Below are 108797 nucleotides of genomic sequence, written 5' to 3' on the forward strand. Positions count from 1 at the left end.
CGACCACGCCCTGCGCGATCTCGATCTTGGTCACGCCCTCGATCTGGCCCCACATCGACCCCGAGGCATCAAGCACGAGGATCGAATTGGCATAGTCCTGCCCGGACGCGGCAAAGGGCAGCGCGGTCAGCGCCGCCGCATAAATCAGGCGAGCCTGCATGGTGAAATCTCCCGGTCGGTTCACGTGCGGGCACAGTGGCGCAGCGCCGCCTGTCCGGGCAAGGACGGAATTCCTGACCGTCCTTTTGGCATCGCGCAAGTGTTCCTGTTGCGTTCTTCTTTTCCGATTGGCGCCGCGAGTCATTTCAACTATGTCTTAACCACTGCCGAGACCGGGGAACGAGCGATGCCAGAACTCAAGCATATCGAGGTGCGCGGCGCGCGCGAGCACAACCTCAAGAATATCGACGTGGATATTCCGCGGGATGAGCTTGTGGTGATCACCGGGCTTTCGGGCTCGGGCAAGTCCAGCCTTGCCTTCGACACGATCTATGCCGAGGGGCAGCGCCGCTATGTCGAGTCGCTGTCGGCCTATGCGCGGCAGTTCCTGGACATGATGGAAAAGCCCGATGTGGATCACATCAGCGGCCTGTCGCCGGCGATTTCCATCGAGCAGAAGACGACCTCGAAGAACCCGCGGTCTACCGTCGGCACGGTGACCGAGATCTACGACTACATGCGGCTGTTGTTCGCCCGGGTCGGCACGCCCTATTCGCCCGCCACCGGCCTGCCCATCGAGGCGCAGCAGGTGCAGGACATGGTCGACCGGGTCATGGGCATGGAAGAGGGCACCCGCGGCTATCTTCTGGCGCCGATCGTCCGCGACCGGAAGGGCGAATACCGCAAGGAATTCATAGAGCTGCGCAAGCAGGGCTTTCAGCGGGTGAAGGTGGACGGCAGCTTCTACGAGCTGGACGAGCCGCCGGCGCTGGACAAGAAGTTCCGCCATGACATCGACGTGGTGGTCGACCGGATCGTGGTGCGCGAGGGGATGGAGACCCGGCTGGCGGACAGCTTCCGCACGGCGCTGGACCTTGCCAATGGCATTGCCATCCTCGAAACGGCGCCAAAGGAGGGTGAGCCCGAGCGCATCACCTTCTCCGAGAACTTTGCCTGTCCGGTCAGCGGTTTCACCATCCCCGAGATCGAGCCGCGGCTGTTTTCCTTCAACGCGCCCTTCGGTGCCTGCCCCGAGTGCGACGGTCTGGGGGTAGAGCTGTTCTTCGACGAACGGCTGGTGGTGCCGGACCAGACGCTGAAGATCAAGGACGGCGCGCTGGCGCCCTGGCGCAAGGGCAAGTCGCCGTATTTCCTGCAGACCATCGACGCCATCGCGAAACACTACGATTTCGACAAGAACGCGCGGTGGAAGGATCTTCCGGCGCATGTGCAGCAGGTGTTTCTGTACGGCTCGGGCGAAGAGGAGATTGCCTTCCGCTACGACGAGGGCGGGCGCATCTACAATGTCACCCGCGTCTTCGAGGGCGTCATTCCGAACATGGAGCGGCGCTATCGCGAGACGGATTCGTCCTGGATTCGCGAGGAATTCGAGCGGTATCAGAACAATCGTCCCTGCGGCGCCTGCGGTGGCTATCGCCTGCGGGAAGAGGCCCTGGCGGTGCGGATCGGGTCGCGGGATGACTTGAAGCACGTTGGGCAAGTCGTTGAAATGTCGATCAAGCAGGCCTTCGACTGGTGCCAGACGGTGCCCGCCAACCTGACCAACCAGAAGAACGAGATCGCCCGCGCCATTCTCAAGGAAATCCGCGAGCGGCTGGGGTTCCTGAACAACGTGGGGCTGGAGTATCTGACGCTGTCGCGCAATGCGGGCACGCTGTCGGGGGGCGAGAGCCAGCGCATCCGGCTGGCCAGCCAGATCGGGTCCGGCCTGACCGGGGTGCTGTATGTGCTGGACGAGCCCTCTATCGGGCTGCACCAGCGCGACAATACGCGGCTTCTGGATACGCTGAAAAACCTGCGCGATCAGGGCAATACGGTGATCGTGGTCGAACATGACGAGGAAGCGATCCGCGAGGCGGATTACGTCTTCGATATCGGGCCGGGTGCCGGGGTGCATGGCGGGCAGGTGGTGGCCCATGGCACGCCCGAGACGATCACCAACGACCCGGCCAGCCTGACCGGGCAGTATCTGGCGGGCACGCGCGAGATCGCGGTGCCGACGGAACGGCGCAAGGGCAACAAGAAGAAATTGAAGGTCGTGAAGGCCACCGGCAACAACCTCAAGGAGGTCACGGCAGAGTTCCCGCTGGGCAAGTTCGTCTGCGTGACCGGGGTGTCCGGTGGCGGCAAGTCGACTCTGACCATCGAAACGCTGTTCAAGACCGCCTCGATGGCGCTGAACGGTGCCCGCCAGACGCCCGCACCCTGCGAGACCATCAAGGGGCTGGAGCATCTGGACAAGGTCATCGACATCGATCAGCGCCCCATCGGGCGGACTCCGCGTTCGAATCCAGCGACTTACACCGGGGCCTTCACGCCGATCCGCGACTGGTTCGCCGGTCTGCCAGAGGCCAAGGCGCGCGGCTACAAGCCCGGTCGCTTCTCGTTCAACGTCAAGGGCGGGCGCTGCGAGGCCTGTCAGGGCGACGGCGTGATCAAGATCGAGATGCACTTCCTGCCCGACGTCTACGTCACCTGCGAGACCTGCAAGGGCGCGCGCTACAATCGCGAGACCTTGGAAATTCGCTTCAAGGGCAAGAGTATAGCCGACGTTCTTGATATGACGGTGGAGGATGCGCAAGAGTTCTTCAAGGCGGTGCCCTCGATCCGCGACAAGATGGATGCGCTGATGCGCGTGGGGCTTGGCTATATCAAGGTCGGGCAGCAGGCGACGACGCTGTCGGGTGGCGAAGCGCAGCGGGTGAAGCTGTCGAAGGAACTGGCGAAGCGATCCACCGGCCGGACCCTTTACATCCTCGACGAGCCGACCACCGGGCTGCACTTCGAAGACGTGCGCAAGCTGTTGGAAGTGCTGCATGAACTGGTGGAGCAGGGCAATTCCGTCGTGGTGATCGAGCACAACCTCGACGTCATCAAGACCGCCGACTGGCTGATCGACATCGGCCCCGAAGGCGGCGACGGCGGCGGAGAGATCGTGGCGACCGGCACACCGGAACAGGTGGCCGAGGTCGAGCGCAGCCACACGGGCCGCTACCTGAAACCGTTGCTGGAAGCCCGGAAGAAGGTCGCGGCAGAGTAAGCCGCGCTCTTTTCGGTGCGGCTGTTGCGGCAGACATGAAAAGGGACCCCGATAGGGGTCCCTTCGTCGTTCGCGGGCTAGAAGAGGCGCGGATCAGAGCACCGCGCGCGCGATCCGGATCAGTTGCAGCATCTCGTACTCGCTGTCGCTGAGGCGCAGGATCTGCCCGTTCACCACGCTGTAGTTCTGCCCATCGGCCAGTTGCGGCAGGCGATACAGGCTCATCAGCTCGCGTTGCGTCAGGGCGGCGGTCGGCGCGACGCGCAACCCGTCGTCCAGCCGCGCGACCTCGGCCAGCTCGTTCAGCAGCAAGAGCGCGGTGTAATCGTCCCGATCAAGCAGGATCGGCAGACCGTCGATCAGCGCGTAGCGCTGCCCCTCGGGCGCGGGCGCAAGCCCGTAGAGATCGGCAATCTCGTCCGAGCGCAACAGAAGCCCGTCGAACCCGGGGATATCGTAGGCATCCAGAAGCGACCTGCGGCGCTCGATCCAGATCTCGTCGTAGCGGTCCGCGTCGTAGCCCAGCCATTCCTCAGAGGTCACGCCCTTGCGCGCGAGACCGGGCGGAACGCAGGGCGGATCCTTCTTGGCCAGACCCGGCGGGCAGTTGGCATAGCCGATCAGCTCGTCGTCGGGCACATCCGCCACCACAAGCTGCGGCGTGGCGAGGGCAAGCGCCGCCAGGCCGAGGATGCGGACCATGTCGCGGCCTTCGGGGGCGGAGGTGCCGACCAGGCGCCTGACCTGCTCCTGCCGTTCGGGCTCGCTCCATTTGGGACCGGCCTTGGCTTTGGCCTTGCCCTGCCCGTTGCCGTTCTCGGTCGCGGCGGGTTTGCCGGGTTTGTCCGGCTTGCCGCCAGCCGCCTGGGGATTGCCGTTTCCGCCAGGCTTGGGCTTCTTGTTTCCGCCGGCATGCTCGGGCTTGCCCTTGGCCTTCTCGGGCTTTCCGCTCCCCTTGACCAAGGGCTTATGGCCGTTTCCCTTCTCGTTCTTCGCGAGCCAGACGGGGTCACTCGCCACGGCGGTGTCGCCCGCATGGGGCTGGAAGAGCGGATTTGCGGACAGGGCAGAGGTCGTCAGCGCAAATGCCACGACGCTTCCCAGAATGATCTTTTCCATGAGCGATGCCTTTCCTTCGGGGGGCAACGCAGGTCGCAAAGTTTGCGTTCCCCCGAAGGGGGCCGAATAGAGAAAAATTGTCCTGCAGCGCGCGGTCCGGCTGCCGGGCGTTATCTATTCTTGCAGGTGTTGATCCCCAGCAGCCGGTAGGGCGGACAAGTGCCCATGGCTGCGGTGGCCAACATCAGCAGGCCCACGATCAGGGCCAGCCATTTCAGTCCGCCCGCGAGCGTGAAGAAGAGGATCATGGCCACGACACCGATCACGGCGCGGATAATGCGGTCTGTCTGGCCCATGTTCTTTGCAAACATCGTAAGATCTCCTGGGTTGGGTACCTCCACGCAGCCTAAACGAATTTTATAATCTGAATATGATGTGAATCAAATCCGCAGGATCGGGGCAGGCGGCGGCGCCCTGCGGTCAGCCGCGATGCGCCTCCGGCCCGGCCTCGATATGGGAGGACGCCAGACCCTCGACCGGATCGGGCTGCGGCATCACCGTTGTATCGTCGACGTCGAAATCCTCTTCGGCCTCGGCGCCGCCAAGAAAATGGCCGACATTGTGCAGGGGCGCGATCTCGTCGCAGAAGATCTTAATGACGATCAGGATCGGCACCGCGACGATCATGCCGATGATCGACCAGATATAGGCAAAGAAGGCCACCACAAGGAAGAGGATCGGCGCATTCAGCCGCATCTGGCGCGACACCAGCGAGGGTGTGATCAGCTGGCCTTCAAGGCCGGTGGCCGCAGCGTAAGAGGCCCCCGCGCCGACGAGAACCCAGAAGGACTCTCCCTGAGAGAAGGCCAGCAGCACGGCGATGCAGGTGCCGACAAGCCCGCCGACATAGGGCACGAAGTTCAGGGCGAAGGCCATGACGCCGATGACCATGTATTGCTCGATCCCCCAGAGGTACATCAGGGTGCCGACACTCAGGCCCAGCCCGGCGTTGATCACCGTGATGGCGCCCAGATACTGGCCCAGCCGCAGTTCGATGGTTTCCACCACCTCCAGCGCGCGGGACTTGTCCTCGACCCGGTCGAGCGACTCGATCATGCGGCGCAGGAAGAAGTCGCCGGAGGCGAGCAGGAAATACAGGAAGATGATCGCGAACAGCACCTGGCTGAGCACCATGGGAGCAAGGAAGAGGATCTGCTTGGAGGCAGAGCCTTCCTCGACGACCTCGACCTTCATCTTGCCGTCGCCGTCCTCGTCGGTATCGATCATCGCGTTCATGGCGTCGGCGGCCTCGGCCACGGCGCGGATCGGGCTGTCGGACAGGCTGCCGATCTCGCGCTGGACGTCGCGCACCAGCCAGGGCAGGCGGCGCAGAAGATCGCTGACCGGCTCGGCAAAATAGATCAGCGCGCCGACCACCAGAAGCAGGATCAGCAGCGTGAACCCCAGGGCGACCAGACCGTTCGGCAGCCCGCGCTGCGACAGCCAGCGGCGCGGGCGGCTGAGCACGAAATAGGCGAGGATCGCCGAGGTCACCGGGATCAGGAAACTGGCGCCGCTGGACAGGCCCTGCACGAAGAGAATGAGAAAGATCCCGACCAGCGGGATCGCGATGGTCTTTGGTGTGTGTGTGGCTGACATCAGCTCCCCCGAGGTTGCCAGCCAACGCGCCGGCACCGCAGGGGGTTCCCGGCGCCGGTCAGCCCCGGTTCAGTTTCTCGAAACGCGGCAGCATGGCCGAGAAATCGCGGCCTGCGCCGCCCTCGTCCTCGACGAAGCTGCGATACAGATCCGTTGCGGCGCGGCCCATCGGGGTCTGCGCATGGGCGGCCTCTGCCGCCTGCTGGGACAGCCGCAGGTCCTTCAGCATCAGCTCGGCGGCGAAACCGGGCTTGTAGCCGTTGTCGGCGGGGCTTTGCGGGCCGACTCCCGGCGCCGGGCAATAGGCGTTCATCGACCAGGAATAGCCCGACGAGGTGGAAACCACATCGAACATGGCCTCGCGGCTGAGGCCCAGCTTGTCGGCCAGCGCGAAGGCCTCGCAGGTGGCGATCATGGTGACCCCGAGGATCATGTTGTTGCAGATCTTGGCAGCCTGACCGTTGCCCGAGGCGCCGCAGTGAACGGCCTTCTGGCCCATGATCTCGAACAGCGGCCGGGCGGTCTCGAAGGCCGTTTCGTCGCCGCCCACCATGAAGGTCAGCTTCCCGTTGGTCGCGCCGACGGTGCCGCCGGACACCGGCGCGTCGAGGGTTCCGAGGCCCGCGGCCCCGGCCAGTTCCGCCACCGCCCGGGCCGAGGCCACGTCGACGGTGGAACAGTCGAGCAGCACCGCGCCCCTGGTCATATGCGGCACGATCCCGGCGACGACGTCGCGCAGGATCTCGCCGTTGGGGAGCATGGTGATCACCACCTCGGCGCCCGCCACGGCGTCCTCGGCGGTCTGGGCCTTGGCGACGCCCTCCGCCGTGGTGCCCGCGACGTCAAAGCCGGTGACAGCGTGCCCCGCCTTGGCGAGGTTGGCGGCCATGGGCGCGCCCATGTTGCCCAGTCCGATAAAGGCGATCTGCATGGTCTAGTCCTCCTCAAGGGTCAGCGTGTCGGGGCCAAGCGGGGCCAGCAGCGCCTCGACGGCCCCGGCGGGGACGGAATCGGCTCCGTGACGCCAGCGCGGGCTGCGGTCCTTGTCGATGATGGCGGCGCGGATGCCTTCCAGGAAGTCCCCCTGTTCCATGATGCGGTGGCTGACCCGGTATTCCAGCTCCAGCGCGTCGCGGATCGTGGCATCGGGGCCAAGACGGTCCAGCATCCGCAGGGTCGTGGCCATGGACAGGGGCGCGTTGCGCCCCATGGCCTTGAGCGCCTGCTGCGCGAGCGGCGTGCCGGAGGCCTGCAAGCGGTCGAGGATGGCGGGCAGGTCGGTGCCCGCGAAATCCGCGTCGATCTCGGGCTGCGCCGCGGCAAGCGGGCTGTCGGGCGGCGTATCGCTCTGGGCGGCGATGGCGTCGGGATCGCCCGAGCGGACCAGCCTGGCCTTCAGGTCGGGCCAGCGCGCCTCGGGCACGAAGCTGTCGGCAAACCCCGCATGGATCGCATCGCCGGGCCCCATGCGGGCGGCGGTCAGGCCAAGATAGGCGCCAAGGCGACCCGGTGCCCGGGCAAGGCGATAGGTGCCGCCCACGTCCGGAACGAAACCGATGCCGCATTCCGGCATGGAGACCTGGCTGCTTTCGCCGGTGATCCGGTGCGAGACATGGCCGCCGAGGCCCACGCCGCCGCCCATGGTGAAACCCTGCAGGAAAGCCACGATCGGCTTGGGATACGCGGCCAGCTTGGCGTTCAGGCGATATTCGTCGCGCCAGAAGCGGCGCGCGTAGCCGTAGTCGCCCGCCGTGCCGGTGCGATACATCTCGGCGATATCGCCGCCCGCGCAGAAGGCCTTGTCGCCCTCGGCGTCGAGCAGGACCAGGGCGACGCTGTCATCGTTGCGCCAGCGGTCCAGCGCCTCTTCGATGGCGGTGCACATGGCGTAGGTCAGGGCATTGAGAGCCTTCGGGCGGGTCAGCGTGATGCGGCCGGCGCGGCCTTCGGTGCGGATCTGGATATCGGACAAGGGTGCGTCTTTCGGGGGCAAAAGTTTTCGAAAACTTTTGCAAATTCCTTCGAAGGAATTTGCGTCAGCGCGAGAGGAGATGGCGTGCCACGATCAGGCGCATGATCTCGTTGGTGCCTTCGAGGATCTGGTGCACGCGCAGGTCGCGGACGGTCTTTTCCACGCCGTAGTCGGCAAGGTAGCCGTAGCCGCCGTGCAGTTGCAGGCACATGTCCGCCACGCGCGAACCGGTTTCCGTCACCAGTTTCTTGGCCATGGCGCAGAAGGCCGTGGCGTCCGGCGCCCCGGTGTCGAGTTTCCAGGCGGCCTGCCGCAGGAAGATGCGGGCGGCCTGAAGGTCTGTCTCCATATCCGCAAGCCGGAATTGCAGCGCCTGGAAGCGGTCGATGCTCTGGCCGAAGGCCTGCCGTTCGCCCATGTACTGCAGGGTCTGCGTCAGGGCCTGTTGCGCGGCACCCAGCGAGCAGGCGGCGATGTTCAGGCGACCGCCGTCCAGCCCGGCCATGGCGTATTTGAAGCCGTCGCCCTCGGTTCCGACGAGGTTGCCGTGCGGCACCGGGCAGGCGTCGAACTGCACCTGCCGGGTGGGCTGGGATTTCCAGCCCATCTTGTCCTCGAGCCCGCCGAAGGACAGGCCGTCGCTGCCCGCCTCGACATAGACCGTCGAGATCCCCTTCGGGCCATCCACGCCGGTGCGCACCATGGTCACGTAGCCGTCAGAGTAGCCGCCGCCCGAGATGAAGGCCTTGGTGCCGGTCAGGCGGTAGCCCTCGTTGGTTTTCTCGGCGCGGGTCTTCAGCGCGGCGGCGTCCGAGCCGGAGCCGGGTTCGGTCAGACAGTAGCTGAGCACGGTGGTCATGGCCACGGCGCCGGGCAGGACGCGGCCTTTCAGGTCTTCGCTGCCATAGGCGTCGATCATGCGCGCGCACATGTTGTGGATCGACAGAAAGGCCGCGACAGAGGGGCAGGCCATGGAGAGCGCCTCGAAGACCAGCGTCGCGTCGAGGCGCGTCAGACCGGCACCGCCTGCCTCTTCGCTGACATAGAGCCCGCCGAAGCCAAGCGCGCCGAGCTGCGGCCAGAGGTCCTTGGGGATCGTGCCCTCGGCCTCCCACTGGCGGGCGTTGGGGGCGATGGCCTCTTGTCCGAAGCCATGCGCCATGTCGAAGATCGCCGTCTGCTCCTCGCTCAGCGCAAAATCCATCGCGGCCTCCCTCCCGGTGTGAAATGAACGCTTGTTCAGATTGTGGCCGAGAGGGGGGCGCGATGCAAGCCTGTCGCCGGGCGGTCCGGTCTTGCGCCTGTGTCAGGCGTTTCGGGCGCGGGTCGCGGCTACTGCCCGCGCCAGATCCAGCCGCCGCCGAAGATGCGCGTGCCCTCGGGGTCGTAGAAGACGCAGGCCTGTCCGGGGCTGATGCCTTCCTCGGGCGTCAGAAGCTCGACCTCTGCCGTGGTCTCCGACAGCGGGCGGATCACCGCCTCGCGCGGGGGGCGGGTCGAGCGGACCTTGACCGACAGGTGCCATTCCGCGCGGCTGGTGAAGGGCGCGTCGCCCAGCCAGTTGATCTCGCGCACCGGGACGGTGCGGGTGGCAAGCATCTCCTTGGGGCCCACGACCACGCGTTTGCTGTCGACGTCGAGGCGGACCACGTAGAGCGGTTCCGACAGCCCGCCGATGCCCAGCCCGCGGCGCTGGCCGATGGTGTAGTGGATGACACCCCGGTGCTTGCCCAGAACGCGACCGTCGGCGTGGACGATCTCGCCCGGCTCGGCGGCCCCGGGGCGCAGTTTCTCGATCACGCTGGCATAATTGCCGTCGGGCACGAAGCAGATGTCCTGCGAATCCGGCTTGTCGGCCACGGCGAGCCCGTATTTCGCGGCCAGCTCGCGCGTCGCGTCCTTCGAGGGCAGGTGGCCCAGCGGGAAGCGCAGGAAGGACAGCTGCTCGGGCGTGGTCGAGAACAGGAAGTAGCTCTGGTCGCGGTTGGCGTCGGCGGCGGAATGCAGTTCCGGGCCGTTTTCCCCGGCCAGGCGCTGGATGTAGTGGCCCGTGGCCATGCAGTCGGCTTCCAGGTCCTTCGCGGTTTCCAGCAGGTCCTTGAATTTCACCCGCTCGTTGCAGCGGATGCAGGGCACCGGGGTGGCGCCGCCAAGGTAGCTTTCGGCGAATTCCTCGATCACCGCGTCGCGGAAGATGTTCTCGTAGTCCAGCACGTAATGCGGAAAGCCCATTTCCTCGGCCACGCGGCGCGCGTCGTGGATGTCGATGCCCGCGCAGCAGGCGCCCTTCTTGGCCAGCGCGGCGCCGTGGTCGTACAGCTGAAGCGTCACGCCGACCACGTCGTAGCCTTCCTCTTTCAGCATCGCGGCCACGACCGAACTGTCGACGCCGCCGGACATGGCGACGACGACGCGGGTTTCGGATGGCGGTTTCGGCAGGCCCAGCGAGTTCAGCGGGCGCGTATCAAGGGGCATGGGACATATCCTGAAGGTTCCGCGCGAATATAGGAAAATCCGACACACTCTCAAGGGGCGGTTTTAGCCGTCGTTAAATCCCGCCGGGCTTTATGGGCCGTGTTCACGGTTCGGAGAGCTGCCCATGTACCTCAAGAAAGTGGACGGTCCGCGGGCCGTCAAGCTGCCGGATGGCTCGGTCATGACGCGGGCCGATCTGCCATCTTCGGAAACCCGGCGCTGGGTGGCCTCGCGCAAGGCGGCGGTGGTGAGGGCGGTCCGATACGGACTGCTGTCGCCGGACCAGGCCCGCGACCGCTACAGCCTGTCGGAAGAAGAGCTGCTGGAATGGGTGCGCGCCGCCACAGAGCATGGCGAAGATGCGCTGAAGATCACGCGGGTTCAGAAATATCGGCAACCTTGAGTGGAAATCGAAACTGGTCAGGGTATGGTAACAGGGCGTTAACCTTTTTGGCTCAGGTTTTCCGCAGGCACAGACATCACCCGGAGACGGCCCATGCGGATACTGCTGGTAGAAGACGACCCGACGACGGCGAAAAGCATCGAATTGATGCTGAGTCACGCGAATCTGAATGTCTATTCCACCGACATGGGGGAGGAGGGCATCGACCTCGCCAAGCTGTATGACTACGATCTGATCCTGCTGGATCTCGGCCTGCCCGACATGAACGGGCATGAGGTTCTGCGCCAACTCAGGGTTGCGCGGATCGATACGCCGATCCTGATCCTGACCGGCGACGACGACACGCAATCGAAGATCAAGGGCTTCGGTTTCGGCGCCGACGACTACCTGACCAAGCCGTTTCACCGGGATGAGCTTGTGGCCCGCATCCACGCCATCATCCGCCGGTCCAAGGGCCACTCGCAGTCGATCATCCGGACCGGGAAGGTCTCGGTCAATCTGGACGCGAAGACGGTCGAGGTGCAGGGAAAGTCGGTGCATCTGACCGGCAAGGAATACCAGATGCTGGAGCTTCTGAGCCTGCGCAAGGGCACGACGCTGACCAAAGAGATGTTCCTCAAGCATATGTATTGAATGATAAGTTGTTGAAATTATGGAATCTATTCTCCGCGTTTCAAAACCGTTTCAGGGTTCACGTTTCGTATTCGTTCTGTCCGTCCGCGCCTGCTGGGCCTCTGTCGCTCGGATCCTTTGAACGGCAGCGCCCGCATAAAGGCGGATCATCGCAGCATCAGCGTGACCGGTGATTGCCTGAATGTGGTCGCGGGTCATGCCAGGTATTGCCGCAATCTCGGAGGCCGCCGCATAGCGCAGAGCGTGGATGTCGTAGGCCTCGGCGCCGATTGTCTTGCGCACCGCCATCACATCCTTGTGGGCGAGTTGGTAGCTGATCTTCGTGCCGTCAGGATGGCAGATGATGAACAGGCCGAGACGTTTCTGAGAGGCCAGAACAGCTCGCAAGCGATCCGTCAGGGGGATGTAGAGTTCCGCCTTGGTTTTTCCTTGGGTGATGTTGAAGCCATCCCCATCCAGATCGGACCAGCGTAGCGATAGCACGTCGTTGATGCGCTGGCCGGTGCCAAGAAGCATTTCAAAGATGAGCAGCGTTCGGCCATCGGCCTCTGCTCGGAAGGCGTCGATAAAATCTGATGGCCATGGCTTTCGCTTCCTTCCCACCGCCTTCAACCGTTCGACGCCGTGTGCAGGGTTCCTGTCTATCCAGCCAATCTGAATGGCGTGGTTCAGCAGAGCGACAAGTGTGTCGATTTTCCGGTTTGCGTCGGTCGGCTTGTCCGCCAAGGCGTCGCGCATCTCGTAGACGTGCACGGTCCTAAGCTTGGCCGGGTCGATGTGGCCTGCGGTCTCGCGAAGATAGATGAGGTTTCGCTCATGTCCGCGTCGGGTGTTGTGAGCATAGCCTGCCCATTTCGGAGAGCGCATGAATATCTCAATGAGCTTTCCGATGGTCTGCCTGGGCGTGACCGCGCGGCCCCGCATCAGGCGCGCGTAGTCAGCAGCAAACTCGGCGGTGCCCGGCTCGGTGTGAATGCGCTGGCAGACGCCATTTCGGATGAAATACAGATAGCCCTTCTTGCCTCGGGCGTAGACGTATGCGGGCAGGGTGCGTTTCACTTCCGGCTCCAGTTTACGAGGTCGGCTTCACCGCTGAGGTGCTCGCCCGCTCCCGGGACGATCCTGTAGACACGCGACTGATGCTCGATTGTGATCGTCACGCCCATGTCCTGGCTGACCTGAGCCGCCTCTGTGAGCCATTTCGGTGGTTTCGCCGCGCTGAAAGGCTGGGGCATCACGTCTTCCTCCGGTGCTTCTGTTCGGTGTGACGTCGGCGTGCTGACGCGATCCACTGCCATAGGCTTGTTGACGCGGCTGAAATCGATAGTCCGACTAGCAGGCCGACATCTGCGTCTATTCCTGCGTGATGGAACACTGCTGCTGTTCCGATGATTGCAGTCGGCCACGCGACAATCGCTATCAGGAACGGCACATTCCGACGCAGATCCTCGATCATGATCTTGAGCATGTCAGGGCCTCCCCTTGCTGGCGGCGCGGTCGAGGCGTTCGATCTCGGCGGCGATCAGGGCACCGGCGCGCACAAGGTCACTGCGGCGGTCTTTCAGTTTCCACCAGTCGGCCGCCCACTCTTCCGGCCAGGTCGGCGGCGGGGTGACAAGGATCTCGCGCAGGCCGTCGCTTTGTGCTGCGGCCCATGCGTAGCATCCGGCGGCCTTCGCCAGCTCGCCGCCTGTGTGCTCGTCGTCATGCTCGGGCGTCCATCCTTCCGCTTCGATCTGCCGCTTGCGCTCACCTGCGATGTCGCTGATGCCGCCGCCGCGCAGCGCCGCGTTCTCGGCTTCCAGCATCTGGACGCGAGCGCCCATTTCGGCGTGCTGAGCTAGCAGTATGTTAAGGTCCGCGAACAGTTTCGATGTCATCACGTTCATCGGTGCTTGGTTTCGTGCCTCGTCCAGTTTGGCCCGGAGCGCATCACGCTCGGCGGCAAGGGCGAGCATTGCGTCAGCGGTCTTTGCATAAAGCCAATATGCGTCTTGCCACCCGGTCGGCATTGTCTGCGCTTCGCGTGACGCCAGAGCACTGATCTCCTTCGACAGTTTGACCACGGCGTCGGTGCTGGTGTCGCTGGTCATGCTGTTCTCTTCCGATCTTGGCGCCGCTCGCGGATGGCGTGCTCTATCTCGGCGATTGCGAGTAGGGCGGGCTTCAGCTCGTCCGGAGCGCTGTCGTAGGGGATGTTCCACCGGCCTGCGAGGCGCGGGAGGACGCTGCGCGGTACGGCTTTCCAGTTTCCGGGGTCGGTATTCGTTTTGTCGCCGTCCAGGCACTTCAGGACGCAACCGTCAGGCACTGGTCCGTTCTTCTTTTCCCAGAGCCAGCGGTGCTTGTGCACGGGTCTGGTGGACGCGCCGGTCCACGGGTTTGGTTCGTCCACGATCAGGATGACGTAGCCCTCCTTGCTGTCGATGCGCTCGTGCCCGGGGCCGCGGTAGGTGTGAGGCTTCGCCCCGGCCTTGAACTGCGTCCGCCTGGAGTTGGGATGCGACGGCATGGGTTTGCCCTTGTTGTGAGGTTCTTGCCCGCTCCGGAACTGCCCGCTGCGCCCGGTCATCCAGCCCTTGCGCTTGCACAGGCTGTTGAAGTTCGTCAGCGACACGTCCGGACGGTCCCACACGGCTTGGAACTCTTCGTGTGCCTCACGGCGCGGGCGTCGGTGATTGTCGTGGATCCAGAAGAGCTCCGCATCGCTGTAGTGAATCGCGGACCCCTTCATTGGTCCGACTTTCCGATCTGCGGGAGCATCTGCAGGACGCCCGGACCATGTTCAGCGTAGAGCTTGGCGGCCTTCAGCTGTAGGTCGTAGGTGTGCACGATTTCGTCGGAGACACTGACGATCGCCTCGGCGCGCTTCACCTCGCGCTCGATGCCATCGGCGTCCAGGTCTTCCTGGCCCAGCCGCTCGAGCTGAGAGAAGAGGTGGTCGGTCAGGTCGCTGATCCGGTTCTTCGTCATGATCGTCTCCATCTTGTGCCCCTGCCCACCGTGAACGACGCCCGAAGTTTCGGCGGGCAGGGGATGCGGGCCACCACGGCCCGGCATGGGGTCAGGTTTCAGTCTCGAAAGGTGGGTTCAGGCCATCCCAAGCGCGGCTTTGTACATTTCCATCACCGCCTCCTCTTCGGCGATGTCGTCGGCGTCGCGCTTGCGCAGGGCGATCAGCTTGCGCATGATTTTGGTGTCGTAGCCGCGGCTCTTGGCCTCCGCCATGACCTCCTTGATCTGTTCGGCGATCTCCTTCTTCTCCTCTTCGAGGCGCTCGACCCGTTCGATGAACTGCGTCAGCTCGCCGGCGGCGATGCCGTAGGCCCGGTCCGAAACGGCCCTGTCTTCGTCGGTCTGTTTCGTCGGAGGCGCCTTCCTGATGTTTCGCGCGGCTGCGGCGAACTGGCCTTCGGTCATGGGGTCTGTGGTTGTCCCGTCCGCGGCGATGATAGAGAGGGTGGCTTGCTGGCTCATGGATACATCTCCTGCGGTGGGCTGGTGTCCTGCTGGTGCTGCGGCTCGGCGTGCCACGGCCACGGCTGGCGCCGGGCCCGGGCGCGCTGTTCCAGCGTCTTTGCCTGGCCCCAGGTGCCGCACCATGACCACCTTGTGGTCCGCGTGGCGCCTTCGCCCGACAGGTGGAGGTATTCGCCTGTCAGGGGGTTGCGCAGGCGGATCAGGTCGCCGCGGGCAATCTGGGGCTTCTCGGTGATGAAGGCGACCATGGCGCTACCTGTCGAAGAAGCCGGGGCCCCGGCTTTGTGCGTCGGTCGGTCGGGCGATGTGCACGACCTCGAGGACGGCGAAATCGGCGCCGTTCTTGCCCGCCAGATGCTCGGCGGCCTCGATGGCAGAGGCCTTCGTCACGTAGGCGCGCTTCGGGTTGCTCTTGCCGTGGCGCGCAGCCTCGGCATGGGCGACCATCCAGAACACGGACAGCGTCATGGCTGCGTCCTTTCACGGGGCGAGGCGATGCGCCCGCGCCATGCGTCGTATTCGGTGCGGAGCGCCTGCCAGCGCGCGGCAGCATCGCCGTCGCGGTCGAGTTCGGCGCGGCTGCATACGCCACATTCCCGGCGCACGAATTCCGCCGCTGCGGTGGCGGTTACGGCGCCGGGGATCTGCAAGCGGGATGCGGCAAAAATCCGGAACGGATCCTGTCCGCAGAGGATGCCCGCCTGTTGCGCGGGCGGAAGGTTATCCAGCACCCGGCTCATGCGGCCTCTCCTTCGATCAGGACGCGCAGGTCGCGGGCGCTGTCCCGTTCGTCCGCGTCGGTGCTGTTGTTCTCGATCACCCGGCATGCGGCGGCGACGGTTGCGTCGTCATGAGACGTCACGTCCGTCACCGCCGCGCGGGCGTGCCACAGAGCGCTGTCATCAGTTCCGTGAGTGGGGCTGGCTTTGCGCGTCATGTGGCAATCCAGAGCGTGAGGGCGGAAAGGGCTAGCACGGCCCCGGTGAAAGCGGCGATCTGGCGTCCCTCGACGTCCCCGTTGCGGACTGCCGCGCGCCACGCATGGGCGCAGCCTGCCGTGAGGAAGCAGAGCAGCAGGCCGGAAACCTGCATGAGGATCACGGCGGGCGTCATGGGCGGACGCTCCAGAGCGCGGCGGTGAGGGCGACCAGCAATCCGACGATGGCCGTGCCGAGGATCGCATCGCTGGCCGTGAGGTCCGGTCCCAGCGCGGCAATCCGCAGGGCAAGGAAAGCCGCGGCCAGCAGCGCGCCGGCGGCGATCACGCGCATGAGGATGAATATCGCCCACATCACGCAGCGCCCGGCGATGCGGTGGTTTCGTGCTGTGCCACCAGCGCCAGCAGCAGGGGCGTGTCTCCGGTGGTCTGGGCCCCGGCGCTGGCGACAGCGGCCTGTGCGACCATCTCGCCCAGCATCGGATCGACGGCACGCAGTTCGCGCGTGGCCCGGACGATCAGCGCGGCCAGTGCCTCGGTCGGCGTGACGTCGCAAACCTCGGTCAGCGCCGCCATGGCGCTTTGCGTCAGGCGGCAGGCCACGGTGTCCCGGAAGTGGGTTTCGGTGATGGTCGGATCACAGGCAGCCGCGAACAGCCCCAGAGCGGCAGGGTCAAAGGCGGTCATGCCGCGCCACCCTGCGGGGAGCGGAGGCTGTCGATATAGGCGCGGATCCTCCGCTGGCGCCGGATGAACGCCTCGTCGTCATTGACGGCGGGGCGCACGCTGGAGCCGGGCAGTTGGCTGGGCATCTGTGCCAGGCGGCATTCCCGATCGGGGTCGATGCGGGCGGAAGTGCCGTCAGAAAGCAGCTGTTCTGCTTTGAGGGTGCGCCAGCCGTCCCAGACGACGGCGGGCAAGGCGCGACCATCAGTCGGGACGATAACGGCGGAGAGGGCGTAGGGGGAAAACTTCATTCTTGTCTCCAGCAGTAACCCAGAATGGGATTGATGCCGGAAAACATAGATCGACGTTTTGTCGATAGTCAAGAGAATGAATCGAAGAAACTTCGATTGCGTAGAGGGTATTGAGCCTAGATGATTTCGTTAAAAGCTGCCCGAAGGATGATTCTGTCATGCAATACGATGTTGAGGAGCGAATACTCTTCGCATTCGCTGCCGTGTTCGCGGTGTCCGTGGATAACGCCTATTCTTGGCGCTTGGTGAGGTTCTGCATGAGGGTGTCGGCCAGCTTGGCCGGGATCTCGGTCAGGCGACCCCGGTAAAGGAAATCCATGCTGACACCCCACCTTTCCGCTATCCGATAAGCCATGTCGGCCTTCAGGGGTTTCTGACCTTTTTCAATCCGTCCGTAGCTCGTTGGGTCGATGCCTACGCTGGTTGCGAACTGGGCGCGGGTCATCTCGTTGTATTCGCGCAGGGCCTCCAGGCGTTCGCCTACAGCTTCGGGATGGAACGGGCTGTGGTTATCCATAGGTCTCACTTCTGCCAGTTGGTCGTATGGAGTGCCTATTCATCGACAAAACGTCTATCGACGTTTCATCATGCGTTGACAGATCGAAGAAACGTCGATTAGACATGCTGTCTATGAGCAGCATCGAGACGATCCGCGAACTCCTCGCACTTTGGCCTAGTCGCCGCGACATCGTCGCGGAGCTTGCGATGGTGCACCCGGGGCTCAACGTCACGCTCCATCGCGTCAACAAATGGGCGGAAACTGGGTCTATTCCGGCCAAGTATCACCTCGCTTTGATTACGAGCGCCAAGAGGCGTTCACTACCGGTCACTGCGGAACTTCTCGTAAGGCTACATGCTCCTGCAGAAGGCAGCGGGGGCCTTGTGCAGTTCCAAGCGGGGGACGCCGCATGATGCTGCCCTCCTACCTGCATTCCTCGCTGCTCCCACTGGTCCTGCTCTTCGCTGGCTTGACGATTGCAGGCTTCCGGTCGGTGCGCCGCGCCGCGGCTCGCCGTCGCGCCAGCACGGCCCGTTTTCATGCCGTTCTCGATGAAATCGAAGACCAAATGCGCGCCCAGGCAACTTTGACGGTCGAGCGCGGAAAGCGCTTCAATGCAGCGACCCCGCAGCTGGGTGAGACCGAAGCGGATAGGTCCAGGCTGCTGGTGAGGGTGCGGTGACATGACGAAACTCCATCGTGATCTGCCCTCACATCCTCGCACGGGCCGCCCGGAAACATCTTGGACGGAAAGCGTCGATGGGCCGCCGAAATCCGAAACATCCTGCGCGCCGGTCAACCGGGTGAGCCTTCAGGAGGTCTCTCGCGAACGCTTTGCCGACCTGTTGCGCGTGGCCTTCCCTGCGCGGTCGGATGCGGCCACGGCCCGGGCGGCGGCGGCTTTCCTGGATGTCTCGGACCGGGCGGTGCTGAACTGGCTGCGCGGCGAGACCTCGGCACCCTTCGACGCGGTCTTCGCGATCGGCTGCCGGGTCGGGGTGTTCCAGCTGATGGAGGTCATGACCCGCGGCGAGTCCCGCGGGTCGGTGCTGGGTCGGATCCTATCGGGGGCGCGTCGTGTCTTTGCAAGGTGAAGTCTGGGCCCTGATGATGTCGGACGTCTCATCGGCTTCGGTCGACATGCTGGTGTCGAAGGCGGGCCTGTGGGTGCGCAACACTCTGATCCACGGCCTGGCGCCGTTCTTCCTGTTCCACGTTGCCTTTCACTATCCATGGTCTCGGCCATACCTCTGGATCGGTCTGGCGCTCTACATCGCGTTGCAGGTGGTGCAGCTGTGGTCGCCGGGGCCGTTCGGGTGGATCCTGATGGACTCGATCTTCGACCTCGTGCTGGCGGGCGTCTCCGTCGCCTTCGCCTGGACGCTGGCCATGCGGGGGGAGCCAAGATGAGCGCCGCACGCAGTTGGACCCTTTGCCGCTGGAGCGCCTGCATGGGCGCGCCGGCGGCCACGTTCGCCACGCCTGTGGCGAAACCTGAGCCGGGTGCACCCGGCCAACTGGATCGCGCGGTCGCCAAGGGTGGGGGCCTTTCCTCCTCCTCCCGGCTCGCCGCCCTGGCGTCTCGCGCGGTCCTCTTTCCGTTGTGGTGGCGGTCATGAGCGGCGCGGCGCAGAAGATCGTGCCGACGCTGTCGGCCACCGTGCCTTTCGGCCACCTCGAGCTGCTGCTGCGCGTCGTCGACGGCGCCGCGACCTGGGCGCTTTATGACCCCCTGCCGCCGGAAGAGCGCGCCAGCCAGAGGCCGCTGGTTTGCGGCTTTCTTGGCACGTCGGACGCGCTGGTGGGGCCGCAGCCGGGTCTTCACCTGACACCGGACAACCTGCGCGAGGCGGCCCTGCACCTCGAAGAGTTCATCGGCATGGCGGAGGGCGCATGAGTGATCTCAACCCCCGCGCCGCCTTGGTGGCCTCGGCCACCGCAGTCGCCTTGCATCGGGGCGGCCTGTCTCTGTGCGGTTCGCAGATCGCTGCCCTTGCCGCCGCGCTGGAACACCTTCCGCGTCTATCCGTCGGGGACCGGTTGGCGGTGCTGATGGGGCCGGTGGGGGACGTGATCAGCGCCCGGCTGGACGCCGACGAATTTGCCTTCGACCGCGCGCGCGATGCGTTGCAGCGGGCGATGTGCACCTACTGGACAGAAAGGATGGTAGCTTGAACACCATGCGACCGACCCTTGTGGCCTGCGAGGCTGGCGGGTTGCCGGAGTATCCGATCAGCGCCTGTGAGCGCCTCGACAGCCACTTCTTCCTGCAATGGAACATCAAAAGGCATGACCGGAGTATGTTCCGGCGGCTGTCTTACCGCGATCCCGAAGTCGGCTTCTTTGGCCTGCAGTTGATCTACAAGTCTCATGGCGAGACGCCCCTCGGTACCTTGCCGCAGGATGACGAAGAGCTCGCCTTCCTGCTTGGGCTTTCACTGGAGAAGTGGATCGGACTGCGCGAACGGCGGTTCAACCCGCTGTACAACTGGCACCCGGTTCAGTGCGACAACGGGCTCGTGCGGCTTGCCAATCCGGTGGTGACCGAGGTCATGCAGCTGGCCCTCGATGGGCACAAGGAGCTGAAGGCCAGCAATGAGGACAAGGCCATATGGCAGAGGCAGAAGCGTCTAAAAGAGACCCTGAAGGCCTGCGGGTGCAGCGAAGATCTGCTGACAGATGATGTCGCCGTGGCCTGGGTCGACGAGTGGCTCATGCAGAACCATCCCGGCCAGCGGCGGATGCCGCAGTTTCAGGCCTCGATCGGGCGTGCCCTCAAGGCGGCGGTTGAAAATGGCGTTCTGGGTCACCGTGCGCGGGGCCACTGAAATCACACGATAAATCGGCGCGTTTGAAGATGGAACAGTATCGGAACAGTTCCGCACAGAAGTGGAACAGTTCCAGACAGAAGAGAAGAAACGAAATGATATTGATATGAAATCGCGCCGCCCAACACATCAGCGGATCGCCTGTGGATAAGTCGCAAGGCATGGAAGAGGGGAAGGCCATGACAGCAGGGGTGGAGACAAAGAGGGGCCGGGTGCGCAGGCTGGTGCTGGAGCCGCTGGCGGAGCTGGGCTGGATCAGGCCGAAAGGCATGAAGGCGGGCGCCCACGCGGAAGAGCTGGTGCGCCTGAGCGACGACCTGACCTACATGTCCGACCTCTCGCTCGGCGCACTCTGCGACATGCTGCGATCCAAGGCGCAGGGCAAGGCGCGGAACGAATGGCCCAGGCGTGGCACGATCCTGCATCTGGCCGAAGTCGTGCAGCCGCGCCCGGTTGAAGAGATGCCGAACCTCGTCAGCTGGTTCCGGTCCGTCGAGGGTCCGCGCGCGGACCGTGAGGGCGTGTTGGTGCGCGAGTTCCTCTTCTTCGAGAAGTTCAAGCGCCCGCCTCTGAACGATGGTGACCGGCGCCTGATCCGGGACCGGACGCGGGACGACGAGCACTTGCGCCTTTTGGTGGCGGAAGGCCGGGTGCCGGATGAGCAGGACGCGGCCAAGCTGCGCTGGCTGGACAACGCCGAGCGGCGGGTGAGGGCAATCATGGAACAAGACGAGGGGCGTGCGGCATGATGCAGGCATACCGGATGGACTATGCCGAGATACTGCAGAGCGGCCCGACGATCGGTCGCCGCTGCGGGCAGCCTCTGTCGGCGGACGGCAGGGAGATGGTCAGTGTTCGCATCCTGCTGGATTGGGCCTTCGGAACCGAAAAAGCGCAGCTGGATCGAGATGAGATCGGCGCGTCTTCAGGGGGCCAGGGCGGCGGCAGAGGGGCAGAGGCGGCAATTGCGGAGCAGTTGGCTCTTGGCAAGCGCTATGGTGAAGGGGTTCGGGTCGATCGGTCCTTCGGCTCGACTGGTCCGCATCACGATGCCGAGCAGGTGGCGACCGTCCTGCGCAATGCCGTGCCATGGCGGTTGGCCGTGCAGGTTGCCGAGCTGGCACGGGCCGGGCGCACGCCGCAGTGGGATCTTGGGCCGCAACGGTTCGTGCCTCGCAACTGGGGGCGTACCAACAGGTTCGGTCGTCTCGGGAAATCTGAGGCGTTGGATATCATTGAGTATCGTTCGGCTCGGCGTGGTCGCGTTCGCCGCGAGGTGCGGTGGACCCCAGTTTGTATCGTTCCCTCAGCTAGAGAGGTTGGCGCAGCACGTCGCGCCTGGCTGGACTGGTGGGGCGCGCTGCTGGCTGTGCAGGCCGGGCTTCGGGGGGTCGATCTGGACCTGTTTGGCGTAACCGATGCCATGCCGCCGCTGGAGCCGTGGAAGAAAGGGCTTGACTGAACCGTAGTTGTATTGACATTTGGTCCCCGAACCGAATTGCGCCCGGAGCAGAGATGCCCCGGGCGCTTTGCGTTTGGAGGCTCCCTCATGTCAATGATCCTGACCGCAGCGCTGGCGCAGCGTTCCCTGCGGTTGAACCCCTGATGGGGCGGCTCAAGGCGATGCCCGGGCGGCTGGCAGTGCCTGCACCGAGGATCGGTGCCGCGGCAGGTGATGTTCGGGCGCAGGATCGTGAGCGCGACCGGGTAAAGCCGTGGCGTTCTTGGTATCGCAGCAAGCGCTGGTATGCGCTGCGTTCTATGGTGCTGAAGAGGGCAGGATATGTCTGCGAGCAGACCGGCGTGCCGTTGATCGGCAAGGCGGGAGCGCCCGACAGCCCGGTGATCGACCATGTGCTCGAGCACAAAGGCAACCCGGTGCTGTTCTGGGATGAGGGCAACCTGCAGGCGGTTAGCAAGCGCTGGCACGACAGTGAAAAGCAGAGAAACGAGCGCCGGCGGCACTGACCGCCCCCCCCCCCCCCTGTCGGCGCTACGGGTGGGGGTGGGTCGAAAGTCGCCAGGCGAAATTTCAGGGAACCAGCGCCCCCCACACTCGGAGATTTTTTTCCCATGAGCGATGAAAATTCGCCGGGCTTGGAAGAGCGCGACCTCTTCGGCAATCCGATCCTGCCGCTGCGGGATCGGCGGGGCCGTCCATCCTTTGCAAAAACCCCTGAAAATCAGGACTTTGTGGCGGTTCGGGCGGCGGCGAACTGGTCGCACAAGGCCATCGCAGAGGCCATCGGATGCGATGAGAAGACGCTTCGGAAACATTTTTCCCGTGAGCTCCACGGCGGCGCGCTGATCCTCGAGGGGCTGTGTCTCGACGTCCTGATGCGCAAGGTGCGCGAGGGCCACACGCCGAGCATCCGGGCGCTACAGGATCGGTTGGATCGGACTGCGCCGCCGGCACCTCAGACGCCTAAGGGCGACGAGGCCAACGAGGGCACGCCCCGTGGCAAAAAGGAACAGCGCCTCGCCGATGCCGCGAAACCGGCGGCGGGTTACGGTGAGCTTTACGACCGGATCCGCGGCAAGGGTCGAGCGCAATGAGCGATCTTTCTTGGGCAGCCTGCCCGGACTGGTGGGAAAAGCTCCAGCGCGGGGCGACGCCGATTCCGCCGCTCGAGCTTGACCCGGATCTTTCCGAGGTCGCGGTTGAGCTCTTCGACAAGCTGGTGGTGCCCGACATCGAGGGCCAGCCCACCATGGGCGAGGTGGCAGAGGACTGGGCCCGCGACATCGTCCGCGCGGCCTTTGGATCGATCGGCAGCGACGGGGCCCGGCGCGTGGGCGAGATCTTCTGCCTGGTCCCAAAGAAAAACACCAAGACCACGCTGGCGGCCTGCATCGGGCTCATCGCGCTGCAGATGAACACCACGCCCAACATCAAGGGTGTGGTGGTGGGGCCCACGCAGTCGGTGGCCGATACTTGCTTTGGCCAGATGTCGGGGATGATCGACGCCGACGAATGGCTCCGGAAGCGCTTTAAGGTGAACGAGCACAAGAAGGAAATCACCGACATCTTCCCGGATCCCGAGACCGGGCGACCGCTCAACGCCAAGTGCAAGGTGACCAGCTTTGACCCGGCGGTGACCACCGGCGGGATCCCGGCCTTCGCGATCCTCGACGAGCTGCACGTCATGGCCGAGCGCCACTTCGCCACGCGGGTGATCGGCCAGATCAGGGGCGGGATGATCACCAACCCGAGAAGCCTGCTGGTGATCATCACCACGCAATCCGAGATCCCGCCGCAGGGTGTGTTCAAGACCGAGCTGGAGTATGCCCGCCGGGTGCGCGACGGCGAGGTCACCGAGAACGTGCGGATGCTGCCAATCCTCTACGAATTCCCGGAGGCGCTGCAGGCGGACAAGGAACAGCCCTGGCGGTCGCCGAAGCTCTGGCCGGCGGTGCTGCCAAACCTCGGCGCCTCGATCACTATCGAGCGCTTGGTGGGGGAGTTCGGCAACGCGCTCGAGCGCGGCGAGGATGAGTTCGCGCGGTGGGCATCGCAGCACCTCAACATCCAGATTGGACTTGGCCACCACAAGGGCGGCTGGATCGGGGCCAGCCACTGGGTCGACGCCACGGACGTAACGCTCGATCTCGACGAGCTGCTCGAGCGGGCCGAGGTCTGTACGGTAGGAATCGACGGCGGCGGGATGGATGACCTGCTTGGCCTCGCGATCCTCGGGCGCGACCGGGACACCAAGCGCTGGCTGCTCTGGTGCTCGGCCTGGGTTCACGAGGTGGCGCTGGAGCGGCGCAAGAAGATCGCCGAGAAGCTGCGCGACCTTGCCGCCGAGGATGCGCTTACCATCTGCAGCGAGCCGACGCAGGATCTCGACGAGCTGATCACGCTGGTGGCGCGGGTGCACGAGGCCGGGCTGCTGCCCGAGCGCGGCGGCGTCGGGCTCGACCCCGAAGGTGTGGCGGCCATCGTCGATGGGCTCGAGCTGGCGGGGATCCCGTCCGAGACGATGGCGAGCGTGACCCAGGGCTACAAGCTCAACGGCGCGATCAAGGGCACCGAGCGCAAGCTCTTCGACCGATCGCTGGTGCATTGCGGCCAGCCGCTAATGGCCTGGTGCGTCGGCAACGCAAAGACAGAACCGAGGGGAAACGCGGTGATCGTGACGAAAGCGGTATCGGGGGCGGGCAAGATCGACCCGCTCATGGCAAGCTTCAACGCCATCTACCTGATGAGCCTCAATCCCGCGCGACCCAAGCGCAAGCGGCTGGACGGCATGCTCGCCAGCCCCGTGGGGGTGTGGTGATGCTAGGCCGGGTGATCCGTGGTGCCTGGCGCGGGGTGCGGCAGGAACTGTCGGCAGGGTCAAGCGGTTGGGAGGTGGTTTCAGGCTCGGACCCCTGGAGCGGATCAGGTCGGATGAGCAAGGCCGGGGCCATGGTCTCGGCCACCTCGGCGCTGTCGATCTCAGCGGCCTGGGCGTGTGTAAAGGGCAACTCCGAGCTGATCGGCGCGCTGCCGGTGGCGATCTACGAGCGTCAGGACAACGGCTCGCGCAAGAAGATCGAGCCGGACGTGTCCGAGGTGCTGACCGCCAACCCGAACCGGGTGCAGACCGCGCTCGAGTTCTGGGAAACGGCGGCGGCGCACCTGCTGCTGCAGGGCAATGCCTATGCCGAGAAGCTTATGATCGGGCAGCGGATCGTCGGGTTGCGGCCGCTATTGTCAGTGACTCCGAAGCGCCGCAGCGACGGGCTCTTCGATTACCAGTTCTACGAGGACGGCCAGCGATACATTCTGCCGCCCGAGAAGGTGCTGCACATCCGCGGTTTCGGCGGCGGTGACGGCCTCGGGATGAGCGCCATAAACTTCGGGCGCCAAAGCCTCGGCTCGGCCATCGCCGCCGACGAGGTCGCCGCCAAGGTCTTTGCCAACGGCATGACCGCCGGGGGCTTTCTTGAGTCCGACCAGGAACTGACGCCCGAGCAGCGGGCGCAGCTGCAAAGCTACCTCGAGGGGTTCTCGGGCAGCTCCAAGGCGGGCAAGACCCTGATCCTCGAGGCGGGGTTGAAGTTCAACGGTGCCACCATGAACCCTGAGGACGCGCAGCTGCTGGAAACCCGGCGCTTCGCGGTCGAGGACGTCTGCCGCTGGTTCGGCACCCCGCCGGTGGTGATCGGCCACGCGGGGCAGGGCCAGACCATGTGGGGCACCGGCGTCGAGGCGATCATGCTGGCGTGGCTGCGCATGGGCATCAACCCACTGCTGCGCCGGATCGAGGCGCGGATCGGCAAGGAGATCATCCCGGCCAACCGCCGGGGCAAGTGGTTCGCGGAATGGAACCGCGAGGCAATGCTGCAGATGGACAGCAACGCCAAGGGCAACTTCCTGTCGCGGATGGTCGCGGCCGGGATCATGTCGAGCGACGAGGGCCGCGACAAGCTGAACCTGCAGCGTCGGGGCGGGGCCGCCGACGAGCTGCGTGCGCAGGTCGCGACGGCGCCGCTCGATCTTTTGGGAAAGGACAAGGCATGACCATTCGGAATCTGCCGAAGGCGCTGGCCAGCACCCGGCCCGGCGTGCAAAGCGACATCTCGCCCCGGGCGCTCGACCGCTGGGCGCCGGACCTGCGGGCATCGGTGGAAGAGGACGCGGCCATGATCTCGGTGCTCGATCCGATCGGCGCCGACATGTGGGGCGACGGGGTGACCGCGCGGCGGGTCGCCGGCGCGCTGCGCTCGATCGGGGACCGCGAGGTGGTGGTGAACATCAACTCGCCCGGCGGCGACTTCTTCGAGGGTCTGGCGATCTACAACCTGCTGCGCGAGCACAGGCAGAAGATCACCGTGAACGTGCTCGGGATCGCGGCCAGCGCCGCGTCGGTCATCGCCATGGCCGGCGACGAAGTGCGCATCGCACGTGCAGGCTTCCTGATGATCCACAACACCTGGATCATGGCCGCCGGTGATCGCCACTCCATGCGCGAGGTGGCCGATTGGCTCGAGCCGTTCGACGGCACCTCGACCGAGATCTACGCAGCGCGCTCGGGCCTCGATGCGGCGACGGTGGCGGGAATGCTTGACCGCGAGACATGGATCGGCGGCGCCGCGGCCATCGAGCAGGGCTTTGCCGACGATTACCTGCCGTCCGACCTGGTCGACACCGGGGCGGGTGATGCAGCCCGGGCGTCGCTGCGGGCCGAGCGCAAGTTCGACCTGATGGCCCGCCGCGCGGGCCTGACCAATTCCGCCTCGCGCAGCATCCTGCGCGAGCTGAAATCCGGCATGCCTGGCGCTGCCGATGACGTGCGGCCCGGTGCCGCCGATGTCCTGCAGGAGCTCGCCGGGCTGCTGCAAACCGCAAAATCCATCTGAGGATACCTTACATGACCAAGATGATCGCATCGGCAGCTTCGCTGGCCGCAATGATGGCGCACGCGCCCACCGCCGTGATCGGCACCCCGCGCATGGATGCGGCGGGCAACGTCGAGAAGCTGCTCGGTGAGGTGAAATCCGAGCTCGAGCGCGTGGGCTCAGATGTGCGCCAGACCGCCGAGGAAGCGCTCAAGCAGGCCAATCGGGTCGGCGATCTCAATGCCGAGACCAAGGCGGCCGCCGACAAGGCGCTTGCCGAGTACAACGGCTTGTCGGGCGCGCTCTCGAAGCTCGAGGGCAAGCTCGAGGCGCTCGAGACGCGCAGCCTCGACATCGAGCAGACCGTGGCGCAGGGTGACCGGGCGCGCGGCGCGCCCGAGATGAGCGTGGGCCGCGAGATCGCCGAAAGCGATGAGCTCAAGGCGTGGGTGAAGGGCGGGCTGTCCGGCAACCTGATCCTGAAACCCAGCGCGGCGATCACCTCGGCCACCGGCTCGGCGGGTGGGCTGATCTGGCCGACCGAAGACCGCACGCCCACCAACATGCCGCGCCAGCGCCTGCCGATCCGGGCGTTGCTGTTCCAGGCGACGACTGACAGCGACGTGGTGAAATTTGCCCGCCAAACCCTGCGCACCAACGCTGCCGCGCCGGTGGCGGAAGGGGCGGCGGCGCCGGAATCCTCCTACGGCTGGACGCAGGCCGAGACCAACGTGCGCAAGATTGCGCATGTGACGCACATCTCGGACGAGGCGCTGGAGGATGCGGGCCAGCTGCAGGCGGCCATCGACGGTGAGATGCGCTATGGCCTCGACCTCGAGGAGGAAAACCAAATCCTCTCGGGCGACGGCACCGGGCAGAACTTGTCGGGCCTCATCACCGAGGCCACGGCTTTTGCGGCGGCGGCGGGCCTGCCCAACGCCACGCGGATCGACCGTCTGCGCCTTGGCCTGCTGCAGCTTGCGCTGGCCAACTACGCCGCCACCGGGATCACGCTCAACCCGATCGACTGGGCGGCCATCGAGCTGCTGAAGGACACGCAGGGCCGCTACGTGTTCGGCGATCCGAACACGCTCAAGACTCCCATGCTCTGGGGCGCGGATGTGGTGCCGACCTTGTCGCATTCGGCGGGGGAATGGATGGCCGGCAACTTCAGCATGGCGGCGACGCTCTATGACCGGAAGGCCACCGAGGTGCTGATCTCGAGCGAACATGGCGACAACTTCGTGGAGGGCATGAAGACCATGAAGGCGTCCAAGCGACTCGCTATGGCCACCAAGCGCCCCGCGGCACTGGTGACCGGCGACTTCATCTTCGTCTGATCCGAACGGGGCGGGCGCGCGAAGCCGCCCGCCCGATGATCCATCCTCATGAAGGGCACTCCCATGTTGCTGAGACTCAAGCGAACCCAGACCACCGCCATCGGACGGCTACAGGCGGCGACGCCCTATGCCTTCGACATGAAGGACAGCCGCCATGCTGCCGTGGCCAACGCGCTGCTAAAGCGCGGCATGGCCGAGAAGCTCACGAAGGCCGATCTAGACGTGGCAGGGGCAGACCCGGCGGCTCTGCAGCGGGCCATGCAGGCCGCCACCAGCGACGGGCGCGGTATCGCGCCTGCGCTGGCCGAGCGCGCGGCGATCCTGGAACAGGAAGTTGCGGAGCGCCTCGCGCGGAATGATGCTGCCAAGGCCAAGGCGCCCGCTGCCGGAAAGGCGGACAAGGCGTGAGCCAGCTTGGCCTCGAGGAGCTCAAGCGGTTCTGCCAAGCGGTCGGCTTCGAGGACGACGACGCACTGCTGGAAGACCTGCAGGGCGCCGCCGAGGACTATGTGCGGGCGCATACGCGTCGCGACCTAGATGCCGAGCTGCCCGGCGCGTGGCCTGCCGATTGCATCCTCGCGGTCAAGCTTCTGGTGGCGACTTGGTACGACGACCGCTCGGCGGCGATGCCCGGCGCGGTGCGGGATCTGCTCTCCCGTCACCGGGATCTTAACTGATGGCGGGGCCCCATGCAGGTGAGCTGAAATGGCTCGTGCAGTTCCGCCGCGCGGTGACGGGGGATGACGGTATCTCGGAGGTTCATACCTGGGAGGATCTCGGGCAGCCGCAACGTGCCCGCAAACTCGACGCGAGCGACAGTGAACGCTGGCAGGCCTCCGAGGTGGGATCCTCCATCACCACGCGCTTCGTGCTGCGTCGCTCGGGCCTGTCGGAAATTGTCGCCCCGAAGGACCGGCTGATCTGCGAGGGCGTGCTGCACGAGATCACCGGCAAGCGCGAGCTGGCCGGCAATCGCCGCTGGCTCGAGATCTCCACTGTTGCAAGGACGGATCGGACATGAGCGTGACCATGAAACTCGAAGGCTTCGCCGAGCTGGAAAAGGAGCTCGAGAAGATCAGCAATTCCGCAGGCAAGGGCGCGCTGCGCCGCGGGGCGCGCAAGGCGGCGCAGCCCATGGCTGATGACATGGCCTCCCGGGCGTCGCGTGACCAGGGCGACCTGGCGGACAGCTTCGCGGTGTCGACGCAGCTTTCGCCGCGCCAGCGCCGAGCGCATCGCAAGACCACCCAGGACGACAAGGCCTCCGTCGAGCTATTCATTGGGGCCGGTCCGCTGCCACAGGCGCACCTCGAAGAGTTCGGCTCGATCCACAACGCGCCGCACCCCATGGTGCGCCCGGCATGGGATGGCGGGCGCGAGGCCCTGCTGAACCGGCTCAAGGCAGAGCTTTGGGCTGAGATCCAGAAAACGGTCCGCCGCGCAGAGGCCCGTGCTGCCAAGCGCGCGAGGGGCTGACATGGAAGAAGAGCTTCGCGCACTCCTGCGCACGGATCCTGGCATCGTCGCTCTTGCCCCTGGCGGGGTGCATTGGGGCGCGCGACCGCAGGGCGGGGCACTGCCGGTGCTTGTGCTGCATCTCATCGACGCCTCGGAGGGCGCGACACTCCAAGGCGGTGACGGGCTCGAGACCGGGCGCGTCCAGGTCGATGCCTGGGCCGGTGATCTCGGGGCCGCGATCCGGCTGCGCCGGGCGGTGCATCGACTGCTGCACGGACACCGTGGGGGCGGGTTCGACAGCATCTTCGAAGACGGCCGACGCGTCGATCGCGCGGGTGGCACCAACGACGCGGACCGGCCTTGGCGGGCCTCCGCAGACTTTTTCACCAACTGGAGTTCAGAGACATGACGAGAAGCAAGGCCAAGACCGGCTACAAGTCGAAATTCGGTATCGGGACAGAGACCGAGGGTGAATACCTTGACACTGCTGAGGTAGTGCGGATCAAGCCGGTGGGCTTCTCGCGCGACGAAGAAGAGGTGACACACCTGCAAAGCCCAGACGGCTACAAGGAGTTCATCGCCGCGATGAAGGAAGCGACGCCGGTTGAGATCGAGTTCAACTGGACGCCCTCGGCCACCGACCCGATGATCGCTGCATTCGAGGCCGATACCGGCAACTACCAGATCACCGCGCCGAACGGCGTTCGCATGCAGTTCACGGGCTTCTTCACTGCCTATGAGCCGGGCGAGCTTACCAACGGTGCCATGCGCGGCACCGCGACGCTGCGTCCCTCGGGCAAGCCTGTACTGCTGCCGGCGGTGTCGGCGTGAGCGGGCGATTCAAGGGCGAGATCTCGGCGAGTGCTGATGGTATCTCCTACAAGCTGCGTATGGACATGAACGCCTTCGCGGCCTTCGAGGATGACACCGGCCTTTCGGCGCTTGACTGGGCCGAGACCGCAGAGGCTGGAAAGGCCAAGATTGGCGACATGATCACCATGGTGCATTGCACCCTCTATCGTCACCACGAAGAGGCTGGCCGCCGCATCGCCGGGGACATCCTGTCGGAAGAGCCGGGCGTGCTGGCGCGGCTTTTCCAAGCAAGCTCTCCAGATTCTTCGGCAGGCATTGTGGGAACACCGCCGGGAAAGTGACGCGCCGCGATCCCCTTATGGTGGGCGATCTGCTGCAGGCTTACGTGGCGGCGGGGCTTGATCCTTCGGGATTCTGGGAACTGTCGCTGCGTGCCTACGCACGGCACATGCAGGGCGCGCGGGACCGCCTTCAGGCCGAGCAGCAGGGCCGGGCGTGGGCGGCCTGGCATGCGGCGGCACTGCTGCGCCAGGACAAGCTCATGGGTTTTGCGGAGTTCATGGACGGGCGCGATACCGGCCCACAATCGCCTGAGGATCTGCAGGCAGCCTTTAACATGATGGCCACAGCTTGGGGCGCCGAGCCCTACTCGGGAGGGTAGCTCTCGCATAGGACGATTTGCGCATCAATGCGATCCTGCATGGCCTTCATCAAGGCCATTCTGGCAGCAATCAGGCTTTCACGCTGCTCTGCCAGTGCGCTTGGGACTGTCTCATACTCGGCAGCGTAAAGGGCTTCGTGATCCAAGCCAAAGCTGCCTGCACGCATGACCTGAGAGAGCTCGCGCAAGCACCCATCGCGGGTGCTGTAGTCGACCCCCAAGTCGAAGGCGGCGGCCGGGGTCGCGGCAAGAATGATCAACAGTGCGGTGCGCATGCAGCGTCCTTTCAATTGCAGTCTGCAGAGATGCTAGCTCTGCCTTCAATTCCGAGCAAGGAAACCAATTAGATGGCGCAATCGGTGATTGGGGCGCTGCGGGTCAATCTCGGCCTCGACAGTGCGAATTTCATGGGCGGGGCAAAGCGCGTCTCGCCCGCGATCAAGGCCATGCGGACGCAGTTCCTCGCGGTGTCGGCGGCGGCTTCTGCCTTCGGCGCGGCCCTGTCGGCGGCGGCGCTCAAGGGAGCGTCCGAAATCGATCGCACCGCCAAGGCCGCGCGGCGACTCGATGCTTCCATCGGCGCCTTCCGGGCGTTGGAGACGGCGGCAGGCGAGGCGGGCGTGCCGGTAACCGCCGTGGCCAACGACATCCAGTCCATGAACCGCGAGATTGCCAACATCGGCACCAGCGGCAACGGCGCCCGGGCGCTCGAGCGGCTTGGCCTCACTGCGGGGGAGCTAGCCGGGATCGACGCCGACGAGAAGGTGGCGCGGATTGCCGATCGGGTGGCGGCGCTTGGCCTGTCGGCGGGCGAGGCAACGGCGGTGCTGCGCGATCTCGGCGTGCGCAACCGCGAGATGGCGCTGCTGATGATCGGTGGCGGTGACGCGATCCGCCGGGCGCGGGCGGACGTTGAGGACTACGGCCTCGCGCTGAGCGCCGTCGAGGCGGGTAGCATCGAGCAGGCCAACGACCAGATCGGGCGGCTTGGCTATATAAGCCAGTACGCGGGCCAGCAGCTTGCCCTGGCGCTGGTGCCGGCCATGGGGCGGCTTGCCGAAGCGATGACCGACAGTCTGCGCGAGGGTGGACTGTTGCGTGGTGTCCTCGATGCGATCGCCGACAACGTGGTGCGGCTGTCGACCTACGTGGCTACGGCTGCCGCTGCCTTCGGGGTGCGCTATGTGGGCGCGCTGGTGGCGGCGCGGCTGGCGACGGCGACTCTGTCGGGTACGCTTCTCGTGCTGCGCGGGGCCCTGATCCGAACCGGGATCGGGGCGTTGGTCGTTGGGGCGGGCGAGCTTGTCTACCAGTTCTTGCGACTGGTGACGGCAGCGGGTGGCTTCGGCGAGGCCATGTCGCTGATGCGCGACGTGGCGGTCGAGGTTTGGGAGCGCATCAAGCTCGGGGGTGAGTGGCTCACCACCGCGCTGAAGATCGTGTTCAATGACATCCGCTATGACTGGGCGGTGATGGTCGGTAACATGGCAACCGACTGGGGACGGCTCCTGGACGGGATCGCCAACACGAAGATCGGCGAGTTCATGGGCTTCGAGGGCGGTAACGCCGAGGCGGCGATGGCGTCTCTCGGGAAGACGATGAGTGGACTCAACGATGCCTACGGCAACCTGATCGAGGGGCAGCGGGCTCTTTCCTCCGGCATGCGCGCCCCGCTCGATAGTCTCCAGGCGATGCGGCAGGCGGTCATCGGCGCCACCGAGGATGCGGACAGTGCTGCTGCGGCCGCCGCCCGTCTTGATGAGGCGTTGGCGGGGGCCGAGGGTGGTGGCAAGTCCGGCGGCGGCGGGGCAGCGTCGGGCGCGGAGAAGCTCAAGGACAAGCTGTCAGAGGTTGAGCAGAAAGCCAGATCCGCGTCCGAAACCTTGCGCCAGAGCTTCACCGGCACCTTCAAGGAGGTGCTGTCTGGCGCCAAGACGTTCGGCGAGGGTGTGATGACTATTCTTCAAATGATCACCGACATGATGCTCGATCAGGTCGGAAACCTACTGTTTTCCGGAGTGTCGGACTGGCTTGGCAATGCGATGATCACGCCATTCGCCAGCGCAGGCAACTTGCCCGGATTTGCGAATGGGACTGACAGCGCGCCTGGTGGACTTGCATGGGTCGGTGAACGGGGACGCGAGCTGGTCAATCTGCCGTCCGGCTCTCAGGTGATCCCGCATCACAAGATCAGACAGTCGGCTGGGCCTCGCTCCGGCGCCATGTCTGTCGATCCGGTCATCAACATGCCTATCAACATCGAAACGCTCCCCGGCGAAACCGCCGAGGTCACCCGGACGCCCGAGGGCGGCATGAACATCCGCATGGTCCGCGAGTTCATGCGGAACGAACTCGCCAGCGGCAGCATGGACAGCGCAATGCGTCAACGCTGGGGCGGTCGCCCTCGAACGAAAGGATCCTGATATGCCAGCATGGCCCGTCGGCCTGCCGTTCTTCCAGTCCTCACGCGGCGCGCGCCGCGATGTGGAGCCGGACGTCATCCGCACGCAGATGAGCAAGGGTCCCGCCAAGGTGCGGCGGCGTTCGTCCTCGGCGCCGATGCCGCGCCAGGGACGGTTGTCGCAGATCACCTTGGCACAGCTCGATGCCTTCGAGACCTTCTTCCGTGAGGAGCTGGGGGAGGGCGTCATGTCCTTCACGGCCACGGATCCGCTCGACGGGCTTGAGCGCACGTTCCGGTTCGTCGGGGGCTATTCGGTGGAGCCGCGTGGTGTCCGCCGTGAGGTCACTGCCACCTTGGAGATCCTGCCATGACCCATGAGATCAGCACGCGGCTGCGCACGGCGATCTACGCGCAGGAGAGCCCCGAGGTCCTGACCACGGTCCTGCGGCTGACCCATCCCGCCTGGGAGGCGCCTGTCTGCCTCGTCAGCAACGGCGAGCCGCTGGTTCACGGCGGAGAGACCTATCACCCGTTCCCCTTCACCCTGACGCTGCCAGAGAGCGAGGAAGGTGTTCTGCCGGTCCTCAAATGGGAGGCGCAGAACGTGACCCGCGAGCTGATCCCGCAGCTGCGCAGCGTCACGGGCGAGATCTACGCGCGGGTGGCTTGGGTGCTGGCCTCGACCCCGGACGTGATCGAGCGCGGCCCGTTCGAGGTTCAGATCTACGGCGTCGAGTACAACGCGCTGACCATCAGCGGAACCATGACCCTTGAGCCTGTGCTTGAGGAACAGTTCGGCTGGCTCACCATGACGCCGGGCAACACCCCGGCGCTGTTCTGAGGGGATCAGCGCTCCCTTCCGGCTGCTTCAGATCAGATCGTCAATCGCGACCCCGAGCGCCTCGGCGATGCGCTTGAGGGTGTCGACCGAGCCCTGCTTACGACCGGTTTCAAGCTCGGCGACCGTGACGCGGTTGACCCCGGCGCGCTCGGCGAGGGCGCCTTGCGTCAGGCCGCGCAGATCGCGGTACACCCGCACCGGGCTTTCGCCGTCGAGAATGCGCTCGACATGGGCGGCGGGGATGCTTTCGCCGCCTTCCGCCTTGGCGCGGTCATAGGCTTCGATGTCTTCGAGATCCTCGCGGGCGGCCAGGAGAGCCTCGTATTCCTCGCGGGGGATGGTGATCATATCGTTCATGATTGCCTCCGTCAGTCGTAGGTGCCGCCACGCGGCCCGATTTTGAGAACGTCCAGAACCTCGCCCTGATCGTCCATGATCACGCGCCAGTCGCCGACGCGAAGCCGGATGCCTTCCCGGCCTTTCAGCGATTTGACGTTGTTCGCCTGAGCCGCCGGATCATCCGCGTATTGCTGCACCTTGGCCATGATCCGCTTCGATTCCGGGCGCGGCATCTTGCGGAGAACCTTCAGGGCGGCGGGCTTGTACGTGATGGTCTTCATAGTTGTAGCTTTAAGCTACATGGCGGCGGCGGGCAAGTAAAAAGTAGCGTTAAGCTACAAATGCAAGGAAAGCCCACATGTGGACCGACGACTGGATCGGCCTGCCTTACGCGGAGCGGGGGCGGGGGCCGGAGGCATTCGACTGCCTCGGGCTCTGGCTGGCACTGCAGCGCGCCCGCTTCGGGCGCGAGATCCCGGACCCGGCCTGCGACATGGTCGGGGCGGTGCGCCTCGGGGTGGTGGATCGCTACCGCACCGACTTCATCTCGGTAGAGCGCGCCCAGGAGGGCGATGCCCTGCTGTTCACGATGCAGGGGCGCCCGCTGCACCTAGGCTATGCCCTGAGCGATCAGGACATGCTGCACACGCTGGACGACCAGGAACACTGTAGCCGCATCGAGCGGTGGCGCGGCCCCTCTTGGGGTGGCCGCTTGGAAGGGATTTACCGAATTGCTGGATGATCAGACCATGATCGAGGTGGCGGGCAACCGTCACCCGCTGCGCCGCGACCCGTTCTCGGTCTATGTGCCTGCCGGAACCACCGTGGCCGAGGCCGTGGGGCGGATGGATCTGGACATGCGCCGCTATGGCCCGCCGGTGGTGCGCCTGATCCGTGGCGTGAACGTGTCGATTGTCCCGCTCGACATGTGGGCCAGGACCCGCCCGACCATCGGCACGCGCGTTGAAGCCTTCTGGCCGCCGCAGGAGGGCGGGGCGCTGATCGGGATGATTGCCTCGGCGGCGCTGCCGTCTGCTGCGACCTGGGCGGCGGGGGCCTTGGGCTCGGCTGGCATTATCGGGGCCGCCGGAACTCTCTCATACGCCCTCACGGTGGCCGCTATCACCGTGGTCGGCTCCTTGGTCATCAACAGCCTGATCCCGCCGGCACAGCAGGGCGGAACGCGCGACCCGGAGAACTACGCGATCACCGGCACCGGCAACGCGATCAACAGGCGTGGGGTCTATCCCTATGTGCTTGGTCGTCACCTCATGTTTCCGCCGATGACCGCCACCGGGTTCTCGGAGACGGTGGGCCGGGACATCTATTACCGCGGGCGCATGACCTTTGGCTGGGGGCCGGTCGCGCTGGAGGATCTGCGCATCGGCTCGACGCCGATCTGGGAATACGACGGCCTGGAGCTGGAGTTCCTGAATGTCGACGAGGCGCGGACGCTCGCGAACATGCCGCAGCTCGCGGACCTGGTGAAGCCGCGCACCGAAGAGGAGCATGCGCCCCGGAAACTGCTGTCCGGAGTCGGTGACCTCTATGAGTTCCAGCCCGCGCAGGCGGCACGGTCGGCGGTGATCGCGGTCGAGCCGACCGCGCTGCGGCACGGCACGGTCTATTCGTTTGTGGTCGAGGTGGCCGAGGCGGGTGTGCCCGGATGGACCACGGTCGCGACCTATACCGACATCACCACAGGCCAGGAGTTCCAGGCGGGCGGCTTTTCCGATGGTGTCGCGCGCCGCTGGCGCGTTCGGATCACCAACAAGCGGCGGCTCTATGAGGAGACCAGCACCCTGCCGTTCATGCGCCCCGAAGCCGAGGGCATGACGGTCACCCGGGCCTCGGCGACCTATCAGGTTCCGGCTGCCGGGTGGCGGCAGGGTAGTGAGGTCATGCGCCTCTATTCCGATGACGTCGCAGAGGATGCCTATAGCGATGTCCCGCAGGAAAATGACCCGGTCATCAAGTACACCCGCCAGGAGACAGTTTCGGCGGCGGTTGATCTGACGTTTCCGCAGGGTCTCTACAACAGCACGTTCGACGGTGATCTCAGCAGCCACCGGGCGCGGTTTCGTTTCGAGTACCAGCGCACGGAAGGCGGCCTCAACGAGGCGGACTGGGTGGACCTCGGCGAAACCGAATGGTCGGGCAAATATGTCAGCCTGTATCGGGTGACCCGCGAGATCGCGTTCCCGGCGCCGGACGAATACGCCATCCGGATCACCCGCACCAATGGCATCGATCAGGATGTGGGTGACGTCAACAGCGCCACGCTCACCGCGATCCGGTCCATTCGCGACGGCGCGCTGCCGAGTCACGCGGGCATTGCCGAGGTGGCGTTCCGCATCCGGGCCAACGAGCAGCTCAACGGGCGCATCGACAGCCTCAACGCCATCGTGCAGCAGCTGGCGCCGGAGCTGGACAGCAACCTGCAGTGGACTGAGCCGCGCCCGGTGCGGCATCCGGCATGGCTCTACGCGCAGGCGCTGCGGGGTCCGCACCTGCGCCGCCCGGTCACCGATGACCGGATCGATCTCGCAGCGCTGCATGCCTGGGCCACGGAAGAACCGCATTGGACCTGCGATTACGTGGTGGATACGGCCACGCAGCTTGCGGACGTTCTCGACATCATCTGCGCCGCGGGGCGCGGGCGGCGCACGCTGGCCGATCTGCGCTACAGCGTCGTGCGGGACGGGGCGGCGGGGCCGGTGCGCCAGGTGTTCACGCCACGCAACAGCTGGGATTACCGCTCCAAGCTGACCTTCCCGCGCGAGATCCACGGCTTCCGCTGCATGGTCCGCTCCGAACGCCTGGACTGGCAGGAGGATGAGGTGCTGGTGCTGAAGGACGGCTACACGCGCCAGACCGCCACCGAGCTGGAGACGCTGCAGCTGCCCGGCACGGTGGTGACCGCCGAGGATGAAGACGAGGGCAACACCTATCGCCTTGGCCGCTATCACCTCGCCACCGCGCTGCACCGCCCGGAGACCCACTCCTTCAAGGCTGACTGGGAAAGCATCCACATCCAGCAGGGCGACCAGATCAGGCTGGTGCATGACGTGCCGCTGATCGGCGTGGGCGAGGCGCGGGTCAAGGCGCTGACCGTCGAGAATGATCTCATCACCAGCATCACGCTGGACGACGTGTTCGACGTCGATCAGGCCAGCTTCCGCATGGTGGTGCGCAATGTCAGCGCGGGCATCCATGCATTCGCCGCAACCTCGCCGGTGGACCCGCAGGCCCGGGTCTGGACGCCGACCGTCGGCGTGATCGCGGGTGACGTCGCGGTGGGTGATCTGGTTGCCATCGAGGAGACCGAGCAGCGCAGCGCCGACATGCTGGTGATGGCGGTGCGCCCGGATCAGGACGAGACGGCGCTGATTGAGGTGGTGGACGCGGCGCCCCATGTGCTGGACGCGGCCTCTGTAATCCCGCCCTATGATCCGGTCATCACCAACCCGCGTCCCCCAGCCTCGGACCTGCCGCCCGCGCCGGTGATCACGGCGGCCCGCTCGTCGCAGCTGACCCAGATCGTCCTGCCGGATCTGTCGGTGCGTCCGCGCATTGCCGTGCAGCTCGCGCCCATTGCGTCCCGCGCGGACCTCGACGGGGTCACCGTGCAGCTGCGCTGGCGTGAGGCTGGCGAGGATGAGACGCCCTGGACCTACGGCGAGTCCGTTCCGGCGGGTGAGTATAGCCTGCTGACCGGCGCGCTGGAGGAGGGTGTGAGCTATCTGGTCGAGGCGCGGACCGTTGGTCGGGCCGGGAAAACGCGCGGCTGGTTTGCCGCCCCCGTGCAGGTCACGGCGACGACAGCCGCCCCGGCTCCGCCGCCGATTGTTGCCGCCGCCGTGCCGGCCAGCATCCCGGACGCCAATGGCAGCGCCCGTCGCCCGGCTATCCGCTTGTCCTGGGTGGCGCCGGCCAACCGCACACTCCGCGCGACGTGGCGGCTGCGGGTGGCCGGGGCGAGCGAGATCGGACAGCGCGGCCTCTTCGCGGAAGCGTCCGAGGGGGAGGTGCTGATTTCGGACGGCATCCTCCCGAATACGGCGTATCAGATCCAGGCGAGCTTCGTCTCTGGCGCCGCTGACCTGCGGAGCTGGACCGGCTGGATGGACGTCGCAACGCCCAACATCCGTCTCACGGTCGATGATCTCGACGAGGATGCTCTCCTCGGCGGCTTCGGGCAGCCGGGCATCCCGACGAACCTCGTGCTGTCGACGCGACTGCGGGAGGACGGTGCCGCGGTCGTCAACGCCACGTGGGATGCGGCTGATCCGGCAACGGGGTACGAGATCGAAGTCGCCGAAGACGGGGGCGGCTATGTGGGCACCTCATCGACCACGAACGCCTATGCCCTGACGGTGCTGCCCGGGACCAGTCTGCAGATCCGCGTGAGGGCCGTGAACGGCCCCCGGCGTTCTGACTGGGTTGGCCCTGAGGCAATCACCGCTGCCGTCGACACAATCCCGCCCGCGGCTCCAAGTGGGCTCACCGCTGCGGCAGGGTTCGGCACGGTCTGGTTGAGCTGGAACGCCAACAGCGAGCCGGACATGGCCTTCTACGAGATCGTGGAAAAGGCCAACGCGAACGCGCCGGCGCCGAACACGACCTCGCCGATCCTGACCAGCACGGCGGCCACCTTCGCGCGCACGGGCCTCAATGACGACGTGACCAAGTATTACTGGGTCCGCGCCGTGGACACGAGCGGCAACCGCTCTTCTTGGTCCAGCATGGCCTCGGCCACCACACCGGCGCCGGCCGGCGTCAGTACGGAAGATCTGCAGGGCCTTATCGACGAGACCAGTTTCGCGGCGGGCCTTGAGGGCGTTCGCGTGGTTTCCGGGTCGACCCTCCCTACCACACGCAGCACCTCCGCGATTGTCTTCGGCGGCGATCTCTACCGCTGGAGCGGCACAGCCTACGTCAAGTCTGTGGAAGCTGTCGACATCTCCGGGCAGGTGACCGGCGCGCAGATTGCCGACCAGGCGCTCGACACGGCCAAGTTTGCCAACTCGATCAAGCCCATCGAGGTTCTTGGGGCGCTCCCCGGAACCCCGCATGTCAAAGGTCGTCAGGTTTTCCTCACGACCAACAACAAGCTTTATCGGAACACGGGGTCTGGTTGGATCGCTTCTGTCGCCTCGGGCGACATTACGGGCAAACTCACCAACGCACAGATCGAAGCGCTGGAGGCTGCCAAACTTACCGGGCAGATCACCGGAACGCAGATCACGGACGGCGCTGTCACCACGCCCAAACTCGAAGCAGGGGCAGTGATCACCGAGAAACTGGCCACCCGGGCCATCACCGCGTCGAAAATGGTTATCGGAGACTTCACCAATCTGGTGGCAGACCCCTACTTCGCGGACCCGGAATCTTGGGTTCTTCCGGAGGGGGCTTCGATTAATGTGTCCACCAACCCTCTCTGGAATGCTTCACGTCATCTACGCCTGGAGGGGGCTGCCAACGCGCAAGTACGAGCAACTGGACCTTCTTTTGAGGTCACTCCGGGACAAGAGCTTTTCATGTCTGTGCAGGGATTCCTTAGCCCTGCGGTGGGCAGCTGCAACATGCACCTGCAGGTTTCTGCCAATGAGGATTTTTCGTCGGCCCAATACCTTAACACAGGGGACATCAGCACAGCTGGTATCTCGACGTCTTCGGGAATTGTGACGGTTCCCGAGGGGATGAGGTTTGCGCGCGTTCGTCTTGAAAAGAGAGGGAACGGGGCGACAGTGTGTCTCCTTGGCGCTCCCATCGTCCGGGTTGCCGCTAGCGGCGAGTTGATCGTCAATGGCGCCGTCATCGCCCGGCACATCAAGACAGGCGAGGTGAAGACGGACCACCTTGACGCCAACTCGGTTGTCGCGGGGAAAATCGGCGCAGGCGCGGTCCGCACCGGCGAACTCGCTGCTGGGGCCGTCACCACTTCGAAAATGGCCATTGGGGACTTCACCAACCTCAATACAGACCGGGATTTCTCAGACCCTACTCTGTGGTCTTTCGGTGGGACCGACAGCTCCATCTCTTTTTCGGGTGCAGCGCCTGAGGTTTGGGGTTCCAAGAGGGCCATGCGCCTGCAGGGGAACGGTCAGAATTTCGCTTGGGGCGCAGGGGCAGTCTTTGAGATTAGCCTGGAAGGGGAGGAAGTGTTCCTCCAAGCCCGGGGCAAGAATGAAACGGGCGTCGGACGGGCAGTTCTCCACATCGAGGTGTCCAATTCGCCTACGTTTGCCACGGGGAACATAAGCGCGTGGGGTTCGCCCTCCTCAGTGGCTTTTGAGGCGAATTCGGTCCAGACTCAAGCTGCTGTTTACTCCCTACCTCCCGGATACGCCTATGCGCGCTTCCGCTATTACATCACAGGTGGGGCGACTGACGTCAGGATCGGCGGCGTCGTAGTCCGCCGCCGCAACAAGGGCGAGTTGATCGTCGAAGGAACGATCGTTTCTAACCATGTGAAAAGCGACGCCATCGAGACACGCCACATCGCTTCGGATGCCGTGATCGCCCGTCATATCTTGGCGGGCGAGGTCAAGACTGACCACCTTGATGCTAACTCTGTTACCTCGGCCAAGATCGAATCTGGCGCTGTGAAGACCGATCAGTTGGACGCTGGGGCTGTCACCGCTTCTAAGATGCTCATCGGCGACGTCACCAACTTGGTTACGGACCCCTACTTCTCGGACTTGGACTACTGGACGTTCCCCAGCGGGTATCTGGTCGAAGACTCCATAAGCACGACTTGGAACACGCCGCGCATCCTTCGCTTGACGGGGGACGCCAACCAGTACCTCACCGCTTTCGGGCCTTCTTTCGAAGTCACTCCGGGACAAGAGCTGTTCATGTCCGTGCAGGGCTTCCTCAGCCCTGCCGTGGGCAGCTGCAACATGCACCTGCAGGTATCTGAGAACCCGAATTTCTCCCCTGCTCAGTATTTGAACCCCGGTGAGATCACTTCGGGCAGCATCACAACCTCGTCGGGCATCGTCACTGTTCCTGCGGGCATGCGTTACGCCCGTGTCCGCTTGGAAAAGCGAAACAATGGCGCAACGGTCTGTCGTCTCGGGGCGCCTATCGTCCGCATCGCCGCAAGCGGTGAGCTGATCGTCAACGGCGCCATTCAGGCGAACCACGTTTCGACCAACGAGATCATCACGAACGAAGCCAACATCCGTGATGCGATCATCACTGATGCAAAGATCGCCAACCTTTCGGCGGCGAAAATTGACACGGGCATCATGAACGCGCGCCACGTCGAGGTCACAGAGACCCTGAAGCTCGACGCCACGACGGCGGGTTTCTCCGTGGGCAAGACCTCGGCGGGCGACCTTACGACCCCGGGCATCTATCTGGGCCGTGCGGCCTCGGGCGGCGCGGACGCGTTTGGCCTGCTGGCGGGTGGGGTCAATGCGGCGGGGATGCCCGAGTACCTGGAGGTTTCCAAGTCTCGCGGCACCCGGTTGGTCAACGCGAAGTACTATCGCGACCTCTCGGTGCGCGGCGCCACGGCCACGGTTACCAACTCGCAAACGATCACCCTGAACCCGGCCTGTCAGTACGTCGAGGTCACAATGATCTCGGGCGGCAACGGCGGTGATGGCGGCCGGAGTGGCAACTACGGACCGTCCCTGGGCGGGCGCGGCGGCGAGACCTCCGTCAGGGTTTTCAGCGGATCCACGGCAACCGCGGACATTCGCAACGCGCCCCGCCCGGCGGTGCAGTCGGGCGTTGCCCGTAGCCACTTCAACGGCGGCGACGGCTTCAGCAGTGCCTTGGGCACCGGCGGCGCAGGTGGTGAAGGGTACATGAACCAAAGCTTCCAGCCGGTGAACAACCCTGGCGCAAATGCCACTGGCTACGGAGCGGGTGGTGGCGGTGGATCCTCTTGCCCCGCCAAGGATGCCGGCGCCGGAGGCAACGCGGCAGAGGTGACGACCGAGATCATCGATGTGTCCTCGGTGGCCAACGCCAAGCTGCAGATCAACATCGGCGCCGCCGGCGCCAAGGGTCTGGGGGAATCTGGACGTGGTGCCGACGGCGGCAACGGTTCTCCGGGGTGGTGCCGGATCACGCAGTACCTGGGCACGCCGGTGCGCGCCGACGTGGTGCCCATGTCTCCGACCGCTTTCGGCACGGTCTCCAACAAGGGGCCGTTTCCCGACCTCGGCGGCGGGATGTGGGTGATCACCCACACGAGCGACGTGACGCTCGGCACCATCAAGGTCAACGACACCGGCAACAATCCGGTCTGCAACAGCGGCGGATCGTTCACGTTCCTTAGCTCCCGGACGCCGACTGTTGTCTCCAACCCACACGCTGCCCGGACCCTTAACTACCAGTTCTTCAAGATGGGTGATTGACCATGAAGCTCTACTATGACCCGGCTGACGGCCGGGCGCTCTTTACCCTGGCCGTTCCCGACGACCAGGCGCCTCCGGGCGTCTGGATCGAGATCGACGACACCCTGCATCCTCTGGACGTCTCGGCGCACTGTGTGGTCGAGGGCATGCTGGTCCCGGTCGAGAACGTCGTGGCGGCCCGCCTCGATGCCGTGACTGCCATCAATGAGGCCGTAGGTGCGAAACGCCAGAACTTCATCACCGAGATCCCCGGCCAGCAGATGATCTACCAGGCGAAGGAAGCCGAGGCCCGGGCCTATGTGGCGCTCGACCCTGAGCCGGCCAGTCTTGAGGGTTTCCCGCTGATCGGTGCCGAGATCGGGATCACCGCGCCCACTGCCTGGGAGCTGGCGCAGGTCTGGCTCAACATGGGCGACATGTGGCGCGCCACCGCGGCCACGCTGGAGAGCATCCGCCTGACCGCCATAGGGGCGGTCGGGAATGCGGGCAGCACGGCTGAGATCGATCTGGCGGTGGCCACGTGCTTCAGCGCTCTAGAGGCGGCTTGATGGTGCGGGCGCTCATGCTGGAAATGCAGAACCTCGGACCATCGGAGGCCGAAGCGGCTGATCAGGAGAAATCATGAAAGTGACCGACACCCTTTTACAGCACGGCAGGGCGCTTGAGTGGCTCACGAGTACCGTGCTTTTGGCGTTCGCGGTGATCCTCGCGTTCCCCGGCGACACTCTCGCCGCCAGTCCTAGCTTTGTCGCCTTCCTCTGGGCGGGCGCAGATGAGGCGTCTGTCGTGCTGCTGCTGACCTTCATCGGAGCCATGCGATATGCGGGCCTTTGGATCAATGGCAACTGGCGGCGCTCACCCATGCTGCGCGTCGTCGGGGCCTGTTGCGGGGCGGGAATCTTCCTCGGCCTGACCGTGCTGTTCGCGCTGCCCTACATACGAGGGGTGCAGGACGGCTTGAGCACTGGCGTGGGGGTCTATCTCGTGCTGGCAATTGCCGACATGGCAGCAGCATACAGATCGGGAGCGGACATTGGAAACTATCCCACTGGTCACTGATTTGCTGAACCGTCTCAACACTGAAGCATGGGCGGGCATCGCCGCCGTGATCGGTGTCGTCGCCTCTGCCATCTTCGCGCGACGTGGGGCGAAAAAGACCCCGATCGAGGTTGGGTCTGTCCCGCCCGAGGTCGCGCGCACCGAGTACGTCCTCCGCGAGGTGCGCAGCATTTACCGTCGACTCGACGTGCTCGATGATCGGGTACAGGAAATCGACCGCCGCACCGAGGCCATCAAGAGCGACACGCGCGTCCTGATCGACCGGCGCTCCTAACCCTTCCGAAACACCACCCACCACGCCCCGCCCGCGGGGCCTTTACGCATGGGAGAACGTCATGCCAATCAACCCCGCTGTCCGCTACCTGCAGCTCGGCCTGAAATCGCTCGGCTACGACCCGGGGCCTGCCGATGGCTGGTATGGCAGCCGGACCGACGCAGCCGCCACGGCCCTCTACAGTGCCGGGCCGACCCGGAGCAGCGAATGGGCGCTGAAAATGCTGCGCACGGGCCTGATCGGGCTGGGCTACCTCACCGCCACGCCCGAGGGCGGCTATGACGCACCGGCCCGGACAGCCCTCGGACAGGTGGCAGACCATGACGGCGCACCGGCGGCGAGCTGGGCGCGGTCGGGCGAGATCCTGTCGCCGGGCAAGCCCGCGCTGGCGGTGCCGCATTCCAATGTCCTGCGCCAGGGCTCGGCTTGCACCGCCATCGACACCCTGATGATGCACTGCGGTGCTCTGCCGGGCGACTGGCACCTGGGCAAGAGCAATGACGAGATCGTCGCCGCGATCCACCGGATGCACACCCTGCCGGTGACGCGGGGCGGGCGAGGGTGGTCGGACACCGGCTACCACGAGATCATCTGCCCGGACGGCGAGCGCCGCGCGGCCCGGCCGCTCGGCCGCTACGGCGCGGGGGCCATCGGCTACAACAGCGGCGTCAAGCACATCCTCATGATCGAGCGCCGGACCATCGACCGGACCTATCAGCCCGAGGATCTGTACTACCCCGAGCAGCTGGCCTCGATGCGCGAGGCCGTGGCCGAGTTCGGGGACCGGACGCAGTTCAAGAGGCTGCTGGGCCACCGTGAGGTCGCCGCCAAGCTCTGTCCCGGCTTCGACGTGATCGACCGCGACTGGACCGATCGGGCTGTCGCCTGATCGCTACCCCCGGCGCGCCTTGGTGCGCCCATACTCCGCGGCTTCGTGCCGCTCTTCCCTGAAAGGAAATCACTATGACTGGGCAAATCGCTCTCCTTCTCCGCGTCTTCCTTCTGCTGCCGGCAGCGGGCCTCGCCGCGACGCTTCCGTTTGTCGAGTTCGACAAAGCCGCCGGGCTGCTGACCGTTGATGTCAATGCGGCATCCACCGCCGTCGCTGTGCTGATCTGGGCTGGCGTTTCGGGCGGCACCTTCGCTTGGTCCCGTTGGGCAAAGGCGCTTGGCGGGAAGACGTGAGGGGCGTGCTCGACCGGATCGCTGTCCGGTACTACCGTGAGGCTATGGCTCGCGTTGGTGTGGCTGTCCCGGCGTGATCCGATCCCCGCCCGCCAGGGCGGGAATATTGCTAGCTTTTTCGCCGGTCGACGCGCCGGGCGGGAAGCGGAAGTTCGCTGCAACGCAGCCCGAAGCATCGACCAAACCGAAAGCGGACTTTTGCGGCTGAAAATGCCGACTATCCTAGGATTGCAGGCAAAGCATCGATGTGATTTCTTTAGTCTGGGCGCTTTCAAAAACAGCATCTATTTCTCGGAGTCACCCATGGAAACCGTCGATCCCAGGATTATCGAAATCGCCCTATCCAGAGTAGGGGGAACAGACTTCGAGAACTTCTCGCAAGGCTTCTTTGCCGCAACTTTGGGGGCCGACTATGTGCCGATGGGAGGTTTTCATGACGGTGGCGCTGATGGCGCTTTAGATGACCGTGTGTATGAAGCCGCTGGGACCCAGAAATTTATGCAAGCATCCATCACAGGTGAGCCGAAGACAAAAATCCGGCAAACTGTCAGACGGCTCCGGGAGTTTGGACGCAATCCGCGTAGCCTGATGTACGCTACCAGCCGAAAACTGACCTTGATCGATCAGCTGCAGGAAGAACTGAGCGACGAGCTAGACTGCAGGATCGTCATTCGCGACGCGCACTATTTCCAGCATCAGATCAATGCCACGCCTGGTGCATTACAGTCATACAAGGCGTATGTCGCAGGTTCAGCTTCCTTTCTGGGCGGGATAGGCACCGCGGATACTTTACAGCCATCTCAAGGCTTACCAGCAAAAACACTTTGTGTGTTTCTCGGCCAGGAAGTGGATCGTCGTCGTGGCAAAAGTGATCTCCTTGAGGCAGTTTCAGATAGCCTCATTTTGTGGTCCCTCGAAGGAACTGATCCATCCAAAGACAAGTACCTAACCATCAAGGAAATCGAAGCAAAAGTTATTGATGCACTTCCAACAGCAAAAACCTTCATAAAGGGAGTGCTGCAACATCGGCTGGATAAGTTGGTGTCGAAAGATGGCGGTGGCCGAAAAGTCAACTTCCACAGGAAGAACAGGGGCTACTGCCTACCGTACGAGACGCGCAAAAAAATCATCGAAGAGAACGTGGATGATGAAGCACTGAAGCTCGAGGTGAGTGAGGTCTTTCGTAACCGGGCGTCGACGGATATATCGACCGCGAACGATAATTCTACCTTGATCGAATTGGCGGTCGAAACTTGCCATGACGTAATCCACCGCTCCTTCCATGCTCAAGGCCTTGAAATGGCGATGTTCTTAGAGAGCGAAGACGGCAGCGATAGCAATCTCCCGTCCATTCATGACACATTGGACCAAGCCATCTCCGACCGAGGGATGTCGGGAGTTGACGCGGGATTGTTAGCGCAGTTGTGTTTGTCGATCTTGCGGGGAACGTACTACAATAGCTCAAAGGTCGAGCGCCGATACCTTAGGAAACTATCACGAACATATGTACTGCTATTCATGCTCAAGAATGAGCCGCGAGTGGTCGAGTATTTCCGAAGCATGAGCGCCAACTTCAACTTGTATGTTGGGGCCGATCTAGTGGTTAGGTCTCTTTCTGAGCACATGTTGCCGAAGGAAGATCAGATGACCAAGAATGCGTTGCAGCTGCTTAAAGCGGCAGGATCAAAACTTATCTTGACCGACAAGACTTTGGACGAAGTCTGGCATCACTTTCGAACCACCCACCTTGAGTTTATGAACAACTATCAAGATGTCCAAAACTATATGACTTTTGAGTTGGCAAGGCAGATTGATCGCATTCTGATCCGCGCCTTTTTCTATGCTAAATTTGAAAGGTCAGCCTTGAAGAAAGGTCCGCTCACCTGGGGCAACTACCTGGGCCAATTCATCTCTGTGACCGACATTGCAAAAGAAGCAGGAAGAGATGAGTTGCGCGAGTACCTTGTGAGCGAATTCGGGTTCAAGTTTGAGACCGAAGACCAAATGCTCGAAGGGATAGTTGATGAGGATCTCGTCACGTTAACGCAAAGGATTATGAAAAGCCGTAACAAAGTTAGTCGAGAAAATTCCAGTGAAGAAATTCTCTGCCGAAACGCGGCATTGACCATTCTTCGGGTCTATCAATCCAGAAAGTCACAGGGTGAACGAAGTGGTGGAAACCCGTATGGGTTCAAAACCTGGTGGCTTACTCAGCAAACGCGAGTTCAAGGAGCCACCGGTCAACTAGTCGCAAAGAACGGAACGAGGTACATGATGCGTCCAGAATTCGTTCTTCACTTTCTTGCAAGTGTACCCTCCGCAAAGGCGGTGCAAGATAGTTTTGAGAGCATTTTCCCGACAATCCTCGGTGTAAAGCTTGGTAACCGCATGGATGAAACCGCGTTCAAGAAAATTATCTCGAAGGCACGGGAAGTGCATGATAACATTGATGAATCGCGCGCAAAAGTTCTTCTAGCGAAAGCATCCTCACAGCTACAGTCGGACTTCATCAAGAGATATGAAGACTCATCATTCTTCCAGAAGGTTTGATATGATTGGGGCGTAGAAGGCTGCGTGGATAAGCTAGTACGCCGTCTGCTTTCACGGATGCGAATGCAGCAGTCAATGAATGTGGTCAACAGCGACTTTGGGCCGCTTGTTACGTGCCCGGCGGTCGGGACGGTGAAGGGCCATGGACGACGCAGGCAATACGTCCTAGCGTCAACTCGCTGGTCCATGTTGGTGGATTATCCGGTCTTGTTCCTCGATTGGGCGATCATGCTTTTACCCGTACTGATTCTGGCCCGTCACTCGTGACGCGTTGGTGCAACGGGACCATCAGCATCCACCGTAATTCTTATTGCCGCTGGCGGTGATTGTGTATGTACCGCCTCGCGGTCCGACATAGCATCGCGAGCTACTAGATGGGCGCGGGGCGCGGTACGATGAAGCACGCGTTGCGGTCGCTATCGCCCTCTGCTTCAACGCGAGTCTGTTGATTTGGACGCCCCATTCGCACGCCAGGCCATCACCATCGCGGTCCAGTCCAGCGGGGTCTCTAGTCGGACCTCCATTGGATAAGAAGTAGGCCTGCGCAGCAGCAGCGGAACTGAAATCGCTACAATCACGGTCCGACGACGGTTGTGCCGTCGCTTCTCTCGCATACAGGCTCTTACCGTATGCTGAACTTGTCCTTCGGCCAAGATAGTCGGTTCCGCTGACGGTCTGACCCCTGGTGCCCAACTCAGCCTCGATCAACGCTAACTCTCGCGGATCGGATACCGTGTAGTGCTTCGACCACAAGAGAGAGCTACTCATGGACTTGAAGCTGGTCGAAGTGACGGTCGGGGCGCATCCTACGACTACACCTAAAAGGACCAGAGCAAAGTAGCTGCGCATATTGAACCTCTCCAAAAAAAGATACCTGAATCGATATTCCCCAAGTGGACTACCGCTTGATGGCAAACGTCAGCTGACTCTGGGCGGCGATCAAGAGCTTTTTTCCGTGTATCGTGCTGGCGGTCGCGTAAGCGCACGGAGTTTGGCGGAACGGGTCTTTACTTGCTCCTTCGCTACTGGTGCAAGTTCACTTTTGAATGACCTTAATCTCATGCTGCATCGCAGAATCTCTAGCCTGGATGAAAGTCTGCTCTGGGCCGGGACCGGTCATCCGCCGCGCCTGGCGTGAAGGTCCGCAATGGGCCGTCTCTGCCGGGCAGCCCCACCCGCCAGGGTGTCCAGCACGCTGCACCGCCGTAAGTCGGCTTCGAGCCCAAAGTGCAACTGTTCTGCAGCGCAGCCAATGTCATCTAAGGCGATTGTCCTGCAAAATCACTGAATCAAAGATTGCGAACACTTGCTGGATTAAAGGGGTTCCTATCAACTCTTCACGGCTCTTTGCCGATCCGACAAGTTCACTTGAAGCGATGGGCCGGTCGTTCGCATCAATCACTGAAACACCGGGAACACCTTCGGATTCGAAGTGGACCAGCGAGATCGCGCACCGATCACTCTTGCTAGTTCCCTCTCCCCAGGCTCCGAACACCAGATCGAAATTGGCTGGATGATCTTCAATGGACTGACCAACGGTCCATTGAACGAAGTAACTCGCCAGAGTTCCTCCGCCTTCTTCATGAACATATCCCCAAACAGTACGAGTTTGATTGCCGCAACAATCGCAGAAGCCTCTGCTTTCTTCTGTTGGTTCAACTTCATACATCGCGTCAGCCATAATTGTGTCCGCAAAGGTTCAGCAGAAAGCAGACATTGCGTCCAGAATTATTAACGGCAGCTCCGTCCCGCACTGCCGACCTTCATCCTCCGAAAATGCTGCGCGATGGACGAAAGCCTGGTCTGTTGAAGCTGCACCGCAGCGATCGGCCAAGGACTGAACGGCAGGTTTGGGCCGGAAGCGGCATGAACGACGGGCGCCCTATTCTGTGGGCCGGATGGCGGAGCCTCTGCGGCGGTGATATGCCCGCGCCATGCACATGCTCTGGCTCAAATGCTCCTGCTGCGGCGCGGAGGCCGATGTTCCGGCACCTGACAATGTTCTGTCGCTGTCCCGTGCCGAGATACTGGCGCGGGCGCGGTGTCGTCGCTGTCGGAGCGGGCCTGCCCTGGATATGCGCCGGTACTGGTCGCCGCGGGCCAATGCTCTGGAGGGCGCGCGCGAGGCCGAGGAGGGGCTGGACTGGGATGGGTGAGGGGCTTCCTGTCCCGCGGTCGGGGGCTGGATCAAATGTCTGGGCAGTCGCAGGCGAGATACCCGCCTTGCCCACGTTCGTCGCACCCGCATAGGGGGCACGGGTCTTCCGGTTGGGGTTCCGGCTCACGCAGGATCTTCCCGGTCTGCAAAACCACATACCCCTTGAACGTGCAGCCCGCAGAGGGGCACCAGCAATTCAGGGTGTCGTCTTCCATCTGCGCGCTGCAATCTGGGCAATGCCTCGGCATCGGTGCCTCCGGGCGTCAGTTGAAACAGGTGGTGCCTGAGTGCGGGACGTCGCGCCATTCTTCGGTGCCGTCCTCCGCAATCCATTTCTGTTGAAGCACGTCCTTGGTGCGGTGTCGGGCAAAGCCGTATGAGTCGGCCGGGCCGCTTTGGGTCACGCGGGTATAGAATTGCAGTTCAAATGTTGGTCGCCAAATCATTCGGGCCTCCGGAGTTAGATGGACTGGTTCGGGAAATCTTCGGGGCAGAGCGTCTCGCCCTGATCCAAGGCCGCGCGGGCGCCCGTCAGTGTCATGCCGAAGAGGTCATCGCCGCCCGTCAGCTCTGATCCGGGTCTCCGCCATGCGAAGCCATCCTCAACCATCTGCATCCACACGGGATGGTCGCTGGTGCCGGGGCCGGTGACGAAGCGATTGCGGTAGGATCGTGCCTGGCGCGTCAGCCCGAGGGCATGGCGCGCGAGGTCGCGTTGTTGTGGTGTCATGGTGCCTCCGGGACTGTTTCAAGATTCATGTTTTGTTTTCAGTTTGTCCGTCGAAATTTTTCCTGCTTATGAATTGATTTCACTCAGTTATTCTAAATTATCCTCAACCATCTCTATGGCGGCATGGATGAACCCGAGCTGAAGATCATCGACGTCTTCATCTGCAAACTGCGCAAGAAGCTCTCTGTGGCCACCGGCGACGACAATTACATCGAAACGGTCTGGGGCCGGGGCTATGTCCTGCGCGACCCGGAGCCTTCGAAGGACGAACCGAAGGCGCTGGCCGTAAACGGCTGATATGGACCTTGCGCCTGCGCGCGCCTATCACATGCGAAGTGACAGGCGGCGGAGCAAGGACCATGAGCGAGATCCCGGTCGAGGAACTGACGGAAGAGCAGGCGCGCGACGAACTGGCGGCGCTGGCCGACCGTCTGGAGGCGGCGAACCGGGCCTATCATACGGAAGATGCGCCAGAGATCGACGATGGCGAATATGACCGCCTGAAGCGCCGCAATGCCGAAATCGAGGCGCGCTTTCCGGAGCTCAAGCGCGCCGACAGCCCGTCGGAGCAGGTGGGCGCGGCCCCGTCCGAGGGGTTTTCCAAGGTCCGCCATGCGCTGCGGATGATGTCCCTGTCGAATGCTTTCGAAGACGGGGACATCGGTGATTTCGACCGGGGCGTGCGGCGCTATCTGGGGCTTTCGGAGGATGCGGCGGTTGCCTACACGGCAGAGCCCAAGATCGACGGCCTGTCCCTGTCGCTGCGTTATGAAGACGGCGTCCTTGTGCAGGCGGCGACCCGGGGCGACGGCACCACGGGCGAGAATGTCACCGCCAACGCCCGGACCATCGCCGATATTCCGGCCCGGCTGACGGGGGCGCCCGCGGTGCTGGAAGTCCGGGGCGAGGTCTACATGAGCCACGAGGATTTCGCGGCCCTGAACGACCGGCAGGCGGCGCAGGGGGGCAAGACCTTCGCCAACCCGCGCAATGCCGCCGCCGGGTCGCTTCGGCAACTCGACTCACAGATCACCCGCGCGCGGCCCCTGCGCTTCTTCGCCTATTCCTGGGGCGACCTGTCAGAGCCGCTGGCCGAAACGCAGTGGCAGGCCATCGCCCGGTTGCAGGGCCTGGGCTTTCAGACCAACCCCTTGACCCGGCTGTGCAATTCCGTCCCGGAGATGTTGAAGCACTATGCCGCCATCGAAGCGCAGCGGGCGACGCTGGGCTATGACATCGACGGCGTGGTCTACAAGGTGGACGACCTGTCGCTGCAGGAACGGCTTGGCTTTCGCTCGACAACGCCCCGCTGGGCCATCGCGCACAAGTTCCCGGCGGAACTGGCCTGGACCCGGCTGGAGGCCATCGACATCCAGGTCGGGCGCACCGGGGCGCTGTCGCCGGTGGCGCGGCTGACGCCGGTCACGGTGGGCGGGGTCGTCGTCTCCAACGCGACGCTTCACAACGAGGATTACATCGCGGGACGCGACAACAGCGGCGCGGCGATCCGCCCCGACGACGAGGGCAACGGCAAGGATATCCGCGTCGGCGACTGGGTGCAGGTCTACCGCGCGGGTGACGTGATCCCGAAGGTCGCGGATGTCGACCTGTCCCGGCGCCGCGCCGATGCCGAACCCTACCGCTTTCCCGAAACCTGCCCGGAATGCGGCTCTGATGCCAGCCGCGAAGAGGGCGACGCGGTCCGCCGCTGCTCTGGCGGGCTGATTTGCCCCGCGCAGGCCGTTGAAAAGCTGAAGCATTTCGTCAGCCGCGCGGCCTTTGACATCGAGGGGCTGGGCGCCAAACAGGTCGAACAGTTCTACGCCGACGGCTGGATCGCCGAGCCCGCGGATATCTTCGACCTGTCGTCGCAATACGGGCAGGGCCTGCAACAGCTGAAGAACCGCGAGGGCTGGGGCGAGAAATCCGCCGCCAACCTCTTTGCGGCGATCGAGGAAAAGCGGCGCATTCCGCTGGAACGGCTGATCTTCGGGCTGGGAATCCGCCATGCCGGAGAGGCCGCCGCCCGCGATCTTGCTCTGCATTTCGGCGGCTGGGAGCCGCTTGCGGAGACCGTGGACCGGGCCCGCCCGGCGGCGCTGGCCCACCGCGAGGCCGACGAGGCCGAACGGGCCGAGCGTGCGGCGGCGGCCGACGCAGGCCGGCGTGCCCGCATCAAGGAAACCCGCGACGCGGCCATGGCCGATGTCCCGCCCGCCGCGCAGGAGGCATGGGCCGACCTGACCGGCATCGACGGCGTCGGCGCGACGCTGGCGCAATCGCTGTCCGACGCCTTTGCCAACCCGCGCGAGCGGCAGTCGATCGACAGGCTGGTGGGCAAGCTCGAGGTGCAGGCACCGGACCGCCCGCAGACGCAGGGCTCTCCGGTGGCGGGCAAGACGGTGGTCTTCACCGGTTCGCTGGAACGCATGACCCGGGCCGAGGCCAAGGCGCGGGCCGAGGCTTTGGGCGCCAAGGTCTCGGGCTCGGTCTCGAAGAAGACCGACATCGTCGTGGCCGGGCCCGGCGCGGGCAGCAAGGAAGCGAAGGCCCGCGAGCTGGGGCTGATGGTTCTGGACGAGGACGCCTGGCTGGCGTTGATCGGCGGATGAGCGGACGGCCAGAGCCGCTCTGGCCGCTGTTCGCGGGCATCGAGGCGCTGGATGGCGTCGGCCCGAAGACGGCGCAGGCCTTGCAGGGGGCGGGCATCGAGACGCCGCGCGACCTGTTGTATACGCTGCCTTATTCCGGGATCGACCGGCAGCTGCGCGAGACCGTGCAGGGCGCCGATCTGCCCGCCGTGCTGACCGTCGAGGCGGTGATTGGCGCGCATCGGCCCGCCAGCCGCAAGGGCGGCGCCTACCGGATCGAGGCGGACGATGCGAAGACGCGCTTTCAGCTGGTGTTCTTCAGGGGCCGCGCCGATTACCTGACCAAGGTGCTGCCGACCGGCGCGCGGCGCATTCTGTCGGGCCGGGTCGAGCTGTTCGACGGCGTGCCGCAGATGGTCCATCCAGAGCATATCCTGCCGCCCGAAGACGCCGGCGATCTGCCGGGCTACGAGCCGGTCTATCCGCTGACCGGGCCGGTCACGCAAAAGCAGATGGTCCGCGCCCTGCGCGACGCGCTGACCCGCCTGCCGGATCTGGCCGAATGGATCGACCCGGGACAGCAGGCGCAGGAGGGCTGGCCGGGCTGGGCCGAGGCCCTGCGCGCCGCCCATGCGCCCGAGGGTCCGGGGGATCTGCAGCAGACCGCCCCGGCGCGGATGCGGCTGGCCTACGACGAGTTGATGGCGCATCAGTTGACGCTGGCGCTTGCGCGCGCCCACCGGCGCAAGGCGCGCGGCATGGTGACCCGGGGCGACGGGCGCCTGCGGGCCAGGGTGCTGGCCGCGCTGCCCTACAGGCCCACCGGCGCGCAAGAGCGGGCGGTGGCGGAAATCGCGGCGGATATGGCCGGGCCGGACCGGATGAACCGGCTGTTGCAGGGCGACGTGGGCGCGGGCAAGACGCTGGTCGCCTTTCAGGCGCTGCTGACGGCGGTCGAGGCCGGGGGGCAGGGCGTGATGATGGCGCCGACCGAGATCCTGGCGCGGCAGCACATGGAGGGCTTGCAGCCTCTGGCCGAAAGCGCGGGCGTGGTGCTGGAGATCCTGACCGGGCGCGACAAGGGCGCCGAGCGCGAAGCCAAGCTGGCGGCGCTGGCCGCGGGCGAGATCCAGGTGCTGGTGGGGACCCATGCGGTCTTTCAGGTGGATGTGGCCTTTGCGGATCTGCGTCTTGCGGTGGTGGACGAACAGCACCGTTTCGGCGTGCGCCAGCGGCTTGAATTGGGGCGCAAGGGGGCCGCCGCGGATGTTCTGGTGATGACCGCCACTCCGATCCCGCGCTCGCTTGCGCTGGCCCAATACGGCGACATGGACGTGTCGGTGCTGGACGAAAAACCGCCGGGCCGGAAGCCGGTGAAGACCGCGCTGATGTCGGTCGAACGCATGGAAGAGGTGGTCGCGCATCTGCACCGCGCCGTGGCCGAGGGGCGGCAGGCCTACTGGGTCTGTCCGCTTGTGGAGGAAAGCGAGAACTCTGACCTGATCGCCGCGGAACATCGGTTCAAGCTGCTGCGCGCGGCGCTTGGCGAGGGTGTGGTGGGGCTGGTCCATGGCCAGATGCCACCCGCCGAAAAGGACCGGGCGATGGCGGATTTCGTCGCCGGGCGGACCAGCGTTCTGGTGGCGACCACGGTGATCGAGGTGGGGGTGAACGTGCCCAATGCCTCGATCATGGTGATCGAGCGGGCCGAGATCTTCGGCCTTGCCCAGCTGCACCAGTTGCGGGGCCGGGTCGGGCGCGGCGAGGCGCAGTCCACCTGCCTGCTGATGTACCAGCCGCCTCTCTCGGAAAGCGGCCTGAAACGCCTGACCACGCTGCGCGAGACCGAGGACGGCTTTCGCATCGCCGAGGTCGACCTGGAGATGCGCGGCGCGGGTGACCTGATCGGCGTCGCCCAGTCCGGTCTGCCACGGTTTCAGGTCGCGGATCTGGAACGGCAGTCGGCGCTGATGGCCGTGGCGCAGTCAGACGCGCGCAAGCTTCTGGCCGAGGATCCGGCGCTGGAAAGCCCGCGGGGCAGGGCCGCACGGCACCTGTTGTGGCTGATGCGGCAGGACGAGGCGATCCGCCTGATCGGCGTGGGCTGACCCGTCCACTTCCACTTTGTTCTCAAATGTTCTCACAAAGTTCTTTACACAGCGTAAATGATATGAGAACAAATGGGTAACAAAGCAGCCGATGGAGAGACAGCCCATGTTCGAGATCGTCAAAACCGCCCTGACCCGTGACCATGACGGGCTGTGGCAGGATGCCCTTGGCGGGCTGTCCCTGATCGTCATCCTCGTCTGCGCGCTGCATCTGCCGGTGCTTTTGTAACCTTTTCTGCCTGCGTGTTCCTGTCCCGGATCCCGGCATCTGTCTGTCCCGACAGCGTGCCGACCTGTTCCCAACCTCGGTTCCACTGCCTGTGACCGATCCGATCCGGCGCCCAAAACGCGCGCCTTTCCGCCGCCTCCATCCCCGGAGCGCGGCGGTTTTTTTGTTTGGTCGAAGGTGAGCGCGATCCGCCCCGGTCCGGGGCCAGAATGCCGGACGTGAGGCGCGCCGGTTCGACCCGGCGCGCCGCTGCTCGGAATGCGGTGGGGGCGTCAGGCGGTCCGGTTCACGCGGGCGATCTCTGCCGCCTCGGTGGCGGCGTCGAGTGCCAGCAGGATGGAGGCGTGGCGGTTCTTGTAGGCCTGCGCGGGACGCAGCACCTCCAGCCCGTCGAAGGGGGCCTCGGGCGTCGGCCCGTCCTCTTTCAGCATGGCGCGCAGCATGTCGCGGGCCCGGGCGATCTGGTCCGGGGTGCAGCCGAGGATTGCGCCGCCCACGACCGAGGCCGCCGCCTGCCCAAGGGCGCAGGCCTTCACATCCTGCGCGTAGTCGGCGACCCGGCCGTCTTCCATCACCAGGTCGACGGTCACGGTCGAGCCGCAGAGCGGCGAGCGCTTCTTGACGGTGGCGCCGGGGGCCTCCAGCCTCCCGAGGCGCGGGATATCCGCGGCCAGTTCAAGGATGCGCCCGGAATAGAGCTTGATAAGATCGGTCTCGCCGGACATTGGCTGCGTCCTCGTGGTTTCCCTTTGGCCGTGAGTTCCATACATAGGCATCGCACCCAGACAAGCAAAAGGTTTTTGCCCATGCCCTTCGATCCTGCGACCTTGGTCTATGACGCGCGCGGCCTGATCCCCTGTATCGCCCAGGCAGAGGGGACCGGTGAAGTCCTGATGATGGCCTGGATGACTGCCGAGGCCGTGGCGAAGACGCTGGAAACCGGGCGCGTGACCTATTGGTCGCGGTCGCGGCAGGCCTTCTGGATCAAGGGCGAGACCTCGGGGCACACGCAGGAGCTGGTGGATCTTCGGGTCGATTGCGACCGCGATTGCCTGCTGGCCGTGGTCCGGCAGGAGGGACCGGCCTGTCACACCAACCGGCGGTCGTGCTTTTATACCTCGGTGGTGGGCGAAGAGACCGAGTTGATGGCGCCCATGGTCTGACCGCGCCGCGCGCGGCGGCTGTGGGCCTTGGGTATTTGGGCCAAGAAGAAGCCGAGGGACGGCGCTTTCTTGGCGGCCTGGGGTGCCGCGTTGTACGCGGCTCAGAGGCCGACCAGGCGGCGGATGTCCAGCGGCGTGGCGCCCTCGGCCCGGTAGGTGGCGAGGGCGCGGGCGTCGTCGCGTTTGGCGAGGCGTTTGCCATGCTCGTCCCGGATCAGGCGGTGGTGATGGTAGCCGGGTGTCGGCAGGCCCATGAGGCGCTGCAGCACGACATGGATCGGCGTGGCGTCGAAGAGGTCTTCGCCGCGGATCACATGGGTGATCTGCTGCGCCGCGTCGTCCAGCACGACCGACAGGTGGTAGGAGCCCGGGAAGTCCCGCCGCGACAGCACGATGTCCCCGACCGTGTCGATCATCCCGCGCGCGGTGACCTGCGGCGCCGTCCGGGCGCCTGTTTCGGCGAAGGTGATGTCGGCGGGGCCGAGCCTTTCCATGGCGCGGGCCATGTCGAGCCGCAGGGCGCCTTCGGGCAGCGGCCCGCTGCGGGGCTTGCCGCGGCAGGTGCCCGGGTAGACCGGGCCGTCGGGGCCGATCAGCGGCGCGCCTTCCTGCGGGGCAGAGGCGGCCTCGGCGATGTCGCGGCGGCTGCAGCTACAGGCATAGAGCAGGCCCTGCGACCAGAGGCTGTCGAGGGCGGCGCGATAGGCGGGCAGCCGGTCGGACTGGCGCAGGGCCGGTTCGGGCCAGTCGAGGCCCAACCAGTGCAGGTCATCGTGGATCTGCCGCTCCCATTCCGGGCGCGAGCGGGTGCTGTCGATGTCCTCGATGCGAAGCAGGAAGGTGCCGCCCGCTGCCTGGGCCATGTCGAAGGCGGTCAGCGCCGAAAAGGCATGGCCCAGATGCAGCGGCCCGGTTGGGCTGGGGGCGAAGCGCGTCCGGAACGTCACGCTTTTTCAGAGGGTTCCGGGGTGACGTTCACCTGATCCGCCAGCCAGCCCGACCATTCCGCCTTGGCGCGGTCGGTATAGCCCTTGTAGCGGTCGCGGCGGCCCCGGCGGCCGCCTTTGAGGCCTTCGAGCGGGCGGAACAGGCCGAAGTTCACATTCATCGGCTGGAAGGTCTTGGCCTCGGCGCCGCCGGTGATGTGGTGGATCAGCGCGCCATGGGCGGTGTCCTGCGGGACCGTGGGCAGCGTGTGACCGAGGATCTCGGCGGCGGCCATGCGGCCCGCCAGCAGGCCCATGGCGGCGGATTCGACGTAGCCTTCGACGCCGGTCACCTGACCGGCAAAGCGGATATTGGGCCTGGAGCGCAGGCGCATCTGTGCGTCCAGCAGCGTCGGGCTGTTCAGGAAGGTGTTGCGGTGGATGCCGCCGAGGCGCGCGAAACTGGCTTCCTCCAGCCCGGGAATCATTTTGAAAACAGCATTTTGCGCGCCGTACTTCATCTTGGTCTGGAAGCCGACGATATTGTAGAGCGTTCCCAGCGCATTGTCCCGGCGCAGCTGGACCACGGCGTAGGGCTTTTGGTCCGGCTTATGGGCATTGGTCAGGCCCACGGGCTTCATCGGGCCGTGGCGCAGGGTCTCGCGGCCACGTTCCGCCATGACCTCGATGGGCAGGCAGCCGTCGAAGTACTTCGCCGTCTCGCCCTCGTGGAATTCCGTCTTGTCGGCGGCCAGAAGCGCGTCGATGAAGGCCTCGTACTGGTCCTTGGTCATCGGGCAGTTCAGGTAGGCCTTCTGTTCTTCCTCGGTCTCGCCCTTGTCGTAGCGCGACTGGCGCCAGGCCACACCCATATCGATGGTCTCGGCGTAGACGATGGGGGCGATGGCGTCGAAGAAGGCCAGCCGGTCGGCGCCGGTTTCCGCCTGGATCGCGGCGCCCAGAGCCTCGGAGGTCAGCGGGCCGGTGGCGAAGATCCAGCGGCCCTCGGCGGGCAGGTCAGAGACCTCTTCGTGGGTGATCGTGATATTCGGATGGGCGGTCAGCGCGGCGGTCACCGATTCCGCGAAAGCCTCGCGGTCGACGGCCAGCGCGCCGCCTGCGGGCAGGCGGTGCTTATGCGCCGTCTCGATGATCAGGCCGCCGGCCTGACGCATTTCCCAATGCAGCAGGCCCACCGCGTTCTGTTCGTCGTCATCCGAACGGAAGGAGTTCGAGCAGACCATTTCCCCAAGGTTTTCAGTCTGGTGCGCGAAGGTCTTCACCTTCGGGCGCATCTCGTGAAGCACGACCTTCACGCCCGCGTTTGCGGCCTGCCATGCGGCCTCGGACCCGGCCATGCCGCCGCCCACGATATGCAATGTCTCTGTCATGGGCCGCAGATAGACGCTGCCGCGCGCTCTGCCAAGGGTCTAGGCCCAGTCCGGGCTGCGCTTTTCGAGGAAGGCCGCGATGCCCTCGTCGGTGTCGCGCCAGAGCATGTTCTCGACCATGACCTCGCCGGTGAAGGCATAGGCCTGATCCAGCGGCATCTGAAGCTGGTCGTAGAAGGCGGATTTGCCGATGCGCACGGCGGCCGAGAGCTTGGCGGCGACCGTCGCGGCCAGTTCGTCGCAGGCGTCTTCCAGCGTCTCGGGGGCGACGGTGCGGTTGATCAGACCGGCGGCCTCGGCCTCTGCGCAGGACAGGAAGCGCCCCGTGGTCAGCATCTCGAAGGCCTTCTTGCGCGGGATATTGCGCGAAAGCGCCACCATGGGCGTCGAACAGAAGAGGCCGATGTTCACGCCGTTGACGCCGAAGCGCGTGCCCTCTGCGGCCAGGGCCATGTCGCAGGAGGCGACAAGCTGGCACCCGGCGGCGGTGGCGATGCCGTGGACCTGCGCGATGACTGGCTGGGGCAGGCGTTGCAGCCCCTGCATGACCGCGCCGCAACGGTTGAAGAGGTCGGCGAAATAGGCGGCGCCGCCGTCCTCGGCCTGCCGCCCGGCCTGCATCTGCTTCAGGTCGTGGCCCGCGCAGAAGGCCTTGCCCGCGCCGGACAGGATCACCACGCGGCTGTCGCGGTCTTCCATTAGCGCGTCGATCTGGGACTGAAGCGCCGCCAGCATCTCGTCCGAAAGCGCGTTCAGCCGCTCGGGCGCGTTCATGTGCAGCCGGGTGACGCCCCCGGTGTCGCGACGTTGCAGGATTTCCATCTTGTCCTCCGCTTTTGGGGCAGCTTAGCTGCCGCAAAGCAAGGAGGAAAGCGAATGGCGCTGATGATCGAAGCCGAGGAAATGGCGGGCTACCTGGACGAGGTCTTTCCGCAGGTGCGCGGCATGTTCGGGATCGACGAGCTGACCGAAGAGCGGCTGGTCATGCGTCTGCATGTGGACGAGCAGCACCTGCGCCCGGGCGGCACCGTGTCGGGGCCGTCGATGTTCGGGCTGGCGGATGTGGCGGCCTATGTGGCCACCATGGCGCGGATCGGGCGTCAGGCGCTGGCGGTGACGACCCATTGCTCGATCGACTTCATGCGCAAGCCCGCTGCGGGTGTGGACCTGCTGGCCGAGGCGCGGGTGCTGAAGCTGGGGCGGACGCTGTCGGTGACCGACGTGCTGCTCTACTCCGAGGGCAGCGGCGATCCGGTGGCCCATGCCTCGCTGACCTACTCGATTCCGCCCGCGCGCGGCTAGGCGGCGCTTCGCCGGGTCATGGAACGGCAGGTCGCGCCGGGCGTTCTTTCCCCAGCAGACGCCTCAGGGCGCCATGAACCAAACGGAGGAAAGACCATGAGTATCGGAAGCATGATCCGCCGCGCCGTCGGAAGCTACAGTGCCGCCAAGACCGGCCGCCATCGCCGCCGTCCCGTCCGCAGCCGCCGCAGCGCCGAAAGCCAGGTGGCCAGCGGGCTGTTCCGGATGTTGCGCCGCAAGATCTGAACAGCCCACGCGGCCTGCGGACGCCTCGCCCCGACCGGGCGAGGCGTTTTGCGTTTCAGGGGGCCCCGGCGTAGCCCCAGAGGAACCCGAAGGCCACGGCGGCGGCGGCGAAGATCGCCGAGGCCCGCAGCAGTTTCATGCGCGAAAAGGGCCGTTCCCCGTAGGTGCGTCCGTCGATCCCCGAGACCACGACCTTCATCGGCTTGTCGCCATAACTGTAGTGCAGGATCCAGACCGGCAGCAGGATGCGCCGATAGTGGATGCCGCTGGTGTCGGTGTCCATTTGCGAGACCCGGGTGGCGGGTTTACCGACGTGATCCTTCACGCGATTGCGCAGCAGAAGGTGCTTGTCGGCCTCGTTCGAGGCCAGCCCCTCGGCGACGCTTTGCCGGTGCCGCTCTGCGGCGAAGCCCGCAAGATAGCCCGCGCGATAGGGGCGCAGGCGGCGCGGGTCGAAGTCATGCAGGATGCCGTCGCGGATCAGCGGGGTGACGTGATCCGAGGCGGGCGCGAGCATGTCGTCGAAATGCACCTGAAGGGAGCCGCTCACGCGGACGCGCCGCGCCTTGTCGCCCGAACCCCTGCGGTAGGTGGCGGTGTAGCGGACGAACTCGGTGCTGTCGAAGGTCCAGAAGGGCGCGTAAAGCCCGGCAATCCGGCCTTCGGAGGATGTTGCGCTCAGGTCGTTCGGCGCGCAGAGGCGGCCCTTGATCCATTGCGCGATATGGTCGGGCGCGGCTTCGGCGGGCACCCGGAAGGGGATCAGCGCCATGGCGCGAAAGCCCTCGGCGGCAGAGGTCATGACCACCGGGCCGTCGCAATAGGGGCAATGGGTCGACAGCGCCGGGCCGGTAAAGGTGACCTCTCCGCCGCAGGTCTCGCAATGGCAGTGGATGCTCTCGGGCAGGGCGGGGGCGGTGGCGTCATTGGCGCCGGGATTGTAGCGGGTCTCGGCGGCGGCCTGTGTGTCCCACGGCGTTGCAAGCGAGCGGCGCGTGCCGCAGTGGGTGCAGGTCAGCCCCTGATGCGCGGGGTCGAAGGCGCATTGCCCGGCGCAGCTCTGGCACAGAAGGTCGGACTGCGCGATGCTCAACTGTCCGACTCCGCCATTGCCGCAAGGATTTCCATCATGAGATACAGCCGCAGTTGCGCGCGGTCGATGGCGCCCGCAAGGTCGTCGGTCCGGTGCCAGTCGCCGAGGACCGTGGCGATGAACCAGGTGATCAGCAGCCAGAAGCCGATGCGCGACCAGCCGCGGATCATGCGGAAGAACCCGGCAGAGCCCTGCTTCAGCTCGTGCTTCGCCTCGTAGACCTCGATCATCTTGCGCACGGCCCCGGTGCCGAGAAGCGCGGACAGCGCAAGTGTCAGGGCAGTTAAAATCAGGGCCATCGTATCGGGATCAATCAGGGGCGTCGCAACGCGCCCTTGGTGGCGGCTGAAGGCGGCAGGGTCAAGGGGCCGGGAAGGCCGATTTTCGTGGGGTATTCAGATACCGTAATTTTAAACCATTGAAAACGTTTGATTATTTGCGATATGTGCCGCTTGACTGGCTTCCCGCAGGCTGTATAACCCCGCAATCGGATACCGGGCCGGGCGGATTCATCGCGCGGCCCTTGTCAATAAACGGAACTATCACATGAAAACCTTCTCTGCGACTCCGGCAGACATCGAGAAGAAGTGGGTCGTGATCGACGCCGAGGGCGTTGTTCTGGGCCGTCTCGCCTCGATCGTCGCCATGCGCCTGCGCGGCAAGCACAAGGCCACCTTCACCCCCCACATGGACATGGGCGACAACGTCATCATCGTGAACGCCGACAAGGTCCAGCTGACCGGCAAGAAGCGCGAAGAGCACTTCTACTGGCACACCGGCCACCCGGGCGGCATCAAGTCCCGCACCAAGGCGCAGATCCTCGAGGGCGCACACCCCGAGCGCGTCGTGTTCCAGGCCGTCAAGCGCATGCTGCCGGGCAACCGCCTGTCGCGCAAGCAGCTGACCAACCTGCGCATCTACGCGTCGGCAGAGCACCCGCACGACGCCCAGAACCCCGAGGTTCTGGACGTGAAATCCAAGAACTCCAAGAACACCCGGGTGTAATCATGGCTGAACAGATCAACTCCCTGGAAGAACTCGGCGCGGCCGCTGGCTCTGTCGACACCTCGGTTCTCGAAGAGGCCCCCCGCGAGCCCGTCCGTGACGAGCTGGGCCGTTCCTACGCCACCGGCAAGCGGAAGGACGCGGTTGCCCGCGTCTGGATCAAGCCGGGCTCCGGCAAGGTCATCGTGAACGGCAAGGACCAGGACAAGTACTTTGCCCGTCCGGTGCTGCAGCTGATCCTGCGCCAGCCGTTCCAGATTGCTGGCGTGGAAGGTGAATTCGACGTCTTCGCAACCGTCAAGGGCGGTGGCCTCACCGGTCAGGCCGGCGCGGTCAAGCACGGCATCTCGAAGGCGCTGCAGCTGTACAACCCGGAGCTGCGCGGCGCGCTGAAGGCGGCAGGCTTCCTGACACGCGACAGCCGCGTCGTCGAGCGGAAGAAATACGGTAAGCGCAAGGCGCGCCGCAGCTTCCAGTTCTCGAAGCGTTAATCACAGCCGGAGGGGTGCAGACCCCGCCGTGCCGAAAGTCAGGGCTGTCCCGTATCGGGGCGGCCTTTTTCGTTCCCTTTTTCGTTTGATGGTAGGCGCTTACCAGATGGCGTTGCCGGTCCGGGCAAGGCTGTCGAAGCCGGTCAGCGGCACCGAGACCGGCGTGAGGAAGCTGGCGTTCCGCGCGCGCATTTCGGCCAGCATCCGGTCGACGCGCTGGTAGTCCGCATTGCCCTTGGAATAGCCGCCCTCGGTCATGGCCCATTCCAGCTTGCGCAGGATGGCGGGCGTGTAACGGTAATGCAGCAGCGGCAACAGGATGCGTGCGCTCAGGCTTTGCGTGGTCAGGTGACTGTTCAGGTAGTAGCTGCCGGGCTGCCAGTGTTGCAGGATCGGCTTCACCAGCGTCCCCGAGGGCGCCTTGCGCCGCCCCAGAAAGCGCAGCTTGGCCCGGGCGAGCGGCGACAGGTCGGGCTTTTCCGCGAAGGCTACGTCCAGCCGGTGGCGCACGCCGACATAGTGGTGCCGGGGCGGCTTGTCCGGGCGCAGCGAGAAATGCCGCCGCCCGTCGAAGAACCACTCGCAGCGGGGCCATGTGAAGCCGCTGTCGGGGCAGGCGGCCAGCGCCGCCATGTCGCGCGGGTAGAGGTCGATCATCCCGCCCCAGACCCCCGCCGCGCCCTCGGCGGTCAGCCTCTGGATCACATCCGGCAGCCGGACGCCCTCGGGCAGCAGCAGGAACTCGTCCACATCGCATTGCAGCGCCCATTGCCCGGCGCAGAAGCGATTCATCAGCCCGGTGCGCCAGACGTGGATCATTCGGGTGTCGCCGGCCTTGCGCAGGGCGGGCGGCAGGCTTTCGGGGTCGGGTGTCTCGCCGTAGCGGCGGCTGGACTGCAACAGGCAGACGTCGGGCTCCTGCATCAGCAGGTCGGGCGTGCCGTCGGTCGAGGCATCGTCGAGGATGAAGAACCGTTCCACCCCGATGGCGCGGTAGTGGTCGAGGAACTCGGGCATCAAGGGCCGTTCGTTGCGCACCACGAGAACAAGCGGCAGGCCGGGGCGGTCGCTCAGGTCGTTGTGGCGGACGGTGACGTCCTCGGCGCGGGGCAGGTCTGGCATCGGTATCCTCGGGGCAGCGCAACGGACTTGGCCTAGCAGAGCCGCGGTGGATATTCTAGCATGGGACGGCCCAACAAGCCGGAGCCCGCCTTGCCCCCCCTCAGGATTCTCTTTCCCTATACCGGCGACAGTGTCGGCGGCTCTCATATCTCTTCGCTGCTGCTGGCGCGGGCGCTGCGCGAGGCGGGGCATTCCGTGACGCTTGGCCTGCACCGCTCTGGCGCGCTGGAGGATCACCTGCGCGGCCTGGGCGAGTCCTGGGTCTCGCTGCCAGAGGTGACGGCCCCCAGGCTGCGGGCGCCGTGGCGGCAATGGCTGCGCCGCCGGGCGGTGCGGCGGGTTCTTGGGCCGGTGGCGTCGGGCTACGACATCGTCCACAGCCACGACATGCGCAATCACCTGATCTGGAGCGCGGCGACCGAAGGCGGCGCGGCGCGGCACGTCTGGCACCAGCGCACCCCGGCCTCGGGGCGGCACATGGCGGTCTGGGGCGGGCGGGCGGATGCCTTCGTGGCGGTCTCGCGCTTTACCCTGTCCAGCCTGCCGGGGCCGCTGCAGGGCTACGCGCGGATGATCTACAACCCCTTCCTGCCGCAAGAAGAGGCCAGCGCCGAGGCGCGCGCGGCGCTCTGCGCCGAGCTGGGCGTAGCGCCGGGCACCGCCATCGTGGGCTATGTCGCCAATCTCTCGGACCGCAAGCGGCCCGAACTGTTCGTCGAGATCGCCGCGCGGATCGCGGCGGCCGCGCCGGGGCCGGTGGTCTTCCCGATGTATGGCGCGCTGCACCAGCCCTTCCTGTCCGCGGTCGAGGCGCGGATCGCGGCAGAGGGGTTGACCGGGCGCGTGCGGCCCATCGGGCCACGCAGCCCCTTCGGCCCGGTGATGGCGGGCCTGTCGGCGCTGGTCGCCCCGGCCCGGCACGAGGCCCTGGGCCGCACGCTGATCGAGGCGGGCATGGCCGGGGTGCCGCTGGTGGCGACCGACGAGGGCGGCACGCCGGAAATCGTCGACAGGGGCCGGACCGGCTGGCTGGTCGCGCCCGACGATGCGGCGGGGTTCGCGGCGGCCACGCTGGAGGTTCTGGCCAATCCAGAAGAGGCGGCACGGCGCTGCGCGGCGGCGCAGGTGCTGTGCCGCGAGCGATTTTCCCTTGCCGCCCACCTGACCCGGATCGAGGCGCTTTACGCAGAGATCACGGCGGGCTGACCGGGGTCAGACCCAGTCCATGTCGACACTGGGCCGGGCCATGCGGCTGACCCGCTTGCGCAGGGCGCGGGAGCGCGCCACCAGATCCGGCGGCAGCTTGGTCTCGTGGGTCTCGACAAAGATGAAGTCGATGCGCTGCGCCACGGGATCGTCCAGAAGCGCCTCTAGCAGGGCGACCTCGCCGCCTTCGATATCGATCTTGAGCAGGGCGATGTCGCGGTCGAGCTCGCGCAGGAAGGCGGGGAAATCGCGCACTTCGACCTCTGCCACGGGGGTATCCGAGACATTGCTCTTCGCGGCCAGCAGCGTCGAGGACAGCGAGCCCTTGCGCGGATCGCTGTCGAATTTCTCCGACCGGTACAGCGGCATCCGGCCCGGCGCGATTCCTGCGGCGGCCTCGATCACCTCGATATTGTCGCAGTCTTTCAGGGTCTCGCGCAGCTGTGCCGCCGTCCAGGGATCCGGCTCGAAGGCATAGACCTTGGCCGCCACCTGCGCCATGCGCTGGCTGAAGACCCCGACATTCGCGCCGAGATCGATGCAGATCTTGCCGCGCGCCGCCTCCAGCGCGGCCTCGAAGGCGGCCTGAACCTCGTCGTGGCGGCTGCGGCTGAGCTTGCGCAGATAGCGCAGGCCGCGCCGTCCGGGCAGGTTGGACATCAGGGCATAATAGGCGCGCGTGCGGGGGCTGACGGATTGGGCCATTGTGTCACTTTCGGTCGTCGTTGGTGGCTGGCCGACGGCGCGAAGCCCGCGCCGGGCGCCGCGCCGTCGTGCCCTAGATAACGAGCGCCCCGGTGGCTTGGCAAGGCCAGGGGGGTGCCCGCCGGTCAATTGTCGGGCGGCAAAAGGCCGAGGCCGCGCAGGTAGATGCCGATGCCGGATTCCAGCAGGTCCTCGGGCGGGAAGGGCGCGCGGGTGCCGGGAGAGTTCCGCGCGAAAAGTTCCACCACGCCGTGCGACAAGGCCCAGATGTGCGAGGACACCATCTGCGGCGGCGGGCGCTTTTCCGGCGGGATGTGCTGCGACAGGTCGTTCGCGGCCTTCTCCAGCACCCCGCGCGCCTTGGCGGAGATCGCGGCCAGGTCCGGCGAGTGATTCACCGAGATGCCGCTTTCGAACATCGCGATATAATGGCCCGGATAACGGCGGGCAAAGGCCAGGTAGGCGCGGCCCGTCGACTCGAAGGCGGCAAGCGCCGAGGGCTGGCCCTTGTCATAGGCGAACTGCATCACGTCGGCGAAGATCGCGTAGCCCTGCCGGGCGGCTTCGGCGATCAGGTCCTCGCGCCCGGCGAAGTGGCGGTAGACCGCCGCCGGGGTCACGCCCGCCAGCTTTGCCGCCTCTGACAGGGTGAAGCCGGTCGGGCCCTTTTCCTCGATCAGGCGCAGGGCCGCGTCGACCAGCGCCTGCCGAAGGTTGCCGTGGTGATAGCCGCGCTTGCCCATCTTCAGCACGCGCCCTTACCCATGCCAGAGATCAGGCCCGCCGACGATCTTCGGGTCGGGCTGGCCCACGGCCTTGGGCGCCTTGCTGGCATAGTCGATCTGCAACAGCACGTGGCGGATCGCCTCCAGCCGGGCGCGCTTCTTGTCGTCGGAGCGGATCACCGTCCAGGGGGCTTCCTGGGTATGCGTGCGCTCCAGCGTCTCGGCGATGGCGTCGGTATAGGCGTCCCAGCGCTTCAGCCCCTCGACGTCGATCCACGATAGCTTCCACTGTTTCAGCGGATCGTTCTCGCGCTTCAGGAAGCGGCGCAGCTGTTCGGCCCGGCCCACGGTGAGCCAGATCTTGAACAGCAGGATGCCCTCGTCCACCAGCATCTTCTCGAAGTCCGGCACCTGCCCGAAGAAGTGATCGCGCTGGCCGTCGGTGCAGAAGTCGAAGACCTTCTCGACCACGCCCCGGTTGTACCAAGAACGGTCGTAGAACACGATTTCCCCGGCGGCGGGCAGGTGGTCGATGTAGCGCTGGAAATACCACTGCGTCGCCTCGACGTCCGAGGGTTTCGACAGCGCCACCACCCGCGCGCCGCGCGGGTTGAGGTTCATGCGGAAGCGCTTGATCGTGCCGCCCTTGCCAGAGGCGTCGCGGCCCTCGAAGAGGATGGCGATGCGGGCACCGCTTTCCTTGGCCCAGGCCTGCAGCTTGACCAGTTCGACCTGAAGCCTGTCCATGTCCTTGTCGTAGGGCTTGCGCCCCAGCATGTCGGAATAGGGAAAAGCCGGGTCCAGCACCTCGTCCTTGTCGGCGCGCTTGATCGCTTCGCGCACCTGTCGCGGCGCGTCGGTTTCGAAGAACTCGGAGATCGCGCCGTCGAAAGGTAGGGTCATGAAGGGCCTCTGATGCCGTGCAAGTCACGGGTAATATGGGATGTTAAGCGGATTAGCGCAAACCGTTTGGTCTGGGCTGCGGGCCTGTCAGGGCCCCGGGGCGGTGCGGATGCCGGCGCGGTTCGCCGCGCGGTGGATGGCCTCGACCACGGCACCGGGGCGGCTGTGGTGCGGCATGTGGCCGATCCCCTCCAGCGTCGCAAGGTTGGCCCCGGGCAGATCCCGCGCCATGCGCTGCGAGTGGATCGTCAGCGACACGGTCTCGTCCGCCGTGCCGTGAACGATCTCGATGGGCAGGTCGAGCCCGTCGTAGCGTTCGGACAGCGCCGCCAGTTCGCTCTTCAGGCTGGCCCGTTGCAGGGCGTTTTCGCGCAGGCTGTGGCGGCGCAGGGTCAGCGGCGCGCCGATGTGGTCGGCGTAGCCGGGCAGCTCCTGCTGCGGCTCGAAGACGCCGGCCACGGCGCGGTCGACGTAGGACTGCGGCACCCATGCGGTCAGGAAGGGGATCGCCAGCGGGCCGAGGACAGGATGCGCATTGACCTTGTAGAGCCTCGGCAACCCGCCGTCCCAAGGGTAGGAGGGCGCCGCCACCAGCACCAGCGCCGACAGCGTTTCTGGGTGGTTCACCGCCCATGCCAGCGCCACGGCGCCGCCGTAGGACTGGCCCATGACCACTGGACGCTCGGCGCCCAGCAGCGCGGCGGCACGCGCCAGCAGTGCCGCCTGTTCCCCGATGGAGGCCCCAGCCGCGTCGATGCGGTCGGTGTAGCCCAGCCCGGGCCGGTCGAAGGCGATCACGCGGTAGTGCGCCGCCAGCCGTTCCGCCAGGCCGAAGGTCATGTCGCGCAGGTTGCCCGAGGCCCCGTGGATCAGCACGAGGTCCGGGCCTTCGCCGGTCACCGTGTAATGCACCCGGTGGCCCTCGACCGTGACGAAATCGCCGCCGGGCGGATAGGCCGCCTCTGCCGCCCGCTCGCGCGCGGCGGCGCGCAGCAGTGTGACGCCGACAAGCCCCGCCAGCAGCAGAAGCGCCGCCAGCAGGAGTTTCGACATCACCGGCCCGCCTTGCCGATCGAGGCCAGATCGTAGGGCGTCGACTGGTAGATCTGGTTGATCCAGTTGCCGTAAAGCAGATGCGCATGGCTGCGCCAGCGGTTCTGCGGCCTTTGGGTCGGATCGTCCCCGGGGTAGTAGTTCGCGGGCACGTTGATCGGTTTTCCAGAGGCCACGTCGCGGTCGTATTCTTCCTTCAGCGTGCCCGAGTCGTATTCGAGGTGGTTGAAGATATAAAGCGCGCGATGGTCCGGGTCCTCGACGAGGCAGGGGCCGGTTTCATCGCTGTCGATCAGGATCTTCAGCCCCGCCGCCTCGATCTCGCTGCGGCGCAGTTCCGTCCAGCGCGAGACCGGGATCACCATGTCGTCCGAGAAGCCGCGCAGGTAGGGCGAGGCCGGATCGCAGTTGCGGTGCCGCACGGCGCCAAAGGCCTTGGCGTCCAGCATGTGCTTCTGCACGCCGTGGAAGTGGTGGATCATCGCCATGCCGCCCCAGCAGACGCCGAAGGTCGACTGCACGTGGCCCTGCGTCCAGTCGAAGACGCGGGTCAGCTCCTCCCAGTAGGTGACCTCTTCGAAGGGCAGATGCTCGATGGGCGCGCCGGTGATGATCAGCCCGTCGAACTTCTCTCCCGTATCGGCGACCTCTGCGAAGGGGCGATAGAAGGTCTCCATGTGCTCGGCGGCGGTGTTCTTGGTCTGGTGCTCGCTCATGCGGATCAGCGACAGCTCGATCTGCAGCGGCGTGGCACCGATCAGCCGGGCAAACTGGTTCTCGGTCTGGATCTTCTTGGGCATCAGGTTCAGCAAACCGATGCGCAGCGGCCGGATATCCTGCCGCGCCGCGGTCTCCTCTGCCATGACCATGACGCCCTCGCGGGTGAGGACGTCGAAGGCGGGCAGGTCGGAAGGCAGCTTGATGGGCATGGGGATGGTCCTGAATTGACAGGACCGACAGATAGGCGATGGGGGGCAGAGGGGCAAGTCGCCACGGCGAGGGGCGGCGCGCGGTCCTCAGCCGGGCAGGGCCTCGGCGATCACCGCCTCGAAATCCCCGGCGTTCTGCACCCGGGCCATGTCGGCGGCCTCGACCGTGACGCCCCAGCGCGCGGCCATCTCTTCGTACAGCGGCTGGCGGTGGGCCAGCGCCTGCGCGTAGGTCCAGCGGATGAAGGCATCGGGGTCGACCTCGGCCTCGGCCAGCCCGGTCTCCGACAGGTAGCGCGCCCAGGCGGCGGCAAGGAAGTCGGGCCGGTAGGCCATGGGCTTCGGCGCCTTGTCAAAGCGGCGGATCAGCTCTGCGGTGTGGTCCTCGCTGCCGCGGATCCAGACCAGCAGCGCCTGCGAGGCCAGCTCCTTCAGGATCGGGTCCTCGGGGTTGGCCGGATCGACCCATTCGCAGATCGAGCCGCCGGTGTCGCAGACGAAATGCGGGTAGCCGTAAAGCTCCTGCGCGCGGGTGATGAAATACCCCGTATCCAGCAGCGCCTGCCGCTCGGCCCGTTCGAACTGCGACTGGCGGCGGCGGTACTCTGCCATCGACAGGCCGCCCCTGGCCGGATCGCCGGGCTTGCCGAGGTAGGTCGAGACCGCGTTGAGGTTGTCGAAGCTGAGGTTAGAGCCGATGTAGATCGAATCCGTCATCAGCAGATCGCGCAGGAAGGGCACCTGCATGGCCTGCGCCTTGGCATTGTCGGCGATGTACTCGCCCATGTAGCGGGTGCCGATGCGGTAATCGATCGAGTAGTGGAACCAGTCGCCGCTGTCGCGCAGCCGGGTCGAGACATGGGTCTTGCCCAGCCCCGACATGGCAAAGAGGACAACACGCTTTTGCGGGGCATGGCGCCAGGCGCGGGCGTCGGGATAAAGCATGGGCGTGGTCCGGAACAGATTGGCTCGGCTGGGGGATATTCTGCCCGTGCGCGCGCGTCAAACCCTCTTGGGTCGCGGCCCCGATGCCAGCACCGTCAGCCCCGCCGCCAGCAGCGCAAAGCCAAGGTAGGCGGTGGGCGCCAGTGTCTCGTCCCGCACCAGCGCGCCCAGCGTGATGGCGACCGGCGGGATCAGCAGTGTCACCAGCATCAGGTTGCCGGAGCCGGCCACCGCAAGCACCCGGTAGTACAGCAGATAGGCCAGCGCCGTGGCGACCGCGGCGTAATAGGCGATGGCGCCCCATGTGACCGCCGACAGGGCCAGCGGGGGCGGCCCCTCGGTGACCAGCACGAGGGGCAGCATGATCAGGCTCGAGGCGGTCAGCATCCCGGCAGCCGAGACCAGCGGCGGCAGGCCGCCCAGCCATTTGCGCGCCCAGACCCCGGCGAAGGCATAGGACAGCGTGCCCGCGACAACCGCCAGCTGCGCGACAGAGGTCAGGTCCAGCGCCAGCAGCTGCGCCGGGCCGATGGCGATCACGACCCCGGCAAAGCCCAGCAGCACCCCGGCGGTCTTGCGCAGCGTCAGCCGCTCGTCGGCCAGCAGAAGCGCCGCGACCAGCACCCCGAAGACCGCGCTGTTGGCATTGAGGATAGAGGTCAGCCCGGTGGGAATATGCATCTGCCCCCAGGCCATCAGCGAGAAGGGAATGACGTTGTTCAACAGCCCCATGACCAGCAGCCCGATCAGGGGGCGCGGAGAGCGGGGCAGCGGAAGGCCGCGCAGCAGCACGATGGGCCAGAGGATCGCGGCGGCGATGGCGGTGCGGAACAGCACCGAGGTCAGCGGCGGGATCTCGTCAAGCGCGGTGCGGATGGCAAGGAAGGACCCGCCCCAGATGAGGCCGAGCAGCGCCAGTTGCGCCCATGCGCGGGCAGAGAGGGTCGGGGATGTCATGGCTCATCTCTGGCAGGCCCGCGCGCAATTGACGACCCGGATTCTGCGCTTTGACACCGATCCTGCACGCCCCCTGCCGGATGGTCGCCAGCACCGCCGGTCCCGGCCTGCAGCCGCCACCGCAGGCCGCGCCGCCAGCCCCCGGTCGGATCGGCCTCCATCTTCGGACCGGCCCCATCTTCTTCTGTCCCGAAATATCCCGGGGGTCCGGGGGCAGAGCCCCCGTCCGGTCGCCATTGTCGCGCCATTGGTCCGAGGGACAATGGCGACGGGCAAAGCCCCCGTCCGGCTGCCATTGTCGCGCCATTGGTCCGGGAAGCGATGGTGACGGAAGAAGGTCCCGGTCCGGCCGCCCTGAGCCGGGACGGCGACACCTCTCCTTGTCCCGGTCCTGCGCCGCCATGAAAAAACCCTCGCGGGCGGGCCGCGAGGGTTCTCTTCATTTCACCCGATGGTGGCGATCAGAAGACCATCTCGGCCTTGAACCCGATGCCGACCGCGTGGTTGTCCTCGAAGCTGGCGGCGGGGCGCTCGGCCACGCCGGCCACGGCATCGCCCAGCCAGGAATAGTTCAGCCCGCCCGAGATCTTCAGCGCGCCGCTGCTGTACTGGCCCGCAAGCGAAACACCCCAGAGACCGTCGGTCGGCCCCAGCGGGGACACCGTGTCATTGTTGTTCTCGGGCTCGTAGCTGACGCTCATCGATCCCGCGAAGCTCTCGGAGAAGCGGCGCGCCACGCCCAGCGTGTAGCGGTGCCCGTCGTCAAGGTTCACAAGGTCGGCCCCCAGCGCCGAGGGCACGATGTCCACCGCCGAGAAGTCGGTCCAGCGGTAGGAGGCGGTCAGCAGGGTGCCTTCCATGATGCCGGTCTGGAAATCCAGGTTGAAGCTGGCCGGAGAGACGAAATCCACCGAGTCGCGCACCGTGCGGCCCAGCAGTTCTTCGGTGGTGTCGGCGCTGTGCTCGGTCTGGAAGCGGTAGGTCCCCGAGATCCGCAGCGCGATATCCGGGATCTCGTAGGCGGCGCCGATCAGGTAGGTCGGCTTGGTCGACTGGTCCATGGCGAAGGTATAGCCGCCGGTGCCCAGGAAACTGCCAGAGGTGCTCGCCACGGCGCTGCCCAGTGCGGCAGTGGTGCCCGCGCCATAGGTGCTGTCGATCGCCGTCGCCGCCGCGGCGCTGCCCGACAGCGCGGCGCCCAGCAGGGTCGAATCCAGCCCCGGCACGGTCGAGGCGACCGCCGCGGTCGAGATCGCGCCCGCGTAGCTCAGACCGTTCAGGGCGACGTCGGCCTCGATGCGTTCGACGCCGATGCCGCCGAAGATGCTGAAGCGATCGCCGAACTTGTAGCGCCCGATCACCGTCAGCGCCCGCGAGTCGAGGTCGGCCATGGTGCCGCCGAGGTTCGAGGTCGTCGGGTCGGCGTCGTAATCGACGTTGGTGCCATAGGGCTGGTCGAAGATCAGCGAGTAGTTGAAGCCGGTGCCCTTGAGCCCGTTGGTGTAGGTGATCGCGGTCTGGGTGTAGGATTCGCCCACATCGTAATCGGCGCCCCGGCTGTCCGTGCCGGTGACGCTGGGCATCACGTAGCCGAAGCTCAGGCTGGCGGTGCCGTCGGCGGCAAAGATGGACGCGACGCTTTGTCCCGAACGGTCGAGACCGGCGGCCTGGGCCTGCGATGACAGTAGGGCCAGGACGGCCCCGGCTACGAATTTGTTCATTGTTTTGTCCCTCATCCCGAGCGTGCGGAAGTCTCCTGCAACCTACGCTAGGAGACCCGAGTCTCTGCGGTCAATCTTTGACGGAACGTCAAGGGTGATGGCGCAAACGTAACGTCACATCTAAGTGACAGCGGGGCGCGCTGCCCGCGCACGGCGTGTCTCATAGGTGATATTGGCGTAATTGGCGCCAAAGATCAGCGCCGCCCCAAGGAAGACGTATCGGTCCAGGGGTTCTGCGTAGAGCATCATGCCAACGATGGCGATCACCGGCAGGCGGGTAAAGTCGATGGGCATCACCACGGTTGCGGGCGCGAGGCTCAGCGCGGTGGTCAGGCAGAAATGCGCCACCAGCCCGGCAAGGGCGATGATCACGACCCAGGGCAGGCTGGCAAGGCTCGGCAGCGCGATATCGCCGTCGTATCCGGCGCAGACAAGGCCGAAGCCCGCCTGCAGGACGGTCAGCCAGAACAGGATATTGGTGATCGTCGTGGTGCGCGTCAGGCGCCGGGTGAAGACTGCGGAGGCGGCAAAGCCCGCGGCGGCAAGCGCGGCGGTCAGCTGGCCGAACTGCAGCGTCTCGGGGGTGGGGCGGGTGACGATCAGGATCCCGACAAAGCCCACCGCTGCGGCGGCAAGGCGGTTGCCGGTCAGGCGCTCGCCCAGCACGAGGGGGCTCAACAGCATGACCCAGAAGGGCGAGGTGAACTCCAGCGCGAAGACCTGCGCCAACGGGATCACGGTGATCGAGTAGAACCACAGGTTCTGCCCGGCGAAATGGCCGAGGTTGCGCACCACATGGGTGCCGAAGTTGCGGGTGTCGACCTGGCCCAGCGTCCCGGCCAGCCGGGCCACGCTTACCACGATCACGATGCCGATCAGCGAACGGAAGAACATGATCTCGAAGGTGTCGAGGTCCAGGCTGACGGCGCGGCCCGCCACGGCCATGGTGGTGAAAGACGCGATGGCCCCGGTCATCCAGAGGCAGGCCTTGAGGGTGTCGTTCATGGGCAAAGCGCCTTCCAGTCTTGCGGAGGCATGTGGTCACGGGCCTGCGCGAATGGCAAGCCGGGTGCCCGGATATTGTGCACAGGCGTGCCCCGGGGCCGGGATGGGCGCGGGCCGGGCCGGGGCAGGCCCGCAAGGGGGGCGGGCATTGGGCCGGGGCGGGATCGGCGTGGCGGGAGCCTTGGAGCGGACCCGCGCTGGCGCCGGACATTCGGCGCAGGCACGGGCCGGGGGCAGGGCAAGGCGGCGCGGCTCCACCGGTGCGGTGCAGGGGGCCGGCCCGGGGGGCTGGGTGTCTGGGATGCGCGAACGGCGCGCCCCTTTCCCGGACCTCCTCGGTCGAGCGGCTGAGCCCGGCGGTTGCAGGATCGCGCGGCGGATGTCGGCGGCGCCCGGCCCAGGCTGCGGCGGGGCCGGGCCAAAAGAAAAGGCGCGCCCGACAGGGGGCGCGCCATGCATTCCGAACCGAGGTTCCCGAAAGGGGGCGGCTCAGCTTTCCTTCATCAGCTGGTCCTTGGCGACCAGCAGCAATTCGTCCATTTTGCCGCGGATCTCGTCGGCGGTGGCCAGATCGCCCAGGTCGCCCGAGACCTTGCGCACCACGTCCTCGTGGCCCGCTTCCTCGAAATCGGACTTCACGACTTCGACAGCGTAGGCATTGGCCGCATCGCCGGTCTTGCCCAGCATTTCGGCCGCCCAGAGCCCGAGCAGCTTGTTCCGGCGCGCCTCGGCGCGGAACTTCATTTCCTCGTCATGGGCATACTTGTTTTCGAACGCTGTCTCGCGGTCGTCGAAGGTGGTCATCGCTCTCGCTCCCTCGGGGATGGTGTTTCCCTTTCGATATGACGCTCCGGGGGCGTTTTCGCAAGGCTTGGCGGTGTCGCTGCGGCAATCGGGGCCGGTCAGTCGCGCGCGGCACGGGCCTGCCCCCGGGGGGCGCGGCGCCGTCACCCTTGCGGTGGCCCCCTGCTTGACGTAAGAGAACGCAACACCGCGCCCACAGCGCGGTTTTCCTGTTTGGAAGGGTCCGAAATGGCACGGCGTAAGAAAATCTACGAAGGCAAGGCGAAAATCCTGTACGAAGGCCCCGAACCGGGCACCATCGTGCAATATTTCAAGGACGACGCCACCGCCTTCAATGCGCAGAAGAAGGACGTGATCGAGGGCAAGGGCGTGCTGAACAACCGCCTGTCCGAGTTCTTCATGACGGGGTTGACCAACATCGGGGTGCCCACGCACTTCATCAAGCGGCTGAACATGCGAGAGCAGCTGGTGCGGGCCTGCGAGATCATCCCGCTGGAGATCATCGTGCGCAACTTCGCCGCCGGGTCGATGTCCAAGCGTCTTGGCATCGAAGAGGGCACGCCGCTGCCGCGTCCGGTCGTCGAATACTGCTACAAGGACGACAAGCTGGGCGATCCGCTGGTGACAGAGGAACATATCGCCGCCTTCGGCTGGGCCTCGCAGCAGGACATGGACGACATCGTGGCGCTGGCGCTGCGGGTCAACGACTACATGTCGGGCCTGATGTATGGCGTCGGCATCAAGCTGGTCGATTTCAAGATCGAGGTCGGGCGCGTCTACGAGGGCGATTTCCAGCGGCTTGTGGTCGCTGACGAGATCAGCCCCGACAGCTGCCGCCTGTGGGATCTGGAATCCGGCCAGAAGCTGGACAAGGACGTCTTCCGCCATGACCTCGGCAACCTCGCGGATGCCTATACGGAAGTCGCCAAGCGCCTTGGCGTGATGCCCAAGCAGGCCACCCACATGGCCAAGCCCAAGCTGATCAACTGAGGCATCGCCCGGGCCGCGACGCGGTCGGGGCCGATGGCATCGGGATTTAAACGGGGGCGTGGCACAGGGGTGCCGCGCCCCTTTCTCTGTCCGGGGATGGCGGCAGGCGGGGGTCGACGCGGCGTCTGCCCTGGGCCGGACCGCTGCGGTAGGCCCGTCGCAGCCCGCGCCCCGGCGGCTGCAACAGTCACCCGACCATGACCGCCTGCCGAAACGGCAAGCGGGCCTTGCGGGCGGTCCGTTGCTGGACGGTCATGCGGCGGTGCCGGACCACCGAGCGCGCGATCCGGCAGTCGAGGCGTCGCTTCCACCGCAGCCATCTGGCCGGGATCCATGGCCTGATCCAGCGCCAGAGCCAGCCAGGTTGCAGGAAGGCGATCATGCGGAAGACCGTCTTCCGCGCGTTGCGCCGCAGGCCCTCGTGGGCGGTCATGAAGGCGGTGATCACCCAAAGCGGAGGATTGTCGGAAAACAGGATCAGCCACGGGCCCGGCGATGGGGTCAGCGTTGCCCGCAGCACGAACGGGGCCGGGATGGCCCGTGCGACGGCGCCGCGCGCATTGTACCGGCGTATCCTGCCGGAATGGCACTGCCCGACAGCGGTCCGGGCCGTTGCGATCCGCGAAGCGATGCGCCGGTGGATCGCCCGGGCCAAGCGGCAACCGGGCGAGGCAGGCCTGGCGGCCGCTAGGCACCCATGGTCAGCAGCGCGAACAGCGGCACCAGCAAGATGGCCGCGATCAGGGTGAAGTGCAGGTTCCAGCCCCATGTCAGGCGCGTGGCGGGCAGGCCCGAGGCGCGGGCGATCACCAGAACCACGGTGGCGAAGGGCGAAAAGGTCATCGACAGCGCCCAGCCGCAGGAGATCGAGAAGGCCAGCAGGGTCGGGTCGGCGGGCATCTCGGGCAGGGCGGCGAAGAACGACCCCATGAAGACCGCCATCATCGTGGGCGACAGGGCCAGCAGGCTGACAAGGGCGATGAAGAGCGGGATCGCCGACAGCAGCAGCCAGTCCGGCATGGCGCCAAGGCCCAGGAAGGCCGCGACCTCTGCCGCCGGGGTCAGCCCCGCACCCGCGCGCCCGATAAAGCCCGAGCAGGCCAGCGTGATCGCCACGTTCAGAGAGCCGGGCAGTTCCTCGACCACCAGGGTGCGCATCCGGGCCTTCAGGTCCGGCCAGAGCGTCGGAGAGCGCAGGCCGAACTGGGCGGTCAGCCATCCCGCCATCATCACGGGGCAGGCGGCGAGCACGCCGAAGACGATGGAGCCGTCGAAGACCTCGACGAAGAAAACCACCAGCAGCAGGAACCAGCCCGTCGTCGCGGCGAAGCGCAGCGCGGCGGTCCGGGGGAAGGCCATGACGGCGCGCTTGCCGCTGGGCCGGTAGGCGCGGAACCGCAGTTTGTCCTCCAGCGCGCCGACCAGCATCAGCAGCATGAAGAAGGCGAAGCCGTAACCGATCCAGGCGGTGCGTTCGACGCCCGGCATCAGCTCTGCCACGATCAGCGGCGCGAAGGCGGTGGGGGACCAGGTGACGCACCATGCAAAGCCGCGCAGCAGGGCTGACAGCTGGCGCTGTTCGCGCAGCGGGTTCAGCCCGTCTTCGGCGCCCGCCCGGCGGATGCCCTGCTGGATCAGCGGCACAAGGAAGCTGACAACGCCAAGGTTGAACAGCACGGCCAGCAGAGAGGTGCCGCCGCTCAGCGCAACGTAGCGGCGGCCCGGCGGCTGGCGCGTGAGGTATTCGCCGAGGATCTCGACAGAGGGCGAGGATCGCGCCGTCGCCTGCAACAGCCCCAAGAGCAGGATGAAGGCCATCAGGAAGACCGCCTGATCCATCGCACCGGACAGGATGGTGCCGGGGTCGGGCTGGGTGACGATCACCAGGACGCTCAGCACCGCGCTGGCGCCCAGCAGGTAGATCTCGCGCAGGGTCAGCTGCCGCACGGCCAGAACCACGACCGTCAGCACAAGGCCCCAGGCGATCTGTTGAAGCAGGTCCGAGCCGCTGAACCGCGCCAGCAGTTCGAGGACCGCGACGCTCATCAGCAGGGTGGCAAGGAAGGGCCGGGGGGCCGGGGTGTGCGCCGCCGCCGGGGCGGTGGCTGGCCGGGGCGCGTCGCTCAACTGGGATGCCTGTGTGCAGGGGCCGGGTCGTGCATGTCTTGTCCTACAGGGTTTCGGGTCTGACTTGGGCTATCCGCGACAGGAATGTCCAGAGAAGAAGGCCACCGGGGCGGCAGGGACCGCATCCCCGGTTTGGCCCGGATGCCCTAGCCGGTCACGCCGATGGGCCAGGGCGCGAATTCCTCGGCGCCGACGCCCAGGGCCTCGCTCTTTGTCCGCTGGCCGGACGCCACGTCGAGGATGCTGCGGAAGATCGCGTCGCCCATCTGCTCCAGCGTGGCGGTGCCGTCGATGACGGGGCCGCAGTTGATATCCATGTCGCCCTTCATCCGGTTGTACATCGGCGTGTTCGAAGCCAGCTTGATCGTCGGCGCGGGGTAAGAGCCAAAGCAGCTTCCGCGCCCGGTGGTGAAACAGATCAGGTTAGCGCCGCCGGCGATTTGCCCGGTGGCGGCAACAGGATCGTATCCCGGTGTATCCATAAGGACCAGACCGCTGTGATCGACTTTTTCGGCGTAGCGATAGACCGCTTCGATGCCGGTCGAGCCACCCTTTTTCGCGCCGCCCAGCGCCTTTTCGACGATATTCGCAAGGCCGCCGTCCTGATTGCCCGGGCCGACGACGCCCTGCATCTGCACGTCGCGTCCCTCGGTGTAGTCCAGCCACCAGCGGATGCGGTCGAGCAGGGCGCGGCCCACGCTCTCGTCCCGGGCGCGGGCGGTCAGCGTGTGTTCGATGCCGTAAAGCTCGGGTGTCTCCGACAGGATCGCCGTGCCGCCATTGCGCGCCAGCCGGTCGACGGCGCGGCCAAGCGCGGGATTGGCCGAGAGCCCGGAAAACCCGTCCGAGCCCCCGCATTGCAACCCGATCCTGATGTGTTCGGCAGAGCAGGGGCTGCGGGTGGCCCTGTTCGCCTCGGCCAGCATTTCGCGCACCATGGCGCGGCCCTGCCTGATGGTCTCTGCCGTGCCGCCCAGCGTCTGCATCCGCAGACTGCGCAGCATTGTGCCGGTTTCCAGCGCCGTCGCCTCGAAGAAGCGTTCCAGGTTGTTGCGCTCGCACCCAAGCCCCACGATCAGCGCGCCGGCGATATTGGGGTGCTGGATGTAGCCCTTGAGCGTGCGCCGCAGCAGGTCGATGGGTTCGCCCGTCTGCTCCATCCCGCAGCCCTGTTGGTGGATGAAGGGCACGACGCCATCGACGTTGGGGTAGTCCTCAAGCCGCTCTTCGTCGAAGTACTGCGCGATCTTGCGCGCGACGGTGGCGGAACAGTTCACCGTGATGAAGACGCCGATGACGTTGCGCGTGCCGACCCGGCCATCGGCGCGGCGATAGCCCATGAAGGTCTCGCGTTCTGCCTGCGGCAGCAGCTGGGCGGGGCGGTAGTCCTGCCCGAAGCGATAGTCCTTCTGGATCTCGTCCACCAGGACGTTATGCGTGTGCAGATAGGTGCCCGGCGCCAGATCCTCGCCGGCGTAGCCGATGACGGTGGCGTATTTCAGCACCGGCTCGCCCCGGCGCAGCGCCCGCGTCGCCAGTTTGTGCCCGGCGGGGATGTTGGCGAGGGCGGTCAGGCCCTCGCTGTCGATCCGCGTGCCCTTGCGGATATCCTCCCGCGCGACCACGACAGTGTCGGCGGGGTCCAGCCGGATCACCGGAGAGGTCATGGCCTAGCGCCCGTTCTTCTGCCGCCATGCCTTGAAGCGGTCGAGGTTCTGTTCCTTCGTGGCGGGATAGAGGCCGATGATGGTCTCGCCATTCCGCACCTGCTCGATGGCGAAATCCTCGTAGGCGGTCATTTCGACGGCCTCGTCGGCGATCTCCTCGGCCATATGCGCGGGAATGACGATCACGCTGTCGTCGTCACCCACGAGGATGTCGCCCGGAAAGACCGGGGCGTCGCCGCAGCCGATGGGCTCGTTGATGGCGATGGCCTCGTTGTTGGTCAGGTTCGTCGGAGACGAGGGCCGGTTGTGATAGGCGGGCATCTCCAGCGCGCCGATGCACATGGCGTCGCGAAAGCCGCCGTCGGTGACGATGCCCTCGGCGCCGCGCATCATCAGGCGGGTGATCAGGATATCCCCCGCGCTGGCCATCGAGGCATCGCGGCGGCTGTCCATCACCAGCACGTGGCCCCTGGGGCAGGTTTCGATGGCATGGCGCTGCGGGTGGTCGGGTCGGCGGAATTCCGACAGCTGGTTGCGGTCCTCGCGGGCCGGGATGTAGCGCAGGGTGAAGGCGGGGCCGACCATATTGCGGCCCTTGGGCTGCACCGGGCGCACGTCCTGGATCACCTGACGCCGCAATCCGCGCTTGAAGAGCGCGGTGGCGAGGGTGGCGACAGAGACGTCGCGCAGTTTCTCGATGGTCTCGGGTTTGACGTCGGTCATGGGATCGTTCTCCGGGGTCGGGGGCGGTCAGGATAGCAGTCCGGCGCCCGTCATGAAGGCGGTCAGGCGGCGCATCTGGCTGTCGCTCAGCGGCCATGCGGCGGGCGGTCGGGCGGCGCCGCAGTCCTCGCCCATCAGCTGCAGCGCGGCCTTGACGCCGGGCACGTTGGCGCCGCCCTGATCCTCGGCGCGGATATCCTCGAAGACCTGCATCTCGGCGATCAGGGCGCGGGCCTCTTCGTAGTCGCCGCCCTCCAGCGCGGTGTTGATGGCGACCGAGCGTTCCGGCCAGACGTTGATCAGGCCCGAGGTGAAGCCGCGCGCCCCCACGGCGTAGAAGGCGGGGGCCCAGACCTCGGCCAGCCCGCCGGTCCATGTGATGTGATCGGGGCAGGCGGCCATGGCGGCCTTCAGCTTCATCGGGTTGGGCGTGGCCCATTTGACGCCGACAACGCCCTCGACCGCGCAGAGCGCGCGGATCGCATCGGTGCCGATGGCGTCATTGCGCAGATACAGGATCAGCGGCAGCCCGTCGCCCGCCTCGCGCACCGCCTCGACGTAATGCACCAGCCCGCGCGGCGCCACGAAGGGGTCGGGCGGCTGGTGGATCATCAGCGCCGAGGCTCCGGCGAGGCCCGAGGCCTCTGCCAGCGCCTGCGCGTCCCGGACGCCCCGGCCCACGCCCGCCACCATGGGCACGCGGTCGTCGATATGCGCGCCCGAGGCGTGGACCATGGCCATGGCCTCGTCCAGCGTCAGGGAATAGAACTCTCCGGTGTTGCCGTTCGCAGTCAGCACATGCACGCCCGCGTCCACGGCGCGGTCGACGATGGCGCGTTGCAGGTCGGGCGCGATCTCTCCGGCCTCGTCGAAGGGGGTGGCAAGGATGCCCGATACGCCGGTCAGGGCGCGCGAGAGGTCATGTGTCATGGAAGTCTCCGAAGGTTTCCCGTGAGGCGGTCGGGTCAAGCGACATCAGTTGATTTCCGGCTCCGGCACCGGGGCGCCGAATTCGGTCCGCAGGAAGTCGAAGTCGCAGCCCTTGTCCGCCTGCTCGACATGCTTCGAGTACATGTAGCCGTAGCCCCGTTCGAAGCGCGGGTCCGGCGGGGTCCATGTTTCGCGGCGCGCGGCAAGCTCTGCCTCGGTCAGGCGGACATTCAGCACGCGGTTGGGCACGTCGATCTCGATGATGTCGCCGGTCTGGATCAGCGCCAGCGGACCGCCGACGAAGGCCTCGGGCGCGACATGCAGGATGCAGGCCCCGTAAGAGGTGCCGGACATGCGCGCATCCGACAGGCGCAGCATGTCGCGGTAGCCCTGTTTCAGCAGCGCCTTGGGCATCGGGATCATGCCCCATTCCGGCATCCCCGGCCCGCCCTGCGGCCCGGCGTTGCGCAGCACCATCACGCTGTCGGGCGTCATGGGGTAATCCTCGTCGTTGATGATCTCTTTCAACTGCGCATAGCTGTCGGCGACGATGGCGGGGCCCGCGTGCTTCTGGAACCTGGCGTCCATGGCGGCGGGCTTGATCACCGCGCCGTCGGGGGCAAGGTTGCCCTTCAGAACCGCCAGCGACCCTTCGTGGTAGACCGGGTTCGACAGCGGCCGGATCACGTCGTCGTTGTAGTTCTGCGCGCCCTCGATGTCCTCGCCAAGGCTGCGCCCGGTCACGGTGGTCACCGAAAGATCCAGCTTGTCGCCCAGTTCCTTCATCAGCGCGGGCAGGCCACCGGCGTAGAAGAAATCCTCCATCAGGTAGTCCTTGCCCGAGGGCCGCAGGTTCGCCAGCACCGGCGTCCTGTGGCCGATCTCGTCGAGGTGTTCCAGCGTCAGGGGAATACCCGCGCGCCGCGCCATGGCGATCAGGTGGATGATGGCGTTGGTCGAACAGCCCGTGGCCATGGCAACGGTGACGGCGTTGCGGGTGGACTCCCACGTCATGATCCTGTCGGGGGTCAGATCCTCCCAGACCATGTCGACGATGCGCCGCCCGCAGGCCGCCGACATGCGCTTGTGGCCTGCGTCGGGCGCCGGGATCGACGAGGCGCCGGGCAGGGTCAGGCCCCAGCCCTCGGCGATCGACATCATGGTCGAGGCGGTGCCCATGGTCATGCAGGTGCCGTAGCTGCGCGCGATGCCGCCCTGCACGCCGTCCCACTGCTCCTTGCCGATGGTGCCGGCGCGGCGTTCGTCCCAGTATTTCCAGACGTCGGTGCCGGAGCCCAGCTTTTCACCCGCGTAATTGCCGCGCAGCATTGCGCCCGCGGGCAGGAAGATGAAGGGCAGCCCCATGCTGACCGCGCCCATGACCAGCGCGGGCGTGGACTTGTCGCAGCCGCCCAGCAGCACGACCCCGTCGATGGGATGGCTGCGCAGCGTCTCTTCGACCTCGAGCGCACCCATGTTGCGGTAGAGCATCGAGGTCGGTTTCAGGAACTGCTCACTGAAGGAATGCACCGGCATCTCGACCGGCATGCCCCCGGCCTGGTAAACGCCCTTCTTCACGAACTCGGCGCGGTCGCGCAGGTGGTGGTGGCAGGGCGACAGGTCGGACCAGGTATTGATCACGGCGATCACCGGCTTGCCTTCCCAGTCGGCGCCGTCGAGGCCCATCTGCATGGCGCGGGACCGGTGGCCCATGGAGCGCAGGTCGTCCGGCGCGAACCAGCGGGCCGAGCGGAGGTCTTCGGGGCGTTTGCGGCTGTCTGTCATGGCGGCGGGTCCTGTGGGTCGGTCTTGTGGAAAGCCTGAACCGGGGCGCGCCGGGGCCCGTACGGGCCGCGCGCCGCCGGGTCGTGGTCACGAGATTGGCGAGGCGAAGGTAAACATCACCCAGATGATGACGGCAACCATGGCGAAACCCAGCAGCCAGGGCCAGACGCCGTATCCGTCGATGTCTTGTCTAGAGTCGCGTCCGATCATGTCGGTCTCCTTGGTCGGGTGGGGGTGGCCGCCGCGCGGGACGCGGCGGCGGTCCGTGTCAGTTCAGCAGTTCGGGCAGGAAAAGCGCGATCTGCGGGAAGATCATCACCAGCACCAGACCGATGATCTGAAGCGCGATGAAGGGCAGGACAGAGATGAAGATCTCCTGCAGGGTCACATCCTTGGGCGCCACCGACTTCAGCCAGAAGCAGGCCGGGCCGAAGGGCGGAGACAGGAAGTAGATCTGGATGTTCATGACGAAGAGGATGCCGAACCAGATCTTGGCTTGATCCTCGGTCAATCCCAGTTCCGGGGCCAGCGTCATGACCACCGGCGCAAAGACCGGCACGGTGATCAGGACGATGGCGATCCACTCCATGAAGGTGCCGAGGATCATCAGGATCAGCATCATCACCAGCACCGTCCCCATGGCCGAAAGGCCCAGGTCCAGGAAGAGCGAGCGCATGAAGTCGCCGCCGCCCACAAGGTTGAAGATGCCGACGAAGCTGACCGCGCCCAGCACCAGCCAGATGATCGTGCCCACGGTGGTCATGGTGCCCAGCATCGCCGCCGACAGCACCTCCCACTTGAACTGGTTGCGCACGGCGGCGACGAAGAGCGCGCCGACGCAGCCCACGGCGGCGGCTTCGGTCACGGAGGCGACCCCGCCGTAGATCGAGCCCATGACCGCACCGATCAGGATGATGCAGAGCACCACGGCGATCAGCCGGTCCTTGGTCAGCTTGCTGTCCCGCCCGGTCATCTGCGCCACCTCTGCGGCGGTGGGGGCCAGCTTGGGGTTCAGGTTCACCCGGATCACCACGTAGCCCGCGTAGAAGACCGCCAGCATGATGCCGGGAATGGCGCCCGCCATGAACAGATCGCCGATGCCGACCTCGGCGCTCAAGCCGTAGACGATCATGATGATCGAGGGCGGGATCAGCGTGGCCAGGGCGCCCGCGGCGCAGATCAGTCCGATGGACAGCTTGCGGTCGTAACCCAGCCGGAACAGCTGGGGCAGGGCGACGAGGCCCAGCATGACGATCTCGCCGCCCATGACGCCGGACATGGCGGCGAGGATGACGGCGACAACCGTCGTCTGGATCGCCACGCCGCCGCGCAGGTTCCCCGCAAAGACCGACATCGCGTCGAAAAGATCCTCGGCGATGCCCGCCCGTTCGAGGATCGAGGCCATCAGCACGAAGAAGGGCACGGCCACGAGGCTGTAATGCTCCAGCAGGCCCACGGCGTTCGAGGACACAAGGAACAGCCCGCGCGGCCCGAAGAAGGCCACCGCCATGATGACAGAGACGATCAGCGTGACGATGCCCAGAGGCATGCCGGTCATCATCAGCGCGATCAGCAGCACCACCATGATCAGCGAGACGGTGCCCAGCCCCATCTCGCGCATGTTCAGCGCCTTCGACGGATCCATGGCCTTGCCGATATCGCTGATGAAGCCCGAGAAGGCCTGTGCGGGCGCGAACCCGAAGACCTCGGACAGGAAGGCCGAGACGAAGTAGAGCACGAAATAGGCCGCGACCAGCTTCACGACCAGTTTCGCAGGCCCGCTGGTGACATGCCGGTGCAGGTTCACCATCAGCTGCGCGAGATACATGAAGGCGCCGATGACCATCAGCGACTTCATCATCATCGGCAGCGGAGAGTTGAAGGCAGAGCCGGATTTCTCGACCCGCTCGACACTGATATAGGCGCGGATCGGCGCGTCGGTCAGCAGCATGTACAGCGCGATGACCCCGACAACCATGGCAAAGAGATCCAGCCACCAGCGGGTGCGCGGGGTGGTGATGCCGTGGATGACGGTGATCGCGATATGGCGTTGCTTCAGCGTGACATAGCCCGCCGACAGCATCCAGGCCGCGGCGACGGTGACCATGACCGTCTCGAAGGCCCAGAAGGTCGGCGCGTTCAGCGCGTAGCGCGAGAAGACCTCGATCAGCGTGGCGATGGCCGCGACGATGTAGAAGACGGATATGGCGATGCCGGTGATATGGCTGAAATGGTCGACGGGGGTGTAGTCGCCCATGGCGATCTGCACCTCGTCGTGATCGGGATTCTGCGCCCCGATCTCGATCTCGGTCTCGTCCAGTTTGCTCTGATACTCGGTGGCCATGCCTGTCCCCCTGATGGCTCGTGCGCCCGGTCGTGCGCCAAGGCAGCCCGGCGGCGCGGGGCGCGTCCGGGTTCGAAGTACCCCGGGCCAGGGTCGGCCCGGGGGCGGTCAGGTGGCCCTAGAGGAGGCCCGCTTCCTTCATGAAGGCGATATGCGCGTCATAGACCTCTTTCGCGAGGTCGGACTGCGAGGCGAAGTCGGACCATGCCTGTTCGGCAATGGCGCGCAGCGCGTCGCGCTCTTCCTGCGGCCAGTCGATGACCTCGATCTCTCCGGCGGCCTTGTCGCGGGCGACAAGCTGGCGGTCGAGGCGGTCGAAGTGCTGGCGCAGCCCGTTGTAGGCGGCCAGATACCATGTTTCGAGCGCGATCTGGTTGGCCTCGCCGATCTCTTCCCATGCCGCGTCGGACAGGGTGAATTGCAGGATCGGGGTCGAGTGGATGCCCGGGAAGATCGGGTATTTGGCGACCTTGTGCATGCCATTGGCGTCGTTGTTGGCATAGGCCGAGTTGTCGGCGGCGTCGATCACGCCCTTTTCCAGCGCGCCGTAGGTTTCCGAGCCGGACATCGACACGGGCGCCGCGCCCGCGCGCTTGAAGACGTCGGCAGCCAGGCCCTCGGGCGAGCGGATCTTGAGGCCTTCGAGGTCGGCGACACCGCGCACGGGCACCTTGGACACGAAGGCCTCGCGCGCATAGGCGCCGCAGCCGACGACATGGACGCCCTCGAAGTGCTCGTCGTACAGCTTTTGCAGGATCTCCTTGCCGCCGCCCTGCGCGCAGAAGGCCTGGATCTGGTCGGCGCTGTCATAGCCCGCGATCAGGTCGCCCATCAGCGCGAAGGCCGGGTCGATGCCGGCGAAATAGTTGATCGAGGTCAGGTCGCCGTCGAGGATGCCCACGGCGATGGCCTCGGCGGTTTCGCGGCGCGGCACGACGGCATCGATGGGCAGCAGTTCGACCGTGATGGCGCCGTTGGTCATGGCCTCGAGCTTGGGCACCCACTCTTCGTTCAGATAGGCGAGCGAGGCGTGGCTGGCGTTCGAAGAGGTCTGGATCTTCAGCACGCGGTCCGCTGCATCCGCCTGCGAGCCGGTGATTCCGGCCACGAGAGCCAGGGCAGACGCGGCTGCCATCATCTTGAAAGTCATTAAGTTTCCTCCCTTGAAATGTCCCGATGGGCAGGGGCGTCATCCTCCAAGACGCGACCCTGCGATAACTAATATATTAGTTGAATAATCCGATCAATCCTGTTCTCCTTGCGTTAACCATTTGCCTGTGTTCTCAGCGGTCGAACGCCATGATCCAACGCCATTCCTCTCAGGGCCTGCTGGCCGACCGGGCCTCTCGTTCGGCCCCCGAGGCCGTCTACGAGGATCTGCGCGCGCGCATCCTGCACTTCGACCTTGCGCCGGACCGGGTGCTGAGCCGGGCCGACCTGGCGGCGGAATACGGCGTCAGCCTGACCCCGATCCGCGAGGCGCTTCAGGCGCTGGAGCAGGACGGGCTGGTGCGCATCCGCCCGCAATCCGGCACCGTGGTCACGCGCATCGACCAGTCAGAGCTGGAGCAGGCGCATTTCCTGCGCGTCGCGGCGGAAACCGAGGTGGTCCGCCGCCTGGCCGAAGACCCGGACCCGGCCCTGTTGCGCCGCGCGCGAAGCCTGTTGTCCCTGCAAGAGGTCCTGGTGGGCGACATCGAACAGATGGACATGTTCTCGGAACTCGACCGCAGCTTTCACCGCACGCTCTTCGAGGCGGCGGGGGTCGAGAAGATCTACCACATGGTTGCCCGGCACATGGGCCACCTGATGCGCTGCCAGCGGCTGGAGCTGCCCGAGGGCGGCAAGATGCAAAGCATCGTCGCCGCGCACCGGGCCGTGGTCGAGGCCATCGCCGCGGGGGATTGCGACGCCGCCACGGCAGCCATGCGCAGCCATCTGGCGGGAACCATCACCCGGCTCGAACACCTGCGCGACGCTTTCCCGGCCTGCTTCACGGAGACCGGCGAGGCCTGATCCGGCGCCGCGCCATGGCCCGCGAACGGGCGGCGATGCGGCGCTCGGCGTGCCCCTATCCGCAGCAAATCGAATCGAATGATTCGCGACTTGTTTACCTTTGCGGGCGGCCGTCCAGGCCAATTCCCGTCATGCGTGTTCATTGGTGCCGCGCGCGGAACAAATTGCCCGGATATGCGGCGGGATCGGGGCGGACCGAAGGGCGATTGACCGCCCCAGGGGATTGTTGCGGCAACCATGACAGTGGCGACCGGGTGTTCGGCAATGCTGGCCGCGCCACAGGCGGAAACCGGGAAAGGCAAAGCGTTTACAGGTTTCTAGTGTTTCTCCGCCCGGGACAATGAAGCCGGATCGATCCGCAAGCCGGGCTGGTTTTCGTTCGGCTCGCGTGGAAAAGCGGCGCTTGGCAACCTGGTTCTCGGAATTTCCCCCTTCCCAGTTGATCCATTCGCCGTATTAATAGGCACAAGCCCGACTGGGGGGTGAAGACTGCTGGCCACGGGGGCGGCCGCTGAACAGCTCGCATCGCGAAAGGATGCGAAGTGAAGCGAGGGCGATGTAACGCCCGTTGCCGCGACGGCGATCTACGTCCACGCAAGAAAAAACGTGGGCCGGGGAACGTGATCACTTCGCAATTCATCAGCCAAGGCGGGCGCGTGACGAAACGGGCTATGCGCGGGCATTGTTGCCGCGCCTGGCGGAACGGGCATACCCCGTTTTGAGGAGTAAAAGGGTCGTAAGATGGCTGATTTGACTTTGAATTGGGGCGCGTTGGGGCCTTTTGGCACGCAGGTCACGGACACCGGGGGCATTTCTGCCACCGTCGATACCGGGGGCGTTGCCGTAGATATCACATACAACGAACTGGCTCCGGGTACGCAGGCCTTCACCTTCAGCGCGGACGGTTACGTTGCCGCCGGTGAGGGCATCAACCCGAACTCGCACCTCAAGCTGTTCGGTGACAATACGCTGGGGGCAAGCGACACCTCGACGGTCAGCTTCGACTTCCGGTCGACCAGCACCGGTCTTTATACCGACAGCGTGCAGGATCTGACCTTCCGGCTGAACGACGTCGACGCCGGTGCCGATGGGGACCGGTCCGCTGGCGGCACCGGGTTCCAGGATATCGTCACGGTCACGGCCTATGACGCGAAGGGCAACGAAGTGCCCGTGACCCTGACACCGGCCAGTGCCGTATCGGTCGCCGGGGATACGGCCATCGGCACCATCGAGGGCGATTACGACGCGGACACCGGCTCTGTGCTGGTGTCGATCCCGGGCCCTGTGACCCGTATCGAGATCGCCTATGCCAATGGCGATGCCTCGGCGCAGGCCCTGCTTGTGTCCGACGTGCTCTTTTCCACCGTCGACGTTGACGATGTGAACAAGCCGCCGATCGCCGTCAACGACTCGGTGTCCATCGATATGGATACCGCCGCGACGCTTTATGTGCTGGGCAACGACGTCGATCCGAATGGCGATGTGCTGACCATCACCGGCAACACCGACCCGGCCAATGGCAGTGCCGTTCAGAATGCGGATGGTTCTTTCACCTACACGCCGAACGCCGGTTTCACCGGGGTCGACGTGTTTACCTATACCATCACCGACGGCGAGTTCAGCTCGACCGCCGAGGTGCGCATCGTGGTGGGCATGGCGGATGACGAGCTGCCTCCGGTCGCCGTCGACGATACGGCCTCCACCGTCGAGGGTACGCCCGTTTCGCTGGATCCGATCGCGAACGACACGGACCCGGAAGGCGAACCGCTGAGCCTGGACAGCGTTGGCCCGGCAACCAACGGCACTGTCACCATCAATGCGGACGGCACCGTGACCTACACGCCGAACGCCGGCTTCACCGGCACCGACAGCTTCACCTATGAAGTCGTCGATCCGACCGGCCTTGGCGATACCGGCACCGTGACCGTGACCGTCGGCACGGAACCGCCGCCGCCGCCGCCCTCGAACGACCCGCCGGTCGCCGTCGATGACGAGCTGACCACCGACCCCGACACGGCCGTCACGCTGGATCCGGCTGCCAATGATACCGATCCGAACGGCGACGACCTGACCACCTCTTCGGTCGGGACGCCCTCTGAAGGCACCGCGACCCTGAACCCCGACGGCACCGTGACCTACACGCCGCCGCCCGGCTTCACCGGCACCGTGACGATTCCCTATACCGTCACCGACGGCTCTCTGACCGACGAGGGTCTGATCACCATCGAGGTCGAGGAAATCGTGCCTTGCTTCACCCCCGGCACCCTGATCGCCACGCCCCGCGGCGAGCGTCTGGTCGAGGATCTGGAGGTCGGCGACCGCGTGATCACCCGCGACAACGGCATCCAGGAAATCAAGTGGGTGGGCCGCAAGGACCTGACGGGCTTCGATCTGGCCCGCAAGCCGCAGTTCAAGCCGATCCTGATCCAGCAGGGCGCGCTGGGGAACAACCTGCCCGAGCATGACATGCTGGTTTCTCCGAACCACCGCGTGCTGGTGGCCAACGACAAGACGACGCTCTATTTCGAAGAGCGCGAAGTCCTTGTGGCCGCCAAGCACCTGACCGGTCTGGACGGGGTCGACGAGGTTGAGGCCAACGGCGTGTCCTACATCCACGTGATGTTCGACCAGCACGAGGTCATCCTGTCGAACGGCGCCTGGACCGAAAGCTTCCAGCCCGGCGACTACAGCCTCAAGGGCATCGGAAACGCGCAGCGCGAAGAGATCCTCGAACTCTTCCCCGAGTTGGAGCATGCCGAGGGTCTGAAGGCCTACGGCTCTGCCCGCCGCTCGCTGAAAAAGCACGAGGCCGCGCTTCTGACGAAGTAACCGGCGCGCCGGAACGGAATATGCAGCCCGTTCCGGCGACGCGGTCGACCCTTCGCGCGCAGGAACGGAACACAGGGAAACGGGGCGGCGATGGTCGCCCCGTTTCAATTTTAGGGACTCGGCGGTGGCCCGTTAATCGAAGCGCAAAACAGTTGGCGCATGGTGGCAATGGATACCGTGAGGTGGGTCATGTCCGATAAGAAAGCTGTTGAGAAAGCTGTCTGCCTGATCGTCGACGATATCGCGTTCGACCGCCGCATGATGCGCCGCGTCGTCGGGAAAAGCTGCCCCGGGCTGCCGATGATCGTTGCCCACAACCTGGGCGAGGCGCGCAGGCGGCTGCGCGAAAGAACCGTGTCTATCCTGTTCCTCGACAATTCCCTGCCGGACGGGCGAGGCGTGGACTTCGTGTCGGAACTGGCGGAAGACCGGGATTTGCGCCGGGTGCCGGTCATTATCGTTTCGGACTTCCCGTCACCCTTCATGTACGCCAAGGCCCAGGCCGCCAATGTCAGAGAGGTCTGGTCCAAGCGTGAGTTCGTGGCGCCAGCGGTTCAACGGGCTGTACGCGCTCATGCATTGCATTAGGTTTTTACGGCAAGATTTTGATTTAACGCATTATTGTGCGCAGATACGCGCCGCCTGCCATTCCTCCCAGGCCTCCGGCGTGTCGAGGTCGGTCAGCGCCTTGGCCCCGGGCAGCGCCACCCGTCGCACCCGGTGTTCGTTGGTCTTCAGGACGTCCCGCGCGCCCTGATCTCCGGTCAACTGTTGCAGGGCCATGAAGCAATCGGCCGGAAACAGGACCGGGTGACCCGGCCTGCCGTCTTCGGATGTCGCCTGCTGAAGCATCGGCTGAGGGGTGGCGCGGAAGCCGGTGATCAGCAGGGATATGTCCTGGGTGTCCAGATCCGGCATATCGGCGGGCAGGATGATCGCGGCGACGATGCCCCGCGGCAGCATGCCGATACCGCGCCGGATAGACGAGGACATGCCCTGATCGCTGTCCGGTACAGCCACAAGCTGAACGGGAAGCCCGGCCAGCACCTTGGCTCGGGGGTGGTCGTAATCGGGCAGGGTGACGCAGACATGCGCTCCGGCTGCGATTGCGCGCTGTGCCTGACGGCGCAGAAGGGGTGTGCCCTCCACCAGTTCGGTCAGCTTGTCGCGTCCGCGCATCCGCGAACTTGCGCCAGCGGCGGGAAGAAGAATGGCTATGTCCTGCATGCGCGCACCCTAGCATAAAGTTGCGCGAAGTGTGGTCGCTCTTTGTGACAAGGCAAGTATATTTTGTGTCTGCGCAAGAAAATGCCGCATCATGCTGCGGTGCAACATTCGCAAAGCGCGATGTCAGTGCGGCATGCCAGGCTCGGCGGGACCGAAGCGCGGCGCGGCGGGGATGGGGTCTTCGGGGATCGCTTTCGGCGGCTGGCGGCTCCGCAGGACAAGGCCGCCCGCAGGGTGGGTATACCCGCCAGAGATGCAGACCCTCTGTCCGGTGCCGCCGAACCCGGTCTGGCTGACAGCGCCACGGTGAGTCCGGGTGCCATCGGGCGCAAGGGCGCGGATCTTGGAACTTACCCCCGGATCGCCCGCCATCTATGGAATTTTTATTCATAAATTCAGATTGTTGAGGTGTTGTCTTCATGTGACGTAACGGGCCCCTGGTGCAGCCGCATCGCATGGTCGGAACGCGCGGTGGCGGTCCTGCTGCCGTTCGGGTTTTGATCGCCGCCCGCCGCCCGCCGCCCGACCCGGTGGAACCGGAGGAGAGCCCGGGCCCTTCGCCCGACAAGAGGTTCGACCGGCCAGGTTTTTCCCGGCGGTACTGGCTGCAACAGCCGCCACCGATCGCGCAGAGGCAGACGGGGGGCCGTGTCCAGTCTCCTGTTCCCTCACCGGAGTTTCCGGGCCAGAGTTGGGCAGGAACCGCCTGTCCGCGACAGGGGGTGTCACGAACGAAGGGGCCCCATGTGCTGAACAGCCTTCTCAAGCGGTTGCGCCAATTGTCGCGCCGGATCTATGTGCGCGTCACGCTCTTTGCCGTCCTCGCGGTGGTGGCGGTGCTGCTGTCGAAACTGATCGCGCCGCTGATCCCCTTCGACCTCAAGGGGCGGGTGGGCGCCGAGGCGGTGGATACGATCCTGAACATCCTCGCGACCTCGATGCTGACGGTCACGACCTTCTCGCTGACCATCATGCTGAACGCGCTGATCTCGGCGGCCAATCTCTGGACGCCGCGCAGCCACCTGATCCTGCGCGAGGACACGGTCACGCAAAGCGTGCTGGCGAACTTCCTCGGCGCCTACCTGTTCTCGCTGATCGGCATCATCATGCGCCACGCCGGGCTCTTCGACGAGCGCGAGATCGTGGTGCTGTTCTTCATGTCTCTGCTGGTCGTCGGGATGGTGGTCGTCTCGCTGATCCGCTGGATCGTCCACCTGGAAGGGCTTGGCAGCCTGACCTTCACCGCCGCGCAGATCGAGACAGAGGTGGCGCGCGCCGTCACCCGCGCCGCCGATCTGCCCTGTCACGGCGCCCATGCGCTGGACGATGCGCAGGCGCAGATCCCGCAAAGCGCATGGCCGTTGCGCGCCGACCGCTGCGGTTATCTTCAGCAGATCTTTCAGGCGGCGCTTCAGGATGCCGCAGAGGCCGCCGATTTCCGCGTCTACGTGGTGACGGAGGTCGGGCAGTACCTGCTGCATGGAGAGCCGCTGGTCTATGTCGACTGTGCCGAGACCCTCTCCGAGGAGGCCGAGCAGCGGTTGCGCAAGTGTCTGCCCCTGAGCGAACTGCGCTCTTTCGAGGAAGACCCGGCATTCGGCGCCCGGGTTCTGGCAGAGGTCGCGGTCAAGGCGCTGTCGCCGGGGATCAACGACCCCGGCACGGCCATCGATATCCTCAACCGGATGGCCCGGGTCCTGTCGTCGGCGGGGGTCGGCGCCATGGAGGAACCGCAGTACCCGCGCATCTGGGCCCGCAGGCTGGACCCCGAAACGCTGTTCGAGGCGGGCTTCGACCCCATTGCCCGCTGCGCGGGCGAGGACCTGGACGTGCACCGCACCCTTCAGGTGGCCCTGCGGCAGGTGTGCTTTGCCGCCCGCGATCCGCGCGTGGCCGAGGCCGCCCGCGCCTGCGCGGGAAGGGCGCTGGACCGGGCGGCGCTGGACATCCGCTACCCGCCGGACCTTGAAAAGGTGCGGGCCGCGTCCGAGCCCGGGCGCCCGTAAACGCTCTTTTCACGGCGCGTTGCGACACAAATGGTTAACGAAAGGTTAACGTGTTCCGAACCATGGGAGGATTCGGGATGTGGTGGATCGTTTTATGTCTGGTCATGCTTGCGGGGGCGGCCCGGGCCGAGGGGGTGACGGCACCAGAGCCGCCGGTCGATCCGGCCAGTTTCGAGTTCCGGATGCAGAACCTGATGAACGGTCCCGCCTTGTCCCAGGGGTGCTGCAAGACCTGCCGCAAGGGCAAGGCCTGCGGCAATTCCTGTATCTCGACCAGCAAGTCCTGCCGTGTCGGCCCGGGCTGCGCCTGCAACGGCTAGGGAGTGGCGGCGCGGTTTGCGACAGGCTCTCTGGCCGACCGCCAAGCCCGGCGGCGGATGGGCGCCGGTGCGGGCCGCCACTCGCGGCCTCGCTTGATTTCCGGTTCCAAGCGGTTACCGTGCCCGCCTTGGGATGATTGAGGGGTGCCGTGTGACCGGCCTGTCCGAAACGGAAACGGCGCGTCTGACCGCGCTGCACGACTACGAGATCCTCGACAGCGCGCCGGAGCCGGAGTTCGATGAGGTGGTCAACCTCGTCGCGCAGCTTCTCGACACGCCGGTCGCCCTGATCAGCCTCGTCGACGGGGACCGGCAATGGTTCAAGGCGCGCGTCGGCATGGACAGCCCGCAGACCCCTCTGGGCCAGTCGATCTGCGCCCATGCGATCCAGGCCGACAGCCTGTTCGAGATCCCCGACACGCTGGACGATGCGCGGACCGCGGGCAACCCGCTGTGCTGCGGAGAGCTGTCGGACATGCGCTTCTACGCCGGGGCGGTGCTGAAGTCCGCCTCGGGGCACCGGCTGGGCACGCTCTGCGTGCTGGATATCCGGCCGCGCCGCCTGACAGAGCTTCAGCGCCGCACCCTGCAGGTCATGGCCGATCAGGTCATGCGCCAGCTGGATCTGCGCCGGGCGCTGCGGAACGAAGAGATCCTGCGCGACGAGATCGACCACCGGGTGAAGAACTCTCTGCAGACCGTGTCGTCTCTGGTGCGGCTCTACCGCGCCCGCGCCCGCGAGGCGGAAACCAAAGAGATGCTGGACGCGGTGGCCCGGCGGGTGACGGCGGTGGCGGAACTGCACTCGGCGCTCTACCAGTCAGAGCTGCGCTCCGAGATCCCCGCCGACACCTATCTTGGCCGGGTCGTGGCGCTGTTGCGCAGCCAGGCGCCCGAAGCGGTCACGCTGGCCGAGGATCTGGCGCCGGTGCGGATCGCGCCCGACGTGGCCTCGGCGCTTGCGGTGGTGATCAGCGAATTCGCCGCCAATTCCTTCAAGCATGCCTTCGCGGGCGTTCAGGCAGGCCGGTTGACGATCCGCCTGGACGAGGGGCCGCAGGGGCTGGAGCTGTTCTGCGAAGACAATGGCAGGGGCGCGGGGGTCGCGGAGGCAGAGGAGGGCGCCGGGATCGGCAAGCGGCTCATGCATGCCGCGGCAGAGCAGGTCGGCGGAAAGCTGACGCTTGCGGCGGCGGACACGGGTTACCGGCTGCATCTGGTGGTGCCGCCGCCCGCACTGCGGGAGGGCGTCGCGGCCTGACGTGACGGGCCGTGCCGGGGACGCGTCGCCCCGGCACGGCACCCGCGCTCAGGCAGAGCCGCCGTCGGGGTCCAGCGGGCGGATCTTCAGCCGGGTGATGCGGTTGTTCTCGCGCGTCAGCACCTCGAAGCGGAAGCCGTGGAAGTTGAAGACCTGTCCGACCGCCGGGATCATCTGGCTTTCGAAGATCACCAGCCCGGCAACGGTATTGGCCTCGTCGTCCGGCAGCGTCCAGTCGGTCGCCCGGTTGAAGTCGCGGATCGTCATGGCGCCGTCGATCACGTAGTTGCCGTCTTCGGCCTTGCGGATCGGGTGCTCGGCATCCGGGTCGAATTCGTCGGTGATCTCGCCCACGATCTCTTCGAGGATGTCCTCCAGCGTGATCAGCCCCTTCAGCGACCCGTATTCGTCCACCACCAGCGCGAAATGCGTGCGGCGCCGCAGGAACTGGCGCATCTGCTCGTCCAGAGAGGTCGTGTCGGGCACGAAATAGGGCTTCATGGCGACATCGGTCACCTTGAAGTCCTGAATGACACCGGCCATCGGGCGCTCTTCGTCCACCAGGCGGTACATGGCGCGCAGCAGGTCCCGGGAATGCAGCACGCCGATGATGTTCTCGGGGTCGCCCTGGTAGACCGGCAGGCGGGTGTGGCTGCTTTCGAGGCATTGCCCCAGGATCTCCTGCGGGCGCGCGTCGGCATCGATCATCTCGATCTTCGAGCGGTGCAGCATGACCTCTTCCACCGTCCGGTCGCCAAGGTCCAGCGCGCCAAGGATGCGGTCGCGGTCCTCCTTCTGGACGACACCTTCCGAGTGGCCAAGCTGCAGCGCCCCGGCGATTTCCTCGCGGACGGCCAGGATGTGGCTGTCGGGATCGGCGCGCACCCCGAAGACGCGCAGCACGCCGCGCACCAGCAACCGCACCGCAGAAACCACGGGGGCGAAGAGCCGCACCACCACGGCGATCGGCGCCGCCACGCGCGCGGCGGCGGTTTCGGGATTGGTGATCGCATAGGTCTTCGGCAGCACCTCGGCGAAGATCAGCACGAGGAAGGTCATGAACAGCGTCGCCAGCGCCACGCCGCTTTCGCCGAAAAGCCGGGTGAACAGGGCCGTCGCCAGCGAGGTGGCGAGGATGTTCACCATATTGTTGCCCAGAAGGACCGACCCGATCAGCCGCTCGTTGTCCTCGGTGATCTTCAGGGCCTTCTCGGCGCCGCCCGACCCCTTGTCAGAGGCCGCCCGCAGCTTCCCGCGCGAGGCGGCGGTCAGCGCCGTCTCGGACCCCGAGAAGAAGGCCGAAAGCATGATCAGCGCCAGGATCGCCCCGGAGGTGAACCAGAAGGATGAATCGAGAAGGCTGCCAGCCGTTTCCATGGATCAGGTCTTTTCCCTATAGATGCGGTGCGGCCGGTCTCTGTCCGGCCCCCTCGCAGGGTTATGGGCCTCCGCCCGGGGCGGTTCAAGCCCGGCGGGTCAAACTTCCCGCCGGACCGCGGCCCGCCAGCCCGGCGCGGGCCCTTGCTTCTTTGGTCTTCCAAATACCCTCGGGGGAGGCCCGCAGGGCCGGGGGCAGAGCCCCCTGCGAGGTGGCCATGATGTCCCGGCTCCGCCAGCGCCGATCAGCCTTCGCCAGGGCCGCCCGCGCGCCGCGCAGCGGCGCGCGGGCGGCTCGCGCAGCGAGGCGAAACCGCTCTCAGCCGTCGCGGGCCAGGGGGTGGTGATCCAGCACCAGCGCCCGCAAACGCGCTTCCAGGACATGGGTGTAGATCTCGGTCGTCGCCACATCCGCATGGCCCAGCAGGGTCTGGATCGCCCGCAGGTCGGCGCCATTGGCCAGCAGATGGGTGGCGAAGGCATGGCGCAGCGTATGCGGCGTGACCTTGGCGGGGCTGACCCCGGCCGCCACCGCGAAGTCCTTGATCGCCATGTAGAAGGCATGGCGCGTCAGGTGCCCGGCCTTGCCGCGCGAGGGGAACAGGAAGGGCGACAGCGGTTTGCCCGCCGCCTGCTTCGCCTCTTCGCCGGCCTCGCGCTGGACCAGCCAGTCGGCCAGCGCCGCGCGGGCCGGCGGCGACAGCGGCACCATGCGCTCCTTGCCGCCCTTGCCGCGGATCAGCAGCATGCGCGGATCGCCCCGGGCCGAGGAGACCGGCAGCGACACCAGTTCCGTGACCCGCATGCCGGTGGCGTAAAGCAGCTGCATCAGGCAGGCGTTGCGGCTGCGGTCGACCGCTGTCCGGCCATGTGCCGCGCCCGCGTCGAGCAGGCGGTCCACCTCCTCGACCGACAGGGTCTTGGGCAGGCGCCTGTCGCGGCCCGGCCCGGCGATCTGCACCGCCGGGTTGTCCCCGCGCAGGCCCTCTTCGAAGGCGAAGCGGTACAGCTGCTTGATCGCCGACAGCCGCCGCGCCCGCGTGGCCCGCGACAGCCCCTGGCGGTCGCAATGCACCAGGTAGGCCTCGACGTCGTCCTGCATCGCCGTGGCAAAGTCGCGGCCCTGATCGCCCAGCCAGTCGGCGGCATGGGTCAGGTCGCGCTCGTAGGCGGCCAGCGTATTGCCCGCCGCGCCGCGCTCGGCTGCCATGGCTTCGAGAAAGCGGGGGATCCACTGGGCGGTGCTCATCGCCGCGCCCGTTCCGCGTCAAGCAGCACCAGTTCCAGCGCGGCGCGGCGGGCCGTGTCTTCCAGCCCCACCGCGCGCAGGGTGGCAAGCGCATCGGTCAGGTCGCCGCCGTTGCCCGCCGCGCCGCTGGCAAACAGCGCCATGGCGCGCAGGATCACCTCGCCCAAGCGGCCCTGCGCCAGTTGCTCTGTCAGCACCGGCGGCGGCGCGGCCTCGCCGAAGCCCTCGGCGATCGCCTCGGCATGGGGCAGGTCCGGCAGAGGCGCGGCGGGTGCATCGCCACGGGCAATGGCGCTCAGGAAGGCGATCTCGGGGCTGTTGCCGGTCAGGCCCGACGCAAGCTCTTCGTAGGCGGGCGAGAGGAAGGCGGCCCGCGCCGCCAGCCGTGCCGCCGCCGGGTCGAGCCCCTCGACCGTCGCCAGCGGCGCGGCGAAGAGCTGCGAGAAGGGCACCAGCAGCCCGGCGCTGGCCATCTGCGGCCAGACTTGCCGCAGGGTCAGGCCGACGGTATCCGGCGCCCCGCGCTCCAATGCCCGCTCGAAGGCCTGCAGGGCCTCGACCCGGTCCCACAGGCCTCCCGAGGCGGCGGGTTCGCGCAGCGAGTAGATGCCCAGCAGGCGGTTCGGCGGCAGGCTGCCCGCCCGCGCCAGCCGTTCCGCCGCCTGGATCTGGTCGCGCCAGCCGTTGTCGCCCGACAGGTCCAGCACCGCGAAGGGCAGGGGCAGCGGGGCGGTGGGCAGCGGCTCCCCCAGCGCCTCGAACAGCCGGAATTCCAGCGGCGAGGGCCGCACCGGCGGCAAGAGCTCGCCCTCTGCCAGTTCGGGATCAAGGAACCGGGTCAGCAGCTCGACCTGCCGCCCGCGCAATTCGCCAAGCGTCTCGCCGGTGCGCAACAGCAGGGCGGCGCGGGTCCAGTCGCCGCCCCGGGCGGTGCAGAAGATGCGCAGGGACATGTCGTCGCTGAGCATCGGGTTGCGTTCCAGCGTCTGGCAGACCGGTTCCGACCGGCCCAGCAGCAGCCCCAGGTCGGCCCAGTGGCGGAACAGCCGGGGATCGTCCACGCCGGTCAGGTCCAGCAGGGCGCGGGCCTCTTCGACGGCGCCGCTGTCCACCAGCCAGCCCAGCCGCCCGGTCAGATGCGCAAGGTCGGCGTCGCCCGCGGGCGGGTCCGCCTCGGCCAGCATCAGCGTGCGCATCTGTTCCCGCAGCACCGGCACCGAAAGGTCCAGCGCGGCGATCAGCGTCGACAGGACCGCCGGGTCCGAGGACCGCCACAGGCTGCCGGGCAGCCCCGTCACCGAGGGCGGCAAGAGCCCTGCGGCGCCGGGGTTCGGCGCGTCCAGCGGGGCGGTCTCGACCGACGGGGGCGTGGCGCTGTCGGCCACAGGCGCATCCTGCGCCAGAGCGGGCCCCGCCGTCAGCAGGGCCAGCAGGATCGCACGGGTCTCAGTTCTCATCCAGCTCCACCGGGACGCGGATCTCGGATTGCGGCGGGCTGAAGTCGGCGCCGAAGAACGGCCCGACATAGGCATAGGCCACCAGGGCAATCGCGCCCAGCACCAGAAGATAAAACAGCCATTTGATCAGTCGGCCCATGCCATTGGTCCTTGCCTCATGTTATTTTTTGAACTTGTACCTAGCCTTTTTGTCCCGTTCACGTCATTCACGCAACGAAGAAACGGATGGGCAAGGGATGGCCGAAGGGGCGGTTCACAAGGGTTTGATCCTGCACAAGACTGTGGTCTTCGTGGGAATGATGGGCGCGGGCAAGACTGCCGTGGGCCGGACCCTTGCCGCCCGGCTGGGTGTGGTCTTCCGCGATTCGGATCACGAGATCGAAGAAGCCGCCAACATGACCATCGCCGAGATCTTCGAACGCGATGGCGAGGCCTTCTTTCGCCGCAAGGAAAGCCAGGTGATCGGCCGTCTGCTGGAAGGCAGGCCGGGGGTGCTGTCGACCGGCGGCGGGGCGTTCATGACCGAAGGCAACCGCCGGATGATCACCGAACTGGGGGTCTCGGTCTGGCTCAACGCCGATCTGCCGGTGCTCTGGGACCGGGTCCGGCACAAGGACACGCGCCCGCTGCTGAAGACGCCGGATCCGCTGGGCACCCTGACCCGGCTTTATGAACAACGGGTGCCGATCTATGCGCAGGCGGATCTGACCGTGCGCTCGGACCCGGGAATGACGCTCGACGCCATGGCGCGCCGGGTGACAGAGGCGCTGCTGGCAGAGCGGCCCGACGTGCTGGAGAGACGCGAATGATCGAAGTAGTCCCCGTCCCGCTGCCGGGGCGCGCATACGAGGTGCGCATCGGCGCGGGTCTGATCGAGGATGCGGGCGCGCAGATTGCGCCGCTCTTGCGCCGCCCGCGCGTGGCCGTGGTCAGCGACGAGACCGTGGCGGCGCATTGGCTGCCGGTCCTGCAACAGGCCCTGAAGGCCCAGGGCATCGAGAGCACCGCCCTGACCCTGCCCGCCGGAGAGGCGACCAAGGGCTGGCCGCAGTTCACCCGCACGGTGGAATGGCTGCTGGAGCAGAAGATCGAGCGCCGCGACGTGGTGATCGCCCTTGGCGGTGGCGTCATCGGTGACCTCGTGGGCTTTGCCGCCGCCGTCCTGCGGCGGGGCGTGCGCTTCGTGCAGGTGCCGACCTCGCTGCTGGCGCAGGTCGACAGTTCCGTGGGCGGCAAGACCGGGATCAACGCGCCGCAGGGCAAGAACCTGATCGGCGCCTTCCACCAGCCCAGCCTCGTTTTGGCCGACATCGGCGTGCTGGACACGCTGACGCCGCGCGATTTCCGCGCCGGCATGGGCGAGGTGGTGAAATACGGCATGCTCGGGGATTCCGAATTCTTTCAATGGCTTGAGGCGCATGGCTCATCCGTTGTGGCAGGGGACCGGGCGGCCCGGAGCCATGCGGTCCGCCGCTCTGTCGAGATGAAGGCAGAGATCGTCCTGCGCGACGAAACCGAACAGGGCGACCGCGCGCTGCTGAACCTTGGCCATACCTTCTGTCACGCGCTGGAGGCGGCGACCGGCTATTCCGACCGGCTGCTGCATGGCGAGGGCGTGGCCATCGGCTGCGCGCTGGCCTTCGCCCTGTCGGCGCGGCTGGGCCTCTGTCCGCAAGAGGATCCAAGCCGCGTGCGCGCGCTGATCCGCGACCTGGGGATGCGCTGCGACCTTTCGGATATCCCCGGAGACCTGCCGGGGGCCGAGGCGCTGCTGGATCTCATGGGGCAGGACAAGAAGGTGGTGGACGGGCAGCTGCGCTTCATCCTCGCCCGGGGGATCGGCGACAGCTTCGTCACCTCGGACGTGCCGCGCGGCACCGTTCTGGAGCTGCTGCGCGAAGAGCTGGATCGCCGCTAAGCCGTTGGGGGAGTTATGAAAGACCTGCGCATCCTCGTGACCGGCGGGACCATCGACAAGGTGCATGACCCGCGCACCGAGGGCCTGTCCTTTTCGCCCGACGGCGCCACGCATCTGCCCGAGATGCTGCGCATCGCGCGCTGTCATTTCCCGGTGGTGCAGCTGCTGATGCTGAAGGACAGCCTGTATTTCGACGATGCCGACCGCGCTTCCATTGCCAAGGCCGTCGGGGACGCGCCCGAGCCTTGCGTCGTCATCACCCATGGCACCGGCACCATGGGCGAGACCGCGCGCTTTCTCGCCCCCTTGGTCGGTGACAAGACCGTGGTGCTGACCGGCGCGATGCGGCCCTTCTCGCTTTATGCCTCGGATGGCGAGTTCAATCTGGGCGGCGCGGTCGTGGCGGCGCAGATGCTGGCGCCGGGCGTCTGGGGCGTGATGAACGGGCGGGTCTTCGCAGCCGACGTGCTGAACAAGAACGTCGAGCAGGGGCGCTTCGACGCCTGAGCTGCGGCGCTGTCACGGGCAGGGTGCGGCGCGCGCGAAGGACGAAGGCCAGGGAGGCGGCAGCCCCCTGAACGCAAAGACCCCGACCGATGGGCCGGGGTCTTGTTCGTTCTGAAGGCGAAAGCCCTAGAACGGGATTTCGTCGTCGATATCGCGCGAAGGCGCGCGCGAGGGGCCAGAGCCGCCGCCCGAGGAGGACCCGCCGCCGTAGCCGCCGTCATCGTAACCGCCGCGGTCGTCGTAGCCGCCACCGCCACCACCGCCGTAGCTGCCACCGCCGCCACCGCCACCGCCGCCGCCGTCACGACCGTCGAGCATCTGCAGCGAGCCGCCGAAGCCCTGGATCACGACCTCGGTCGAATAGCGGTCCTGACCGCTCTGGTCCTGCCATTTGCGGGTCTGAAGCTGGCCCTCGATATAGACCTTCGAGCCCTTGCGCAGATACTGTTCGCAGACCCGCACCAGCCCTTCCTGGAAGATCGCGACAGAGTGCCACTCTGTGCGTTCCTTGCGCTCTCCGGTGTTGCGGTCCTTCCATGTTTCCGAGGTGGCGATCCGCAGGTTGCAGACCTTGCCGCCGTTCTGGAAGGTGCGCACCTCGGGGTCGCGCCCGAGGTTGCCGATGAGGATCACCTTGTTCACCGATCCGGCCATGTCGTTCCCTTTCGAATCTTGTTTTCGGCGTCGTTTCGCCGACCGTATACCAGCCGTGGCCCTGGCTGAAAGGGGCAGGGCATCGGTGCTGGTCCTATGGGCGAAAACTGGGTAAGGTCGCGCCCGGACAGTGATTGAATGATTACGGGACGGGATGCCATGGGGCTGGCGGCTTTGAAAGTCGGAGCGGTCGTAGGGGCCGCGCTGCTGACCACGGGTGCGGCAGCGGATGTGCTTTCGACCAAGAACCGGGCCATGCTGTTCGGCAACCAGACACGGGTTCTGGATAGCCGGGCCGCGCAGCAATACAACAACTCTGTAAGGCTGAAGCCGCCGACCGTCGTGACGCCGACGAAATGGGGCACGGTAACGCCCGAGGACGGGACGGTGCCGCGCTATCGCGGGCGTTACAATGGCCCCTATGCGGATCTGGCCCGCGTCGCGGCGCGGCGCAACGGCATCCCCGAGGACCTTTTCCTGCGGCTGGTCATGCAGGAATCGCGTTTCAACCCGAAGGCCCTGTCCCACAAGGGCGCGATCGGGCTGGCGCAGCTGATGCCGGGCACCGCGAAAGTGCTGGGCGTCGATCCGCACGACCCCGAGCAGAACCTCGAGGGCGGGGCGCGCTACCTGAAGGCGCAATACGTGAAGTTCGGCTCGTGGCGGCTGGCGTTGGCGGCCTATAACGCCGGGCCGGGTGCGGTGATCAAGCACGGCGGAGTGCCGCCCTACCGCGAGACCAAGAACTACGTGAAGGTCATCTGGGGCAGCTGACCGGCTGCGCGGCGGGCTTGGCCCGTGCCGCGCGCCTTTGCTCCCGGGCCGCCCGGCGTTTGCCAGCGCTCCGGCAAGGCGCGGTTCCAGAGCATCCCGCAAGCGTGGCCCGGCAGGGGGCTCGATGACGTGACAGCGGACAGAACCACACAGGTCTGCCCGTTTTCTCAGAAACGCTGCCGCTGACCGAGCGAGTGCCCCGAAACGACTTTTCGCTGCGGCGGTCGCGAGGGGTATCGGCGCGGGACGAAACTGCCGTTCCTTCATGTCTACTTGCACCACCGAAAATCGAAGCGTAGCTTTCCCTGATGCAAAGAGAAATCGCTCACCCAGACATAAGAACGCCGATAACTGAGTGGTGGAATGGTCACTATGATCATGTATTCATCGCACTCTATCCATTTTTCCGAGTTCGATCCGAGATACGTGATTCTTTGTTAAATGTTTCTTATGACGCGGTGCTTCGCTATGAAGATAGGCCGGATGATTTCGATGAAAGAGTTAAGCGTTTTGGAGAGCCGGTCACATGGAATAGTATTCATTACTCTGTGGCGCCAAGCGTACCAAAGATGAGTTTCTATCGCGCCGTGTGGCTTTTGAGTTGTCTTGGGTTTACCAAGCGAGCCGACACTACACTGCAGAAGCAGATCGAAGCTTATTGCGATGCAAACAACATTTACCTGCCGGAAGATGATTGCCTTCCGGCGATCTTACATCCGCTTCTGAATGGCTTTCTTCAGCCGTACAATGGCGAAAAGATTCTTATGTATGATGAGTTCAGGCAGTATTCTTCGGAACTCGATTTAGATTCTTTGGGGCCAAACGCTCCTGTGAGCAAGCTGCCCGAGGGCGCAACCGGAGATGGGGTTTGGGCGATTCATCTCCCAGAATCAGGTGTTCTTGTTACCTCAGCTTTTGATGGTGCCGAGGCTTTGGTCGCAATGACCAAAGATGCATATGCGCTTTCAGACCCTCATAAGTTTTTCGAAGTCGAGGAGGTTGGCGATGACACATATTGTGATTGGCTCAATCCTAAGGATTTCTTCGAGCGTAGGGTGTAGCGTGCTAGTAGGTTAGGGGCTCTTTGCGGTCGTTCGTCGCGCGATGCCTGAACGACAGTTTCAGGCATCGCGCTTGTCATTCGGCCTTTGAGAGGGAGGCCTTTCCGATGAAAACGCGATTGCGGTTTCGCACTGAAGCTCCGCTGCCTGTTTTCGACCGCTGCTTTCCCTCCGCGAGGCAGGTCTCATGACCCATGCCTCGGGTCAGTTTGGCCGGGAGAGCGGGCGCCCTAGTAGTCCAGGTAGCGCGCGCTGGCAAAGCCGCGGCGGCCAGAGGGGCCGGTCAGTTCGAACCACATCCAGTCGCTCTCGATGCAGGCGGCCAGCTTGTCCTCGTCGTAGGGTTCTGCCGCGTCCGCCGCGCGGCACAGTGCGGCGCAGGCCTCTGCCTCGGGGTGGGTCCAGTCCACCACCGGTGCCTCGGGGACGGTATAGACCGACCCCAGCGGCAACTCGTCGATGCGCTCTGACTCGTGGGTGATGCCTTCGCGCAGCGAGGTGTAATTCTGCACGTCGACGACCCGTGCGATCCGGCTTTCCGCGATGCAGGGGCTGGGTCCCGCGCTTTCGACCGGGGCAGGCGTCGGCGCCGCGTCCGGCGCGGCCTGCGGCTTCGGTGCGGGGGCCAGCTCTGCCAGCGGCGTATCGGCGGCGAAGAAGGCAAGCGGCGGGATCGGGCGCCAGCGGTCGGGCGGGACCTCTCCGCGCAGGCAGCCTTCGGGGCCGACCCGGGTCGACTGGCTTTCCCGGAACCCGCAGATCACCGGAACCGTGGCACCGTCCGGCTGTGCGACCAGCCCGATCGCGCAGTCATAGCGCATCATGCCTGCGAAACTGATCGCCGTGCGCCGCCCGTCGGCAAAGCCCTCCTGACCCTCTTCGGTGGTGATCGTGGCGCTGTATCCGTCGGGTTCATAGGGGATCTGGTCCCGTTCCAGCCGCGCATCCCAGGTCGTCATGTTCTGGCAGGCGTAGAACTTGCCCTCTTCGGTCGGGCCACGCTCGGGAAAGCCGTAAAGCGCGATGTCCCAGCGTCCGGCCTTGTTGACCGTGTCGATCTCGTAGAACTCGGCGCCCTTGTATTGCAGCATCGCCTCCATCAGGTCGCCGTCCACGAAGGGGCGCGGCACCTCGGGGCGGGGCCGGGCGGCCAGCGCCAGCAGCCGCAGCGTCGCCTGTATCGCAAGGTCGAAGGCGGCCTCGACCTCTGCGGCGCTGTACTCCCGGTCACGGTCCAGCGTCAGCTCGGGTTGATGAAAGCCCAGCCGCGCGCGCGGATGCATCCTGCGGTTGGTGACCGGCAGGCTTTCGTGCTGCGCCGCCGTGCCGAACATGAAGACCAGCGCGCAGGACGACAGGCATTCGGCGCCCTCGTCGACGACCGTGCCGATGCGGTTGTCCAGAAGCACCTGCGCCAGTTCCAGCGTGGCGGCAAGGCTGCCGCCGGGGCTGTCGAGACAGAGCACCTTCCATCGGCCGTCCTCGAAATCCGGCCAGTCGTCGGGGCGGTCCATCCCGGCCTGCGACAGCTCCCGTGCATCGCCGGGCAGGATCTCGCCCGTCAGGGTCAGCTGGCAGAGCCCCGGTTTGCCCGGCCCGATCTCTGCGGCACAGACGAGGCCGGGCAGGATCAGGGCAAAGAGGCAGGCGAACAGGCGGGGCATGAAACGGTTTCCTTCCAATCGGCCCGGGCGCCGTTATTCGGCGGCGATCCGGATCACCGGCTCCATGCTAGCAAATTCCTCTTCGGAAAGGTGGCATTTTACCTGATGCCCCTGGGCCATCTGCCGCAGGGGGGGCACCTCGCGCTCGCACAGGTTGTCCGGCACGCGGGCCTTCCAACGGCAGCGTGTCTGGAAGGGGCAGCCCGGCGGCGGGTTCATGGCCGAGGGGATGTCGCCCTCAAGCACGATGTGCTGCTTTTCCACCCGGGTGTCGGCGATCGGCACGGCGGACAGCAGCGCCTGGGTGTAGGGGTGGTAGGGCGGCGCGAAGACCTGCTCGGTCTCGCCCAGTTCGACCACATGGCCAAGGTACATGACCATGACCCGGTCGCTGAGATAGCGCACGATGGACAGGTCGTGCGAGATGAACAGCAGCGTGGTCTTCTGGGCGCGCTGGATCTCCATCAGAAGGTCGGTGACGGCGGCCTGCACCGAGACATCCAGCGCCGAGACCGGTTCGTCCGCCACCACGATCCGCGCGCCGCCGGCAAAGGCCCGCGCGATGCCGACCCGCTGCTTCTGCCCGCCCGAAAGCTGGCGCGGCATGCGCTCGGCAAAGGCGCGCGGCAGCTTCACCAGATCCAGCAGGTGCAGCATCCTCTCGCGCCGCTCGGCATCATCGCGGCCCGCGCCGAAGATCTCCAGCGCCCGGGTGATCTGGCGGCCCACGGTCATCGAGGGGTTGAGCGTGTCGAAGGGGTTCTGAAAGACCATCTGCACATCGGCCACGGTCCGGGTGTCGCGCCTTTCGATGGGCGTCGACTGGATCTCGCGGTTGTCCAGCACGATGGCGCCCGCGGTGGCCGTCTCCAGCCCCATCAGCACCTTGGCGAGGGTCGACTTGCCGCACCCGCTTTCCCCCACGATGGCCAGCGTCTCGCTTTCGCGTGCCTCGAAGCTGAGCGTCTCGTTGGCCTTCACCACCCGGCGCGCGCCCGAGCCAAGCAGCGCATTGGCCGCGACCTCGTAGTATTTCTTCAGCCGGTCGAACTTCAGCACCACAGGCCCGGGCTGCGCCTTCTCCTTGACCGAAACGGCCTGCGGCGGCGCCTCCCAGTCGATGTCGTGAAGCCGCAGGCAGCGCGAGCGGTGGCGCGCGCCGCCCGGTACCATCTCCATCGGCACCCGCTTCACCGCATCGCAGCGCCCGGGCTGGAAATAGGCGCAGCGCGGGCCGAAGTTGCAGCCGTCGGGGCGCTCGTGGGGCAGGGGGAAGTTGCCCGGGATCGCCACCAGCGGCCGCGCCGCCTTGTCCGCCCCGGGCAGCGGGATCGAGCGGAACAGCGCCTGCGTATAGGGGTGGCGCATCCGGTCGAAGACATCGCCGATGGCGCCGGTCTCCACCGCCTCGCCGGAGTACATCACGCAGATGCGGTCGCAGGTCTCCAGCACCAGACCCAGGTTGTGGCTGATGAACAGCATCGAGGTGCCGTATTTCCGGCCCAGCTCCTTGACCAGCTCCACCACCGCCGCCTCGACGGTCACGTCCAGCGCCGTGGTCGGCTCGTCGAGGATCAGAAGCGCGGGTTCCGCCATCAGCGCCAGGGCGATGACGATGCGCTGCTGCTGGCCGCCCGACAGCTGGTGCGGATAGCTGTCGAGAATGCGCCGGGGATCCGGCAGCTTGACGTCCGTGACCATCTGCAGCGCCCGGTCATGGGCCTCCTTCTCCGAGGCGCCCGCATGGATCATCGGCACCTCCATCAGCTGCCTGCCGATCTTCATGGCCGGGTTCAGCGAGGCCATGGGCTCCTGGTAGATCATCGCGATCTCCGACCCGCGCAGCCGCTGCAGCTCTTCCGCGCTCATCGCGCCCAGATCGCGCCCCTTGAACCGGATCGATCCACCCACGACCCGCCCGTTCCGCCCAAGATCCTGCATGACCCCAAGCGCCACGGTGGACTTGCCGCAGCCGCTCTCGCCCACCAGCCCCACCGCCTCGCCAGGCATGACCGTGACGGAAAAATCCATCACTGCCGGGATCTCGCGCAGCCGCGTGAAGAAGGAAATCGACAGGTCCTCGATTTCAAGGATCGGCCCGTCATACGCCTCTGTCATTCCCGTCATCCCTCGTCTCCGGCAGGGGCGCGCCCCTGCTTCTTTGGTCCTGAAATACCTCGGGGTCCGGGGGCTGGCCCCCGGTCCGTCCGGGGTCAATCGCGCAACGTCTCTTCCCGCAGCCCGTCCGCCAGCAGGTTCAGCCCCAGCACCAGCGACAAGAGCGCGAAGGCCGGCGGCAGCGCGGGGTGCAGGTAGATCGACAAGAGCTTGCGCCCGTCGTTGATCGTCGATCCCCAGTCCGGGCTCTCGGGCGGCAGCCCCAGCCCGAAGAACCCCAGCGTGCCCAGAAGGATCGTGGTGTAGCCGATGCGCAGGCAGAAATCGACGATCAGCGGCCCGCGCGCATTGGGCAGGATCTCCCACAGCATGATGTACCACGGGCGCTCGCCCCGGGTCTGGGCGGCGGCGACATAGTCGCGGGTCTTGATGTCCATCGCCAGCCCCCGGACGATGCGGAAGACCGTCGGCGCATTCACGAAGACCACCGAGACGAAGACCACCAGGATCCCCG

General features: G+C 65.8%; 120 protein-coding genes and 2 pseudogenes (2 of these 122 running past the window's edge). 58 read left to right on the forward strand and 64 right to left on the reverse strand.

Going from position 1 to position 108797, the window contains the following annotated elements; translation table 11 throughout:
• On the reverse strand, nucleotides 1-160 hold the 5' portion of the coding sequence (locus ACN5KJ_RS03310) for a vWA domain-containing protein (RefSeq protein WP_418592047.1). Its footprint begins 2018 nt before the window's first position; the window shows 160 of its 2178 coding nt (coding positions 1-160); it begins with the start codon at nucleotides 158-160; its stop codon lies off the left edge, out of view.
• 186 nt (nucleotides 161-346) lie between these two features.
• Between ACN5KJ_RS03310 and uvrA the strand changes: the two genes are divergently transcribed.
• Nucleotides 347-3220 carry an excinuclease ABC subunit UvrA gene (uvrA, locus tag ACN5KJ_RS03315; RefSeq protein WP_418592048.1) on the forward strand — a complete coding sequence of 958 codons (2874 nt, stop codon included), beginning with the start codon at nucleotides 347-349 and terminating at the stop codon, nucleotides 3218-3220.
• Nucleotides 3221-3313: 93 nt separating this feature from the next.
• Here the strand turns inward: uvrA and ACN5KJ_RS03320 are convergent, their stop codons facing one another.
• The 7 genes from ACN5KJ_RS03320 to mnmA all read right to left on the reverse strand — a co-directional run bounded on the left by ACN5KJ_RS03320 (nucleotide 3314) and on the right by mnmA (nucleotide 10385).
• Nucleotides 3314-4339 (reverse strand): hypothetical protein, encoded by a 1026-nt coding sequence (locus tag ACN5KJ_RS03320; protein WP_418592049.1) that lies wholly within the window; start codon nucleotides 4337-4339, stop codon nucleotides 3314-3316.
• Between the two features lie 110 nt (nucleotides 4340-4449).
• The gene (locus ACN5KJ_RS03325; protein WP_418592050.1) at nucleotides 4450-4650 is read right to left on the reverse strand and encodes a DUF2892 domain-containing protein; all 201 of its coding nucleotides are present in this window, start codon (nucleotides 4648-4650) and stop codon (nucleotides 4450-4452) included.
• A 109-nt stretch (nucleotides 4651-4759) separates the two neighbouring features.
• A complete protein-coding gene (locus tag ACN5KJ_RS03330; protein ID WP_418592051.1) occupies nucleotides 4760-5938 on the reverse strand; it encodes an AI-2E family transporter in 1179 nt (392 codons plus the stop codon).
• 58 nt (nucleotides 5939-5996) lie between these two features.
• Nucleotides 5997-6869 (reverse strand): 3-hydroxyisobutyrate dehydrogenase, encoded by an 873-nt coding sequence (mmsB, locus tag ACN5KJ_RS03335; RefSeq protein WP_418592052.1) that lies wholly within the window; start codon nucleotides 6867-6869, stop codon nucleotides 5997-5999.
• Between the two features lie 3 nt (nucleotides 6870-6872).
• Nucleotides 6873-7910 (reverse strand): enoyl-CoA hydratase/isomerase family protein, encoded by a 1038-nt coding sequence (locus ACN5KJ_RS03340; protein ID WP_418592053.1) that lies wholly within the window; start codon nucleotides 7908-7910, stop codon nucleotides 6873-6875.
• Between the two features lie 64 nt (nucleotides 7911-7974).
• A complete protein-coding gene (locus ACN5KJ_RS03345) occupies nucleotides 7975-9114 on the reverse strand; it encodes an acyl-CoA dehydrogenase family protein (RefSeq protein ID WP_418592054.1) in 1140 nt (379 codons plus the stop codon).
• A gap of 128 nt (nucleotides 9115-9242) precedes the next feature.
• The gene (mnmA, locus tag ACN5KJ_RS03350; RefSeq protein ID WP_418592055.1) at nucleotides 9243-10385 is read right to left on the reverse strand and encodes a tRNA 2-thiouridine(34) synthase MnmA; all 1143 of its coding nucleotides are present in this window, start codon (nucleotides 10383-10385) and stop codon (nucleotides 9243-9245) included.
• Nucleotides 10386-10509: 124 nt separating this feature from the next.
• Between mnmA and ACN5KJ_RS03355 the strand changes: the two genes are divergently transcribed.
• Both ACN5KJ_RS03355 and ACN5KJ_RS03360 read left to right on the forward strand, forming a co-directional pair.
• Entirely contained in the window at nucleotides 10510-10788 is a 279-nt protein-coding gene (locus tag ACN5KJ_RS03355) for a DUF1153 domain-containing protein (protein WP_347167544.1), read from the forward strand.
• Between the two features lie 93 nt (nucleotides 10789-10881).
• Nucleotides 10882-11418 (forward strand): annotated as a pseudogene (locus ACN5KJ_RS03360) (response regulator transcription factor); the annotation flags it as partial.
• 54 nt (nucleotides 11419-11472) lie between these two features.
• Here ACN5KJ_RS03360 and ACN5KJ_RS03365 read toward each other — a convergent pair.
• The 15 genes from ACN5KJ_RS03365 to ACN5KJ_RS03435 all read right to left on the reverse strand — a co-directional run bounded on the left by ACN5KJ_RS03365 (nucleotide 11473) and on the right by ACN5KJ_RS03435 (nucleotide 17332).
• Complete coding sequence (locus ACN5KJ_RS03365) at nucleotides 11473-12480, reverse strand: tyrosine-type recombinase/integrase (RefSeq protein ID WP_418592056.1); 1008 nt, start codon at nucleotides 12478-12480, stop codon at nucleotides 11473-11475.
• A gap of 175 nt (nucleotides 12481-12655) precedes the next feature.
• Complete coding sequence (locus ACN5KJ_RS03370) at nucleotides 12656-12889, reverse strand: hypothetical protein (RefSeq protein WP_418592057.1); 234 nt, start codon at nucleotides 12887-12889, stop codon at nucleotides 12656-12658.
• Between the two features lies 1 nt (nucleotide 12890).
• Nucleotides 12891-13514, reverse strand: coding sequence for a hypothetical protein (locus ACN5KJ_RS03375; protein ID WP_418592058.1), 624 nt, complete (start codon nucleotides 13512-13514; stop codon nucleotides 12891-12893).
• Nucleotides 13511-14155: an HNH endonuclease signature motif containing protein gene (locus ACN5KJ_RS03380; protein WP_418592059.1), complete on the reverse strand. Its 645-nt coding sequence runs from the start codon at nucleotides 14153-14155 to the stop codon at nucleotides 13511-13513. The genes ACN5KJ_RS03375 and ACN5KJ_RS03380 overlap by 4 nt, the downstream gene beginning before the upstream one ends.
• Nucleotides 14152-14406 carry a hypothetical protein gene (locus tag ACN5KJ_RS03385; RefSeq protein WP_418592060.1) on the reverse strand — a complete coding sequence of 85 codons (255 nt, stop codon included), beginning with the start codon at nucleotides 14404-14406 and terminating at the stop codon, nucleotides 14152-14154. The genes ACN5KJ_RS03380 and ACN5KJ_RS03385 overlap by 4 nt, the downstream gene beginning before the upstream one ends.
• 105 nt (nucleotides 14407-14511) lie before the next feature.
• On the reverse strand, nucleotides 14512-14841 hold the full coding sequence (locus ACN5KJ_RS03390; protein WP_418592234.1) for a DUF2312 domain-containing protein: 330 nt from the start codon (nucleotides 14839-14841) through the stop codon (nucleotides 14512-14514).
• Nucleotides 14842-14894: 53 nt separating this feature from the next.
• Nucleotides 14895-15149, reverse strand: a complete 255-nt coding sequence (locus ACN5KJ_RS03395; RefSeq protein ID WP_418592061.1) for a hypothetical protein — start codon at nucleotides 15147-15149, stop codon at nucleotides 14895-14897.
• Between the two features lie 4 nt (nucleotides 15150-15153).
• Nucleotides 15154-15369 (reverse strand): hypothetical protein, encoded by a 216-nt coding sequence (locus ACN5KJ_RS03400; protein WP_418592062.1) that lies wholly within the window; start codon nucleotides 15367-15369, stop codon nucleotides 15154-15156.
• Nucleotides 15366-15641, reverse strand: a complete 276-nt coding sequence (locus ACN5KJ_RS03405; protein ID WP_418592063.1) for a hypothetical protein — start codon at nucleotides 15639-15641, stop codon at nucleotides 15366-15368. Before ACN5KJ_RS03405 ends, ACN5KJ_RS03400 begins: the two co-directional genes overlap by 4 nt.
• The gene (locus ACN5KJ_RS03410) at nucleotides 15638-15838 is read right to left on the reverse strand and encodes a hypothetical protein (protein ID WP_418592064.1); all 201 of its coding nucleotides are present in this window, start codon (nucleotides 15836-15838) and stop codon (nucleotides 15638-15640) included. Before ACN5KJ_RS03410 ends, ACN5KJ_RS03405 begins: the two co-directional genes overlap by 4 nt.
• Nucleotides 15835-16014, reverse strand: coding sequence for a hypothetical protein (locus ACN5KJ_RS03415; protein WP_418592065.1), 180 nt, complete (start codon nucleotides 16012-16014; stop codon nucleotides 15835-15837). Before ACN5KJ_RS03415 ends, ACN5KJ_RS03410 begins: the two co-directional genes overlap by 4 nt.
• On the reverse strand, nucleotides 16011-16193 hold the full coding sequence (locus tag ACN5KJ_RS03420; RefSeq protein ID WP_418592066.1) for a hypothetical protein: 183 nt from the start codon (nucleotides 16191-16193) through the stop codon (nucleotides 16011-16013). The genes ACN5KJ_RS03415 and ACN5KJ_RS03420 overlap by 4 nt, the downstream gene beginning before the upstream one ends.
• Nucleotides 16193-16525 (reverse strand): hypothetical protein, encoded by a 333-nt coding sequence (locus tag ACN5KJ_RS03425; protein ID WP_418592067.1) that lies wholly within the window; start codon nucleotides 16523-16525, stop codon nucleotides 16193-16195. Before ACN5KJ_RS03425 ends, ACN5KJ_RS03420 begins: the two co-directional genes overlap by 1 nt.
• The gene (locus ACN5KJ_RS03430; protein ID WP_418592068.1) at nucleotides 16522-16815 is read right to left on the reverse strand and encodes a hypothetical protein; all 294 of its coding nucleotides are present in this window, start codon (nucleotides 16813-16815) and stop codon (nucleotides 16522-16524) included. Before ACN5KJ_RS03430 ends, ACN5KJ_RS03425 begins: the two co-directional genes overlap by 4 nt.
• Nucleotides 16816-17044: 229 nt before the next feature.
• Nucleotides 17045-17332 (reverse strand): helix-turn-helix transcriptional regulator, encoded by a 288-nt coding sequence (locus tag ACN5KJ_RS03435; RefSeq protein WP_347167796.1) that lies wholly within the window; start codon nucleotides 17330-17332, stop codon nucleotides 17045-17047.
• Nucleotides 17333-17723: 391 nt separating this feature from the next.
• Between ACN5KJ_RS03435 and ACN5KJ_RS03440 the strand changes: the two genes are divergently transcribed.
• The 22 genes from ACN5KJ_RS03440 to ACN5KJ_RS03545 all read left to right on the forward strand — a co-directional run bounded on the left by ACN5KJ_RS03440 (nucleotide 17724) and on the right by ACN5KJ_RS03545 (nucleotide 30741).
• On the forward strand, nucleotides 17724-17996 hold the full coding sequence (locus ACN5KJ_RS03440; protein ID WP_418592069.1) for a hypothetical protein: 273 nt from the start codon (nucleotides 17724-17726) through the stop codon (nucleotides 17994-17996).
• Between the two features lies 1 nt (nucleotide 17997).
• A complete protein-coding gene (locus ACN5KJ_RS03445) occupies nucleotides 17998-18408 on the forward strand; it encodes a hypothetical protein (protein WP_418592070.1) in 411 nt (136 codons plus the stop codon).
• Nucleotides 18392-18724 (forward strand): hypothetical protein, encoded by a 333-nt coding sequence (locus ACN5KJ_RS03450; RefSeq protein ID WP_418592071.1) that lies wholly within the window; start codon nucleotides 18392-18394, stop codon nucleotides 18722-18724. Before ACN5KJ_RS03445 ends, ACN5KJ_RS03450 begins: the two co-directional genes overlap by 17 nt.
• 205 nt (nucleotides 18725-18929) lie before the next feature.
• Nucleotides 18930-19211, forward strand: coding sequence for a hypothetical protein (locus tag ACN5KJ_RS03455; protein ID WP_418592072.1), 282 nt, complete (start codon nucleotides 18930-18932; stop codon nucleotides 19209-19211).
• A complete protein-coding gene (locus ACN5KJ_RS03460; RefSeq protein WP_418592073.1) occupies nucleotides 19208-19489 on the forward strand; it encodes a hypothetical protein in 282 nt (93 codons plus the stop codon). Before ACN5KJ_RS03455 ends, ACN5KJ_RS03460 begins: the two co-directional genes overlap by 4 nt.
• Nucleotides 19490-19494: 5 nt before the next feature.
• Entirely contained in the window at nucleotides 19495-20142 is a 648-nt protein-coding gene (locus tag ACN5KJ_RS03465; protein WP_418592235.1) for a hypothetical protein, read from the forward strand.
• Between the two features lie 179 nt (nucleotides 20143-20321).
• Nucleotides 20322-20891: a hypothetical protein gene (locus ACN5KJ_RS03470; RefSeq protein ID WP_418592074.1), complete on the forward strand. Its 570-nt coding sequence runs from the start codon at nucleotides 20322-20324 to the stop codon at nucleotides 20889-20891.
• Complete coding sequence (locus ACN5KJ_RS03475; RefSeq protein ID WP_418592075.1) at nucleotides 20888-21604, forward strand: hypothetical protein; 717 nt, start codon at nucleotides 20888-20890, stop codon at nucleotides 21602-21604. The genes ACN5KJ_RS03470 and ACN5KJ_RS03475 overlap by 4 nt, the downstream gene beginning before the upstream one ends.
• A 143-nt stretch (nucleotides 21605-21747) precedes the next feature.
• Nucleotides 21748-22110: an HNH endonuclease gene (locus ACN5KJ_RS03480; protein WP_418592076.1), complete on the forward strand. Its 363-nt coding sequence runs from the start codon at nucleotides 21748-21750 to the stop codon at nucleotides 22108-22110.
• Between the two features lie 105 nt (nucleotides 22111-22215).
• Entirely contained in the window at nucleotides 22216-22698 is a 483-nt protein-coding gene (locus ACN5KJ_RS03485) for a hypothetical protein (protein ID WP_347167783.1), read from the forward strand.
• Nucleotides 22695-24422, forward strand: a complete 1728-nt coding sequence (locus ACN5KJ_RS03490) for a terminase large subunit (RefSeq protein WP_418592077.1) — start codon at nucleotides 22695-22697, stop codon at nucleotides 24420-24422. Before ACN5KJ_RS03485 ends, ACN5KJ_RS03490 begins: the two co-directional genes overlap by 4 nt.
• 113 nt (nucleotides 24423-24535) lie before the next feature.
• Complete coding sequence (locus ACN5KJ_RS03495; protein WP_418592078.1) at nucleotides 24536-25651, forward strand: phage portal protein; 1116 nt, start codon at nucleotides 24536-24538, stop codon at nucleotides 25649-25651.
• Complete coding sequence (locus ACN5KJ_RS03500; protein WP_418592079.1) at nucleotides 25648-26490, forward strand: head maturation protease, ClpP-related; 843 nt, start codon at nucleotides 25648-25650, stop codon at nucleotides 26488-26490. Before ACN5KJ_RS03495 ends, ACN5KJ_RS03500 begins: the two co-directional genes overlap by 4 nt.
• 11 nt (nucleotides 26491-26501) lie before the next feature.
• A complete protein-coding gene (locus ACN5KJ_RS03505; RefSeq protein ID WP_418592080.1) occupies nucleotides 26502-27809 on the forward strand; it encodes a phage major capsid protein in 1308 nt (435 codons plus the stop codon).
• Between the two features lie 63 nt (nucleotides 27810-27872).
• Nucleotides 27873-28217 carry a hypothetical protein gene (locus ACN5KJ_RS03510; protein ID WP_347167777.1) on the forward strand — a complete coding sequence of 115 codons (345 nt, stop codon included), beginning with the start codon at nucleotides 27873-27875 and terminating at the stop codon, nucleotides 28215-28217.
• Entirely contained in the window at nucleotides 28214-28486 is a 273-nt protein-coding gene (locus ACN5KJ_RS03515; RefSeq protein ID WP_347167776.1) for a head-tail connector protein, read from the forward strand. The genes ACN5KJ_RS03510 and ACN5KJ_RS03515 overlap by 4 nt, the downstream gene beginning before the upstream one ends.
• Nucleotides 28486-28830, forward strand: coding sequence for a head-tail adaptor protein (locus ACN5KJ_RS03520; RefSeq protein WP_418592081.1), 345 nt, complete (start codon nucleotides 28486-28488; stop codon nucleotides 28828-28830). The genes ACN5KJ_RS03515 and ACN5KJ_RS03520 overlap by 1 nt, the downstream gene beginning before the upstream one ends.
• Nucleotides 28827-29285 carry an HK97-gp10 family putative phage morphogenesis protein gene (locus ACN5KJ_RS03525; protein ID WP_418592082.1) on the forward strand — a complete coding sequence of 153 codons (459 nt, stop codon included), beginning with the start codon at nucleotides 28827-28829 and terminating at the stop codon, nucleotides 29283-29285. Before ACN5KJ_RS03520 ends, ACN5KJ_RS03525 begins: the two co-directional genes overlap by 4 nt.
• Before the next feature lies 1 nt (nucleotide 29286).
• Entirely contained in the window at nucleotides 29287-29676 is a 390-nt protein-coding gene (gene gp17, locus ACN5KJ_RS03530; protein WP_418592083.1) for a tail completion protein gp17, read from the forward strand.
• Nucleotides 29673-30098, forward strand: a complete 426-nt coding sequence (locus ACN5KJ_RS03535) for a phage tail tube protein (protein ID WP_418592084.1) — start codon at nucleotides 29673-29675, stop codon at nucleotides 30096-30098. The genes gp17 and ACN5KJ_RS03535 overlap by 4 nt, the downstream gene beginning before the upstream one ends.
• Nucleotides 30095-30421, forward strand: a complete 327-nt coding sequence (locus ACN5KJ_RS03540; protein WP_347167772.1) for a hypothetical protein — start codon at nucleotides 30095-30097, stop codon at nucleotides 30419-30421. Before ACN5KJ_RS03535 ends, ACN5KJ_RS03540 begins: the two co-directional genes overlap by 4 nt.
• 17 nt (nucleotides 30422-30438) lie before the next feature.
• Nucleotides 30439-30741 carry a hypothetical protein gene (locus ACN5KJ_RS03545; RefSeq protein ID WP_418592085.1) on the forward strand — a complete coding sequence of 101 codons (303 nt, stop codon included), beginning with the start codon at nucleotides 30439-30441 and terminating at the stop codon, nucleotides 30739-30741.
• Here ACN5KJ_RS03545 and ACN5KJ_RS03550 read toward each other — a convergent pair.
• Nucleotides 30726-31016, reverse strand: a complete 291-nt coding sequence (locus ACN5KJ_RS03550) for a hypothetical protein (protein WP_418592086.1) — start codon at nucleotides 31014-31016, stop codon at nucleotides 30726-30728. The genes ACN5KJ_RS03545 and ACN5KJ_RS03550 overlap by 16 nt on opposite strands.
• Nucleotides 31017-31088: 72 nt before the next feature.
• Between ACN5KJ_RS03550 and ACN5KJ_RS03555 the strand changes: the two genes are divergently transcribed.
• The 3 genes from ACN5KJ_RS03555 to ACN5KJ_RS03565 are packed head-to-tail and all read left to right on the forward strand — an operon-like array spanning nucleotide 31089 to nucleotide 33986.
• Entirely contained in the window at nucleotides 31089-33164 is a 2076-nt protein-coding gene (locus ACN5KJ_RS03555; RefSeq protein ID WP_418592087.1) for a hypothetical protein, read from the forward strand.
• A 1-nt stretch (nucleotide 33165) separates the two neighbouring features.
• Nucleotides 33166-33516: a hypothetical protein gene (locus ACN5KJ_RS03560; protein WP_418592088.1), complete on the forward strand. Its 351-nt coding sequence runs from the start codon at nucleotides 33166-33168 to the stop codon at nucleotides 33514-33516.
• On the forward strand, nucleotides 33513-33986 hold the full coding sequence (locus ACN5KJ_RS03565; protein ID WP_418592089.1) for a DUF1833 family protein: 474 nt from the start codon (nucleotides 33513-33515) through the stop codon (nucleotides 33984-33986). Before ACN5KJ_RS03560 ends, ACN5KJ_RS03565 begins: the two co-directional genes overlap by 4 nt.
• Nucleotides 33987-34013: 27 nt before the next feature.
• Here ACN5KJ_RS03565 and ACN5KJ_RS03570 read toward each other — a convergent pair whose 3' ends face one another.
• Both ACN5KJ_RS03570 and ACN5KJ_RS03575 read right to left on the reverse strand, forming a co-directional pair.
• A complete protein-coding gene (locus tag ACN5KJ_RS03570; RefSeq protein ID WP_418592090.1) occupies nucleotides 34014-34343 on the reverse strand; it encodes a helix-turn-helix transcriptional regulator in 330 nt (109 codons plus the stop codon).
• Nucleotides 34344-34354: 11 nt separating this feature from the next.
• On the reverse strand, nucleotides 34355-34606 hold the full coding sequence (locus tag ACN5KJ_RS03575; RefSeq protein WP_418592091.1) for a type II toxin-antitoxin system RelE family toxin: 252 nt from the start codon (nucleotides 34604-34606) through the stop codon (nucleotides 34355-34357).
• A 77-nt stretch (nucleotides 34607-34683) separates the two neighbouring features.
• Here ACN5KJ_RS03575 and ACN5KJ_RS03580 point away from each other — a divergent pair, with 77 nt between their 5' ends.
• The 8 genes from ACN5KJ_RS03580 to ACN5KJ_RS03615 all read left to right on the forward strand — a co-directional run bounded on the left by ACN5KJ_RS03580 (nucleotide 34684) and on the right by ACN5KJ_RS03615 (nucleotide 47771).
• Nucleotides 34684-35067 (forward strand): NlpC/P60 family protein, encoded by a 384-nt coding sequence (locus tag ACN5KJ_RS03580; RefSeq protein WP_418592092.1) that lies wholly within the window; start codon nucleotides 34684-34686, stop codon nucleotides 35065-35067.
• Nucleotides 35068-35074: 7 nt separating this feature from the next.
• The gene (gpJ, locus tag ACN5KJ_RS03585) at nucleotides 35075-42703 is read left to right on the forward strand and encodes a TipJ family phage tail tip protein (RefSeq protein ID WP_418592093.1); all 7629 of its coding nucleotides are present in this window, start codon (nucleotides 35075-35077) and stop codon (nucleotides 42701-42703) included.
• 2 nt (nucleotides 42704-42705) lie between these two features.
• Nucleotides 42706-43251 carry a hypothetical protein gene (locus tag ACN5KJ_RS03590; protein WP_418592094.1) on the forward strand — a complete coding sequence of 182 codons (546 nt, stop codon included), beginning with the start codon at nucleotides 42706-42708 and terminating at the stop codon, nucleotides 43249-43251.
• 73 nt (nucleotides 43252-43324) lie between these two features.
• Entirely contained in the window at nucleotides 43325-43762 is a 438-nt protein-coding gene (locus ACN5KJ_RS03595) for a hypothetical protein (protein ID WP_418592095.1), read from the forward strand.
• On the forward strand, nucleotides 43737-44036 hold the full coding sequence (locus ACN5KJ_RS03600) for a hypothetical protein (RefSeq protein WP_418592096.1): 300 nt from the start codon (nucleotides 43737-43739) through the stop codon (nucleotides 44034-44036). The genes ACN5KJ_RS03595 and ACN5KJ_RS03600 overlap by 26 nt, the downstream gene beginning before the upstream one ends.
• 61 nt (nucleotides 44037-44097) lie before the next feature.
• Nucleotides 44098-44925 carry a peptidoglycan-binding protein gene (locus ACN5KJ_RS03605; RefSeq protein WP_418592097.1) on the forward strand — a complete coding sequence of 276 codons (828 nt, stop codon included), beginning with the start codon at nucleotides 44098-44100 and terminating at the stop codon, nucleotides 44923-44925.
• A gap of 74 nt (nucleotides 44926-44999) precedes the next feature.
• Nucleotides 45000-45221, forward strand: coding sequence for a hypothetical protein (locus ACN5KJ_RS03610; protein ID WP_418592098.1), 222 nt, complete (start codon nucleotides 45000-45002; stop codon nucleotides 45219-45221).
• A 303-nt stretch (nucleotides 45222-45524) separates the two neighbouring features.
• On the forward strand, nucleotides 45525-47771 hold the full coding sequence (locus ACN5KJ_RS03615) for a hypothetical protein (RefSeq protein ID WP_418592099.1): 2247 nt from the start codon (nucleotides 45525-45527) through the stop codon (nucleotides 47769-47771).
• Between the two features lie 288 nt (nucleotides 47772-48059).
• Here the strand turns inward: ACN5KJ_RS03615 and ACN5KJ_RS03620 are convergent, their stop codons facing one another.
• The 3 genes from ACN5KJ_RS03620 to ACN5KJ_RS03630 all read right to left on the reverse strand — a co-directional run bounded on the left by ACN5KJ_RS03620 (nucleotide 48060) and on the right by ACN5KJ_RS03630 (nucleotide 50659).
• Nucleotides 48060-48620 (reverse strand): excalibur calcium-binding domain-containing protein, encoded by a 561-nt coding sequence (locus ACN5KJ_RS03620; RefSeq protein ID WP_418592100.1) that lies wholly within the window; start codon nucleotides 48618-48620, stop codon nucleotides 48060-48062.
• Between the two features lie 406 nt (nucleotides 48621-49026).
• Entirely contained in the window at nucleotides 49027-49452 is a 426-nt protein-coding gene (locus ACN5KJ_RS03625; RefSeq protein WP_418592101.1) for a hypothetical protein, read from the reverse strand.
• 937 nt (nucleotides 49453-50389) lie between these two features.
• Nucleotides 50390-50659, reverse strand: coding sequence for a hypothetical protein (locus ACN5KJ_RS03630; protein ID WP_418592102.1), 270 nt, complete (start codon nucleotides 50657-50659; stop codon nucleotides 50390-50392).
• Nucleotides 50660-50755: 96 nt separating this feature from the next.
• On the opposite strand from ACN5KJ_RS03630, the pseudogene ACN5KJ_RS03635 reads away from it, so the two are divergent.
• The 4 genes and pseudogenes from ACN5KJ_RS03635 to ACN5KJ_RS03650 form a co-directional block, all read left to right on the forward strand.
• Nucleotides 50756-50956 (forward strand): annotated as a pseudogene (locus ACN5KJ_RS03635) (winged helix-turn-helix domain-containing protein); the annotation flags it as partial.
• Nucleotides 50957-51018: 62 nt separating this feature from the next.
• Complete coding sequence (gene ligA / locus ACN5KJ_RS03640; RefSeq protein WP_418592103.1) at nucleotides 51019-53271, forward strand: NAD-dependent DNA ligase LigA; 2253 nt, start codon at nucleotides 51019-51021, stop codon at nucleotides 53269-53271.
• Nucleotides 53268-55358, forward strand: a complete 2091-nt coding sequence (gene recG, locus ACN5KJ_RS03645; protein ID WP_418592104.1) for an ATP-dependent DNA helicase RecG — start codon at nucleotides 53268-53270, stop codon at nucleotides 55356-55358. Before ligA ends, recG begins: the two co-directional genes overlap by 4 nt.
• A gap of 106 nt (nucleotides 55359-55464) precedes the next feature.
• Nucleotides 55465-55587: a hypothetical protein gene (locus ACN5KJ_RS03650; RefSeq protein ID WP_347167545.1), complete on the forward strand. Its 123-nt coding sequence runs from the start codon at nucleotides 55465-55467 to the stop codon at nucleotides 55585-55587.
• Between the two features lie 272 nt (nucleotides 55588-55859).
• On the opposite strand, the gene ACN5KJ_RS03655 is transcribed toward ACN5KJ_RS03650, so the two are convergent.
• Nucleotides 55860-56312 (reverse strand): iron-sulfur cluster assembly scaffold protein, encoded by a 453-nt coding sequence (locus tag ACN5KJ_RS03655; RefSeq protein WP_418592105.1) that lies wholly within the window; start codon nucleotides 56310-56312, stop codon nucleotides 55860-55862.
• An 81-nt stretch (nucleotides 56313-56393) separates the two neighbouring features.
• On the opposite strand from ACN5KJ_RS03655, the gene hisI reads away from it, so the two are divergent.
• Nucleotides 56394-56750 (forward strand): phosphoribosyl-AMP cyclohydrolase, encoded by a 357-nt coding sequence (hisI, locus tag ACN5KJ_RS03660; RefSeq protein ID WP_347167546.1) that lies wholly within the window; start codon nucleotides 56394-56396, stop codon nucleotides 56748-56750.
• Nucleotides 56751-56851: 101 nt separating this feature from the next.
• Here the strand turns inward: hisI and gluQRS are convergent, their stop codons facing one another.
• The 3 genes from gluQRS to ACN5KJ_RS03675 are packed head-to-tail and all read right to left on the reverse strand — an operon-like array spanning nucleotide 56852 to nucleotide 59889.
• A complete protein-coding gene (gene gluQRS / locus ACN5KJ_RS03665) occupies nucleotides 56852-57697 on the reverse strand; it encodes a tRNA glutamyl-Q(34) synthetase GluQRS (RefSeq protein WP_418592106.1) in 846 nt (281 codons plus the stop codon).
• Nucleotides 57694-59067 carry a methylenetetrahydrofolate--tRNA-(uracil(54)-C(5))-methyltransferase (FADH(2)-oxidizing) TrmFO gene (gene trmFO / locus ACN5KJ_RS03670; protein WP_418592107.1) on the reverse strand — a complete coding sequence of 458 codons (1374 nt, stop codon included), beginning with the start codon at nucleotides 59065-59067 and terminating at the stop codon, nucleotides 57694-57696. Before trmFO ends, gluQRS begins: the two co-directional genes overlap by 4 nt.
• 39 nt (nucleotides 59068-59106) lie before the next feature.
• On the reverse strand, nucleotides 59107-59889 hold the full coding sequence (locus ACN5KJ_RS03675; protein ID WP_418592108.1) for an enoyl-CoA hydratase: 783 nt from the start codon (nucleotides 59887-59889) through the stop codon (nucleotides 59107-59109).
• 54 nt (nucleotides 59890-59943) lie between these two features.
• On the opposite strand from ACN5KJ_RS03675, the gene ACN5KJ_RS03680 reads away from it, so the two are divergent.
• The gene (locus ACN5KJ_RS03680; RefSeq protein ID WP_206565938.1) at nucleotides 59944-60369 is read left to right on the forward strand and encodes a PaaI family thioesterase; all 426 of its coding nucleotides are present in this window, start codon (nucleotides 59944-59946) and stop codon (nucleotides 60367-60369) included.
• A gap of 96 nt (nucleotides 60370-60465) precedes the next feature.
• Entirely contained in the window at nucleotides 60466-60615 is a 150-nt protein-coding gene (locus tag ACN5KJ_RS03685) for a hypothetical protein (protein ID WP_347167550.1), read from the forward strand.
• 55 nt (nucleotides 60616-60670) lie between these two features.
• Here ACN5KJ_RS03685 and ACN5KJ_RS03690 read toward each other — a convergent pair whose 3' ends face one another.
• Nucleotides 60671-61708, reverse strand: a complete 1038-nt coding sequence (locus ACN5KJ_RS03690; RefSeq protein WP_418592109.1) for a hypothetical protein — start codon at nucleotides 61706-61708, stop codon at nucleotides 60671-60673.
• Nucleotides 61705-62007, reverse strand: coding sequence for a hypothetical protein (locus tag ACN5KJ_RS03695; protein ID WP_347167552.1), 303 nt, complete (start codon nucleotides 62005-62007; stop codon nucleotides 61705-61707). Before ACN5KJ_RS03695 ends, ACN5KJ_RS03690 begins: the two co-directional genes overlap by 4 nt.
• A 247-nt stretch (nucleotides 62008-62254) precedes the next feature.
• Between ACN5KJ_RS03695 and rplM the strand changes: the two genes are divergently transcribed.
• Both rplM and rpsI read left to right on the forward strand, forming a co-directional pair.
• Entirely contained in the window at nucleotides 62255-62713 is a 459-nt protein-coding gene (gene rplM, locus ACN5KJ_RS03700; protein WP_206565934.1) for a 50S ribosomal protein L13, read from the forward strand.
• Between the two features lie 2 nt (nucleotides 62714-62715).
• Nucleotides 62716-63204 (forward strand): 30S ribosomal protein S9, encoded by a 489-nt coding sequence (gene rpsI, locus ACN5KJ_RS03705; protein ID WP_206565933.1) that lies wholly within the window; start codon nucleotides 62716-62718, stop codon nucleotides 63202-63204.
• Between the two features lie 99 nt (nucleotides 63205-63303).
• On the opposite strand, the gene ACN5KJ_RS03710 is transcribed toward rpsI, so the two are convergent.
• Complete coding sequence (locus ACN5KJ_RS03710) at nucleotides 63304-64326, reverse strand: glycosyltransferase family 2 protein (protein WP_418592110.1); 1023 nt, start codon at nucleotides 64324-64326, stop codon at nucleotides 63304-63306.
• Between the two features lie 90 nt (nucleotides 64327-64416).
• Between ACN5KJ_RS03710 and ACN5KJ_RS03715 the strand changes: the two genes are divergently transcribed.
• A complete protein-coding gene (locus tag ACN5KJ_RS03715; RefSeq protein ID WP_418592111.1) occupies nucleotides 64417-65532 on the forward strand; it encodes a glycosyltransferase family 4 protein in 1116 nt (371 codons plus the stop codon).
• A gap of 6 nt (nucleotides 65533-65538) precedes the next feature.
• Here the strand turns inward: ACN5KJ_RS03715 and ACN5KJ_RS03720 are convergent, their stop codons facing one another.
• The 10 genes from ACN5KJ_RS03720 to ACN5KJ_RS03765 form a co-directional block, all read right to left on the reverse strand.
• Complete coding sequence (locus ACN5KJ_RS03720) at nucleotides 65539-66237, reverse strand: FkbM family methyltransferase (protein WP_418592112.1); 699 nt, start codon at nucleotides 66235-66237, stop codon at nucleotides 65539-65541.
• Nucleotides 66238-66362: 125 nt separating this feature from the next.
• Nucleotides 66363-66980, reverse strand: a complete 618-nt coding sequence (locus tag ACN5KJ_RS03725; protein ID WP_418592236.1) for a TetR/AcrR family transcriptional regulator — start codon at nucleotides 66978-66980, stop codon at nucleotides 66363-66365.
• A 15-nt stretch (nucleotides 66981-66995) separates the two neighbouring features.
• The gene (ppk2, locus tag ACN5KJ_RS03730; RefSeq protein WP_418592113.1) at nucleotides 66996-67865 is read right to left on the reverse strand and encodes a polyphosphate kinase 2; all 870 of its coding nucleotides are present in this window, start codon (nucleotides 67863-67865) and stop codon (nucleotides 66996-66998) included.
• Nucleotides 67866-67952: 87 nt separating this feature from the next.
• The gene (locus ACN5KJ_RS03735) at nucleotides 67953-68918 is read right to left on the reverse strand and encodes an alpha/beta fold hydrolase (protein ID WP_418592114.1); all 966 of its coding nucleotides are present in this window, start codon (nucleotides 68916-68918) and stop codon (nucleotides 67953-67955) included.
• Nucleotides 68918-69847: a homoserine O-acetyltransferase MetA gene (metA, locus tag ACN5KJ_RS03740; RefSeq protein ID WP_347167558.1), complete on the reverse strand. Its 930-nt coding sequence runs from the start codon at nucleotides 69845-69847 to the stop codon at nucleotides 68918-68920. The genes ACN5KJ_RS03735 and metA overlap by 1 nt, the downstream gene beginning before the upstream one ends.
• An 87-nt stretch (nucleotides 69848-69934) precedes the next feature.
• Nucleotides 69935-70792 (reverse strand): ATPase, encoded by an 858-nt coding sequence (locus ACN5KJ_RS03745; RefSeq protein WP_418592115.1) that lies wholly within the window; start codon nucleotides 70790-70792, stop codon nucleotides 69935-69937.
• 57 nt (nucleotides 70793-70849) lie between these two features.
• Complete coding sequence (locus tag ACN5KJ_RS03750; protein WP_418592116.1) at nucleotides 70850-71749, reverse strand: DMT family transporter; 900 nt, start codon at nucleotides 71747-71749, stop codon at nucleotides 70850-70852.
• Nucleotides 71750-72210: 461 nt separating this feature from the next.
• A complete protein-coding gene (locus ACN5KJ_RS03755) occupies nucleotides 72211-73470 on the reverse strand; it encodes a hypothetical protein (RefSeq protein WP_418592117.1) in 1260 nt (419 codons plus the stop codon).
• Between the two features lie 120 nt (nucleotides 73471-73590).
• The gene (locus ACN5KJ_RS03760) at nucleotides 73591-74475 is read right to left on the reverse strand and encodes a DMT family transporter (protein ID WP_347167560.1); all 885 of its coding nucleotides are present in this window, start codon (nucleotides 74473-74475) and stop codon (nucleotides 73591-73593) included.
• 489 nt (nucleotides 74476-74964) lie between these two features.
• Complete coding sequence (locus ACN5KJ_RS03765; RefSeq protein WP_418592118.1) at nucleotides 74965-75279, reverse strand: DUF1476 domain-containing protein; 315 nt, start codon at nucleotides 75277-75279, stop codon at nucleotides 74965-74967.
• 228 nt (nucleotides 75280-75507) lie between these two features.
• Between ACN5KJ_RS03765 and purC the strand changes: the two genes are divergently transcribed.
• Nucleotides 75508-76269 (forward strand): phosphoribosylaminoimidazolesuccinocarboxamide synthase, encoded by a 762-nt coding sequence (gene purC, locus ACN5KJ_RS03770; RefSeq protein WP_206565919.1) that lies wholly within the window; start codon nucleotides 75508-75510, stop codon nucleotides 76267-76269.
• Between the two features lie 187 nt (nucleotides 76270-76456).
• Here the strand turns inward: purC and ACN5KJ_RS03775 are convergent, their stop codons facing one another.
• From ACN5KJ_RS03775 to ACN5KJ_RS03815, 9 genes are all read right to left on the reverse strand, one after another.
• Entirely contained in the window at nucleotides 76457-76924 is a 468-nt protein-coding gene (locus ACN5KJ_RS03775) for a hypothetical protein (RefSeq protein ID WP_418592119.1), read from the reverse strand.
• Nucleotides 76925-76956: 32 nt separating this feature from the next.
• A complete protein-coding gene (locus ACN5KJ_RS03780; protein ID WP_418592120.1) occupies nucleotides 76957-78396 on the reverse strand; it encodes a hypothetical protein in 1440 nt (479 codons plus the stop codon).
• Between the two features lie 146 nt (nucleotides 78397-78542).
• Complete coding sequence (locus ACN5KJ_RS03785; protein ID WP_418592121.1) at nucleotides 78543-80063, reverse strand: UxaA family hydrolase; 1521 nt, start codon at nucleotides 80061-80063, stop codon at nucleotides 78543-78545.
• Between the two features lie 3 nt (nucleotides 80064-80066).
• Nucleotides 80067-80786, reverse strand: coding sequence for a ribonuclease activity regulator RraA (locus tag ACN5KJ_RS03790; protein ID WP_418592122.1), 720 nt, complete (start codon nucleotides 80784-80786; stop codon nucleotides 80067-80069).
• A 27-nt stretch (nucleotides 80787-80813) separates the two neighbouring features.
• A complete protein-coding gene (locus tag ACN5KJ_RS03795; protein WP_347167565.1) occupies nucleotides 80814-81716 on the reverse strand; it encodes a dihydrodipicolinate synthase family protein in 903 nt (300 codons plus the stop codon).
• Nucleotides 81717-81761: 45 nt separating this feature from the next.
• On the reverse strand, nucleotides 81762-83501 hold the full coding sequence (araD, locus tag ACN5KJ_RS03800; RefSeq protein WP_418592123.1) for an L-arabinonate dehydratase: 1740 nt from the start codon (nucleotides 83499-83501) through the stop codon (nucleotides 81762-81764).
• A gap of 87 nt (nucleotides 83502-83588) precedes the next feature.
• The gene (locus ACN5KJ_RS03805; protein WP_347167567.1) at nucleotides 83589-83711 is read right to left on the reverse strand and encodes a dihydroxy-acid dehydratase; all 123 of its coding nucleotides are present in this window, start codon (nucleotides 83709-83711) and stop codon (nucleotides 83589-83591) included.
• A 58-nt stretch (nucleotides 83712-83769) separates the two neighbouring features.
• Entirely contained in the window at nucleotides 83770-85845 is a 2076-nt protein-coding gene (locus ACN5KJ_RS03810) for a TRAP transporter large permease subunit (RefSeq protein ID WP_418592124.1), read from the reverse strand.
• A 118-nt stretch (nucleotides 85846-85963) separates the two neighbouring features.
• Entirely contained in the window at nucleotides 85964-86995 is a 1032-nt protein-coding gene (locus ACN5KJ_RS03815; protein WP_418592125.1) for a TRAP transporter substrate-binding protein, read from the reverse strand.
• Nucleotides 86996-87144: 149 nt separating this feature from the next.
• Between ACN5KJ_RS03815 and ACN5KJ_RS03820 the strand changes: the two genes are divergently transcribed.
• From ACN5KJ_RS03820 to ACN5KJ_RS03830, 3 genes are all read left to right on the forward strand, one after another.
• Nucleotides 87145-87861 carry a GntR family transcriptional regulator gene (locus tag ACN5KJ_RS03820; RefSeq protein ID WP_347167569.1) on the forward strand — a complete coding sequence of 239 codons (717 nt, stop codon included), beginning with the start codon at nucleotides 87145-87147 and terminating at the stop codon, nucleotides 87859-87861.
• A 741-nt stretch (nucleotides 87862-88602) separates the two neighbouring features.
• Nucleotides 88603-90690, forward strand: coding sequence for an Ig-like domain-containing protein (locus ACN5KJ_RS03825; RefSeq protein WP_418592126.1), 2088 nt, complete (start codon nucleotides 88603-88605; stop codon nucleotides 90688-90690).
• Between the two features lie 189 nt (nucleotides 90691-90879).
• On the forward strand, nucleotides 90880-91278 hold the full coding sequence (locus tag ACN5KJ_RS03830) for a response regulator (RefSeq protein WP_418592127.1): 399 nt from the start codon (nucleotides 90880-90882) through the stop codon (nucleotides 91276-91278).
• Nucleotides 91279-91308: 30 nt separating this feature from the next.
• Here the strand turns inward: ACN5KJ_RS03830 and ACN5KJ_RS03835 are convergent, their stop codons facing one another.
• On the reverse strand, nucleotides 91309-91917 hold the full coding sequence (locus ACN5KJ_RS03835) for a nucleotidyltransferase family protein (protein ID WP_347167572.1): 609 nt from the start codon (nucleotides 91915-91917) through the stop codon (nucleotides 91309-91311).
• A 746-nt stretch (nucleotides 91918-92663) separates the two neighbouring features.
• Between ACN5KJ_RS03835 and ACN5KJ_RS03840 the strand changes: the two genes are divergently transcribed.
• The 3 genes from ACN5KJ_RS03840 to ACN5KJ_RS03850 all read left to right on the forward strand — a co-directional run bounded on the left by ACN5KJ_RS03840 (nucleotide 92664) and on the right by ACN5KJ_RS03850 (nucleotide 95504).
• Nucleotides 92664-93923: a DUF2254 domain-containing protein gene (locus ACN5KJ_RS03840; RefSeq protein ID WP_418592128.1), complete on the forward strand. Its 1260-nt coding sequence runs from the start codon at nucleotides 92664-92666 to the stop codon at nucleotides 93921-93923.
• 77 nt (nucleotides 93924-94000) lie between these two features.
• On the forward strand, nucleotides 94001-94243 hold the full coding sequence (locus tag ACN5KJ_RS03845) for a hypothetical protein (protein ID WP_418592129.1): 243 nt from the start codon (nucleotides 94001-94003) through the stop codon (nucleotides 94241-94243).
• Nucleotides 94244-94394: 151 nt separating this feature from the next.
• Entirely contained in the window at nucleotides 94395-95504 is a 1110-nt protein-coding gene (locus tag ACN5KJ_RS03850) for a histidine kinase dimerization/phosphoacceptor domain -containing protein (protein WP_418592130.1), read from the forward strand.
• A 48-nt stretch (nucleotides 95505-95552) separates the two neighbouring features.
• Here the strand turns inward: ACN5KJ_RS03850 and ACN5KJ_RS03855 are convergent, their stop codons facing one another.
• From ACN5KJ_RS03855 to ACN5KJ_RS03870, 4 genes are all read right to left on the reverse strand, one after another.
• Nucleotides 95553-96881: an HlyC/CorC family transporter gene (locus ACN5KJ_RS03855; protein ID WP_347167576.1), complete on the reverse strand. Its 1329-nt coding sequence runs from the start codon at nucleotides 96879-96881 to the stop codon at nucleotides 95553-95555.
• A 319-nt stretch (nucleotides 96882-97200) separates the two neighbouring features.
• On the reverse strand, nucleotides 97201-98130 hold the full coding sequence (locus ACN5KJ_RS03860) for a site-specific tyrosine recombinase XerD (protein ID WP_418592131.1): 930 nt from the start codon (nucleotides 98128-98130) through the stop codon (nucleotides 97201-97203).
• Nucleotides 98127-99587, reverse strand: coding sequence for a hypothetical protein (locus tag ACN5KJ_RS03865; RefSeq protein ID WP_347167578.1), 1461 nt, complete (start codon nucleotides 99585-99587; stop codon nucleotides 98127-98129). Before ACN5KJ_RS03865 ends, ACN5KJ_RS03860 begins: the two co-directional genes overlap by 4 nt.
• Complete coding sequence (locus ACN5KJ_RS03870; protein WP_023850535.1) at nucleotides 99577-99726, reverse strand: hypothetical protein; 150 nt, start codon at nucleotides 99724-99726, stop codon at nucleotides 99577-99579. The genes ACN5KJ_RS03865 and ACN5KJ_RS03870 overlap by 11 nt, the downstream gene beginning before the upstream one ends.
• Nucleotides 99727-99823: 97 nt before the next feature.
• Between ACN5KJ_RS03870 and ACN5KJ_RS03875 the strand changes: the two genes are divergently transcribed.
• From ACN5KJ_RS03875 to ACN5KJ_RS03885, 3 genes are read left to right on the forward strand one after another with little or no spacing between them, the layout of a single operon-like run.
• Nucleotides 99824-100396 carry a shikimate kinase gene (locus ACN5KJ_RS03875; RefSeq protein WP_418592132.1) on the forward strand — a complete coding sequence of 191 codons (573 nt, stop codon included), beginning with the start codon at nucleotides 99824-99826 and terminating at the stop codon, nucleotides 100394-100396.
• Complete coding sequence (gene aroB, locus ACN5KJ_RS03880) at nucleotides 100393-101505, forward strand: 3-dehydroquinate synthase (protein WP_418592133.1); 1113 nt, start codon at nucleotides 100393-100395, stop codon at nucleotides 101503-101505. The genes ACN5KJ_RS03875 and aroB overlap by 4 nt, the downstream gene beginning before the upstream one ends.
• 15 nt (nucleotides 101506-101520) lie before the next feature.
• Entirely contained in the window at nucleotides 101521-102012 is a 492-nt protein-coding gene (locus ACN5KJ_RS03885; protein WP_418592134.1) for an asparaginase domain-containing protein, read from the forward strand.
• 126 nt (nucleotides 102013-102138) lie between these two features.
• Here the strand turns inward: ACN5KJ_RS03885 and ssb are convergent, their stop codons facing one another.
• On the reverse strand, nucleotides 102139-102666 hold the full coding sequence (gene ssb / locus ACN5KJ_RS03890; RefSeq protein ID WP_206565895.1) for a single-stranded DNA-binding protein: 528 nt from the start codon (nucleotides 102664-102666) through the stop codon (nucleotides 102139-102141).
• A 138-nt stretch (nucleotides 102667-102804) separates the two neighbouring features.
• Here ssb and ACN5KJ_RS03895 point away from each other — a divergent pair, with 138 nt between their 5' ends.
• Both ACN5KJ_RS03895 and ACN5KJ_RS03900 read left to right on the forward strand, forming a co-directional pair.
• Nucleotides 102805-103440 (forward strand): lytic transglycosylase domain-containing protein, encoded by a 636-nt coding sequence (locus ACN5KJ_RS03895; RefSeq protein WP_418592135.1) that lies wholly within the window; start codon nucleotides 102805-102807, stop codon nucleotides 103438-103440.
• A 308-nt stretch (nucleotides 103441-103748) separates the two neighbouring features.
• The gene (locus ACN5KJ_RS03900) at nucleotides 103749-104501 is read left to right on the forward strand and encodes a hypothetical protein (RefSeq protein WP_418592136.1); all 753 of its coding nucleotides are present in this window, start codon (nucleotides 103749-103751) and stop codon (nucleotides 104499-104501) included.
• A gap of 230 nt (nucleotides 104502-104731) precedes the next feature.
• On the opposite strand, the gene ACN5KJ_RS03905 is transcribed toward ACN5KJ_RS03900, so the two are convergent.
• From ACN5KJ_RS03905 to ACN5KJ_RS03915, 3 genes are all read right to left on the reverse strand, one after another.
• Nucleotides 104732-106165, reverse strand: a complete 1434-nt coding sequence (locus ACN5KJ_RS03905; protein WP_418592137.1) for a hypothetical protein — start codon at nucleotides 106163-106165, stop codon at nucleotides 104732-104734.
• A gap of 33 nt (nucleotides 106166-106198) precedes the next feature.
• Nucleotides 106199-108283: a dipeptide ABC transporter ATP-binding protein gene (locus ACN5KJ_RS03910; protein ID WP_418592138.1), complete on the reverse strand. Its 2085-nt coding sequence runs from the start codon at nucleotides 108281-108283 to the stop codon at nucleotides 106199-106201.
• 95 nt (nucleotides 108284-108378) lie between these two features.
• On the reverse strand, nucleotides 108379-108797 hold the final stretch of the coding sequence (locus ACN5KJ_RS03915; protein WP_418592139.1) for an ABC transporter permease. Its footprint extends 1024 nt past the window's final position; 419 of the gene's 1443 nt are visible here — the last part of the coding sequence; the start codon falls outside the window, past its right edge — the gene reads right to left on this strand; its stop codon occupies nucleotides 108379-108381.

The organism is Ponticoccus sp. (in: a-proteobacteria) (assembly GCF_048381735.1).

Coding starts and splice junctions, on each gene's coding strand:
- uvrA (WP_418592048.1), top strand. CDS start 347: ATGCCAGAACTCAAGCATATCGAGGTGCGCGGCGCGCGCGAGCACAAC.
- ACN5KJ_RS03320 (WP_418592049.1), bottom strand. CDS start 4,339: ATGGAAAAGATCATTCTGGGAAGCGTCGTGGCATTTGCGCTGACGACC.
- ACN5KJ_RS03325 (WP_418592050.1), bottom strand. CDS start 4,650: ATGTTTGCAAAGAACATGGGCCAGACAGACCGCATTATCCGCGCCGTG.
- ACN5KJ_RS03330 (WP_418592051.1), bottom strand. CDS start 5,938: ATGTCAGCCACACACACACCAAAGACCATCGCGATCCCGCTGGTCGGG.
- mmsB (WP_418592052.1), bottom strand. CDS start 6,869: ATGCAGATCGCCTTTATCGGACTGGGCAACATGGGCGCGCCCATGGCC.
- ACN5KJ_RS03345 (WP_418592054.1), bottom strand. CDS start 9,114: ATGGATTTTGCGCTGAGCGAGGAGCAGACGGCGATCTTCGACATGGCG.
- mnmA (WP_418592055.1), bottom strand. CDS start 10,385: ATGCCCCTTGATACGCGCCCGCTGAACTCGCTGGGCCTGCCGAAACCG.
- ACN5KJ_RS03355 (WP_347167544.1), top strand. CDS start 10,510: ATGTACCTCAAGAAAGTGGACGGTCCGCGGGCCGTCAAGCTGCCGGAT.
- ACN5KJ_RS03370 (WP_418592057.1), bottom strand. CDS start 12,889: ATGCTCAAGATCATGATCGAGGATCTGCGTCGGAATGTGCCGTTCCTG.
- ACN5KJ_RS03375 (WP_418592058.1), bottom strand. CDS start 13,514: ATGACCAGCGACACCAGCACCGACGCCGTGGTCAAACTGTCGAAGGAG.
- ACN5KJ_RS03380 (WP_418592059.1), bottom strand. CDS start 14,155: ATGAAGGGGTCCGCGATTCACTACAGCGATGCGGAGCTCTTCTGGATC.
- ACN5KJ_RS03385 (WP_418592060.1), bottom strand. CDS start 14,406: ATGGAGACGATCATGACGAAGAACCGGATCAGCGACCTGACCGACCAC.
- ACN5KJ_RS03390 (WP_418592234.1), bottom strand. CDS start 14,841: ATGACCGAAGGCCAGTTCGCCGCAGCCGCGCGAAACATCAGGAAGGCG.
- ACN5KJ_RS03395 (WP_418592061.1), bottom strand. CDS start 15,149: ATGGTCGCCTTCATCACCGAGAAGCCCCAGATTGCCCGCGGCGACCTG.
- ACN5KJ_RS03400 (WP_418592062.1), bottom strand. CDS start 15,369: ATGACGCTGTCCGTGTTCTGGATGGTCGCCCATGCCGAGGCTGCGCGC.
- ACN5KJ_RS03405 (WP_418592063.1), bottom strand. CDS start 15,641: ATGAGCCGGGTGCTGGATAACCTTCCGCCCGCGCAACAGGCGGGCATC.
- ACN5KJ_RS03410 (WP_418592064.1), bottom strand. CDS start 15,838: ATGACGCGCAAAGCCAGCCCCACTCACGGAACTGATGACAGCGCTCTG.
- ACN5KJ_RS03415 (WP_418592065.1), bottom strand. CDS start 16,014: ATGACGCCCGCCGTGATCCTCATGCAGGTTTCCGGCCTGCTGCTCTGC.
- ACN5KJ_RS03420 (WP_418592066.1), bottom strand. CDS start 16,193: ATGTGGGCGATATTCATCCTCATGCGCGTGATCGCCGCCGGCGCGCTG.
- ACN5KJ_RS03425 (WP_418592067.1), bottom strand. CDS start 16,525: ATGACCGCCTTTGACCCTGCCGCTCTGGGGCTGTTCGCGGCTGCCTGT.
- ACN5KJ_RS03430 (WP_418592068.1), bottom strand. CDS start 16,815: ATGAAGTTTTCCCCCTACGCCCTCTCCGCCGTTATCGTCCCGACTGAT.
- ACN5KJ_RS03435 (WP_347167796.1), bottom strand. CDS start 17,332: ATGGATAACCACAGCCCGTTCCATCCCGAAGCTGTAGGCGAACGCCTG.
- ACN5KJ_RS03440 (WP_418592069.1), top strand. CDS start 17,724: ATGATGCTGCCCTCCTACCTGCATTCCTCGCTGCTCCCACTGGTCCTG.
- ACN5KJ_RS03445 (WP_418592070.1), top strand. CDS start 17,998: ATGACGAAACTCCATCGTGATCTGCCCTCACATCCTCGCACGGGCCGC.
- ACN5KJ_RS03455 (WP_418592072.1), top strand. CDS start 18,930: ATGAGCGGCGCGGCGCAGAAGATCGTGCCGACGCTGTCGGCCACCGTG.
- ACN5KJ_RS03460 (WP_418592073.1), top strand. CDS start 19,208: ATGAGTGATCTCAACCCCCGCGCCGCCTTGGTGGCCTCGGCCACCGCA.
- ACN5KJ_RS03465 (WP_418592235.1), top strand. CDS start 19,495: ATGCGACCGACCCTTGTGGCCTGCGAGGCTGGCGGGTTGCCGGAGTAT.
- ACN5KJ_RS03470 (WP_418592074.1), top strand. CDS start 20,322: ATGACAGCAGGGGTGGAGACAAAGAGGGGCCGGGTGCGCAGGCTGGTG.
- ACN5KJ_RS03475 (WP_418592075.1), top strand. CDS start 20,888: ATGATGCAGGCATACCGGATGGACTATGCCGAGATACTGCAGAGCGGC.
- ACN5KJ_RS03480 (WP_418592076.1), top strand. CDS start 21,748: ATGGGGCGGCTCAAGGCGATGCCCGGGCGGCTGGCAGTGCCTGCACCG.
- ACN5KJ_RS03485 (WP_347167783.1), top strand. CDS start 22,216: ATGAGCGATGAAAATTCGCCGGGCTTGGAAGAGCGCGACCTCTTCGGC.
- ACN5KJ_RS03490 (WP_418592077.1), top strand. CDS start 22,695: ATGAGCGATCTTTCTTGGGCAGCCTGCCCGGACTGGTGGGAAAAGCTC.
- ACN5KJ_RS03495 (WP_418592078.1), top strand. CDS start 24,536: ATGAGCAAGGCCGGGGCCATGGTCTCGGCCACCTCGGCGCTGTCGATC.
- ACN5KJ_RS03500 (WP_418592079.1), top strand. CDS start 25,648: ATGACCATTCGGAATCTGCCGAAGGCGCTGGCCAGCACCCGGCCCGGC.
- ACN5KJ_RS03505 (WP_418592080.1), top strand. CDS start 26,502: ATGACCAAGATGATCGCATCGGCAGCTTCGCTGGCCGCAATGATGGCG.
- ACN5KJ_RS03510 (WP_347167777.1), top strand. CDS start 27,873: ATGTTGCTGAGACTCAAGCGAACCCAGACCACCGCCATCGGACGGCTA.
- ACN5KJ_RS03520 (WP_418592081.1), top strand. CDS start 28,486: ATGGCGGGGCCCCATGCAGGTGAGCTGAAATGGCTCGTGCAGTTCCGC.
- ACN5KJ_RS03525 (WP_418592082.1), top strand. CDS start 28,827: ATGAGCGTGACCATGAAACTCGAAGGCTTCGCCGAGCTGGAAAAGGAG.
- gp17 (WP_418592083.1), top strand. CDS start 29,287: ATGGAAGAAGAGCTTCGCGCACTCCTGCGCACGGATCCTGGCATCGTC.
- ACN5KJ_RS03535 (WP_418592084.1), top strand. CDS start 29,673: ATGACGAGAAGCAAGGCCAAGACCGGCTACAAGTCGAAATTCGGTATC.
- ACN5KJ_RS03545 (WP_418592085.1), top strand. CDS start 30,439: ATGGTGGGCGATCTGCTGCAGGCTTACGTGGCGGCGGGGCTTGATCCT.
- ACN5KJ_RS03550 (WP_418592086.1), bottom strand. CDS start 31,016: ATGCGCACCGCACTGTTGATCATTCTTGCCGCGACCCCGGCCGCCGCC.
- ACN5KJ_RS03555 (WP_418592087.1), top strand. CDS start 31,089: ATGGCGCAATCGGTGATTGGGGCGCTGCGGGTCAATCTCGGCCTCGAC.
- ACN5KJ_RS03560 (WP_418592088.1), top strand. CDS start 33,166: ATGCCAGCATGGCCCGTCGGCCTGCCGTTCTTCCAGTCCTCACGCGGC.
- ACN5KJ_RS03565 (WP_418592089.1), top strand. CDS start 33,513: ATGACCCATGAGATCAGCACGCGGCTGCGCACGGCGATCTACGCGCAG.
- ACN5KJ_RS03570 (WP_418592090.1), bottom strand. CDS start 34,343: ATGAACGATATGATCACCATCCCCCGCGAGGAATACGAGGCTCTCCTG.
- ACN5KJ_RS03575 (WP_418592091.1), bottom strand. CDS start 34,606: ATGAAGACCATCACGTACAAGCCCGCCGCCCTGAAGGTTCTCCGCAAG.
- ACN5KJ_RS03580 (WP_418592092.1), top strand. CDS start 34,684: ATGTGGACCGACGACTGGATCGGCCTGCCTTACGCGGAGCGGGGGCGG.
- gpJ (WP_418592093.1), top strand. CDS start 35,075: ATGATCGAGGTGGCGGGCAACCGTCACCCGCTGCGCCGCGACCCGTTC.
- ACN5KJ_RS03590 (WP_418592094.1), top strand. CDS start 42,706: ATGAAGCTCTACTATGACCCGGCTGACGGCCGGGCGCTCTTTACCCTG.
- ACN5KJ_RS03595 (WP_418592095.1), top strand. CDS start 43,325: ATGAAAGTGACCGACACCCTTTTACAGCACGGCAGGGCGCTTGAGTGG.
- ACN5KJ_RS03605 (WP_418592097.1), top strand. CDS start 44,098: ATGCCAATCAACCCCGCTGTCCGCTACCTGCAGCTCGGCCTGAAATCG.
- ACN5KJ_RS03610 (WP_418592098.1), top strand. CDS start 45,000: ATGACTGGGCAAATCGCTCTCCTTCTCCGCGTCTTCCTTCTGCTGCCG.
- ACN5KJ_RS03615 (WP_418592099.1), top strand. CDS start 45,525: ATGGAAACCGTCGATCCCAGGATTATCGAAATCGCCCTATCCAGAGTA.
- ACN5KJ_RS03620 (WP_418592100.1), bottom strand. CDS start 48,620: ATGCGCAGCTACTTTGCTCTGGTCCTTTTAGGTGTAGTCGTAGGATGC.
- ACN5KJ_RS03625 (WP_418592101.1), bottom strand. CDS start 49,452: ATGGCTGACGCGATGTATGAAGTTGAACCAACAGAAGAAAGCAGAGGC.
- ACN5KJ_RS03630 (WP_418592102.1), bottom strand. CDS start 50,659: ATGACACCACAACAACGCGACCTCGCGCGCCATGCCCTCGGGCTGACG.
- ligA (WP_418592103.1), top strand. CDS start 51,019: ATGAGCGAGATCCCGGTCGAGGAACTGACGGAAGAGCAGGCGCGCGAC.
- recG (WP_418592104.1), top strand. CDS start 53,268: ATGAGCGGACGGCCAGAGCCGCTCTGGCCGCTGTTCGCGGGCATCGAG.
- ACN5KJ_RS03650 (WP_347167545.1), top strand. CDS start 55,465: ATGTTCGAGATCGTCAAAACCGCCCTGACCCGTGACCATGACGGGCTG.
- ACN5KJ_RS03655 (WP_418592105.1), bottom strand. CDS start 56,312: ATGTCCGGCGAGACCGATCTTATCAAGCTCTATTCCGGGCGCATCCTT.
- hisI (WP_347167546.1), top strand. CDS start 56,394: ATGCCCTTCGATCCTGCGACCTTGGTCTATGACGCGCGCGGCCTGATC.
- trmFO (WP_418592107.1), bottom strand. CDS start 59,067: ATGACAGAGACATTGCATATCGTGGGCGGCGGCATGGCCGGGTCCGAG.
- ACN5KJ_RS03675 (WP_418592108.1), bottom strand. CDS start 59,889: ATGGAAATCCTGCAACGTCGCGACACCGGGGGCGTCACCCGGCTGCAC.
- ACN5KJ_RS03680 (WP_206565938.1), top strand. CDS start 59,944: ATGGCGCTGATGATCGAAGCCGAGGAAATGGCGGGCTACCTGGACGAG.
- ACN5KJ_RS03685 (WP_347167550.1), top strand. CDS start 60,466: ATGAGTATCGGAAGCATGATCCGCCGCGCCGTCGGAAGCTACAGTGCC.
- ACN5KJ_RS03695 (WP_347167552.1), bottom strand. CDS start 62,007: ATGGCCCTGATTTTAACTGCCCTGACACTTGCGCTGTCCGCGCTTCTC.
- rplM (WP_206565934.1), top strand. CDS start 62,255: ATGAAAACCTTCTCTGCGACTCCGGCAGACATCGAGAAGAAGTGGGTC.
- rpsI (WP_206565933.1), top strand. CDS start 62,716: ATGGCTGAACAGATCAACTCCCTGGAAGAACTCGGCGCGGCCGCTGGC.
- ACN5KJ_RS03710 (WP_418592110.1), bottom strand. CDS start 64,326: ATGCCAGACCTGCCCCGCGCCGAGGACGTCACCGTCCGCCACAACGAC.
- ACN5KJ_RS03720 (WP_418592112.1), bottom strand. CDS start 66,237: ATGGCCCAATCCGTCAGCCCCCGCACGCGCGCCTATTATGCCCTGATG.
- ACN5KJ_RS03725 (WP_418592236.1), bottom strand. CDS start 66,980: ATGGGCAAGCGCGGCTATCACCACGGCAACCTTCGGCAGGCGCTGGTC.
- ppk2 (WP_418592113.1), bottom strand. CDS start 67,865: ATGACCCTACCTTTCGACGGCGCGATCTCCGAGTTCTTCGAAACCGAC.
- ACN5KJ_RS03735 (WP_418592114.1), bottom strand. CDS start 68,918: ATGTCGAAACTCCTGCTGGCGGCGCTTCTGCTGCTGGCGGGGCTTGTC.
- metA (WP_347167558.1), bottom strand. CDS start 69,847: ATGCCCATCAAGCTGCCTTCCGACCTGCCCGCCTTCGACGTCCTCACC.
- ACN5KJ_RS03745 (WP_418592115.1), bottom strand. CDS start 70,792: ATGCTTTATCCCGACGCCCGCGCCTGGCGCCATGCCCCGCAAAAGCGT.
- ACN5KJ_RS03750 (WP_418592116.1), bottom strand. CDS start 71,749: ATGACATCCCCGACCCTCTCTGCCCGCGCATGGGCGCAACTGGCGCTG.
- ACN5KJ_RS03755 (WP_418592117.1), bottom strand. CDS start 73,470: ATGAACAAATTCGTAGCCGGGGCCGTCCTGGCCCTACTGTCATCGCAG.
- ACN5KJ_RS03760 (WP_347167560.1), bottom strand. CDS start 74,475: ATGAACGACACCCTCAAGGCCTGCCTCTGGATGACCGGGGCCATCGCG.
- ACN5KJ_RS03765 (WP_418592118.1), bottom strand. CDS start 75,279: ATGACCACCTTCGACGACCGCGAGACAGCGTTCGAAAACAAGTATGCC.
- purC (WP_206565919.1), top strand. CDS start 75,508: ATGGCACGGCGTAAGAAAATCTACGAAGGCAAGGCGAAAATCCTGTAC.
- ACN5KJ_RS03785 (WP_418592121.1), bottom strand. CDS start 80,063: ATGACCTCTCCGGTGATCCGGCTGGACCCCGCCGACACTGTCGTGGTC.
- ACN5KJ_RS03790 (WP_418592122.1), bottom strand. CDS start 80,786: ATGACCGACGTCAAACCCGAGACCATCGAGAAACTGCGCGACGTCTCT.
- ACN5KJ_RS03795 (WP_347167565.1), bottom strand. CDS start 81,716: ATGACACATGACCTCTCGCGCGCCCTGACCGGCGTATCGGGCATCCTT.
- araD (WP_418592123.1), bottom strand. CDS start 83,501: ATGACAGACAGCCGCAAACGCCCCGAAGACCTCCGCTCGGCCCGCTGG.
- ACN5KJ_RS03805 (WP_347167567.1), bottom strand. CDS start 83,711: ATGATCGGACGCGACTCTAGACAAGACATCGACGGATACGGCGTCTGG.
- ACN5KJ_RS03810 (WP_418592124.1), bottom strand. CDS start 85,845: ATGGCCACCGAGTATCAGAGCAAACTGGACGAGACCGAGATCGAGATC.
- ACN5KJ_RS03815 (WP_418592125.1), bottom strand. CDS start 86,995: ATGACTTTCAAGATGATGGCAGCCGCGTCTGCCCTGGCTCTCGTGGCC.
- ACN5KJ_RS03820 (WP_347167569.1), top strand. CDS start 87,145: ATGATCCAACGCCATTCCTCTCAGGGCCTGCTGGCCGACCGGGCCTCT.
- ACN5KJ_RS03825 (WP_418592126.1), top strand. CDS start 88,603: ATGGCTGATTTGACTTTGAATTGGGGCGCGTTGGGGCCTTTTGGCACG.
- ACN5KJ_RS03830 (WP_418592127.1), top strand. CDS start 90,880: ATGTCCGATAAGAAAGCTGTTGAGAAAGCTGTCTGCCTGATCGTCGAC.
- ACN5KJ_RS03835 (WP_347167572.1), bottom strand. CDS start 91,917: ATGCAGGACATAGCCATTCTTCTTCCCGCCGCTGGCGCAAGTTCGCGG.
- ACN5KJ_RS03845 (WP_418592129.1), top strand. CDS start 94,001: ATGTGGTGGATCGTTTTATGTCTGGTCATGCTTGCGGGGGCGGCCCGG.
- ACN5KJ_RS03855 (WP_347167576.1), bottom strand. CDS start 96,881: ATGGAAACGGCTGGCAGCCTTCTCGATTCATCCTTCTGGTTCACCTCC.
- ACN5KJ_RS03860 (WP_418592131.1), bottom strand. CDS start 98,130: ATGAGCACCGCCCAGTGGATCCCCCGCTTTCTCGAAGCCATGGCAGCC.
- ACN5KJ_RS03865 (WP_347167578.1), bottom strand. CDS start 99,587: ATGAGAACTGAGACCCGTGCGATCCTGCTGGCCCTGCTGACGGCGGGG.
- ACN5KJ_RS03870 (WP_023850535.1), bottom strand. CDS start 99,726: ATGGGCCGACTGATCAAATGGCTGTTTTATCTTCTGGTGCTGGGCGCG.
- ACN5KJ_RS03875 (WP_418592132.1), top strand. CDS start 99,824: ATGGCCGAAGGGGCGGTTCACAAGGGTTTGATCCTGCACAAGACTGTG.
- aroB (WP_418592133.1), top strand. CDS start 100,393: ATGATCGAAGTAGTCCCCGTCCCGCTGCCGGGGCGCGCATACGAGGTG.
- ACN5KJ_RS03885 (WP_418592134.1), top strand. CDS start 101,521: ATGAAAGACCTGCGCATCCTCGTGACCGGCGGGACCATCGACAAGGTG.
- ssb (WP_206565895.1), bottom strand. CDS start 102,666: ATGGCCGGATCGGTGAACAAGGTGATCCTCATCGGCAACCTCGGGCGC.
- ACN5KJ_RS03895 (WP_418592135.1), top strand. CDS start 102,805: ATGATTACGGGACGGGATGCCATGGGGCTGGCGGCTTTGAAAGTCGGA.
- ACN5KJ_RS03900 (WP_418592136.1), top strand. CDS start 103,749: ATGCAAAGAGAAATCGCTCACCCAGACATAAGAACGCCGATAACTGAG.
- ACN5KJ_RS03905 (WP_418592137.1), bottom strand. CDS start 106,165: ATGCCCCGCCTGTTCGCCTGCCTCTTTGCCCTGATCCTGCCCGGCCTC.
- ACN5KJ_RS03910 (WP_418592138.1), bottom strand. CDS start 108,283: ATGACAGAGGCGTATGACGGGCCGATCCTTGAAATCGAGGACCTGTCG.